We start from the raw sequence: 115,343 nt of genomic DNA, 5'->3' as shown, positions 1-115,343 counted from the left end.
CGCCCATGGCCCGACCGGTGTCCTGGCCGAGGTTGATCCGGGCCGCCGCTCCCAGGCCGCCGGCGTCCACGGCGTCGGTGATCCGGTCGGCCACGGGTCCGGTGAGGCCGACGTCACGCAGGTGGCCGGGCAGGGTGTCGGCGCTCTTCGTCGTCAGCAGGGTGCCCAGCACGGCCGGGCCGAGCACGGCGCCGACCTGCCGGAAGGCGTTGTTGCCAGCCGCCGCCATACCGGCCAGGTGGTGTGGCACCGCCGCGACCGCCGTGGCGGTCATCGGGGTGATCACCAGTCCGAGACCGAGGCCGAGCAGGGCCAGCCGCCAGGCCAGCGGACCGAAGCCGGTCCCGGCGTCGATCGCGGTCAAGGACAGCAGCGATCCCACGGTGACCAGCAGGCCGGTGGTGATCATGACCCGAGGCTGGATCCGGTGCATGAGGCGCCCTGCCAGCGCGCCCACGACCAGGGACACCACACTGACGACCAGCAGCCGGTAACCCGCGTGCAGGGTGTCGAGGTGCTGCACCATGCCGAAGTAGAGGCTGAGGACGAAGAAGAAACCGATCAGCCCCAGAAACGTGATCATGGCGATGAGGGCCGTCGCGCTGAAGGCCGCGCTGCGGAAGAGCGACAGGTCCAGCATCGGGCTCGTGCTGCGCCACTCGAACAGGACGAAGGCGACGGCGCCGACCGCAGCCAGCACGAGGGCCGCGATCACCCGGCCCTCGGTGAACGAGGCGGCACCGCCCTCGATGACGCCGTAGACCAGCGCGCTGATCGTCACCGCTGCGGTGATCTGACCGGGCCAGTCCAGCCGGCGCTCACCGGGAGCGCGGGAGTCGGTCACCAGTGGTGCCGCGACCGCCAGGGTGATGACCACAACCGGTATGACCGGAAGGAAGATCCACCGCCAGGTGGTGTGGTCGAGGATCACACCGGCGATCAGCGGGCCGACGGCCAGGGCGGCCATCAGGGACGCCGCCCAGAGGCCGACGAACTTGCCGCGCTTGCGGGGGTCGGGCACGGCATGGCTGATCAGGGCCAACGTCGACGGCAGCAACGCGGCCGCGCCCAACCCGGCGCACGCCTGACCGACCCACAGAACCTCGATCGACTGTGCCGACAGCGCGATGACGGCTCCCGCGCCGGCCAGCACGAGGCCTGCCAGGTACACCTTCTTGCGGCCGTGTACGTCGCCGAAGACCCCGGCGGTCAGGATGAAAGCAGCCATGGGGAGCTGGAACGCGGACGAGACCCAGGTCAGTTGGGAGGTCGACACGTGCAACGCGCTCTGAATGGCGGGCAGGCTCACCGAGACGGTGGTCACTGGCAGATAGGCGACGAACATCCCGAGACAGGCCATGACCAGCGTGGCCACCTGCCGTTCTCGCGGCTTGTTCACCGTTGGTGCGACGTTCAAGGAACTCTCCTCTGTAGCGCGGCGAGGCCGCACTCGGCTTACACGCCGATACCTTTCGGCCACTCCCGCCTCCCGAGCCAGCCACAGCTCCCTGAACCGGGAAAACCGACATCCGGAGCGGTCCTGCGAGGGATTTCCGACGGGCCAACGGCTTCCGACCTGCTTTACGGAAGCTTCATATGCCGAGTGGCAGGCGCCTCACAAGGCACCTGTTGCCTGGCGCGCATGCAGGTCTTTCTCATACCGCCGCCGTCGTCGGCCACCGTTGATCACGATGCCCTGCGGCGGCGGGGTCGGCTGGGTGGCGTTGCTCGCGGGTCTGCTCCGCAGCCGACTGCCGGTCGGCGCCGCCGCACCGGCTGCCTTGAGCGTCGGCTGTGCCGGGCTCGTACTCAGTGCCGTCTTTCCCACCGATCCGGTGGACGGTGTCCCGTCACCGGGCGGGCCGGTGCACCGCTACGCGGCGGGAGCTTCACCGGCCGCGCTTCCCGCGGCCGGTCCGCGTGGAGGAGGGCCTCATGGAGCTGCTCCACGCCCCGGTGGCCCGGGCACCGGATGGGCGTGGCAGGCCGGGAGATCGTCGCCGGCCACGACATCCACCGTACGCTGATCACATTCGAGGCCCTCTGCCTCCACGCCGCCGGTCACCCCGCGGCCACGACGGCCCTCCCCTTCCCCTCCCCACCTCGGCGATGGAAAGCGAGCACGATGAGTACGCAGCGCGTTCTGGTCGTCGATGACGAACCCAAGATCCGCATGACCGTGCGCGGCTACCTGGAGGCGGACGGGATCCACGTCATCGAGGCCGCGGACGGACCGTCCGCCCTGCAGGCCGTCACCCGCGACCGGCCGGACCTCGTGGTGCTCGACGTGATGCTCCCGGGGCTCGACGGATTCCAGGTCCTGCGCCGCATCCGGGAAGCGAGTCAGATCCCGGTGATCATGCTCACCGCCCGGGACGAGGAGGTCGACCGGCTGATCGGCTTCACCACCGGCAGCGACGACTACGTCACCAAGCCGTTCAGCCCCCGCGAACTGGCACTACGGGTGCGTGCCATCCTGCGCCGCACCGACAGCCGCCCCGAGACGGCCCCCAAGGACGACGTGCTGCGCTTCGACGGACTGACTGTCGATCCCGGGACACGGACCGTCCTCCTCGACGCCGACCGGACGGTGGAGCTGTCCGCCCTCGACTTCGATCTGCTGTTCGTCATGGCCCGGGTCCCCGGGCGGGTCTTCACCCGGCGCGGACTGCTGACCCAGGTATGGGGCGAGGACTTCTTCGGCGACGAGCGCGTTGTTGACGTGCACATCCGTACCCTGCGGCGCGCACTGAGCGACGACGCGAGCGCACCGCGGTTCGTGGGCACCGTCCGCACCATCGGCTACCGGTTCGTCGGGCGTCCCGCCTAGCGGCCAGGAAGGACACCCAGCCATGTCGCCCTCCGGGTTCCCGGCCTACCGCAGGAGTCGTGCGCGGCTGCGCCGAATCCAGGAGCGGCTGTCGCTGCGCAACCGGCTGGTGCTCTCACACGTCATGGTGCTGCTCCTGGCACTGCTGGCCATGGCGGCGATCAGCGCGCTGATCGAGGTGTGGCTCGGTTTTGCCGACATCGAAGGCGACGTGGTCCTGCAGGTCGGCCTTCTGTTCGGAGTGGCCGCGGCATTCCCGGCGTCCGTCGCCCTGTCCCGGTTTCTGCTGCGTCCGCTCGACAGGGTGCGCGCCGCCACGGCCCGGCTCGCCGAGGGACACTACGACGACATCCTCGAACTCCCCAGTGAGCCGGGCCTGGCGGCGTTGGTCGAAGACGTCAACACACTGGCGGCAGCCCTCGCCGACACCGAACGCCGCCGCGCCCGGCTGATCTCCGAGGTCGCCCACGAGATGCGAACCCCCATCACCATCCTGCGCGGCCAGATCGAGGGCATGGCCGACGGCATCTTCGTCCCCGATGAGGCGATGTTCGCCTCCCTCGCCGACGACCTGGACCGACTGCAGCGCCTGACGGGCGACCTCTCCAGCCTGTCCCGGTCGGAGGAGGGTGCCTTCAGCCTTCACCAGGAGCCCGCCGACCTGGCCACACTGGCACGGGCCACGGCCGAGCGACTGCGCCCCCAGTACGACGACCAGCTGGTGACCCTCGTCGTGGACGCAGGCACACCCGTCGATGCCTTCTGCGACCGGGACCGGATCACCCAGGTCCTGGTGAACCTGCTCGGCAACGCACTGGCCGCATGCGATCGGCACGGGCATGTGACGGTGTCCGTGCACACCGAACCGTCTCCCGTGCACCACGTGGTCGTCCGCGTCATGGACGACGGCATCGGCATCGCCGAGCACGACCACGAGCGCATCTTCCACCGCTTCGAACGCCTTGAGCATCCCGGCCGGTCCGCCGCTGCCGCCGGCGGCAGCGGCATCGGCCTGACCATCGCCCGGGGCATCGCCCAAGCCCACGGCGGAGACATCACCGCGGAATCCGCCGGGCTGGGCAAGGGAGCGACGTTCACCTTGCGCCTACCGCAGGAACCCGCCCCAGGGGGCTGAGAACTGCGGCTTCGGACGCGGCTGCGCCACTGCGCCGCTGCAGGAACGGGCGCCGACGTGGCGAACCCGGCTTCACGGAAGCTTCATGCACCGAGTGGTACGTGCCTCATGAGGCGGCTGTTGCCTGGCGGTCATGCAGGCACTCCTCGTCCCGCCACGTGGATCAGGTTCGGCAGACGCTCAGCGAGTACGCGCCGCGTGATCTCAGCGGAGCGGGCGAGGCGCCGGCGGCTCCATGGATCCCCCGATGAACCGCGTAACGATCTGAAGGAACATGAGAGTGGAACAGAACATGATGGCGGTCCGCCTGTTCGAACATGGCGGGCCCGAGGTGCTCAAGTACGTAGAGGCGCCGATTCCCGAGGTCGGCCCCGACGACATCTTGATGCGCGTGCACGCCACGGCCGTCAACAGCTGGGACCTCCGGTACCGCGCGGGCAACCTGCCGCAGCCTCTCCCGGGACGGCCGGCGTGGCCGCTGCCGTTCCAGCTGGGCCGGGACGCGGCCGGGGAGATCGTCGCCACCGGCGAGAACGTCACCGGGTGGCGTCCCGGAGACAGGGTGGTGCAGCTTCCGCATCCACCGTGCCGCAACTGCGCCCTGTGCGTACGCGGGCTCGAGAACCTGTGCGTCGACACCGCCTACCCCGGACACCAGGTCTTCGGCGGATACGCCGAGTACGTCGTGCGTCGCCAGGACGCGATCCTGCCCATCCCCGACGGCGTCGGCTTCGAGACAGCCGCAGCCACCATGTGGACCTACACCACCCCGCTCAACTGCGCGCGGCAGGCACCGGTCGGTCCCGGCGACACGGTGGTCATCACCGGCGCCAGCGGCGGAATGGCGATCGCCTGCGCCCAACTGGCGAAGCTGAGCGGAGCCACCGTCATCGGCACCACCACCAAGCCGGACCGCGACGTAGCGCTCAGGAAGCTCGGCTACGACCACATCCTGCACTCCACCGACCCCCGACTGCCCGCACAGGTCAGGGAGTTGACGCGCGGTCTGGGCGCCGACGCCGTCTGGGACTGCGTCGGCGGCAACGACTTCTTCCAGCTCTCCCTTTCCTGCATACGGCTCGGCGGCGCGGTCATCGTCCTGGGCACACCGGCCGGCCAGGGCTCCCGGCTCGAACTGGACGCACTCGCGCTCATCGGCGGGCAGGTGAGGATCGCCAGTGTGCGCGGCGCGACGCTGCGGGACCAGCAGTTGTGCCTGGAACTTCTGGCGGCCGGAAAGATCAACCCGATCATCGACCGGGCCTTCCCCCTGGCAGAGGCGGCCGAGGCCCACGCATACCTGGAAAGCCAACGACAGACCGGCAAGGTCCTCCTCCTGCCCTGACACCGGATCGATTGCCGAAGGAGCGAAGGGACGAAGGCGGGAGAGCCCCGCTGCCGATCCGGGGCTGGAGCAGGCCTTGTCCCGGGTGACCACGTCCGGCCGGGCTCGGGGGCGGCCGGGCTCGGGCGGCCGATGGGGCCGCGAACCCGGGAGCAGCTCGGCGTCATCGGCGCGAGTCGTCCGCGGCCCAGGGACTGCACGTCGCCACACGTCGTGTGCGTGGCGAACGGCAGCCCGGGATCGGGGAGCGGTCGTCATTCCCCTTCGCAGACGCCCTCGACAGCGACCTTCTGGTACAGGTGCGGATAGGCGACGGTGCCGGCAGGGTAGCCCTCCACAAAGGAGGCGAACTCCGGCGTGCCGAGCGCCGCACGGAGGTCTTCGGTGGATTTCCAGACCGCGACGTTGGTGAACAGCCGGCTGCCGCCGATGCCCCGGTACAGCTGCACCGAGAGAAGGTTCCCCGACTTCTTCAGGTACTCCGCGTCGGCCGTCCAGGCTGCCACCACCTCGTCCTCCTTGCCTTCCGGGGCGACAATCGTGTTGATGACGGTGACCGGGCCGACCTTCTCCTTCTGCTGGTCGTGGACGTCGGTGGACTCGTCGAGGTGGCCGAACTTGAGCATGAGTCCTCCATGAACTCGAGGGGGAAGTGGGTCTACGAACCCACAGAGATTCAAGCGATCCGGGTCCGGGTCCGGGTGCGGGGCCACGCCGCCGTTCGCTGCGTGGCCCCGCCCGTGGTGCGCCTTCAGGCGTGGTGCTTGCTGAGGAAGTCGGTGATGAGCTGCAGCCATTCGTCGGCCCGCTCCAGCATCGGCAGATGGCCGGTGGCGATTTCCGCGAGCTCGGCGCCGGGAATGGTTTCGGCGAGCTGGCGGTGCAGGGCGGTGGAGGTGAGCCGGTCGTCGGTGGTCGAAACGACCAGGGTGGGGACCTTGATGCCGGCGAGGTCGTCCCGGACGTCGACCTGGCCGACGAGGTCGGTCTGCTCGGAACTGCCGTCGGCCGCGCCGGCGGCGACGTAGCCGAGGGTCTGCCGCAGCTGCTCGGACGGCATCGACTCCAGCGCCTGGGTACCGAGGGCCATCATGAGCTGGAATTCGGCGAGCAGCTCGCGGTCGCCGGACGCGGCGATCTTGCTCCAGACCGAGGAGGCGAGAGCGAGCCGGTTGTCGCGGTGCGGGAAAGAGGCGGTCAGGACGAGTGCGGTGACGCGCTCGGGGTGGCGGGCGGCGGCGCGGATGGCGACCGGGCCGCCGAGGGAGAAGCCGGACACGGCGAAGCGGTCGAGCCCCTCTGCGTCGGCGGCGGCGACGAGCTGGTCGGCGAGGTCGTCGACGGACAGCGGGGCGGTGGAGCGGACAGTGTCGCCGCTGCCGGGGTAGTCGATGCCGACGACGGTGTGGCTGGCGGCCAGAGCTTCCAGGACGGGGCCGTAGGTACCGGCCAGGCTGCTGCCGGCGCCGTGGGCGAGGAGCAGGCCGGGGCCGGAACCGAGGCGGGTGCGGGCGAATGTCGGTTCAATCAGGTTCCGAGATGACATGACCATCTACCTTTCACAGGCGCCAACACACAAGAATCATCCAGTGCGTGTGATTACTTTCCAAGACCTATCACACGCCACGTATGATTCGGATTGGATTGTGACCCCAATCACACTCGACGTATGATTTGCCGGTAGGGTGGCCACATGACGCAGCCCCTCCATCGCCGTCGGCCGACCCCGGGCAACCCGCGAGTGCAGCGCACCCGCAACCGTGTGCTGGCCGTCGCGCGAGAACTGCTGCCTCAGGTCGGACCGGCAGGGCTGACCTATGCCCTGCTGGCCGAGCGGGCGGACGTCACCCGCCAGACGCTCTACCGGCACTGGCCCACCCGAGCGGCACTGCTCTTCGACCTCGTCCTCGAAGGCCCCGACCTCGGCACCTACCCCGAACCGGGCAGCGACGTGGGCGCAGTGGCCACCGCCTGGCTGAAGAGCCTGCGCGCCGGCGTCAGCGTGCCGTCCGTGCGCACCGCGGCGCTGGCCGTCACCGCCCAGGCCGACCACGACCCCGACAGCGCCCGGGCACTCATCCGCATCGGCGAAGACCGCTACGCCGGCTTCAACAAGCTGCTGGAGCCTTCGGGCGTCCGGATCAGCGACGACGAGTTCACCCTGCTGTACGGGCCCGTCCTCGCCCGGCTGTTCCTCGACCGCGGCCAGGTCACCGACGCCTTCATCGACGCCGTCGTGGCCCAGTGGCTCACCATGCTGCAGCCTGCCGACGCACCGCAGGACTCCCAGTAGCGGTCGTCGAGAGCCCTTGACAGAGGCACACCGGAACAACCGCGTTCAGGCCGCCAGTCCGGCGATCGGCTTCATGGAAGCTTCATGTGCCGAGTCGCACGTGCTTTATGAGGCGGCTGTTGTCTGGTGGTCATGCACACCGCACTGTTCGGATCCGTCGTGATCGGCGCGATCCTTCGTCCGGGGTCGGCCGGGCACGTGGACCCGGTTGGGCCGGAGGCCGGCGATGACGCGCCGCATGAAGGAACCGCCGGCCTGTTCGCTCGCGGCTCGGCTCCACAGCCGGCCGCCGGCCGACGCGGCTACGTCGGCGCCATGAAGTCCCGCGCATGAGCGCCGGATCGACCCGTTAGCGGGGACTGACCCGGCCGAGGAGCGGCATATCCCCTTGCGCTCCCCCCATCGGCCCGCACCACGCGCGGAGGCAGCGGTCTCCACCACGGCGGGGACCATCGCCGTCCTGCGCAGGCCCCTGCCCGGCCCGGCGACGGCGCCATGACGCACGCACGCACACACGACCTGACTCGCACACAGAATGAAGTGGGGAACCGGAAATGAACCTGCGACGGAACATCTCGCGTCGAAGGATGATCGAAGGGGCATCGGCCGCGGCGATTGTCACGGCGGCAGCGGCCACGGTGCCGGCTGCCATGGCCAGTCCGGAGGCGGCATCGTCCGGTCCGGGGCTGCCGAAGGGCAACTGGCGTATCGATACCCACGCGCACTACTCCCCCGACGTGTACAACGACTACCTGAAGCGCTACGGCCTGCTCGGCGCCATCACCGGGGCGTACGGTCCGTGGTCGGTCGAGCGGCACGTGGCCTTCATGGACCAGTACCGGATCCAGGCCAGCGTCCTGTCGTTCGGCGACCTCCAGGTCACCGTCGGCCCGGTCGACGACCGGCGTGCCACCGCCCGCGCGGTCAACAACTGGGCCCGCGACCTCGTGCAGAGCCGTGGTGACCGGTTCGGGATCTTCGCGGTCACCCCGATGCCCGACATCGAGGGCTCGGTGGCCGAGGTGGACCGCGCGCTCGGCGAACTCGATCTCGACGGCATCTGCCTGCTCACCAACTACAAGGGCACCTACCTGGGGGATCCTTCCTTCAAGCCTCTGTACGAGATCCTCAATGACCGCGGTGCCTACGTCTACGTCCACCCGACGGGTCCGGAGAACAACCCGGCTCCCAAGCTCTGTTTCGGCCCCGACATCCCGGCCGGGAACAACGTCTTCGAGTACACGTTTGACGCGACCCGTGCGATGACCAGCCTGATCTACAACGGTGTCCTGCGGGACTACCCGAACATCCGCTGGCACTTCACCCACAGCGGCGGGGCACTGCCGTTCCTGGCCTACCGGCTCGCGACCCGGCACTCGGCCTTCCCGCCGTTCAACGAGGTGCTGCCGGAAGGCCCCCTCAAGTACATCAAGCGGATGTACTTCGACGACGCACAGGCGTTCACCGCCGCGCAGTTGCAGCCGCTGTCGTCGCTGGTGCCCGACAGCCACATCATGTTCGGCAGCGACTGGCCTGCGACCCGCCATCTCTACGCGGCCGACAACGTCGAGACGATGCCCTTCCTCAAGGGCAGCCTGCCGAATCTCAAGGCAGGCGACCCCGAACCGACCGTCGATGAGATCTACAGCGCGCGCCAGCGGCTCGCTCTCGAGCGGAACAACGCCCTTCAGCAGTTCCCGAAGCTGAAGGCGCGTATACGCCGCGCCGGCTCGCGCTGAGCCGAGCCCGCACGTCGAACGGCACGTCGACCTGCCCGGCGGGAGCCCTCCCCCACGTCGACAGGACGATCTGGGCGAACATCGAGGGCTGGAGGATCGTCCAGTCCAAGTCCGAACCCCGCACGGCGGCCTCGGCGTTCGCCTTGCGCAGGTGATGGCGCAGACCGGGAGTGTGCGGGTGGAGGACAGACAGGTACACGAACCGGCGCGCGCCCGCTTCCAGCGCCCGGATCGCGAAAACGTCCTCCTCCGGGTGGAACGCCGGCGGAATCATGAACACGAAGTCGGCGTTCTGCACCGCCCGGCGGACGGCGTCGGGCTCCGCGAGATCGGCCTCGACGATCTCGTCGGCCCCCAGAGCGGCCACCCGTTCACGGCCCGCCGGCCCGTGCACCACCGCGCGGACCCTGAACGGAGCCTGCCGCGCCGCCTCCAACAGGTAGCTACCGCAGAGCCCGGCCGCCCCGATCACCGCGAGCAAGGGCGGCCCTTCGCCACGTACGGCTGCCGTTTCGGACACTTCCGGTTTCCTCTCGATGGATCCTCTACGGCTCCGCGGAACACGATGACGGACGCGTGCCCAGGATCAGGGATTGATCACGGGCATCCACATGGGTTCGTCGCGGCGTTGGACGGCATCGACGGCCTCCAGCACATCGCTGAGCGGGAACCGGTGGGTGATGAGCTCGTCAGCGGTGAGGGCGCCGGTCTCCAGCAGGCGCAGGACTTCCAGCGCGTCGTTGCGGGTACAGGTGCGGCTACCGACGAACCGCCACATGTTCAGCATCATCGCCATCGGCGACAGCGGCATCGGCGTCTGGTTGCCTCCCATGTGCACCAGTGCGCCGCCGGCCGCGAGCCCGGCCATGGCCTGACCGGTGACCGGCCCGTCGGGGACGTAGTCGAGGACCGCATGTGCCCCGCCGGGTGCCAGTTCGCGCAGCCGGCCGGCGAGTGCGCCGGTGGCCGCCCAGTCCTCGGGGAGTTCGTCCAGGGCGACGATGCCGGCCGGGATGCCACCGGACAGCTCTGCGACGGCCTTGAGCCGGTCACTGTGGCGGCCGACGAGGATGAGGTCGGCGATACCGAAATGCTTGGCGAGCTTGACCGTCGCGGTGCCCATGGCACCGGTCGGGGCGGTGACGACGACGGTGGATCCCATCGGCAACTCGGCCCACTTGAGGGCGCGTACGGCGTTGGCCAGGGTGTGCACCTTGGCCGCGACGTCGAAGCCGACGGACTGCGGCAGCGGGTCGACCAGCCAGTACGGGAGCCGCACGTACTCCGCGAGGACTCCGTTGTGGTACTCGTCGTAGAGCGGCATCGCAACGTCGTTGAAGGCGGCGTAACCCATCATGGACTGCTGCGGGCACATCATGTCGCGGTCGGTACGGCAGTAGATACAGGTGCGGCAGTTCAGGAAGGTGTGCACCCTGACCCGATCACCGATGCGGACGCCGGTGGCGTCGCTGCCGACGGCGGCGACGGTGCCGGCGGCCTCGAAGCCGACGGTGGCGGGCAGATGCTTGAACGCGCCCATCTTGAGCAGGCGCATGATGCCCGGGGCCAGGCCTGCGGAGGCGACCCGTACGACGACGTCCATCGGACCGGGCTCGGGGACGGGGATGTCTTCCAGGACAAGAGCGCTGGCATCACGGTGGGCGCGCAGGGCGAGCATCGTGGTCATGAGTGGACCTCCGCGTCGAGGGCCGCGAGCCGTTCGGGCGAGTACTGGTCGGCGGTACGGGAGGTCTTGGCGACCTGCGGAACCTCGCTGCGCGAGAGCAGGCTGACATAGTCGCCTGCCTCGGTCGCCACGTCGGTGTGCGAGACCCCGAGCGGGATGCGCACGAAATCGCCGGGTTCGAGGTCGATGACGCCTTGCTGGGTGATCAGGGTGCGGTGGCCGTTGGCCTGGTACTGGATCTCGTCGGCATCGAGGGTGCGGCGGTAGCGGCGTTCACCGCCGGGCGCGGTGGTGACGAGGCCGATGCGGACGCGGTCCGTGCCGTACAGCCAGGTGGTGTGCTGGGCGCGGTCGGGGCTCAGCACCTGGAGCCGGCGGTCGTCGCTGTGAACATGTTCGAGCAGCTGCTGTTCATCGACCCCGAAGAGGGTGATGTCGCGGCCAGGGGTGCCCAGGTTCCAGCTGACGGCTTCGTTGGCCGGGGCGGGCTGCCAGCCGGGAAACGGCGGGAACACCGCCTGGGACTCGCGCTGGGCCGGCACCAGCTCGGCGACCGGTGCGGGGATGTAGAACAGCAGATGGCTTCCGGCGCGGCCGTAGTTGTCGTGGGCCACCCCCCGGGGAATGCGGGAGAACTCGCCGGACCGGTGCTCGACCACGCCGAGTTCGGTCATCAGGGTGCGCTCGCCGGCGATCTGGTAGGAGAGCTCGTCCACGTCGCAGTTGCGGTGGTAGAAGGGCTGCCGACCGTCCAGCTTCTGCCACTCGACGCGGATCTCGTCGCTCTCGTACACACCGCGCGGCGGGGCGAACACCTCTGCCCGGTACTCCTGCGGGTAGTGCACCACGGTCAGTGGCGGCTGCTCGTCCCACAGCTTCATGGGCACCTTGGACGGATGCGGCGGGGACAGCAGCAGGTGCTCGTCGCGGACGACGCTCTGCAGCGGCTGGTCCGATGCCATGACCATGAGGTCCTCGTTGACACTCACTGCAACCTCCTTGTTCGGCAGGATCTAGGGGTGCCGGGCCGGCGCGACGGGTGCTACCGGCGCTGTTATTTCTTTCGTCCCCAGAACATCTCGATTCCGCGCCATTCCATCACCTGCGGGCTGTCGACCATGTCCCCGAACGCTTCACGGATCTCTTCCCCGGAGTAATACGGAATGTCTTCCGCGGGAACATGCTGGAAGAGCTTGTCGAACCATTGCCGGAGATGGACATCGGCGTTGATACGGGCGTAGAACGACGATCCTTTCAGGACCGCCTCGGCCAGCACGATACGACGGCCTGGTTTCATGACGCGCAACAGGTCCCTGGCCGTCTCCGCCCAGTCGTCGGAGTGCTGGGTCGCCTGGAGGACGGCGACACAGTCGTAGGACTCGTCGGCCAGCGAGTCGGTGTAATCCCAGCGCCAGCAGCCGGTTTGGCCATTGCGGCCGGGGATCCGGCCCAAGACCGCCTGCCGCCCGTCCCGGATGATCTCCACCTCGTCCACCGTGCCCTCTGGGCCCACGAGGTCTCGCATATCTTCCAGCCACCCGGCCGGTGCAATGCCTTCACCGATGAGCAGAACCCGGTCTCCGGCACGCAGTTCGAGCAGACCATAGGCGATTTCGGAGATCGGGCGGGCCAGCTCCTGCCAGATGTAGGGAAGTCCGCCGGCGATGGCCATGGCCATCTCCCATTTGACCCGCTGTCCTTCGTCGTGAACTTCCTTGCCGAAACGCTCCTCGTCCCACGGCTGGATATAGTCCCATGGGTTTCCGCCACCGAAATCGTTCTTGATTTCACTGCTCATTTTCATCGCTTCCTGTGGAAAGGCCGCCGGCTAGTGATGGCCGCCGGACAGTACTTCAAGGGCGCTGGCCCCTGTCAGCATGCGCGGGCTTCTCAGGCGCAGGTGTTCGCGAGGGTGCCGATGCCCTCGATCTCGATCCGGACCTCGTCCCCGGACCGCAGGAACAGACCTCGTTTGTGCCCCACTCCGGCCGGGGTTCCGGTGGCAATCACGTCGCCGGGTTCGAGGGTCGTCTGCCGCGACAGGTAGGAGACCAGCGCGGGAACCGGGTGAATGAGCTGGGAGGTGCGCGCGTCCTGGCGGAGCTGGCCGGTGACCCAGGTGCGCAGGTGCAGGTCGTCGGGGTCGGCGAACTCGTCGAGCGTGGCCAGGGCGGGGCCCATGGGGGTGAAGGTGTCGAAGCTCTTGGCCGCGGTGACGTTGGCGGCCCGGCCGGGAACGCGTCCCTTCTGGACATCGCGCGCGCTGACGTCGTTGCAGATCGTGAAGCCGGCGACGAACGAGTACGCGTCCGCCTTCGGCACGTCGGTGGCGCGCCTGCCGATGACGACCGCGAGTTCGCCTTCGTAGTCGACCTCGTCCGGGGCCGCCTTCGGCAGGCGGATCCGCTCTCCCGTGCCGATCACCGAGGACGGGGCCTTCAGGAAGACGACCGGATCCTCCGCCGTGTCGGCGTACCCCACCTCGGTGCGGTGACCGGCGTAGGCGTAACCCACCGCCCAGATCTTGGAGGGTCTGGGGACGGGGGCGACGAGCTGGGCCTGGGCCATGGGTACGCGGTCGCGGACCCCGGCCGTGGCGATGGAGGCGATGTCGAGGCCGGACCGCAGGGCGGCACCGAGGTCGGTCGCGTCGAGGTCGAGGAGGGCGACGGTCTCGCCGTCGTCCGCCAGTCTGCCGATTCCCTTGGCCGTGCTGACGAGCCTGGTCACAGGGCCACCGCCTGGTTGTCCAGGCGCAGCAGCTCGTCCTCGGGGTCACCGGCGCGGTAGCGGGCGACGAAGCGCTCGGGGTCGAGCTCCAGGCCGGAGGGGTTCGCCGCGAAGACGGGGCCGGCCATGAAGGCCACCTCCTCCTCGGTGGTGGCGAAGTTGTCGCAGGAGAACTCGACGATGTTCCCGTCCGGGTCGCGGTAGTAGAAGCTGGTGGCCTGACCGTGGTTGGCGGCACGGTGCGGGCGCGCGCCCATGGACGCCATGTGCTCGTACTGGGTGACCAGTTCACCCAGTGAGCCGACACCGAACTGGAAGTGGTGCAGGCCCGGCCCTGACGCGTCGGTCCCGATCAGGCTGTCGATGCCGAACAGCGCGAGGACCTGGCTGCGGTGCGGGGCGTCATGCACACGGAAGAAGCCCAGTCGGACGTCGACCGCCCGCTCGGGCATCCCCGCGGGACGCGGCGGGGCGTCGGGGTCCGGGGTCCGCTCGTAGAACGGGCCGTATCCCAGTACGTGGGTGTAGAAGGCGGCCATGTCGTCGTAGCGGCCGGTCTTGAGCACGACTTCGGCTATCTGCAGCGCGACGGCCTGTGTCTCGGTGGCCGCGGTGGCGGCCGTGCTCTGGGAGGTGGTCGTCATCGTGAGGGCCTCCTTGCCCGTCAGACGGTGGGGTGCGGCGGCCTCGACGTGCGGTGCGTGATCCGCCACTCCCCGCCGGAGTGGCGGAACCGGTGAACGGTGCCGAGGACGCGGTCCAGGACATAGGCGCCGTCAGGTTGCCGGACGTGCAGCAGGACCATGGCCTGCAAAGTCTCGTCCCGTCCGCGGAAGGCCCGGCCGTGTGCCTCGAACTCGGCGCCGGCGGCGAACGCACCGATCCCGGCGGTGGCCCGGCCACCGTCGATGTCGCGGTGATAGCCGACGACCAGGGCCCGGCAGTGGCCCACGGCATCACTTCGATTCGATCGGCCGGAGACACCACGACGTTCCCCTATCTCTTGAACTCGGGTCAAGCGTAGCACCGCACCCGACCTGTCGACAGGGGCCATCTCCTCTCGCTCTTCCACGGAACGGCCTGGACGTGCGAGTCTGACTCGGGTTCAAGAGTTTGGGTCCCGACTGATCCAACCCGTGCTCAGGAAGGCAGGTTCCCCTGTGTCTGACCGCAACGAAGGAGCCGGATCTCGGCGTGTCCTGATCGTCGGAGCGGGGCCCGTGGGCCTCTCGCTCGCGATCGAGCTGGGGTGGCGCGGTGTGCCGGTGACGGTGATCGACCAAGGCGACGGACGCGTGCCCTTCCCGGCGGGCGAGGCGATCTTCTCCCGCACCATGGAACACCTTCGGCGCTGGGGCTGTGCGGACGAGGCGCGCGCGGAGTCGGCACCGCCCACGGACTATCCGCACCGTACGGTGTTCGCCACGTCAGTGACGGGACACGCACTCGCCGCATTCGATTACGGGGTCACGAACCGGTCTCCCGGCGCGTACGGCCCGCTGACGCCCGAGGGCCCCGCGTTCCTGTCCAAGTTCTCGTTCCTGCCGCTGCTCGAACGGACGGCGCGGGGCCTGCCCTCGGTCGAGATCAGGTTCGCCACGCGCCTGGAGACGTTCGAGCAGGACTCCGACGGTGTCCTCGCCGTGGTGCGTGACCTCGGGAGCGGCGTCGCCGAGACACTGGCCGGCGACTACCTCGTGGCCTGCGACGGAGGCCGCAGCAGCGTCCGGCGGGCACTGGGCGTCGAGTTCGAGGGCATGTTCGCGCAGGGCCAGAACTTCGCGGTGCATTTCCGTGCACCGCAACTGCCGGCCCTGCTCCGGGAGCGGCTGGGCGGCCCGGCGGTACAGATCCACACGCTGTCGTCGGCGCGCAGGCCGTACATCACGGTGGTCAACGGCGTGGACGAGTGGCGGCTCTCGGTCTACCTGGAGCAGGAGCCGGAACCCGGGGACGCGGTCGCGTGGGTGCAGGAGGCCGTCGGCGCACCCATCGATGTGGAGATCCTCGCCGCCCAGCCCTGGAGCGGGCACTGCGTAGTGGCCCGCGGCTACCGCGCGGGGCGGGTGTTCCTCGCGGGTGACTCGGCGCATCTGCTGTGGCCCAAGGGAGGCTTCGGTGCCAACACCGGGATCGGCGACGCCGTGGACCTGGGCTGGAAGCTCGCCGCGGTCCTCCAGGGCTGGGCAGGCCCCGCACTGCTCGACAGCTACGAGCTGGAGCGGCGGCCGATCGCCGTCCGCAACGTCACGGAGGCATCGAGCAACTGGAGGTCCGACTCCCGGCTCGCGCCCGACGCCGCACTCGGCCGCGCGGACGCGGAGGGCGACCGGGCCCGCAGTGAGATGGGCGAGATGATCCGCCGGTCGAGAGGCAAGGAGTTCCGCTGCACGGGCGTCCAGCTCGGATACCGCTACAGCGGCTCCCCGATCTGCGTGCCTGACGACACCCCGGAGCCGCCCGATGAGCCGGACGACTACGTCCCGTCGACCTGGCCCGGTTGCCGCGCACCGCACGTATGGCTGCCCGACGGCAGCTCGGTGCTCGACCACTTCGGCCGCGGGTTCGTGCTCGTGGTCTCGGGGTCGGCGGACCCGTCCGCGCTGGTGAAGGCCGCGCACCAACGTGGCGTGCCGCTGACGGTGCTGCGCCTCGCCGATCCGGCCGCGGCGAGGCTCTACGAGAGGCCGCTGGTGCTGGTTCGCCCCGACGGGCATGTCGGGTGGCGGGGCGAGCGGGCTCCGGCCGACCCCGGTGCGGTGCTCGACCGGCTGCGCGGAGCGGAGGCCGGGAATCCGGCCGCGGGTTCGGTCATGGAGACGCGGGCGGGGTCGGCGAGAGTCGCCACTCGGCAACCCTGACCACTCGCCAACTCCGGTCGTCGCGACTCCGACCGCCGTGACTTCGACCCGCCGCGATCGGCGGTCACGCCCTCTTGATCGGTGAACGCCCCGCCAGGACGGACTCCATCAGGAGGCGGATCATCTCGTGTGCCGGTCTGTTCCGGTCGTTGGGCACGTTCGCACCTTCGAACACGGCGAGCACGGTATCGCGGAGGAGCGCGGCATCGATGTCGGGGTCGCCGTCGAGGCCGCGCTCGGCCACGACCTCGTCGACCAGTCCGACGATCCAGCCCAGGAAGGTGTTGTGGGCGGCCCGAACCGCCTCCGAATGCGGAAGCCGGTCGTGCATGGCCTGGTGCAACGGCCGGGAATAGCGCATGTCGGACAGCCCTCGCACCAGCCGGCTCAGTGGGTCGGCGCCCGCCTGCTCCGCGCTGAGGGTACGGATCTCGCGGCTGAGCATCCGGTCCATCACCGCGGCGAAGATGTCGTCCTTCGAGTCGAAGTACCAGTAGACGTTGCCCCTGGCCACCCCGGCGGCGGCACTGATGTCCGCCATCGTGGTCTTGTCGTACCCCTTGGCGAGAAAAAGCTCGGTGGCCGCGGCCAGCAGATCACCTGTCCGCTCTTCACGGGGGATCTGCTGGCGGTTCCGCGGCATCCCTGCTCCTCTGGTGTGTTCAGCTCGTCTCAACCGAGTGTAGACAGCGAGCTGAACCGGCCTGACGGCAGTGAAGGGTTCTTGCCGACACGGTACGAGCCGTAGGACCGGCTCAGCTGTAGAAGTTCTTCTGCCAGCGGTGCCTGGCCAGCAGCGCCAGCTCATCGGCGCTCAGCGGTGGTGACTCGGCGACCGCCGCGTTGCGTTCCACGTTGGCCAGTGACCGCATCCCGACGATGACCGTTGAGACCGCCTGCCCGGCGAGCGCGAACCGCAGCGCGGTGGACGCGAGCTCGCCGGCGCCGATCCCCAGGTCCGCGAGGAGCGCGTCCACGCGCTTCTCCACCTGGGCGGGCCGATCGTCCCTGAAGTACCAGTTGCGCCAGTCGCCTTCGGGGAACGTGACACCCGCGCGGATCGAGCCCGTCAGAGCTCCCTCGTCGAGTGCGACCCGCCCGATCACCCCCACGCCGTACTCCTCGCAGGCCGGCAGCAGTGCGTCGGACGGGGCCTGCTCGAAGATGTTGTAGATGACCTGGACCACGTCCAGCACCCCGGTGCGCAATAGCGTGAGCACGTTCTCGGGCTGGTGATCCTTGACGGAGATCCCGACGAACCTGATCTTGCCCTCCTGTTTGAGGGCGTCCACCGTCTCCAGCCAGTCGCCCCGCCCGGTCCACTCGTCCTCCCAGGTGTGCAGCTGAAGGAGGTCGACGTGGTCGCGGCCCAGTTCGCGCAGGCTGGTCTCCAGACTCTCGCGGAGGTGTGAGCCGGGGAAGGCCTCCATGGGGTCGAGTCCGCTGGCCGTCAGGGAGACCGGGACCTTCGGCCCGGCCTTCGTCGCCACGTACACGCCGTCACCACCGCCCGGGAGCTCCCGCAGCGCACGGCCGACGACGCGCTCGCTGCGGTCGTACGCCCTGGCGGTGTCGATGAAGTTGACACCCAGGTCCAGGGCACGGTGCAGGGCGCGCACCCCCGAGCCGTCGTCGGCCCCGACCCAGGCCCCCTGGCCCAGCCCCCAGGCCCCGTACCCGATCTCCGACACGGCCAGCCCGGTGCGGCCCAGTTCCCGATAACGCATGTGCTGTTCGTACTCCTTAACCGACGGCTCACGGCGAGGACCGCCCTGCGCGTGTATCTCTGTGCCGCGGCTTGCCTGGATGACCGTACAGACGGTGGCACCCGGTCACCACCTGCGCAGGAGCGCTGAAACTTTCGCTCGCTCCGCGAAGGACCTGTGCGCTCACCCGTATCTACCTGTTCGATGCCGCCGCCGTCGTAACCCTTGCAGTACGGCGCGGACTGCACGATCTTGAGGACCTTCTTCTGGGCGGGACAGACGTCTTTCCGGGCCGGTGCGCGCACCGGCCCGGAAAGAGGTGTTCTCTAAGTGGTCGTGTCCTTCGACGCCGCGTCAGCAGTCCTCGACACCGTCGATCCAGTTGGTGGCGTTGTCGGTGTAGTAGCTGGCCATGTAGCCGCGGTGGCCGCTCGGAGTGAGGACCCACACCCAGTACGGGTTGCCGCCGACGCTCTGCCCGCCCTCCTGCTGGCAGTACACCCACACCTGGGCCGGGCTGCTCACCGTGGTCTCCACGGTCGGGCAGTTGAAGGCCGACGGGTACAGGTAGCACTGTTCCCCGCCGCCGCCACGGACATTGACGCCGGAGGCCCAGACGCCGTAGTAGCCCTCGCCATGACCGGACGCGTGGGCGGCGCCCGCCGTGCCGAAGACGAGGCCGGCGGCGGCGATGACGGTGGATGCCGTGGCCGCGGCGGCGACTCTCACGGAATGGATCATGCGTGATTCCCCCTTGGGATGGCCAAACGGACGGTGCGGGCCCGGAAGCCACACCGGGCGGCGCGCACCACACAGAAAACGCTCGGGGACCCCTGGCGCAGTACGCCCACGAACTGCGCGGACCGGACGGCTGTCACCAGGTGCCGCTCCGGACGTACGGGTTGACGGCCCTGAAATTGCTGTCGTAGCTGGCTCTGAACAAGTAGTTCGAGTTGGACTGGGTCAGCCACCCGGACGTATGCGCGTAGCCGGTGCCGTCCGAAAGGTAGGTGCCGTCGGCGAACGACCAGGACCCGCCGCCGTCCGTGCTGATGTCCAGCCAGATCCAGCCACGCGCGTCCCAGCCGGAGCCGACGAGCCGCCCCCAGCCGTACTGGAAGCCGTTGTAATGGCCCGAGCGCAGCTCGATGCCGATGGTTCCGCGCTGGTTCGGGGCGTGGGTCACGCGATTGGTGGTGGCCATCACCTGGTCGGTGTTGATCGTTCCGGCTGCCGCGTGCGCGGGTGTGGCTAGTGCCGTGACACCCAGCGCGCCCAGCGATCCCGCCACCGCAGCGGATCCGGCCGACCTGAACAACATCCTGCGGTCCATGGAGCGACTCATGGGTCCCCCTCGTCTCGGAAGTAAAGGTGCTGACCTACGAACAGCGACGTGGACAGACGCTAGCGAGGGAGCGGGTACTGAGCTCCTGACAAATGTCAGGGCAACCCCTGTGCGAGTTCGTAACGCACCCCACCCTGCGAGTGCCGCCCTGACATTCGTCAGGACCGTCGGCCCGCTCTCCTTCTTAAGGTTCGAGTCGTCTTCCATGCCTCGGCTGTACAGCGGGGCACCCTCCACACCGATCAACTCGATCAATCTCAGGGAGCACTACCTGTGAGGCGCCCACTTTTCGCGACCGCCGCCGCTCTGCTGCTGATCGGCGGCGCGGCAGGCTCAGCCGCCGCCGATGCCCCGGCCGGGCAGCCGGTGCGGCCCGCCGCCGCGTCCGTCGAGCTGCCCGCCGGCGTCAGCGCCGGGGTCGCGGTCTTCGACCGGCAGACCGGCACCTTCACCGAGCAGCTCAACTCGAGCACCCGTTTCCGGTCCGCCTCGGTCGTCAAGCTGCTGCTGGCGCTGGACTACCTGTGGAACCGGGGCCCCGACTACACCGTGCCCGCCGCCGACCGGGCATGGCTGGAGCCGATGCTGCGCAGCAGCAACGACACCGCGGCCAACAACTACTGGTCGGACAACGGCGGTACGGCGATCATCACCCGCATGGTGAGCCGCCTCGGCCTGAAGGACACGGCAGTGCCGCCCACCGGGTACGAGGGCTACTGGGGCTACACCGCGCTCTCCGCCCGGGACACGGTCACGATCTACCGCTACCTCCTGGACTCGGCGCCCGGCCCCGTGCGCGACTTCGTGATGGGCAACCTGCGTCAGTCCACCCGCTGTGCCTCGGACAAATTCGACCAGCACTTCGGCGTCGCCGGAGCGTTCGAGAAGCCGTGGGCGGTGAAGCAGGGCTGGGCGGGAACCTCGTACGAGAAGGGCACCTGCGGCACGGCGAGCACCGCGACCGCCACCGCGACGGGTGCGGCGAGCCCGGCTCCGGCCGCCGCCGCGGACGTGGACCTGACCCGGCCCGCGCTGCACAGCACGGGCACCGTGGGCGCCGGTGACCGGTCCATCGTGGCCGTGTTCACACTGCATCCCGTCGGCACCTCGTACGGGAAGGCGTACACGGACATCGGACGGCTGACCCGCTCCCTGAACGTCCCCGGAGCCACCCGGCCCGCGGGATGGTGGTACGGGACATGGAGCGACCATGTGAACGTCCGCCCCAACCCCGGCACGGGCATCTCACCCATCACCCAACTCCCCGCAGGCGTCGAGGTGTTGGTGGGCTGCCAGGCCAGGGGACAGAAGGTTGACGTACCGCCTTACACCAACGAATGGTGGGCGTACCTCCCCCAGTACGACGGCTGGATCTCCAACATCTACATCAACTCGCCCGACAACAAGATGCCGGACGTCAAGGACTGCTGAGCAGCCTTGAGCGACAGCTCCGCTTCCTCACCGCTCGTAGGCGGCGAGGTAGCGGAGCACCTTCTCGACGTGGGGCCGCACGCGTTCGGGAACGCCGCCCTCCGTGACGACCGTGCGGTCGCTCGTGCGGTACCCGGCCGCCATCAGCGCGGGAAGATCCTCGGCGGGCATGTCGGCCTTCTTGAACTGCTGGTCGAGCCAGCACACGTACAGCGACATCGTGGCGATCGCGTCCGGCGGCGACCAGTATTCCTTGTCGCCGTCGGCGTCGCCGTCGACCGCCCAGGCCCGGAACACCGAAGGCGTCCACATGGCGATGCCGTACTCCTCGCTCGCCGGGCGAGCCGCGTTCACGTCGAAGCCGCTCTCCGCCTTGAGCATGGCGGCGAGAAACGCGGGCGTGACCTCCGCGTCGGTACAGCGGTGGGCGGCCTTCACGATGACCGGTCGCAGTGCCTCGGGTACGTCGGAGTCCTCCGGGATCTCCCCGGCGGCCGGGCTGTGCGCGTCGGTGGCGACGGCTGGTGCACCCCGCCCCTGATCGTCATCGTCGTCTCCCCCACCTCCACCGCCCCCGAGCAGCGCGGCCCCGGCGATGGCGGCAGCCGACACCGCGGCCAGCGCGACGGCGGCGACCGGCAGCAGGCGCCGCCGGCCACGCGGGCTTGCCGGTTGCCCGATCCGGGCGGACAGGCTCGCGGCGGTGTGGCGCAGGCGGCCCGCGTGATCGGGTGCCAGACAGTCCCCGACGATTCGGCGCCAACTCTCGTCGAGTCCGGCGTCCAGACGCAGTTGCGCGGTGCCCCGGGCGTAGGCCTGCGCGGCGAGCGAGCGGGCGCGAGCGGTGGCGCCGGGGAACGGGTGCAGGCCACCGGTGAGCACCTGGTGGGCCAGGACGCCGAAGGCCCAGATGTCGGCGGTCGCCCGGACCATCGTCCCGTCCGCCCCGGTGCGCTGGGACCACCACTCGGGCGGCACATGGTCGAGCGTGCCGAGCGGCGGCACATAGGCGTGGGTGCCCTCCAGTTCGGTGGCCAGGCCGAAGTCGGCGAGCCAGACCGCGCCGTCCGTACCCAGCAGTACGTTGGCGGGTTTGAGGTCGCCGTGCACCCAACCGGCGCCGTGCATATGGGCAAGCCCGGCGGCGACGCCGCGCAGGACCCGCTCGGCGTCCGGGATCGGGCGGCCGGTCGCGGCAGCGTCCAGCACCTGACGCAGACTGGCCTCGGCCCGGTCCATGACGAGCGCGATGGCACCGTCCAGCGCGGGCAGGTCCGGCGCGTCCACGGTGCACACGGCGTGCGTCCGTACGAGGTGGGGGTGGTCCGCCTCGGCACTGAACCGCACCTCGCGCGCGACCAGTTCGCCGAGCGCGGCACGCTGACCGGGTGCCAGGGCGCCGGTCGGCAGCACCTTCACCGCCACGATCGTGCCGTCGGCGACCGCGCGGGCCTCGTACACGGTCCCCCAGCCGCCCGACCCGATGACGGCGTCCAACTCCCAGCCCTCGATACGGAAACCGGCCGGCAGCCGCGGCGTTTCGAGAGCGCCCTCCTCGGCACCTGACAAGGTCATGCGCCGCTCTCCTGCGGGACGGGCCGTCTGCGGGACGGCAACAGGGCGAGGTGTTCCTCGCGCACCAGGCCGAAGCGCAGGGCTAGGGAGGCCAGTCGGGCGCGCTTGGCGCCGGTGCGGCCGTTGCCGTCGGCTCCGGGCTCGTCGCCGATGTCCAGGCGCAGCTTGGCGAAGGCCAGGTAGTCGATGTGGTAGTTCACCGCGGAGCGGGTCAGACCACGACAGCTCTCCAGCGGGCGAAGCCGCTCCGCGATGTCCCCGGCGCCCGGCAGTACACCGTCCGAGGGGTCGCGCAGCCGCGGCTCGCACAGGGCCACCAGCACCAGGAAGTACTTCGCCGTCGCATCGAGCGCATAGGGATGCACGGTCAACTCCCCGGCGCCGGGCGAGGACCGCTCGTCCAGATAGGCGTGCTGCGGGGCGAACACCTTGAAGTCGACGGTCCCGCCCAGCGCGGGCAGGACGACTCTGGAGAACTCGAAGGGCACCGGCGCTCCGAGCCGGCCCGGCGCGACGGTGATGTACTCGCCGGCCCCCTCCAGGTTCTCGACCGCATACGCGGTGTCACGGCTGAAGTTGGACAGCCGCCAGTAGTCCTCGGCCGCCTCCAGCCGTCCCGCCCGCCGGGAGATTCCGGGGTCGGGCAGGACGATGGAGACTTCCCGGCCGCCGGGCAGCCCACGCCCGAAGTCGGCCACGTCGCCCGGCCCCATGTGCAGCAACTCGGGCCCGTCGGCGTCGACTTCGCCCGGCCGTAACGGACCTGGCGACTGCACAATGATCGTTTCCATACCGACTTTCCCCCGATGTGGTCGACAGGATTGTAGAGGCACTGCCGACCGCGGAAGTCTGCTGACGGTAAGAAGGTCAGCTCAGCCGTCCTCCTTGTCGGCAAGGCTGCCCGTGGTCGCCGGGAGATCCTGCAGGTTCCAGTAGACACGGGCTTCGGCTTCAGGCATGGGTTCCGGGACCGCGGCAAGCCGGACTCACTCGCCGAGCTCAACGCCCGTGTCGATGCTCCCTGTCTCGCCGACGACGCACGACGGCCGGCCGGCGCACGGCACTCACACCGTCGGCGTCTACTTCGCCACCGAACAGCCGTTGCTCAGACCCACGCGACCGAACTTCTCAAGCGGATCCGGATAAAGCGCCTTCAGCGAGAAGGAATCCCGTTCCCGCTCGACATCGACGTCCAGGACCACGATCGGCACCCTTCAGGGAATTGAAGGAGGCCCACCTGTTACGGGCGAATTCCAAAGGCGGGTGACGTAAACCCGTCGTCATGCTGAAGCGACGTGATCAAGGTGAAGGCATTGTCCACAGTGGTGACATCTGCCGCGGCGAGCTTACCCGTGTACTTGGCGACCACCGGCTCAGCCGCCTGTCGGGCCACTTCGTTCCAGTAGTGTTTCATCATCGCCCACGGGTTCCCCGAACCTCCGTACTTGGTGAAGTAGGGCGCGGGATCGACGTTCATGATGGCCGACTTGACATGCATAAGGAGGTCGTCCACGTACTCGATCAGCAGTTCGGCGTCCTCCCGGGTTCCGGGCCGCCCCACGTGTCCACCGAGAAAGTGGGACCACGAGTAATCGGTGATCTCCCGATGCGCCTTGATCCAGTTCGGGATCTCCTGGGAGAGGGCAAAGCCCTGGAAGGGCGCCCAGCCGGGATACATGACGTCGACCACGAAGAGCGTGTCGTAGTCGGGCACGTGGATGAAGATGTTGTCGGGAGTGTGGTTGGGGCCCCGGTAGTCGAGTTGCAGCCGCTCTCCGCCGACACTGAGTGTGTAGCCCTCTCCGAACGTCGTGGTCGGGCGCGGACGATTCCGGTCACCCGTGGCTTTCAGCAGGCGGTCGGTTTCGACGTGGGCGACCCGTTCGACGCTGCTGTCGAAAATTCCCGCGGCGCCGATGTGGTCGGCGTGGTAATGCGAGTACACCAGGTGAGTCACCTTGCTGGGGCGGCCGTTGGCCCGGGTGACCTCCTCGATGGCTCGCACCAAGTTGTGGCCGAGACTGGGCGGTGCGTCAACGAGTACGACGCCGGTCCTCGTCGACAGGAACATCGCCTGGTAACTCTGATCGGTCACCCAGTACAGGTTTCCCCCGATCGGAGCCACGTAGTAGCCGAGTTCGTTCGGCTCCGGACCGAAAGCTGCGGCGGGAATGGGGGCGTAGTCCGGCAGTGAAACATTATTCAAAACGCTCATCCTGATGTCTCCGTTCGTTTCCATAATTCGAAATCCCACCACACGCACCGGTTACTTCAACTGAATTGAAAGGTTCCGGTCTGGAAATTTCAGATCGAAGGTGCGCGGTCCGCGGGCCGGCAGTCAGGCAAGCTTCGTCACGATGTCGGCCACCTGCTGCGGCATCGACAGGAACGGAGAATGCGAGGAATCGAGCGTCACGACGCTGGTGGGATTGTCCGGGAACGCGGCATCCGCATCGTCAATGAACTTCTGCTGCAGGCGTGGCCGCAGCGCCACGTCCCGCGAACATACGACGTACGTACGCGGCACCGAACCCCACCCGTCACGGGTCAGCGTGGTGGTGTCCATCGCCACACCCACCGGAGAGTCCGACGTCAGCAGAGCGGCATCCGCGTCGGCGACAGTCGGCTCGACATCACCGTAGAGCGCCTCCCGCAGCTGCTGGTGGTACTCAGGTGCTTCGGAGGCGAGATCGAGCCGCATGGCGCCGATCACGGCGGGATCGGCCCGAACGGCCGACGAGACCATCTCCCCCGCGTTCTCGGGCATCCCCACACAGGCGGCGGCCGGAACGTCCGACGCCGGCATGTAAGCGGTCAGATACACCGCGTGCGCCAGAGCTCGGGCCGCAGTTGGGCCGCCCTCGTCAGCACCGGACCGCCCATGCTGTGGGCCACCACCGTCACCGGACCACCCTCGCCGACCCTCTCGATCTGCGAGATGAGCAGTCCGGCCGCCTCGTCGAGGCCCGCCCCCGCCATCGGCGACACCTCGGAGGCCAGGGCCGCGGCGTCATACGGGCGGCGTGCGAGGGAGTTCGGCCTGCGTGAAGCCCGTGTCCCGCCATGTCCACCGCGACAGCGGGACGGTGCGCGCCGGCGCCGCAGGTGGGGACCTCGTTCCAGCACCAGGGCCCATGCCAGAAACCGTGCAGGAAGAGCAGTGGAGTCGGGTGAGCAGACATGATCACTCCTTCGTGACGACACCATCGGCCACGACGATCGGAAGCGCGTGTTCCACACCTCCATCAACGCACAGAGGGCGGCGGTTACATCAACTGCACCAATGGGAGCCGCGGGACGCCTGCTCCACCGTTCCGCGCGGCCGAGGCTGTACCGGCCTCCGCCGTCACCACCACAGGAGCGGCTCGAAGTGAGCCTCCCCCTCGTATCGTGGAGTCCGTGACGGCAGGGGAAGCCGGCCACTCCGGTAAGGACGGAGCACGCCGACCGGCCGCCTCCAGTACGGGCCCGACTCGGCCTGTCATCCCTGGTCTGACCTGGGATTCTGCAGGCTGCTGGTCACGTGGTTGGTCATGCCACAGCCCGGAAATGCAAGAGACCCCACACGAAGTGGGGTCTCAGCTGGTGTCCGAGGGGGGACTTGAACCCCCACGCCCGATAAAGGGCACTAGCACCTCAAGCTAGCGCGTCTGCCATTCCGCCACCCGGACCAGGTGTCTGTCGCCTGGCCGGGGGTGTTCCCCGCGGCGACATGGACAACAATACCAAGCTTTCGGGGTGCCTTTCACCTGCGTTTCCTGGCTCGGGCGGCCCCGCGGGAGGCCGGGAAACGACCCACTCAAGGCTTCACCGTCAGTGGTGGGACCGACACGATCGGTTCTCGGAGTGGCTGGTTCTCGCGCCTTCTTGTGGTGTTCGGGTGGCCCCGTCCCGACGGACGGCGCGCAGGTTCGCCCCTCCCCGAAGGCGTTGGTGGACGGCACCGCCACGACGGTGACGCCCACCAACGCCATTGGGGCAGATCTTCGACGTGCGGGCTACACGCTCACACCGTGCGCCGCGGTCACGGCATGAGGTGGTAGTCCGGGAAGTTCCCGGGCAGCCGCTCCCCCGCCGGTCCCTGTGTCACGGCACGCACGAGCAGCTCGCCGCCGACGAACGCGCCGCGCCACGACGCGCCGAAGCCGCCGAAGAGCTCGTCGCGGTCGCCCCGGGAGCGGGCCTTCCCGTGGCCGACCTTGAAAGCACGGATCTGCGGTGCCAGTCGCCGGTACGTGGCCTCGTCGTCCGTGGACAGGGTGGCGACGAGTGCGCCGTTCGACGCGTTCATGGCGGCGAGCAGCTCGGCCTCGGTGTCGACCAGGACGATGGTGTCGACCGGGCCGAAGGGCTCCGCGTGGTGGAGCGGGGAGGATGGGGGCGGGTTGAGCAGGGTGACCGGCTGGACGTACGCCGCCGTGTCCTGGCCGGGCAGGAAGCGCGCGTCGCCGAGCTTGCCGCGGTGTACCGGGACGGCGCCGCGGTCGATGGCCTCGGCGACCTGGTCGTGGAGGTCCTTCGCCTTGGCCGCGTTGATGACCGGCCCGAAGTCCAGCTGCGGATACGGGCCGTCCGGTTGCTCGACGGCCAGCGGATGGCCGACCCGGAGGGTGCGGACCGCCGGGAGGTAGGCCGCCAGGAACTCGTCGAACAGCTCACGCTGGACGACGAAGCGCGGGTAGGCCGTGCAACGCTGCTTGCCGTAGTCGAAGAGCTTCGGAATGACCGCCGTCAGCGTGTCCCAGTCCGTGTGGTTCCAGATACCCCAGGTGTTCAGGCCTTCCTGTTCGAGTACGTGCCGCTTGCCGAGGTCGGCGACGGCCGTGGCCACCGCGGCGCCCGTGTCGCGGCCGCCGACGAAGGAGACGCAGCCGATCTCGGGCGCGCGCACGAGCGCCTCCGACAGCTCGCCCCCGCCGCCGCTGACGAGGGTGACGGGAATCCCTTCGCGTGCGGCGAGCGCGCAAGCCAGGGTCAGACACGCGACGCCGCCGTCGGTCGGGGTCTTGGCGATGACCGCGTTGCCTGCCAGTGCCTGTACCAGCATTGCGTGAACGAGCACGCTCATCGGGTAGTTCCAGCTCGCGATGTTGGACACCGGGCCGTTCAGCGGGGCCCGGTTCTCGACCATGGGCTCGATGCCGTCGACGTACCAGCGCACGCCGTCGATGGCCCGGTCGACGTCGGCCTGCGCGAGCCGCCAGGGCTTGCCGATCTCCCAGACGAGGAGAAGGGCGAGCAGTTCGCGGTGCTGGGTGAGTGCGTCGAGGGTGGCCGCGACGCGGGCCCGGCGTTCCTCCACCGGTACGTGCCGCCAGGCGCGGTGGTGGTCGAGGGAGGCGCGCACGGCCTGGTGGGCCGTGGCGCCGTCCAGGCGGGGCGGGCCGGCGATGGGGCTGCCGTCGACGGGGCTGGTGGCGGGCAGCGCCCGGCCGTCGGCCTGCCAGGCGGCTCCCCAGAGGTTGAGGACACGGTCGTCCTGGAACGCTTCCGGCGCTACGGCCAGGCAGCGCTCCCAGGCGTCGGTCCAGGACGTATGGGCCTTGAGGGTGAGGGTCGGTGATGCCATTCGGGTGTCTCCGCTCTCGGTGCACAGTCGGGGGCGGGAGGGAATTGCATGGCTCGGCTTCCCTGCGCAGGGACGCGGGGTCGCGTACGTACGGAGGGAAGGTGGTGAGGGAACGTAGCGAGCGAACGTGGCGCTCGACAGTCACCTCGCGTCAACTATGAGTGACGTCACGCTCCGCTTCGAGGGCGCTCAGCGATGTTCTTCGAGGAGTGCCAGAACGAGTTTCGCCGTTTCGGTCGGTGTGCCGCCCACGCGTACACCAGCCGCTTCCAGGGCTTCCTTCTTCGCCTGTGCTGTGCCGGAGGAGCCGGACACGATCGCGCCCGCGTGGCCCATCGTCTTGCCCTCGGGGGCGGTGAAACCGGCGATGTAGCCGATGACGGGCTTGGTGACGTGCTCGCGGACGTACGCGGCCGCGCGTTCCTCGGCGTCGCCTCCGATCTCCCCGATGAGGACGATCAGTTCGGTGTCGGGGTCGTCCTGGAAGGCCGCCAGGCAGTCGATGTGGGTGGTGCCGACGACGGGGTCGCCGCCGATGCCCACGCATGTCGAGAAGCCGATGTCGCGGAGTTCGTACATGAGTTGGTACGTGAGGGTGCCGGACTTGGACACCAGGCCGATGCGGCCGGGCTTGGTGATGTCGGCGGGGATGATGCCCGCGTTGGACTGGCCGGGGGTGATCAGGCCGGGGCAGTTGGGACCGATGATCCGGGTGCCCTTGGCGGTGGCGTACGCGTGGAAGGCGACCGAGTCGTGGACGGGGATGCCCTCGGTGATGACGACGGCGAGTCCGATGCCGGCGTCGGCGGCTTCCACAACTGCCGCCCTGGCAAAGGCGGGTGGCACGAAGACGACGCTGACGTCGGCGCCGGTCGCCTCGATGCCTTCGCGCACGGAGCCGAAGACTGGCACGGCGCGGTCGTCGAAGTCGACGCTCTGGCCGGCCTTGCGGGGATTGACGCCGCCGACGACATCAGTGCCCGCCGCGAGCATGCGCCGGGTGTGCTTCATGCCCTCGCCGCCGGTCATGCCCTGGACGAGGACCTTGCTCTCCTTGGTCAGATAGATGGCCATGTCCCGCTCCTTCAGCTGGCGTTGGCGAGTTGGGCGGCGCGGCGCGCGGCGCCGTCCATGGTGGTGGCCTGCTGGACCAGCGGGTGGGCCCGCTCGTCGAGGATCGTGCGGCCGCGTACGGCGTTGTTTCCGTCGAGGCGGACGACCAGCGGTTTGGTCAACTGGACGGTGTCCAGGGCCTGCACGATGCCGTCGGCGACCGCGTCACAGGCGGTGATGCCGCCGAAGACGTTGACGAAGACGGACTTCACGGCCGGGTCGGAGAGGATGACGGAGAGGCCGTCGGCCATGATCTGGGCGGAGGCGCCGCCGCCGATGTCGAGGAAGTTGGCGGGGCGCGCGCCGCAGCCCGCGACCACGTCGAGGGTCGACATGACGAGGCCCGCGCCGTTGCCGATGATGCCGACCTCGCCGTCCAGCTTCACGTAGTTGAGGCCCTTGGCCGCGGCGGCCGCCTCCAGCGGGTCGTCGTGCTGGGATTCCTGGTCGCCCCAACGGGCCTGCCGGAAGCGGGCGTTGTCGTCGAGGGTGACCTTGCCGTCGAGGGCGAGGAGCTGCCCCTGGGCCGTACGGACGAGGGGGTTCACCTCGACCAGGACAGCGTCCTCGCGGATCAGTACGTCCCAGAGCCTGACCAGGACGTCGACGGTCTGCGGGGGCAGCCCCGCGGCTTCGGCGATCTCGCTCGCCTTCGCCGAGGTGACGCCCTCGGCCGGGTCGATGTGGACGCGCGCCACGGCGTCCGGCCGGGTTGCGGCGACCTCCTCGATGTCCATGCCGCCCTCGGCCGAGGCGATCGCGAGGAAGCGGCCGGCGGCGCGGTCGAGTACGTAGCTGACGTAGAACTCGCTCTCGATGTCGACCGGTTGGGCCAGCATCACCTTTCCGACGGTGTGGCCCTTGATGTCCATGCCGAGGATCTGGCGTGCCGTCAGTTCGGTGGCGGCCGGATCGGCGGCGAGTTTCACGCCGCCCGCCTTGCCGCGTCCGCCGGTCTTCACCTGCGCCTTGACGACGACGCGGCCGCCGAGCCTGCGGGCGATCTCGCGTGCCTCCTTGGGCGAGTCGGTGACCTCCGCCCTCGGCACCAAGATGCCGTGTTCTTCGAAGAGTTCCCTTGCCTGGTGCTCGAACAGGTCCATCTCGGCTCCTACCTAAAAGTTGCCGCACGCCCCCTGGACACCACCCACCGGATGCGGGATAACAAGCTTCATACAGTATTCGTCGACTGTATGCAATCTACCGCGACGGCATCCACGAACAGTGCGCGCACACCGTCTGAGCTGCACTTCAGCGCGCCCAATCCCCTACGAAGGGACAGGACTTCGCCATGCCCGACGACACCAGCCAGAACCTCATCTCCGGTGGGCACCTGGTCGCCAAGGCACTCAAAGCGGAGGGTGTGGAGGTCATCTACACGCTCTGCGGCGGCCACATCATCGACATCTACGACGGCTGCGTCGACGAAGGCATAGAGGTCGTCGACGTTCGCCACGAACAGGTCGCCGCCCACGCCGCCGACGGCTACGCGCGCATCACCGGCAAACCCGGCTGCGCGGTCGTCACCGCCGGTCCCGGCACGACCGACGCCGTGACGGGTGTCGCCAACGCCTTCCGTGCGGAGTCCCCGATGCTGCTGATCGGCGGCCAAGGCGCCCACACGCAGCACAAGATGGGGTCCCTCCAGGACCTGCCGCACGTCGACATGATGACGCCGATCACCAAGTTCGCGGCGACCGTGCCGGACACCGCGCGCGCCGCCGACATGGTGTCGATGGCGTTCCGCGAGTGCTATCACGGCGCCCCCGGGCCGTCCTTCCTGGAGATACCGCGCGATGTGCTGGACGCCAAGGTGCCGGTCGAGAAGGCCCGGGTGCCCGCCGCCGGCCAGTACCGGGCCTCGACCCGCTCGGCCGGTGACCCCGAGGCGATCGAGAAGCTCGCCGACCTCCTCGTGCACGCCGAGAAGCCCGCGATCCTGCTGGGCAGCCAGGTGTGGACGACGCGTGGCACCGAGTCCGCCATCGATCTCGTACGCGCCCTCAACATCCCCGCCTACATGAACGGCGCCGGCCGCGGCACCCTGCCGCCCGGGGACCCGCACCACTTCCAGCTGTCGCGCCGGTACGCGTTCTCCAACGCCGACGTGATCGTCATCGTGGGCACGCCCTTCGACTTCCGCATGGGCTACGGAAAGCGGCTGTCGCCGGACGCGACCGTCGTGCAGATCGACCTCGACTACCGGACGGTCGGCAAGAACCGGGACATCGACCTGGGGATCGTCGGTGACGCCGGCCTGGTGCTGAAGTCGGTGACCGAGGCCGCCTCGGGGCGCATCAACGGCGGCGCCTCGAAGCGCAAGGAGTGGCTCGACGAGCTGCGGGCCGCCGAGCAGACCGCCATCGAGAAGCGGCTGCCCAGCCTGAAGTCGGACGCCTCGCCGATCCACCCGTACCGGCTGGTCAGCGAGATCAACGACTTCCTCACCGAGGACTCCATCTACATCGGCGACGGCGGCGACATCGTCACCTTCTCCGGTCAGGTCGTGCAGCCCAAGTCGCCCGGCCACTGGATGGACCCGGGGCCGCTCGGCACGCTCGGCGTCGGAGTTCCGTTCGTGCTCGCGGCCAAGAAGGCGCGGCCCGACAAGGAGGTCGTCGCCCTCTTCGGAGACGGCGCCTTCTCGCTCACCGGCTGGGACTTCGAGACCCTCGTCCGCTACAACCTCCCCTTCGTCGGCATCGTCGGCAACAACTCCTCGATGAACCAGATCCGTTACGGCCAGGCCGCCAAGTACGGCCTGGAGCGCGAGCGGGTCGGCAACACCCTCGGCGACGTCCACTACGACAAGTTCGCCCAGATGCTGGGCGGTTACGGCGAGGAGGTCCGCGACCCCGCCGACATCGGCCCCGCCCTCCAGCGCGCCCGCGAGTCGGGCAAGCCCTCGCTGATCAACGTCTGGGTCGACCCGGACGCGTACGCCCCCGGAACCATGAACCAGACGATGTACAAGTGAGGTGTCCCCGATGACAGTCACGGCAGCGACGTCAGGAACATCGACCAAGGCTCTCGAAGGCGTCCGCGTCCTCGACATGACACACGTCCAGTCCGGGCCGTCGGCGACCCAGCTGCTCGCCTGGCTCGGCGCGGACGTCGTCAAGCTGGAGGCGCCGACCGGCGACATCACGCGCAAGCAGCTGCGCGACCTCCCGGACGTCGACTCCCTCTACTTCACGATGCTCAACTGCAACAAGCGGAGCATCACCCTCAACACCAAGACCGAGCGCGGCAAGGAGATCCTCACCGAGCTGATCCGGCGCTCGGACGTCATGGTCGAGAACTTCGGGCCGGGCGCGATCGACCGAATGGGCTTCACCTGGGACCGCATCCAGGAGATCAATCCGCGAATCGTCTATGCCTCCATCAAGGGGTTCGGGGACGGCCCGTACACCAACTTCAAGGCGTACGAGGTCGTCGCGCAGGCCATGGGCGGGTCGATGTCGACCACCGGGTTCGAGGACGGGCCGCCGCTGGCGACGGGGGCCCAGATCGGTGACTCGGGCACGGGCATCCACGCGGTGGCGGCGATCCTCGCCGCCCTGTTCCAGCGGGAGAACACGGGGCGCGGGCAGCGCGTGAACGTGGCGATGCAGCACGCCGTGCTGAATCTGTGCCGGGTGAAACTGCGGGACCAGCAGCGCCTCGGGCACGGTCCGCTGGCTGAATATCCCAACGAGGACTTCGGCGACGAAGTTCCCAGGTCCGGCAACGCGTCCGGCGGCGGCCAGCCCGGCTGGGCGGTCAAGTGCGCACCGGGCGGCCCCAACGACTACGTGTACGTCATCGTGCAGCCCGTCGGCTGGAAGCCGATCACCGAACTCATCGGGCGCCCCGAGCTGGCGGACGACCCCGAGTGGGCGACCCCGGAGGCCCGGCTCCCCCAGCTCACCAAGATGTTCCAACTCATCGAGGAGTGGTCGTCCACGCTCCCCAAGTGGCAGGTGCTGGAGAAGCTCAACGGCCACAACATCCCCTGCGGCCCGATCCTTTCCACCAGGGAGATCATCGAGGACCAGTCGCTGGTCGCCAACGAGATGGTCGTGACGGTGCCGCACCCGGAGCGCGGCGACTTCGTCACCGTGGGCAGCCCGCTGAAGCTCTCCGACTCCCCCGTGGACGTGACCAGTTCGCCGCTGCTCGGCGAGCACAACGAAGAGGTGTACGTCGGCGAGCTCGGTCTCGGCGACGAGGAGCTGCGCCTGCTCAAGTCGAACGGAGTGATCTGATTGATGGCCGAAGACCGGGTGCTGCGGGTACGTACGCTCCTCGCCGCCGTACGGGCCGAGGGACGCACCGCGCTGACCGCGCCCGAGGGCAAGGTGATCGCCGACGCGTACGCGATCGCCGTCCCCGGCGAGGAACTGGCGACCGACGTCGAGGAGGCCGTGGCGTACGCGGCGCGCTTCGGCGCTCCTGTCGTCATGAAGATCGTCTCCCCCGACATCCTCCACAAGACCGACGCGGGCGGTGTGATCGTCGGTGTGGAGGGCGCGACCGACGTACGGGCCGCGTTCCACAAAATCATCGACAACGCGCGCGGGTACGCGCCGGACGCCCGTATCGAGGGCGTACAGGTGCAGGAACTGCTCCCCCAGGGGCAGGAGGTCATCGTCGGCGCGGTGACCGACCCGACGTTCGGGAAGGTCGTCGCCTTCGGGCTCGGCGGTGTGCTCGTCGAGGTCCTCAAGGACGTCACGTTCCGGCTGGCGCCCGTGGACGGGGACGAGGCCCTGTCGATGCTGGAATCGATCCGGGCCGCCGAGATCCTGCGCGGAGTGCGCGGCGCGCCGGCCGTCGACCGGTGGGCGATCGCCGAGCAGATCCGGCGGGTCTCCGAACTCGTCGCGGACTTCCCGGAGATCGCCGAGGTGGACCTCAACCCGGTGATCGCCACCCCGGAAGGGGCGGTCGCGGCGGACATCCGCGTGATCCTCGCCGACTCGGTCCCCAAGGAGCGGCGCAAGTACTCGCGCGAGGAGATCCTCACCTCGATGCGCCGGCTGATGCAGCCCTCGTCGGTCGCCGTGATCGGTGCCTCCAACGAGCAGGGCAAGATCGGCAATTCGGTCATGCGCAACCTCATCGACGGCGGCTTCTCCGGAGAGATCCATCCGGTGAACCCCAAGGCCGATGACATTCTCGGCCGCAAGGCGTACAAGAGTGTCACCGACGTTCCCGGTGAGGTGGATGTGGCGGTCTTCGCTATCCCCGCCAAGTTCGTGGCCTCGGCTCTGGAGGAGGTGGGACGCAAGGGGATCCCCAACGCCGTGCTCATTCCCTCCGGGTTCGCCGAGACGGGCGAGCAGGGGCTCCAGGACGAGATCGTGGCCATCGGTGAGCGGTACGGCGTCCGGCTGCTCGGGCCGAACATCTACGGCTACTACTCGACGTGGCAGGACCTGTGTGCCACGTTCTGCACGCCGTACGACGTGAAGGGCGGCGTCGCACTCACCTCGCAGTCCGGTGGCATAGGGATGGCCATTCTGGGCTTCGCGCGCACTACGAAGACAGGTGTTTCGGCGATCGTGGGGCTCGGCAACAAGTCGGACCTGGACGAGGACGACCTGCTGACCTGGTTCGGCGAGGACCCCAACACCAAGTGCATCGCCATGCACTTGGAGGACCTGAAGGACGGGCGCGCCTTTGTGGAGGCCGCGCGGGCGACCGTTCCGAAGAAGCCGGTGGTCGTCCTCAAGGCCGGCCGTACGGCGGCCGGAGCCAAGGCCGCGGGCTCGCACACGGGAGCCCTGGCGGGCGACGACGCCGTCTATGAGGACATCCTGAAGCAGGCCGGCGTCATCCGGGCTCCCGGTCTGAACGAAATGCTGGAGTACGCGCGCGCGTTGCCGGTGCTGCCCACTCCCCAGGGCGACAACATCGTGATCATCACGGGGGCCGGCGGCAGTGGCGTCCTGCTGTCCGACGCGGTGACCGACAACGGGCTCTCCCTGATGGAGATCCCGCCGGACCTGGACGCGTCCTTCAGGAAGTTCATCCCGCCCTTCGGGGCCGCCGGCAACCCGGTGGACATCACGGGCGGCGAGCCGCCGTCGACGTACGAGGCGACGATCCGGCTCGGTCTGGAGGACCCGCGGATCCACTCGCTCGTCCTGGGCTACTGGCACACCATCGTGACCCCTCCCATGGTCTTCGCCGAGCTCACCGCGCGCGTGGTGGCCGAATTCCGGGAGCGCGGCATCGAGAAGCCCGTCGTGGCGTCACTCGCGGGCGATGTCGAGGTCGAGGAGGCCTGCCAGTACCTGTACGAGCGGGGGGTCGTGGCGTACCCGTACACGACCGAGAAGCCGGTGGCCGTGTTGGGCGCGAAGTACCGCTGGGCGCGTGCGGCGGGACTGTTGGGGGGCGGTCGATGAACTGAGCGCGGCCCGAACCACGGGGCCTGCGGTGCCGCTCGCCGCGGGCCCCTGCGCGAAGAGAACGGACAGGGGGCGCTGGCCAGGCTTCTTCCACGCGAAGGGTTCGAACGACATGGCGACAACTGACATCTCCACATCCGTCCCCTACAGGGAGGTGACGGACGCCAACGGCCGGATATACCGGCTCGGCGAGACCGATATCGACATCATGGGCCGTAAGCGCAAGTGGATGGTCATCCTGCCCTGGGTGGGCATGATGGGCATCAGCTCGGCCGAGTACGCGTTCGCGTCCGCCGAGGACACCTTGCACACCGCGCACAGCTGGAGCAGTCTGCACATCTTCTGGCTGCTCGGCGTGTGGGTCTTCTTCCAGGCAGCGGTGGCCTTCCCGGCCGGCAAGCTCCGCGAGTCCGGGAAGCTGCCGGCCCGCATGGCGATGATGCTTGGCGCGCTGGGCACACTGCTCGGCTATCTCTCGCTCGCCTACGCCCCGCATGTGATCGTCGCCTACCTCGGCTTCGGCATGTTCAGCGGCATGGGCGCCGGTTTGGTCTACGCGACCTGCGTGAACATGGTCGGCAAGTGGTATCCGGAACGCAAGGGCGGCAAGACCGGCTTCGTCAACGGCGGCTTCTCCTACGGCTCGGTGCCCTTCGTCTTCATCTTCACCGGCTATATGGATCTGACCAACTTCCGCTGGGTGCTCGTCTCGGTGGGCCTCTTCCTGGCGGCGGTGGTGGCCGTGGCCGGCTACTTCTTCAAGGACCCGCCGAAGAACTGGTGGCCTTCAGAGGTCGACCCGCTGCGCCCGCCGGATGATCCGCGGGCCCGTCGGTCCCTGGCGAAGAACCCTCCGGCGGTGAAGCAGTACACACCGAAGGAGGCCTGGGCGACCGGGCGGGTGGCGGTGATGTGGTTCTGTCTGCTGTGCTCCTCCAGCGTGAACATCTTCGGCATCGCCTTCCAGGTCGAGCTCGGAGAGGAGGCCGGCTTCGCCGGGGGCATCGTGGCCACGGCGATGTCGCTGAAGGCCATCGTCAACGGCACCGGGCGCGGTGTGATCGGCTGGCTCTCGGACCTCTACGGCCGCAAGCAGTGCCTGGTCATGGTGTTCTTCATACTCGGCCTCTCGCAGTACGCCCTCCTCGCCTCCGCGAACGCCGGCAACCTGCCGCTGTTCCTGCTGTTCTCCAGCGTCTCCGGCTTCGGCGGTGGCGCGGTCTTCCCGATGATGGCGGCGATGACCGCGGACTACTTCGGCGAGAACAACAACGCCTCCAACTACGGCCTGGTCTACAGCTCCAAGCTGATCTCCGGCCTTGCCGGCTCCGGCATGGGCGCCCTGGTGGTGGGTGTCTGGGGCCACAACGGGGCGTTCATCCTGGCCGGCACCATCGCGGTGGTCGCGGGCTTTGTCTCGATGTCCCTGACCCAACCGGGCCGAAAGAACCGCAACAAGATCGAGCCCAACCCGAAGCCGATCAGCCGGGAGGACATGTGACGCTCTGACAGCGGAACGTGAAGGGGACCGTCCGGGGCAGGCCCGGACGGTCCCCTTCGCTGTGCGCGCCCAGGCCTCGTGCGCCGGGCAGAACGAGGTGGCCATCGGTGACGACCATGAAGCGCTCCATGCCGGGGATGAGGACGTTGACCACGGGCAGGTGGTCGCTGGCGACTTGCCGAGCGGGTGGCCGCCCGCTGGTCCAAGTAGGCGGGCATCGAGAGGAAGGCGGGCACCCCGATGTCGTCGTCGCTGGCCGGCGGCCGGTAGGGCAGGCAGGCCGGCGGCCGGTCGGGGCCCTCGGACGGCCGGGCCGGTACGGCGTCCCACCGTCCCAGCGAACGGCCCCGAGACCGCTGGGCCTCGGGGCCGTTCGTACGCTGCCCACACCGCGCGGTAGCAGCTGGTCGAGCTAGTCGCCGCAGCGCTCCCGCAGCGAGTGCAGGTGCTCGCTGGACTTGCGGGCGAAGGCGAAGGACTCGACGGGGTTGTCGTGTTCGGCCTGCCAGTGGTGGTAGTGGCGCCCGCCGTGAGTGCGCTTGGTGACCTTCGAGATGAAGGCCTTGTAGTCGATGTCGCCGTCACCGACGTCCGCCATCCGGTAGCCGTCACGGACGGATTCGTCGCGGATGCCGTCCTTGACGTGGAAGAGCGGATAGCGCGCGGGCTGCTTCAGGACGTAACGCAGCGGATCGAAGGGGGCAGGGGTGCCGTCGACCTGCTTGGAGAAGCGGAACTGGCCGGCGAACGCCCAGTAGATGTCCATCTCCAGATAGACCAGATCGGGGTCGGTCTCGGCGAGCAGCACGTCGTAGAGACGTACGTCGGGGCGGTCCGAGGCGAAGGAGAACTCCTCGGCGTGGTTGTGCTGGTAGAACTTCATGCCGCGCTTCCTGGCCGCCGCACCGTAGGTGTTGAACTCCTCGGCCGCGCGCTTCCAGGCGTCCACCGTGTCGCCGTAGCGGAAGGGTCCCGACGCGGTGCCGATGTGCTTGAGGCCGAGCGCCTGGGCGTCGTCGAGGACCTTGTTCAGGTTCTGGGCGAAGGTGTACGCGTTCGGGTCGCTGGAGTAGTAGCCGACATGGCTGCCTATGGGGTTCAGGCCGTGGTCGCGGGCCAGCCGCTTGAGCTGGGCGAGCGTGATCGGCCCCGCCGAGCCCTGGGTGTATCCGGCGAACTCGACCTCGTCGTAGCCGTACTTCGCCAGCTCGGCGAAGACGGGGGCGAAGCCGAGCGTGGAGACCTTGTCGCGCAGGCTGTACAGCTGGATGCCGAGCCGGCCGGGCGGCAGGACGGGACGGCTTCGGCCCTTCTCCGCGGCCGCGGCGGGGGTGGCTGCCGTGCCGAGCAGGGCGGCCGCGGTGGCGCCGGCGGCCACGCCGAGCATGCCTCGTCTGCTGAGGCGGTGGCTGAGTTCGGGGTCTTCGTTCTTGCTGGTGGAGGCCGTGAAGGCGGTGCGGCTGGTGCGGCTCATGCCTGGAACTCCTCGTTGTCGGAGGGCGTTGTCAGTGGTGAGTGCTTCACTTGTGACCAGTCGGAAAAGACGGGCCCGTGAGGGGCCGACGGGCCGAGGCCCGCCGGTCATTGCCGGTCAGTGGAGACCGGCGAGTTGGAGCAGCAGTGCTTTCACATCGGTGGCCGCGACACGGTCGCCGACAGCGCGGGGGGTGGAGCAGATGATGAGCGGACCTTCGTCGTCGCTCAGGGGAAGGCGGCCGTGGCTGCCGCGAATAGGTGAGGGATCGAGGGGCACGACCGCCATGCGGTAGCGCATGCCGAGCTTCTTGCGGGCCAGTGCGCCCGCGGCCTTGACCTTGACGTACGGGTCGAGCGGATCCATGAAGAGCTCGACCGGGTCATAGCCGGGTTTGCGGTGGATCTCGACGAGCTGCGCGAAGTCGGGCGCGCGGGCGTCGTCGAGCCAGTAGTAGTACGTGAACCAGGCGTCCGGCTCCGCGACGGCGACGAGTTCGCCGGAGCGCGGGTGGTCGAGGTGATGGGTCTTCTTGCCCTCGTCGTCGAGGAGTTGCTCGATGCCGGGCAGATCGGCCAGCGCTGTCTTCGTGGCCTCCAGGTCCTCGGGACGGCGTACGTAGACATGGGCGATCTGGTGGTCGGCGACAGCGAAGGCACGTGAGGCCATCGGGTCGAGGTACTCCATGCCGTCCTGGGTGTGCACCTCCAGGAGTCCGGCGCGGCGCAGTGCGCGGTTGATGTCGACGGGGCGATCCACGCGGGTGATGCCGTACTCGGACAGGGCGACGACCGTACGTCCTTCCGCGCGGGCGTCGTCGAGGAGCGGGGCCATGGCCGCGTCCAGGTCGGCGGCCGCTTTCAGGGAGCGCGGGTCGTCGGGGCCGAAGCGCTGCAGGTCGTAGTCGAGATGGGGGAGGTAGCAGAGGGTCAGGTCCGGGTGGCGGGTGCGGATGATGTGGCGGGTCGCGTCGATGATCCAGCGGCTGGAGACGAGGTCGGCGCCGGGCCCCCAGAAGTGGAAGAGGGGGAACGTGCCGAACTTCTCGGTGAGTTCGTCGTGCAGGGCCGGAGGCCGGGTGTAGCAGTCGGGTTCCTTGCGGCCGTCGGAGTAGTAGATCGGACGGGGGGTGATGGTGATGTCGGTGTCGGCGCCCATGGCGTACCACCAGCAGATATTGGCGACCGTGTAGCCGGGGTGCGCGCGCCGTGCCGCGTCCCACAGTTTGTCTCCGGACACCAGGCCGTTGTGCTGGCGCCACAGGAGGACGTCGCCGAGGTCGCGGAAGTACCAGCCGTTGCCGACGATGCCGTGCTCGGACGGGTGGGTGCCGGTGAGGAAGGTGGACTGGGCGGCGCAGGTGACGGCGGGCAGGACGGTGCCGAGGTGGGCCCGGGAGCCGGACTGGGCGAGGGACTTGAGGTGGGGCATGTGGTCGAGGAGACGGGGAGTGAGGCCGACGACGTCCAGTACGACGAGGGGGGTGGGGGTGGGGCCGCTGGGCTCCATGGGCTGGTTCACGGCAGCTCCTTGAGGCCGAGGTCCGTCAACAGGTCGCGGGCGAGGGTGAGTTCCGCGGCGATGCCGTCGGCCAGCTGGGCACGGGCGCGGGGGCGCAGCTCGGGTGGGAGGGCTTGCCAGGTGTAGGTCTCGACCTCCAGATGGCGGGTGAGCGGGTGCGGGCCGCCGACCAGCCGGGTGAGCGTGTCCTTGAGTACGGGCAGCGTGGAGGTGAGGGGCGCGGCGGGGGCCGCGTGCAGGGGGACGTGGAAGTGGGCGCGCCACGGGGACGCGTCGGGCAGGGCGTCCTCCTTGAGGGCCTCGCCGAGGTCGTCGGTGCCGCGGAGTCCGGCGGCGGTGAGGGTGCGGGTCTGGTGCAGGAAGCGGGGTTCGTCGAAGGCGGCGAGGGCCTCGCGGACCTCGGGGAGGTGGGGGTGTTCGGCGTGCAGGGCGGCTGAGAGCTGGGATTTGACGATGGGGACGCCGGCGGTGGTCAGCGCCTGCAGAGCGGTGTGCGGATCTTCGAAGGAGGTGGCGAGATGGCAGGTGTCGACGCAGACGCCGATGCGGTCGTGGCCGATCGCGGTGAGCGGGGCGATGGCGTCGGCCGTGGTCTCGACGATGCAGCCGGGCTCCGGCTCCAGGCCGATGCGGATGGAGCGGCCGGTCAGCTCCTCCAGCGCGTCGAGCCGCTCGGCGAGGGTGGCGAAGGCGGTGTGTGCCTGGGACGCGCGGCTGTCGTCATAGACCGTGCGCCAGGCGAGCGGGAGCGTGGAGATGGTGCCTTCGGTGACGTCGTCGGGGAGGAGACCGGCGAGGAGGCGGGCCAGAGCCGTGGTGTGTTCGAGTCGTTCGGCGTCGGCCCAGTCCGGCTTGTACACGCGGTACTTGACCTCGTCGGCGCCGAACCCTTCGTAAGGGAAGCCGTTGAGGGTGACGACTTCGAGGCCGCGGCTGTCGAGTTCCGTGCGCAGCCGGCGCAGGGCGGACGGGTCGGTGACGAGGGCGTGGGCGGCGTCCTTGGCCAGCCAGAGGCCGATGCCGAGACGGTCGCGGCCGAGGCGTCTGCGGACTGGTTCGCAGTGGTCGCGGAGCTGGGCGAGCACGCCGTCGAGGGTTTCGGCGGGGTGGACGTTGGTGCAGTAGGCGAGGTGGACGGTGGAGCCGTCGGGGTGGCGGAAGCGCATCGGTCACGCCTCCGTGGTCGTCGGGTCGGTCTTCGGGGCGGGTTGCGAGCTGGGTTGCGGGTCGGTCTTCGGGGCGCCGCGGAGGATGGAGTTGCCCTCATGGGTGGTGTTCGTGCCCGCGACCTCCAGGTCGAGGCGGCCACTGAGGCCGTAGAAGGCGACGGGGTTGCGCCACAGCACCTGGTCGACGTCGTCCTCGGTGAAGCCCGCCGCCAGCAGTGCGTCGCCGACCCTGCGGGTCTTGAGCGGGTCGCTTCTCCCCCAGTCGGCGGCCGAGTTGACCAGGACCTTCTCCGGCCCGTACGTCCGGAGGACCTCGACCATCCGCTCCTCGTCCATCTTGGTGTCCGGATAGACGGAGAAGCCGAGCCAGCAGCCGCCGTCCTTGGCCTCCTTGACCGTGGTCTCGTTGAGGTGGTCGACCAGGACGCGGTCCGGGGGCAGTGCGGACTCCCGGACGACGTCGAGGGTGCGGCTCAGGCCTGCCAGCTTGTCGCGGTGCGGGGTGTGGACGAGGGCGGGCAGTTCGTGGTCGGCGGCGAGCTGGAGCTGGACGGCCAGGGCCGTGTCCTCGGCGGGGGTCATCGAGTCGTAGCCGATCTCACCGACGGCCACGACGTGGTCCTTGACGAGATACCGGGGCAGCTCGTCGAGGACCGGGACACAGCGGGGGTCGTTGGCCTCCTTGGGGTTGAGGGCGAGCGTGCAGTGGTGGGCGATGCCGTACTGGGCGGCGCGGAAGGGTTCCCAGCCGAGGAGGGAGTCGAAGTAGTCGAGGAAGGAGGCGGGTGAGGTGCGGGGCTGGCCGAGCCAGAAGGCTGGTTCGACGACGGCCCGGACGCCGACGGCGTACATGGCCTCGTAGTCGTCGGTGGTCCGTGACGTCATGTGGATGTGGGGGTCGAAGATGCGCATCAGGACTCCTTGCCGTCGGTGCCGTACGTGCCTTCGGTGCCGGACGGGGTGGCCGGGTGCTCGGTCAGGGCCAGGACGCGGTGCAGGTCGTGGGGTACGGGACGGCCCGCGGCGGTGCGTTCCTCGGCGTAGTCGCCGAGCATGCGAGCCAGTTCGGCGTCGGCGCGGGCGCGGTGGGGCAGGTCGGCCACGGCGTCGACGGGAACTCCGGTGAAGAGGCATTTCAGGACGGCGTGCCGCCAGTTGTGGGCATCCAGGTGCCGGGCGGCGTACGGGCCGACGGCGGCGGCCACCAGCCGGGTGTCGTTGGTGCGCAGGGCGTCCTCGACGATCGGCAGGGCGTCGGGGCCCGTCACAAGGTGGTGCAGGGACTGGAGGACGGCGCGGCGTTCGGCGGCGGTGCCCTGGCGGTAGACGCGGGCGAGGGTGTCGGCGTCGGCCCGGGCCGCGTGCAGGAGGAGTACGCGGGCGGCGTCGGCGTGCTCGGGTCCGCAGCGGCGGCCCGCCTCGGCGATCCTCAACTCCCAGACGGAGACGGGTCCGTGGGAGCCCGGCTGGGCGGCCGCCTCGTCGAGGGACCGGTCCAGCCAGGTGCGGGCGGCGGAGTCGAGCCGGCTGTGGAGGCCGGCGCGGAGGGCGGCGAGGGCGGGCGGGGCTTCCGTCGGGGTGCCGGGCGTGCCGGGGGTGTCGTGGAGGTGGTTCACAGGGCTCTCCCTTCGGAGGCGACGGGGCCCTCGGCGGGGGTGGGTGCGCGGTCGGCGCCCTGGGAGCGGGAGGCCGCGGCCGCGTGGTGGAGGAACGGGAGGGACTGCTCGGCGAATTGGGGGCCGGCGTGGGAGTGGCGGGGCAGTTCGACGGTGATCAGGCCCTGATAGCGGGTGGCGGCGAGGGCTTCGAGTACCGGTGGGAAGTCGATCTCTCCGTCGCCGAAGGGGAGGTGTTCGTGGATGCCGCGGCGCATGTCCTCGATCTGGACGTGGCGCAGCCAGGGGGCGGCGGCGCGGACGCAGTCGGCGGGTGACAGCGGTTCGAGGCACTGGCAGTGGCCGATGTCGAGGGTCAGGCCGAGGGCGTCGGGGCTGCCGAGCGTGGTGCGGAGGTGGTGGAAGTCGGCGAGGGTGGCGAGGAGGTGGCCCGGTTCGGGTTCGATGGCGAGAGGGATTCCGGCGTCGGTGGCGGCGTCGAGGACGGGGGTGAGGGTCTCGGCGAGGCGTTTCCAGGCGGTGTCCTCGGACGTCTCCCCGTCCGGGCCCTTCGGGGTGATGCCGCTGAAGCAGTGCACCGCGTGGGCGCCCAGGTCGGTGGCGACCTGGACGGCACGGAGGAGGTAGTCGACGCGTCGGGCTCGTTGAGCCGGGTCCGGGTCCAGCAGGGGCGGGCCGTGCTTGTGCCTCGGGTCGAGTACGTAGCGGGCGCCGGTCTCGACGGTGACGCCCAGGCCGAGCTCGTCCAGCCGGTGGCCGAGCCTGCGGGTGCGGGTCGCGAGGTCGGGGGCGAGCGGGTCCAGGTGCATGTGGTCGAGGGTCAGGCCCACGCCGTCGTAGCCCAGGTCGGCGAGGAGAGAGAGGGCGTCATCCAGGCGGAGGTCGGTCAGGCCGTTGGTGCCGTAGCCGAAGCGGAGGGAGTGTGACTGGGACTGGGACTGGGAGCGGGAGTGGGAGTGGGAGTGGGAGTGGGGATGAGATTGGGGTCGGGGGTCCGCGGCCGGGCGGGGGCTTGGCTCAGGGCTCATGTCAGGCTCACCTTCCGGCTGAATCTGCGGGCGGCCGGGGCGAGGGCGGCTGTCAGCAGGGCCGTGAGGGGCGCGCCGGAGCGGGCTGCGAGGGCGGCCTGGAGGGGGATCATGGCTCGGATTCCGCCGCCGACGGCCCGCTGGGTGAGCTGGGGTGACGGGTTCAGGGCGGCATGGAAGAGCGGGCGGGCGGCCGTCACGGCGTAGACGGCGGCGAGTGCTCCGCGCAGGGCCGCTTCGCTCGGGGAGGTCGCGGTGCGCCGCGGTGTCAGGAGGTGACGGGGCACGGAAACCCACGGGGAGGCTTGGGTCTCGGACCCGGACGTCAGTGGGGTGGCGCGGGCGCCGGGCCCGGATGTCCGGTGGGCGGTGTGGGACCCGGAAATCGGGGGTGGGGTGTAAGTCGGGAGAGCCGCGGATGAGGGATGGGTTGGGGGAACGGAAATTGAGGCCTGGTTCGTGGCCCCGGAAGGCAGAGTGGAGGCATAGGTGGCGGCGGCCCCCCGAACCGGCGTAGAGGTGTGCGTCTCCGTACCGGTGGTCGGCACAGCGGCACCAGCCCATGGGAGGGAAGTCGGAAGGGCACCGCGAGCCCCCGGCCGGTGAGCCGGCCTCGCAGACCGGAGTCCCCACCAGTGGGTCGGCATCGCAGACCGGAGTCGCCACCGGTGAGCCGGCGTCGCAGCGGGTGCTCCCGGCCGGAGAGCCGGCATCGCAGCGGGGGCTCCCGGCTGGGCGGTCAGCGGGTCCGTCGGGTCGCCGGGCTTTTCAGCGCAGATGACTGTCCAGGCCAAGGCCGTCGTCGTCGCCAGTGCCGTCAGTGGGGCCCAGGGAGAGCCGCCCTGGGTTTCGTGGCGGGAGACGGTGGTGACGGCCAGGGTGTGGGTGCCGAGGGTCAGGGCAGACGGTGCTGCCTTACGGGTATCACCGTTGGTTGCGGCTGCCCCGAGGAGGAGGTCCAGGGCACGGGCCGTGGCCATCGCCAGGGGGCCCGCGGGGGTGCGCTTGAGGATCAGGTCGTACGACCAGACCGTGGCGGCCAGTGCGCCGGCGACGGCGAACGGTCGTCGGCCCGCGCTGCATGCGAGGCCCAGGCCCGCCACCGTCAGGCCGCCGGCCGCCGCCAGCGCCGCGGGCGGTCGGATCCGGCCGGAGGGCAGGGGGCGGTGCGGGCGGTCCACGGCGTCTTCCTCGCGGTCGGCCCAGTCGTTGAGGGCCATGCCCGCCTCGTACAGGCAGAGGGAGGAGGCGATGGCCAGCAGGGTTCGGCGGTTCGGGGGTGCCCCGGCCGCGGCGGCGCCCGCGAGCGCGTCGCCGGGAACCGTGAAGAGGGCGGGGAGCCGGAGCAGTTCCACCCAGGGACTCGGGCCCGCCCCTCCCCTGACCTTGAACAGCCCCGGCAGCCCTGACGGCCGTGGCAGTCCCGGCAGCGCTGCCAGCCGTGGCAGTCCTGGCAGCCCCAGCATGCCTCGCACTCGCAGTCCCCGTACCCCCTGTAGTCCCCGCGGCCCCGTCATCGCCACTCCCCCGACAGGCCGTGCGGCTCCGGTTCGTCCGGGTCCCGGCGCAACCGCTCCGCGAACCCCACCAGTTCCGCGTACTGCTCGCCCAGGGCCGCGGGTCCGTCCCCCACCGGGTCCTTGAAGTAGAAGCCGAGTTCGCTCAACGGGCCCGACAGGCCCACCTCGCGGGCCCGTGCCACCAGCCGGGCCAGGTCCAGGATCAGCGGAGCCGCGAGCGCTGAGTCGCAGCCCTGCCAGGTCGTCTGGAGGACCATCCGGGTGCCGAGGAAGCCATCGAAGGCGATGTGGTCCCAGGCCGTCTTCCAGTCGCCGAGCGCCGGTACGTCGTCGATGTGGACCTCGCCCTCGGGGACCGTGCCGAGGGTGTCGGCGAGGACGCGTTCTTTGCCGGCGTTCTTCGCGGCCGCGGCGGCCGGGTCCGCGAGGGCCGCGCCGTCACCGCCGCCCAGCAGGTTCGTACCGGACCAGGCGCGGACCGCCAGCGCGCGCTGCGCGAACATCGGGCCGAGGACCGACCGCAACAGGGTCTGGCCGGTCTTGCCGTCACGCCCCGCGTACGGCAGGCCGGACGAGGAGGCCGCGGACGCCAGCGCCGGGTGGTGCAGGCCGCTGGACGGCGTGAAGTTGACGTACGGGCAACCGGCCCGCAGGGCGGCCGCCGCGTACAGGGAGCTGGCCGGGAGCGCTGTGTCGTCGGCGGGCACGGGTTCCGTGGAGGCCACGTTCACCACGACCGCCCCGGTCAGACCGCGCCGGCGGATGAAGTCGCGTATGTCGGAGGCCAGGGCCTCGACCAGTTCGTCCTCGCCGCGCGCCTCGCCGGGCTGCGGGCCGCCGAGCATGATCTCCCGGTCGGCGGCGGCCAGTTCGGCACGCACAGCCTGCGGCAGTCCGGACGGCAGCACCCCTCCGGCGGCGAGCGCCTCGGCACGCTTGGGCAGCGGGCAGTCCACCGTGTCGTGGCCGCCGAAGACGAGGGACGACAGCGGGGGCAGGCCGCAGTCGGCGAAAGGAGGGGTCTCGGTGACCATGCCCGTCGGTGGGTGCAGCCCGGCGGTCACCGCGGCGCAGCCCGCGACGGCCGTGGTGGCGACGGAGCCGCGTGCCCCGATCAGCCACACTCCCACCCGGGACGGGGAGACGGACGGTTCGGCGGACATGGGCAGCCTCCTTTTCGTGCGCGAGTTCGTGCGCGAGGAAGAACGCGAGATCGTTCGCGAGCCGGCAGGGCTCGTTCGCGAGCCGGACCAACTCGTATGCGAGCCGGAACAGTTCGACAGTTCGACTGCGAGCCGGAACAGCTCGGGTGCACGCCGGAAAGGGACAAGACGGCGGGCGGAGGTCCGGCGTCCTCCGCCCGCCGTCGCTCAATCGCCCTGCGCGGCGGATCGCGCCGGCAGTTCCTTGACCCGGATGTCACGGAAGGACACCTGGTCTTCGGCTCCGTGGTTCTGGATGCCGATATGACCGTCCCTGAGGCTCCGTACCGGATCGGTGTTGGTGAAATCGTTGATCTTCACGCCGTTGAGCCAGACGCGGAGCCGTTCACCCTCCACGCGGATCTCGTACGTGTTCCACTTCCCCGGCGGGTTCAGCGCACGGTCGCGCTTCTTGAGGTCGGCGGACTTGAAGCTGTACACCGAGCCCGTCGTCCGGTCGGGGGCGTCCGTGGCGTCGATCTGGATCTCGTACCCGTTGTTGACGGCCGACCAGGGATCGTCGGAGGCCGGGAAGCCCACGAACACCCCGGAGTTGTCGTCTCCGGAGGCGCTCGCCATCTTCCAGTCGAGCTTCAGCGAGTACGAGCCGAAGCCGGAGTTGGAGTCGTCGCCACCGGCGTACCAGAGCATGCCCAGGCCGCCGGACGACGTGAGTGTCCCGTCGTCCGAGAGCGAGAACGAACCCGGCCCCGCCTGCTTCCAGTCCGACAACGACTCGGCCGTCCCGTCGAAGAGCGGCGTGTAGCCGTTCTCCGGACGGCAGTCGGCCTGCTCGGCGCCGGTCGCCCAGCGGATCCCGCCCAGCAGGTGCTGCCGGAGGGCGGGGTCGGCGAACGACTCCTTGGTGTGGCCGACCCCGGTGTAGAAGGAGCGGCCGCCCCGGTACTCCTGGCACCAGGCGATCGGATGGTCGCCGCTCATCGTGCCGCCGCTGTACGACGACTCGTCGAGCGAAGACAGGATGTGGGCCCGGTCCCGGGGATTGGAGCGGTAGTTGTACCACTCGTCCGTGCGGTTCCAGGACTCTCCGAGGTGCGAGGTCGCCGGGTGTGCCCGGTCCTCGACCTCGATCCGGGCCGGCTGGATCGCCGGGTGCGACTGGAAGTACGCGCCGGCGAGGCCGCCGTAGAACTCCCAGTCGTACTCGGTGTCGGCGGCCGCGTGGATGCCCACGTATCCGCCGCCGCGCTTGATGTAGCCCTCGAACGCGCTCTGTTGCGTGTCGTTGAGCACGTCCCCCGTCGTGGAGAGGAACACGACCGCGTCGTAACGGGCCAGGTTGTGCGAGGTGAAGGCGGCTCCGTCCTCGGTCGCGTCCACCGCGAATCCGCCCGCGGCGCCGAGGTCCTTGACCGCGGCGATCCCCTCGGGGATGGAGTCGTGCCGGAACCCGGCGGTCTTGGAGAACACCAGGACCCGGTCACCCTTGGACGATTCAACCGATTGAGCCGGGTCAGCCGATCCAGAGGATTCAGCGGACCCCTTCGAAGCCGCGGGTCCCGACACACACCCGATGAGCAGGGCGGCGCCGACAACAGCGGTCACCGTTCGGCCAGTTGATCTCATGCCACACCTCCTCAGCGAGTGGTGAAGGTGAAGTCGTCCACCTCGTACAGCGCCCCGGTCCCGCTCCCCTTGAAGACGAGGTAGAGCGTGGTCGTGCCGCGCGGCGCACCCTTCAGAGCGGCGCTGACGTCCTGGTACGTCTCCCAACCGCCCGTCACCGGGACGGTCGCGGTGCCGAGCAGCTTGCCGGTCGGCGAACCTGTGCGGATCTCGAGCTTTCCGCCCGCGCCGGCGGAGGCGACCCGTGCCGTGATCTTGGTCGCGTTGCCCAGCACGTACGGCTCGAAGGAGATCCAGTCGCGGTTGTTGATGTCACCGACGGTCTTGGCCCCGTGGGCGGCTGTTCGCGACTGCACCGTGACGCCGGAGGACGCCTCGCCGAAGTGCTCGGCCTGCCGGTGCTTGGGCTGGAGGACGCTCTGGTCGTGCGTGGTGAGCGCCTCCTGGCCGCCGCCTCCGCCGTCGGTGTACTCCGCGTCGAAGACGCCGAAGATGTTGGCGTTCTCGTCGTGGCCGCCGTCGGCACTGGTCTGGATGGTGCCGGAGCAGCCGTTCGCCGAGGTCACCGGGTGGCCATGGCTGTCGTGGCCGAGGATGAAGGTGACCTTCACCTTGGCGCAGTCGATCGTGCCGTCCTCCGGGTCCGTCACCCGCACCTTGAAGGGAACGGCGTCACCGAAGCTGAACAGCTGCCCGTCGCGCGGGAGTTCCAGCGTCACCTTCGGGGCGGTGTTCCCGACGACGACCCGCACACTCGCGCTGCCGGTACGGCCGGTGGTGTCCTTGGCCGTCAGCGTCGCCGTGTACGTACCGTTCTTCTTGTACGTGTACGTGGGGTTCGCCGACGTCGACTTGGAGCCGTCGCCGAAGTCCCAGCTGTACGTGAGGGCGTCGCCGTCCGCGTCCGTCGTGCCCGCGGAGGAGAACTTCACCCGCAGCGGCGCCTGTCCTGACGTACGGTCGGCCGCGGCCTGCGCCACGGGCGAGTGGCCGTCGGTCGCGTTCTCGATCCGGTACAGGCCCGAGTACTCGTCGCCGCCGAACCACGAGAGGCCGTAGTCGAGGACGTACAGCGCGCCGTCCGGGCCGAAGGCCATGTCCATGACCTGGGTACCGGTCCACGGCACGTCGTTGATGGACTGCACAGTGCCGTTGTCGTCCGACGAGATCCGCTTGATCCAGCGGCGGCCGAACTCACCGGCGAAGAAGTCGCCGTCGTACGCCTCGGGGAACTTGACCGGCGAGTCGAGCGCCGCGTCGTAGTGGTAGACCGGTCCGCCCATCGGGGACTCGGAGCCGTCGCCGAACTCCGGGACGGACGCGCCGTCGTACGGAATCCAGGCGGCCTCGGCCGGCGGCAGGTCGGTCAGGCCGGTGTTGTTCGGCGAGGTGTTCTTCGGGGCGGCGCAGTCGAAGGCGGCGCCCGAGGTGCCGGTCGCGAAGTCGTAGTCGATGTAGGCGTCGTTGTCGCCCGTGCAGTACGGCCAGCCGAAGTTGCCGGGCTTGGTGACGCGGGCGAACTCGACCTGTCCCGCGGGGCCGCGGGTGGCGCTGGCGGCGCCGGCGTCCGGCCCGTAGTCGCCCACGTACAGGATGCCCGTCGCCTTGTCGACGCTGAAGCGGAACGGGTTGCGGAAGCCCATCGCGTAGATCTCGGGCTTCGTCTTGTCCGTGCCGGGGGCGAAGAGGTTGCCGTCCGGGACCGAGTACGAGCCGTCGGCGTTCACCTTGATGCGCAGGATCTTGCCGCGCAGGTCGTTGGTGTTGCCGGAGGTGCGCTGGGCGTCGAAGACGGGGTTGCGGTTGGCGCGCTCGTCGATGGGCGTGTAGCCGTCCGACTGGAACGGGTTGGAGTCGTCACCGGTCGACAGGTAGAGGTTGCCCTGCGCGTCGAAGTCGATGTCGCCGCCGACGTGGCAGCAGATGCCGCGGGTCGCCGGGACGTCGAGGATCTTCTTCTCGCTGGCGTTGTCGAGGGTGCCGTCCGCCTTCAGGACGAAGCGGGAGAGCCGGTTGACGCCGTTGAAGGGCGCGAAGTCGGCCGCGGTGCCCGTCTCGGGGGCGTCGCCCGCCGGGGTGTCGAGCGGCGGGGCGTAGTAGAGGTAGATGAAGCGGTTGTCGGCGAAGCCGGGGTCGATGCCGACGCCCTGCAGGCCTTCCTCGTCGTGCGAATAGACGTCGAGCTTGCCCGCGAGTTTCGTGTTGCCTGCCGCGTCGGTTACGCGCAGTTCGCCGTCGCGCGAGGTGTGCAGGACCGAGCGGTCCGGGAGGACCGCCAGTGACATGGGCTCGCCGACCTCGGGTTCGCCCTTGGCGAGGGTGACCTGCTGGAAGTCCTCGGCTGCGACGGGGGCGGCGGGCGCGGCGCCCGGGTCGGCGACGGCGGCGCCCGCCGGCGGGGTGGCGAGGGTGAGGGACGCGCCCGCCAGGAGCGCTCCGGTCAGCAGGGCGAGCGCCTTGCGGAGTCGGAGTCTCGGGCGTCGTCTGTGGCTCTCGGTTCTGCTGGTGCTGGTGGGATCTTTCGCGTGCACGGGTTGCCTCCAGAATGGGGCCGGTTGTCCATGCGGGTGCGTTACGCCGGGGTGCGCCGTCACCCCGGAGACTCTGCGTAGGGGGTGGCTAGGGTGGCTAGTCGTTGCCGCCGAACGCCGCGTCGAAAGACGCCGACGGGGGCTCGAAGTCGTATGCCTTCAGCCGGGTGAGTGCCTCGGGGGCGCCCTGGAGGCGGTCCATGCCCGCGTCCTCCCACTCGACCGAGATGGGGCCCTTGTAGTCGATGGAGCGCAGCATCCGGAACACGTCCTCCCAGGGCACGTCTCCGTGGCCCGCGGACACGAAGTCCCAGCCGCGGCGCGGGTCGCCCCACGGGAGGTGCGAGCCGAGGCGGCCGTTGCGGCCGTCGAGGCGCTTGCGCGCTTCCTTGCAGTCGACGTGGTAGATCCGGTCGCGGAAGTCCCACAGGAAGCCGACCGGGTCGAGGTCCTGCCAGACGAAGTGCGAGGGGTCGAAGTTCAGCCCGAAGGCCGGACGGTGGTCAACTGCCTCAAGGGCACGCTGTGTTGTCCAGTAGTCGTACGCGATCTCGCTCGGGTGGACCTCGTGCGCGAACCGCACGCCCTCGGTGTCGAAGACGTCGAGGATGGGGTTCCAGCGCATGGCGAAGTCGTCGTAGCCGCGCTCGATCATCGACTCGGGGGCGGGCGGGAACATCGCGACCAGATGCCAGATCGCGGAGCCCGTGAAGCCGATGACGGTGTCGACGCCGAAGGCGGCCGCGGCACGCGCGGTGTCGGCGATCTCGGCCGCCGCCCGCTGCCGTACGCCCTCCGCCTCGCCGTCTCCCCAGATACGGGCGGGCAGGATCGCGCGGTGGCGTTCGTCGATGATGGCGTCGCAGACGGCCTGGCCGACCAGGTGGTTGGAGATCGCCCAGCACTTGAGGCCGTACTTGTCGAGCAGCTCGCGTCGGGAGTCGAGGTACGTGGAGTCGGCGAGGGCCTTGTCGACCTCGAAGTGGTCGCCCCAGCAGGCGAGTTCGAGTCCGTCGTAGCCGAAGTCGCGGGCGAGCCGGCAGACCTCCTCAAGGGGCAGGTCGGCCCACTGGCCGGTGAAGAGCGTGAAGTTTCGCGGCATGGGACGGGCCCTCCTCAGCTGACGGTGGGGGTGTAGACGGAGTTCTTCTCGGCGCTCTCCTCGACCGCCGCGAGCACGCGCTGCACCTGGAGACCGTCGGCGAAGGAGGGCAGGGGCTGCCGGCCTTCCGCGATCGCGTGCACCAGGTCGCGGGCCTGGTGGACGAAGGTGTGCTCGTAGCCGAGGCCGTGGCCGGGCGGCCACCAGGCCTCCAGGTAGGGGTGGTCGGGTTCGGTGACGAGGATGCGGCGGAAGCCCGCGTGTGTGCCGGGTTCCCTGTGGTCGTGGTACGAGAGTTCGTTGAGGCGCTCCAGGTCGAAGGCCAACGAGCCGTGTTCGCCGTTGAGTTCGATGCGCAGGGAGTTCTTGCGGCCGGTGGCGTACCGGGTGGCCTCGAAGGACGCGAGGGCGCCCGAGGCGAACCGGCCGGTGAACAGGGCTGCGTCGTCGACCGTGACGGGACCGAGGTCGCTGCCCCCGGCCCCCGAGAGGCCGCTGGACGCCCCGGTGAGCAGCGGCCGTTCGCGTACGAACGTCTCGGTGAGCGCCGACACCCCCACCACCGGTTCGCCCGCCAGGTACTGGGCGAGGTCGACGATGTGGGCGCCCAGGTCGCCGAGCGCCCCGGAGCCGGCCGTCTCCTTGCGCAGCCGCCAGGTCAGCGGGAACTCCGGGTCCACCAGCCAGTCCTGAAGGTACGTCACCCGTACGTGCCGCAGGGCACCGAGACGACCCTCGGCGACCATCTGCCGGGCGAGTGAAGTGGCGGGCACCCGGCGGTAGTTGAAGCCGACCATCGCCACCTGGCCGCGCTTGGCGGCGGCTTCGGCGGCCTCGGTCATCGCCTCGGCCTCCTCGACCGTGTTGGCGAGGGGCTTCTCGCACAGTACGTGCTTGCCCGCGGCCAGCGCGGCGAGCGCGATCTCGGCGTGGCTGTCGCCGGGGGTGCAGATGTCGACGAGGTCGACGTCGTCGCGGGCGATCAGGGCCCGCCAGTCGGTCTCGGCGGCCGCCCAGCCGAGCCGGTCGGCCGCCGCCCGCACGGCCTGTCCGTCGCGGCCGCAGACGGCGGCGAGGACCGGTCGGCGTGGCAGGTCGAAGACCCGGCCCACGGTGCGCCAGCCCTGGGAGTGGGTGGCGCCCATGAACGCGTATCCGACCATGCCTACGCCCAGCGCGGGCTTGCCTGCCTCGTCGCCCTGGTGCGGCTGTCCCATGCGGAGGTCCTCCTCGTCGTCGTGGCGCGGTGTGGGGGGTTAGGGCCTGCCCGGTGGGTCGGGGCCGGGGTCGGGTAGGCCGCGGCGTCCGGTGCGTGCGTCGCAAGGCTCCGGAGCGCCCTGACGGCGGAGCCGTCCGGGTGGTCCGGGAACCCGGCGAGGTGCCGTACCGGACACCGCGGGCCCGGCCCTGACCTGCCGGGCAGGCCCTGGGGAGCGGTGCGCATCACTTGAAGCCGGTGGGCATGTACTGCTCGACGTTCTCCTTGTCGACGACCGCCGAGTAGAGCGTCATGGACGCCGGGATCTCGAACTCGGCGAGGCCGCCGACGCCCTTGCCCTGGCCGAGCGCGCGGGCCAGGTCGATCGCGGACGCGGCCATGGTGGGCGGGTAGAGGACGGTGGCCTTGAGGACGCTGTTGTCCGACTCGATGGCCTGCATGGCGGACAGCGCGCCGGCTCCGCCGACCATCAGGAAGTCGTCGCGGCCGGCCTGCTCGATGGCGCGCAGGGCGCCGACTCCCTGGTCGTCGTCGTGGTTCCACAGGGCGTCGAAGTTCGACTGGGCCTGCAGGAGTTGGGACATCTTGGCCTGACCCGACTCGACGGTGAAGTCGGCCGCCTGCCGGGCGACCTTCCTGATGTTCGGGTAGTTCTTGAGGGCCGCGTCGAAGCCCTGCGTACGCTGCTTGGTGAGCTCCAGGTTGTCGAGTCCCGCGAGCTCGATGACCCGGGCGCCCTTCTTGTCCTTGAGCTTCTCGCCGATGTAGTGGCCTGCGTTGAGGCCCATGCCGTAGTTGTCGCCGCCGATCCAGCAGCGGTACGCCTGCGGGGAGTTGAAGATCCGGTCGAGGTTGACGACCGGGATGCCCGCGCGCATCGCCTGGAGGCCGACCTGGGTGAGCGCCTTGCCGTCGGCGGGCAGCACCACCAGGACGTCGACCTTCTTGTTGATCAGCGTTTCGATCTGGCCGATCTGCGCGGCGGTGTCGTTGGAGCCCTCGGTGATCTCCAGCGTCACGTCCTTGTACTTCTTGGCGCGGCTCTTGGCGTTGTCGTTGATCGCGTTGAGCCAGCCGTGGTCGGCCTGCGGGCCCGCGAAGCCGATGGTGACCTGCTTGCCGGGCTTGTCGTCGGCGGCCGGCTGGTCGTTCGAGGTCGGCTCGTCGTCGGATTCGTTGCTGGTGCAACCGGTCAGGAGGACACCGGCCCCGACGGCGGCGGTACCGAAGAGCAGTCCTCTGCGGCTCGTGACGCTCATGTTCTTTGGCATGGCGGTGGTCCCTTTCCTCAAGTCCTCAAGGCGTAGCCCCGGGTCGTGCTTCATGTCGTGTTCGCGGTGCGGCGCTGGACGAGCACGGCGGCGACGATGATCGCGCCCTTGGCGATCTGCTGGACGTCGCTCTGCAGGTTGTTCAGGGCGAAGATGTTCTGGATCGTGATGAAGATCAGGACCCCGAGCACCGAGCCGACGATGGTGCCGCGCCCCCCGGTGAGCAGGGTGCCGCCGATGATCGCGGCGGCGATGGCGTCGAGTTCGTAGAGGTTGCCGTTGGTGTTCTGGCCCGAGCCGGACAGGATGATCAGGAGGAAGGCCGCGATACCGCAGCACAGCCCGGAGAGCAGGTAGAGGTACAGGCGCTGGCGGCGTACGTCGATGCCGGCCAGGCGGGCCGCCTCCGCGTTGCCGCCGACGGCGATCGTGCGGCGGCCGAAGGTGGTGCGGTTGAGCACGAGCCAGCCGATGATCGTCACGACCGCGAACACCATGACGAGCGGCGGGACGCCGAGCACGTAGGAGTCGCGCTCGCCGAGGTCGAGGATGCCGTCGACGGTGACGACCTGGGTGTTGCCGTCGGTGATCTGCAGGGCGAGACCGCGGGCCGAGGCGAGCATGGCGAGTGTCGCGATGAACGGCACCATGGAGCCGTACGCGATCAGTACCCCGTTGACGAGACCGCAGCCGACACCGACGAGCACCGCCGTGAAGAGGATGCCGAAGAAGCCGAAGTCCTGGGTGGCTACGGTCGTCGCCCACACCGAGGCGAGCGCGACGATCGCGCCGACGGACAGGTCGATGCCTCCGGAGATGATGACGAAGGTCATGCCGACCGTGACGACGCCGATCACCGAGGCCTGGGTGAGGACGAGTTGGAGGTTGCGGGTGTCGAGGAATTCGTCGGGCTTGGTGATGCCGCCGATGAGGACCAGGGCGGCGAGCACGCCGAGCAACGAGAGCGTGCGGACGTCGGCGCGGGCCACGACCACCCGCCACGGGCTGGGTTCCGCCGACGGTGACACCTTGCCGGTGTCATCCCTGGGCGGCGATACGGGCTGCGTCATGACGCGGGACTCCCTTCAGTGGCCACCGGGCTTCCTTCCATGACGAGGTCGAGTACGCGGTGTTCGTCGAGGTCGCGGGCGGGTGCCGTGTGGACGACGTGGCCCTCCCTGAGCACCAGGACGCGGTCGGCGAGGCCGAGGACTTCGGGTACTTCGCTGGAGACCATCAGCACGGCCAGGCCTTCGTCGGCCAGGCGGCGGATGACGGCGTACAGCTCGGCGCGGGCGCCGACGTCGACGCCGCGGGTCGGTTCGTCGAGCAGCAGTACACGGCAGCCGCGCAGCAGCCAGCGGGCCAGGACGGCCTTCTGCTGGTTGCCGCCGGAGAGGGTGCGGATGGGCACGGACGGGTTGTCGGGGCGCAGCGACAGCTCGCGTGTCGCCTTGCGCGCCGCCTCCCGCTCGGCGCCCCGGTCGAGCCAACCCCCGTACGAGAAGCGGGACATGGAGGACACCGACACGTTCCGGGTGACGGACTCCAGCATCAGCAGGGCCTGCGCCTTGCGTTCCTCGGGGGCGAGCCCGAGTCCCGCGCGGACCGCGGCGCGGACACTGCCGGGCTTCAACCTCCGTCCGTCGACGAGGACTTGACCGGCGCTCGGCCTGCGCGCGCCGTAGATGGTCTCCAGGATCTCGGAGCGGCCGGAGCCGACGAGTCCCGCGAGGCCGACGATCTCGCCGGGCCGCAGGGTGAGGTCGAGCGGCGCGAACTCGCCGTCGCGGGCGAGGCCCCGCACTTCGAGCACCGGCTCCGTGAGCACCTGGTCGACCGGCCGGTCGGGGAAGACGTACTCGACGTTGCGCCCGGTCATCAGCGCGACGACCTCTCGAGTCGGCGTCGACTTCGCGGGCAGCCCGCCCGCCACCGCCCGCCCGTCCTTGAGCACGGTCACCCGGTCGCCGATGCGGCGGATCTCCTCCAGGCGGTGCGAGATGTAGACGACGGCGACGCCCTCGGCGGTGAGGTCACCGACGATGCGGAAGAGGTTGTCGACCTCGTCGGGGTCGAGGGCCGCGGAGGGCTCGTCCATGACGATGAGGCGTACGTCGTGGGAGAGCGCCCGTGCCATGGAGACGATCTGCTGCTGGGCGGCGGACAACTCGCCGACGAGCCGGGCCGGGTCGATCTCCGTGTGCCCAAGTCGCTTGAGCAGAGCGGTGGTTGCGGCCTTCTCGTCCTTTCCGCGTACGACGAATCCGGCGGACGTCGGTTCATGGCCGAGGTAGACGTTCTCGGCCACCGACAGGCCTTCCACCAGGTCGAGTTCCTGGTAGATGGTGGCGATGCCGAGGCGCATCGCGGCGATGGGCGAGCGGAGCGTTACCTGCTCGCCGCGCCAGCCGATCGTGCCGTCGTCCGGCTGGTGGGCGCCGGCCAGCACCTTGATGAGCGTGGACTTCCCGGCGCCGTTCTGGCCGAGCAGGCAGTGCACTTCGCCGGCCTGGACGTCGAGGTCGACACCGTCGAGCGCCCGGACTCCGGGGAACGACTTCGTGATGACGGACATGGTGAGAAGGGGTGGTTCAGGTGCCATGACGGTTCCCCTCGGCGTGCGGGCCGGATTCAGGGCAGGGCGGAGTAGAGGCAGGGCGGAGCAGGGGTGCTGTATAGGGGTATGGCTCTGAAGTCAGGTGTGACGAAGGCAGGCGTTGTGTGAACAGGCGTTACGTGAACAGGCGTTACGCGGGTGAGAACAGGTGGTCGCTGATGAGCCGGGCCGCGCCGATGACGCCGGCGGTGGGGCCCAACTCCCCCAGCACGATGGGCAGGTTGCCGGTCGCGAGGGGCAGCGACTGGCGGTAGACCTGGGTGCGGATCGCGGCGAGCAGGGTGTGGCCGATACCGGTCACCCCACCGCCGATCACCACCAGGCCCGGATTGAAGAAGCTGACGAGTCCGGCGATGACCTGGCCGGTGCGGTTGCCGCCCTCGCGGATCAGTTCGAGCGCGGTGGCGTCGCCCGCGGCGGCCGCGGCGGCGACGTCGACGGCGCTCAGGGAGCCCGCCGCCGCCAGCCGTGCCGCCAGTTCCTGGGAATGCCCCTGTTGGGCGGCGTCCGTGGCGTCGCGGGCGAGCGCGGCGCCACTGAAGTGGGCTTCCAGGCAGCCCCGGTTGCCGCAGGCGCACGGGCGGCCGTCGGGCACGGCCTGGATGTGCCCGATGTCGCCCGCGCTGCCCGTCGTACCGCGGTAGACCTCACCGCCGACGACGATCCCGCAGCCGATGCCCGTGCCGATCTTGACGCAGAGGAAGTCGCCCACGGAACGGGCGACGCCCGCGTGCTGCTCCCCCATGGCCATCAGGTTCACGTCGTTGTCGACCATGACGGGGCAGCCGAGGTCCTGGCTCAGCGCCTCGCGCACCGGGAAACCGTCCCAGCCCGGCATGATCGGCGGGGCGACCGGGACGCCCTCGGGGAAGCGGACCGGCCCCGGGACGCCGATGCCGGCGCCGTCGAAACCCTCCGCGAGTCCCGATGCCTTCAACTTGGCTGCCATGGACAGGACTTGCTCGAAGACCGCGACCGGGCCCTCGCGTACGTCCATGGGCTGGTTGATGTGCCCCAGTACCTCCAGCTCCGCGTTGGTGACGGCCACATCGACCGACGTGGCGCCGATGTCGACGCCGAGGAAGCGCAGGGCGGGAGCGAGGCGGATGTTGTGGGAGCGGCGGCCACCGCGGGAGGCGGCGAGTCCGTCCGCCACCACGAGGCCCGTCTCCAGGAGCCGTTCGACCTCCACCGCCAGCTTGGACCGGGAGAGGTCGACCTGATCGCCCAGTTGTGCACGCGAGTTGGGGCCATCGTCGCGCAACAGCCTGAGCAGTCGCGCCTGATGGGCGTTCCCGGGTCGCGCCGTCATACGTCTCACGAGCCCCTCCCCGCCTCATCGGCACTGCCGTCGTTGGCTTTCGAGGGGAACGTAGCAGCGGCTGCCGAAGCTGGGAAGAAGTCGCGCACGAATTACCGACGACTTCTTCCACTCACAGGACAAAGGAGGTTGGGAGGGTAGCCCGGCGCGGATCCAGGGCGCAGGATGGGCGCGGTGTCCCGGGCCGTCTCGGCCGGGGGTCGGAGAGGGGGGCGCATGATTCTGGTGACGGGTGCCACGGGGAATGTGGGTGCCGGGGTGGTGCGCGCGGTGGCCGCGGCCGGTGAGCCGGTGCGAGCGCTGAGCCGGGCCGGCGCTTCGACCGGATTACCGCAGGGCACCGAGGCGGTGGCCGGTGACCTGAACCGCCCGGAGACGGTGCGGGACGCCCTCGACGGAGTACGCGCGCTGTTCCTGATGCCGGGGTACGAGGGGCAGCAGGCGATCCTCGCCGATGCGCGGGCGGCGGGTGTCGAGCGGGTCGTGATGCTCTCCGGCAAGTCGGCGGAGCTCGAAGGCGACGACGGCGACAACGCGGTGACCCGCTATATGCGGGCGGCGGAGGCCGGGGGGCGCGCGTCCGGGCTCGCCTGGACCTTCCTGCGGCCGGTCAGCTTCATGGCCAACGCGCTGTCGCTCGCGGACCAGATCCGCAAGGGCGACGAGGTGCGGGTGCCGTTCGCCGGTGTCCGCACGGCGGACATCGACCCGTACGACATCGCCCAGGTCGCCGCCCGCGCCCTGCTCGCACCCGGCCCCGAACACGAGGGCCGCACCTACGTCCTGACGGGACCTCAGGCCCTGCTGCCCGCCGACCGCATCGCCATCCTCGGCGAGGTCCTGAACCGCGACCTGCGCACCATCGCCCTCACGGACGAGGAGACACGCGAGGCGCTGGGCGCCGCGTTCCCGGCCCCGTACGCCACCGCCTTCCTCCGCTTCTTCGCCGACGGAATCCTGGACGAGTCCCAGGTCCTACCGACGGTCGAGGAGATCACAGGGCAGGCACCGCGCACGTTCGGAGATTGGGCGCGGGAGCACGCGGCCGAGTTCTGACAGGCCTCAACAGCGGCGCCCCGTAAGGGGCGCGGGGAACTGCGCGACCAGCCACGACGCACCCGCAGACAACACATCGCCCCCCAGCGGAGCTCAGTCGCGGGGACGAGCGTGATATGTCCGGCGCGTGTGCTCGGTGTGGGCCCGCATGACCTCGGTCGCCCGCTGCTCATCGCGGGCGGAGATCGCGGCGATCAGATCCCGGTGCTCGATCCAGGACTGACCGCCGCGCTGCCGGGCGACCGGCGTGTAGTACCAGCGGACACGCCGGTCGACCTGCGCGGCCAGCTCGGCGAGGACCGCGTTGCCGGCGAGCTCCATGACCTTCGCGTGGAAACGGGCGTTCATCGCGACGGCCCCGTCCACGTCATCGGCGCCGACCGCGTCCTCGCCCTGGGCGCACAGCTCCTCAAGTGCCGCGATGCCTGCCGTGCCCGCGTTGGCCGCCGCGAGCCGGGCGGCCTCGGCCTCCAACAGCGTGCGGACGGTGAGGAGTTGGTCGGCCTCCGCCTCCGTCGGCTCGTGCACGAACGCACCCTGCGCGGGCCGCAGATCGACCCAGCCCTCGGTGTTCAGCCGCTGCAACGCCTCACGCACCGGCTGCCGGGAGACCCCGAGGTGCCCCGCGAGTTCGCTCTCCACCAGGTGCTGGCCGGGCTGCAGGGCCCGGGTCGTGATGAGTTCGAGCAACGCCTCGTAGACGCGGTCCCGCAGCGGCCCCGGCCGTTCGAGTTTCGGCACCGACCCCTGCGGCAGTCCGGTCGACAACATCGCGGTCCCCCTCCTGGGCAGCTGCGGCGTCTGCGGCGTCCACTGCGGCAGCACAGCAGCCGGAAAGCCAGTATCAATTGTCTTTCGTCTACAGTCTACGGCGCACAATGGCCAGGCCCAGGGGGAGTTGGCCTGGTCACACCGCGCAATACCCGCAGGTCACGGGCAGCGGACGACCTGTCCCGCGTACGAGAGATTGCCGCCGAAGCCGAACAGGAGCACCGGGTCGCCGGTGGAGATCTCGCCGCGTTCGACGAGCTTGGACAGGGCGAGCGGGATGCTGGCGGCCGAGGTGTTGCCGGACTCGACGACATCGCGGGCGACGACGGCGTTCACGGCGCCGATCTTCTCGGCGAGGGGCTCGATGATCCGCAGGTTGGCCTGGTGCAGCACGACCGCGGCGAGGTCCGCGGGGGTGAGCCCCGCACGCTCGCAGGCCTGGCGGGCGATGGCCGGCAGCCGGGTGGTCGCCCAGCGGTAGACGCTCTGGCCCTCCTGCGCGAAGCGCGAAGGCACGCCCTCGATCCGCACCGCGTTCCCCATCTCCGGCACCGAGCCCCAGAGCACGGGTCCGATGCCGGTCTCCTCGGCGGCCTCGACGACCGCGGCGCCCGCCCCGTCCCCGACGAGCACGCAGGTCGTGCGGTCCGTCCAGTCGGCCACGTCGGACATCTTGTCGGCGCCGATGACGAGCACCCGGGTCGCGCCGCCCGCGCGCACGGCGTGGTCGGCGGTGGCCAGTGCGTGCGTGAAGCCCGCGCAGACGACGTTGAGGTCCATGGTGGCCGCCGACGGGATGCCGAGGCGGGCGGCGACCCGGGCGGCCATGTTCGGCGACCGGTCGATCGCGGTGGAGGTGGCCACCAGGACGAGGTCGATGTCCTCGGGGGCGAGGCCGGCCGACGCGAGGGCCTTGGCCGCGGCGTGCGCCGCCAGCTCGTCGACCGGCTCGTCGGGCCCGGCGATGTGGCGCGTGCGGATGCCCACCCGGCTCGTGATCCACTCGTCGCTGGTGTCGACCAGCTCCGCCAGGTCCTCGTTGGTGAGAACCCTGGCGGGCTGATAGTGGCCGACGGCGGAGATGCGTGAGCCGGTCATGGGCGGTCCCCCTTGTTGCCTGGGTAACGGGACTCACCAGTCTGATCAGGTACTCACGGGTACGAGGACACGTAAAGTCACAGGAATGGCGCGCCACCCTTGTCGGCTTCCGTCAGACCCTCGGACGCCCGAACACCTACCCCGTGAACAGCTGAGTGGCCTTCCGTACGAGTTCGTAGAGACCATACGCCAGGGGCGCGCCCACCCAGAGCCAGGCGAAGGCGATCAGCGGGCGGCGGTCGGGCGCACTGCTGTCAGGCGGGCTGCTGTCGCTCGTGGACATCGGCGGCCTCCCTCTGGGCTGGGATGTGGTGGCGGGTGTGGACGGGACGGACGAGCTCGTTGGCGACGAATCCGACCACGAGCAGCCCGATCATGATGATCAGTGAAGTGCCGTAAAGGGACTCGCCGGACTTGCCGGCCTCCTCCTGGCGGTCCGCGATCCAGTTGACGATCAGCGGTCCGAGGACGCCCGCGGTCGACCAGGCGGTGAGCAGCCGCCCGTGGATCGCGCCGACCTGGTAGGTGCCGAAGAGGTCCTTCAGGTAGGCGGGGATGGTCGCGAAACCGCCGCCGTAGAAGGAGAGGATCACCAGCGCGCAGACGATGAACAGCGGCTTCGAGGAGTCCCCGACCCAGGCGATGAGCGCGTACATCAGTGCGCCGACGCCGAGGTAGACGCGGTAGATGTTCTTGCGGCCGATCAGGTCGGACGTCGACGACCAGCCGATCCGGCCCAGCATGTTGGCCGCCGAGAGCAGCGCGACGAACCCGGCCGCCGCCGACGCCGAGACGGGGGTCGAGGTGTCCGCGAAGAAGTCGGTGATCATCGGGGCGGCCTTCTCCAGGATGCCGATCCCGGCGGTCACGTTCATGCAGAGCACGACCCACAGACACCAGAACTGGGGGGTTCTGATGGCGCTGTTCGCGGAGACCTGCACCCCTTCGAGCGGCGCGGGACCGCCGTCGGCCGCGGTCTTCGCGGGGCGCGGCACGCGGACCAGCAGCACACCCAGCAGCATGAAGACGGCGTACGTCAGCCCGTGCACGAGGAACGCCTGCGCGATCCCGGTGTTGTCGGAACCGAACGACTCCAGCATCTGCGCGGACCACGGTGAGGCGATCAGCGCGCCGCCGCCGAAGCCCATGATGGCGATGCCGGTGGCCATGCCCGGCCTGTCCGGGAACCACTTGATGAGCGTCGAGACGGGTGAGATGTAGCCGATGCCGAGGCCGATGCCGCCGACGAAGCCGTAGCCGAACACGATCAGCCAGTACTGCTCGGTGGCGGCGCCGAGCGCGGAGAGCAGGAAGCCCGAGGAGAAGCAGATCAGGGCCACGGTCATCGCCCAGCGCGGCCCGTTGCGCTCCACGAGCGTGCCGCCGAACGCCGCCGACAGGCCCAGCATCACGATGCCGAGCTGGAAGGGCAGGGCGCTCTGGGTGCCGCTGAGGTCGAGCGCGGACTCCAGGGACGGTTTGAACACGGACCAGGCATAGGCCTGTCCGATCGAGAGGTGCACCGAAAGGGCCGCGGGCGGGACCAGCCAGCGGCTCCAGCCGGGTGGCGCTACAGGGGGACTCATGATCCCGGACGATAGGAAGCGGTCGCTCGGTTGGGAAGGCGGCTCAGCCAAATCGGCGACCGTATGCGGTGAGCGGTATCCCGAACGCGACGAACGGTCGCCCTGGGCCGACGAACGGTTCTCCGGACCCAACTCCGGAGCTCACCAAGGGTGTTCCGGGCGCGACAGCGAGTGCGTTCCGGCCGCGACGGCGAGTGCGCTCCGGATGGAGCGGCGCGTGTTCAGGGGCGGTACCAGGTGCTGCGCGAACCCTTGTCGCCCCAACTCCCATACTGTAGACAATATTCCGTCGACACTGTTCATCGCGTCATCACGGTTCACCGCTGATCAGCTCAGCATCTCCTCGGTACCCTCGACCGAACGGAGCCCCTCAAGTGAAAGTGGCAGTTCTCGGCGCCGGTGCGATCGGCGCCTACGTCGGAGCCGCGCTGCATCGCGCGGGTGCCGATGTGCACCTCATCGCCCGTGGACCGCATCTCGCGGCCATGAGGCAGCACGGAGTGCGAGTGCTCAGCCCGCGCGGCGACTTCACCGCCCGGGCCCACGCCACCGACGACCCGGCCGAGGTCGGCCCGGTCGACTTCGTCTTCCTGGGCCTGAAGGCCAACTCGTACGCGGCGTGCGGGCCGCTCATCGAGCCTCTCCTGAACGACACGACGGCGGTGATCGCCGCCCAGAACGGCATTCCCTGGTGGTACTTCCACCGGCACGGCGGCCCGCACGACGGCCACCGGGTCGAGAGCGTGGACCCGGACGGCGCGGTCAGTGCGGTGATCGCGCCCGAACGGGCCATCGGTTGCGTCGTGTACGCGGCAACCGAGCTGGCAGGACCGGGAGTTGTCCGCCATCTCGAAGGCACCCGGTTCTCCGTCGGCGAGCCCGACCGCTCGGTCTCGGCCCGCTGTACGGCGTTCAGCGACGCCATGGTGACGGGCGGTCTCAAGTGCCCCGTCGAGCCGGATCTGCGCAACGACATCTGGCTCAAGCTGCTCGGCAACATCTCCTTCAACCCCATCAGCGCCCTGGCCCGCGCCACCATGCGCCAGATGTGCCTGCACGGCGGTACGCGCAAGGTCATCGAGATCATGATGGCCGAGACGCTCGCGGTCGCCGAGGCGCTGGGCTGCCAGGTGGGCGTCTCCATCGAGCGGCGGCTGGCCGGCGCGGAACGCGTCGGCGACCACCGCACCTCCACTCTGCAGGACCTGGAGCGCGGCAAGCCGCTCGAACTCGACGTGCTGCTCGCGGCCGTCGTCGAGCTGGCGGAGATCACCGACGTTCCGGTGCCCACGCTCCGCACCGTCCACGCCATCTCGGACCTGCTCGCGCTGAGGACCGCCGCATGAGGACAACCACGAGGACATCCACGAGGACCTTCTTGAGGACCGCCGTATGAGGAAACGCGACCGAACTCCCAAGACGTACACCCGACTTACGCACCCCCTCGTCCGCGACTCCCGCGACGAGCCCTTCCGCCGCGCCACCTGGGACGAGGCGCTCGACCGCGCCGCCCGGGGCCTGAGCGTGGCGCGCGACGCGTTCGGCCTGTTCTCCTGCGCCCGCGCCACGAACGAGATGAACTACGTGGCGCAGAAGTTCGCGCGCGTCGTGATGGGCACCAACAACGTCGACTCCTGCAACCGCACCTGCCACGCGCCGAGCGTGGCCGGACTGTCGGCCGCCTTCGGCTCGGGCGGCGGGACCTCCTCGTACGCGGAGGTCGAGCACACCGACCTCATCGTGATGTGGGGCTCCAACGCCCGTTTCGCGCACCCGATCTTCTTCCAGCACGTGCTGAAGGGGATCAGGAACGGGGCACGGATGTACGCCGTCGACCCGCGCCGCACCTCCACGGCCGAGTGGGCGGAGAGCTGGCTCGGCCTGAACGTGGGCACGGACATCCCGATGGCCCACGCGATCGGCCGCGAGATCGTCCACTCCGGGCTGGCGAACGACGCCTTCATCGAGCGGGCGACCACCGGCTTCGAGGAGTACAAGCAGCTCGTCGAGCCCTGGACCCTGTCGCTCGCCGAGAAGGTGACGGGCGTACCGGCCGCCGCGATAAGGGAGTTGGCGCACGCCTACGCCCGCGCCGAGCGCGCCCAACTGTGCTGGACGCTGGGCATCACCGAGCACCACAACGGCACGGACAACGTGCGCGCACTCATCAACCTGTCGCTCCTGACGGGCCATGTGGGGCGCTTCGGCTCGGGGTTGCAGCCCCTGCGCGGCCAGAACAACGTGCAGGGCGGCGGCGACATGGGCGCCATCCCGAACCGCCTCCCCGGCTTCCAGGACATCCTCGACCCGGACGCCCGGCTGAAGTTCGAGTCCGCGTGGGACACCGTCATCCAGCCGCACTACGGGCTGAACCTGACGGAGATGTTCGAGGCCATGGAGGAGGGCACGCTCAGGGCCGTCTACTGCATCGGCGAGAACCCGGCGCAGTCGGAGGCCGACAGCGAACAGGCCGTACGGCGGCTGCGCGCCCTCGACTTCCTGGTGGTCCAGGATATCTTCCTCACCAAGACCGCCGAGCTGGCCGACGTCGTACTGCCCGCGACCGCCGGGTGGGCCGAGACGGACGGCACGACCACCAACAGCGAGCGGCGGGTTCAGCGGGTGCGCCGGGCGGTCACCCCGCCCGGTGAGGCCCGCGAGGACATCGACATCCTCTGCGACCTCGCCGCCCGGCTGGGCCACGAGTGGAAGTACGCGGACTCCGAGGCCGTGTGGAACGAGCTGCGCTCGGTGTCGCCGGACCACTACGGGATGACATACGAGCGCCTGGCGGAGCACCAGGGCATCCAGTGGCCCTGCCCGGACCCGGACAGGCTCGAACCGACGTACCTGCACGGGCGGTTGTGGTCGTCCGACCCCGCCGAGCGCGGCCGACTCGCGCCCTTCGGGATCGTCCAGCACGACCCGCCCGTCGATCTGACGGACGAGCGGTATCCGATCCGGCTGACCACCGGGCGGCGGCTCGACTCGTACAACACCGGTGTGCAGAGCGGCAGTTTCGCGTCTCCGCTGCGGCGCGGCGAGTACATCGAGCTGTGCCCGGAGGACGCCGAGCACTACGGCGTGACGGTCGGCGAGGAGGTGCGGATCTCCTCGCGGCGCGGCTCGGTGGTGGCCCCGGTGTGGGTCGACCCGGCGCTGCGGCCCGGGCTCGCGTTCATGACCATGCACTTTCCCGACGAGGTGGACACCAACCAGCTGACGATCGAGGAGAACTGCCCGATCGCCGGTACGGCGGAGTTCAAGGCGTCGGCGATCCGGATCGAGAAGCTGCCGGTTGCGATTCAAGTGAGGTGACGTAAGTGGACCTGCACTTCGGTGACAGCAAACCGACGGACGAGGAGCGGGCGGCGGTCGACGCGCTGCTCGGTCCTCCGGAGTCTTCGTGGGAGGGCGCCGACCGTTCCGACGCCGACCTGAGGTGGGCACGCGGCGGCCGCGAGGCCCGGGAACGCCGTGACCTGCTGTTGCCGGGGCTGCACGCCGTCAACGACCGCGTCGGCTGGATCAGCGACGGCGCCCTGGACTACCTCTGCCGACGGCTCACGGTGCCGCCGGCAGAGGCCTACGGGGTCGCCACCTTCTACTCGATGTTCTCGGTGAAGCCGCGCCCCGCGACCGTGCTCCACGTCTGCACGGACCTCGCGTGCGCGGCGGCCGGAGCTTCGGAACTGTGCGCCGGTGTCGAGGCCCGGCTCGGCCTCGGCAGCGGTGTCAGCGTCGAGCGCAGCCCGTGCCTGGGCCTGTGCGAGCGGGCTCCGGCGGCACTGGCGATCAAGGCCGGGGAGCCGGTGCGTACGGCGGTGTCGGCGCCCGCGACCGTCGAGTCGGCGGTGCTCGCGGGCAGCGCGCCGGACTCGGCACCCGAGGAGCCGCCGGCGGCGCTGGCGGTTCCGCAGGCCGGCGACCCGTCCCTCCTGCTGCTGGGCCGGGTCGGCGTCGTGGACCCGTCCTCGCTCGACGACTACCGGGCGCACGGCGGCTACACGGCCCTGCGGCAGGCCTTCGCGATCGGTCCCGCCGGGGTCATCCGCGAGGTCACCGACGCGGGTCTGGTCGGGCGCGGCGGCGCCGCCTTCCCCACCGGCCGCAAATGGCAGGCCACGGCGTCCCAGCCCGACCACCCGCACTACCTCGTCTGCAACGCCGACGAGTCGGAGCCCGGCACCTTCAAGGACCGGGTGCTCATGGAGGGCGACCCGTTCTCCCTCGTGGAGGCGATGACGATCGCGGGGTACGCGGTCGGCGCCCACAAGGGCTACCTCTACCTGCGCGGCGAGTACCCCCGGGCCCTCCAGCGCCTGGAACACGCCATCGGACAGGCACGCGCGCGTGGACTGCTCGGGGACGACGTGCTCGGCCAGGGGTACGCCTTCGACATCGAGATCCGGCGCGGCGCGGGCGCGTACATCTGCGGCGAGGAGACCGCCCTCTTCAACTCGATAGAGGGGTACAGAGGAGAGCCGCGCTCCAAACCGCCCTTCCCCGTGGAGAAGGGCCTGTTCGGCAAACCCACCGCCGAGAACAACGTCGAGACGCTGGTCAACGTGCTGCCCATCCTCACCATAGGAGCCCAGGCGTACGCGGCGATCGGCACCGGGAAGTCCACCGGGCCGAAGCTGTTCTGCGTGTCGGGAAGCGTGGACCGGCCCGGCATCTACGAGCTGCCGTTCGGCGCGACACTCGGCGAACTGCTGGAGCTGGCGGGGGTGCGTGAGCGTCTGCGGGCTGTACTGCTCGGCGGCGCGGCCGGTGGCTTCGTACGACCCGACGAGCTGGACATCCCGCTCACCTTCGAAGGCACCCGGGAGGCGGGCACGACGCTCGGCTCCGGTGTCGTACTGGCCTTCGACGACACCGTGCCGCTGCCGCGCCTGCTGCTGCGGATCGCCGAGTTCTTCCGCGACGAGTCGTGCGGGCAGTGCGTGCCGTGCCGGGTCGGGACGGTCCGCCAGGAGGAGGCGCTGCACCGCATCGTCGAGCGGACGGGCGCGGAGGCGGCGGGCGACATCGTGCTGTTGCGCGAGGTGGGCCGTGCCATGCGGGACGCCTCGATCTGCGGTCTCGGACAGACCGCCTGGAACGCCGTGGAATCCGCCATCGACCGTCTGGGGGCGTACGAATGACCGTGGTATCGCTGGGGGTTCCCCGCCGTCTGCTCGAATTCACCGTGGACGAGGAACCCGTACGGGTCCCCGAGGGCTCGACCATCCTCGACGCCTGCCGGGCCGCCGGAAAAGACGTGCCGACGCTGTGCCAGGGCGACACGCTCACGCCGAAGAACGCCTGCCGTGTGTGCGTGGTCGAGGTCGAGGGAGCACGCACGCTCGTCCCGGCCTGCTCCCGCAAGGCGGAGGCGGGCATGGAGGTCCGTACGGACACCGAGCGCGCCCGCCACAGCCGCAAGATCGTCCTCGAACTCCTCGCGTCCTCGGTCGACCTGTCGACCACACCGCAGGTCGCCGAGTGGCTCAAGGAGTACGAGGCGAAGCCGGACCGCTTCGGCCCGGACGCGGCCCGTCTCAACGAGGAGCCGAGGGTCGACAACGACCTGTACGTCCGTGACTACGACAAGTGCATCCTCTGCTACAAGTGCGTGGACGCCTGTGGCGACCAGTGGCAGAACAGCTTCGCGATCTCCGTCGTCGGGCGCGGTTTCGACGCCCGGATCGCGGTCGAGCACGACGGGCCGCTCACCGAGTCCGCCTGTGTGTACTGCGGCAACTGCATCGAGGTGTGCCCGACGGGAGCGCTGTCCTTCAAGTCGGAGTTCGACATGCGGGCGGCGGGTACGTGGGACGAGTCGGCGCAGACCGAGACGACCACGGTGTGCGCGTACTGCGGAGTGGGCTGCAACCTCACTCTGCACGTGCAGGACAATGAGATCGTGAAGGTCACCTCACCGCACGACAACCCGGTGACCCACGGCAACCTCTGCATCAAGGGCCGTTTCGGCTACCAGCACGTACAGAACCGGGACTGATCAGGACATGGGACGAGTCACGGAACGACGCAAGGTGATCCGCATCCGGGACGGGGCGGTCTCCGCCCGCCCGGACACGCTCGTCGCCGAGGAACCACTGGAGATCCGCCTCAACGGAAAACCCCTCGCGATCACGATGCGCACCCCGGGCGACGACTTCGCGCTCGCGGCGGGCTTCCTGGTCAGCGAGGGGGTTCTGGGCGCCGCCGAGGAACTGCAGAACATCGTGTACTGCGCGGGCGCCACGGTGGACGGCTCGAACACGTACAACATCGTCGACGTGCGGACGGCGCCCGGCGTCGTCATCCCCGACATCACGCTCGAACGCAACGTCTACACGACCTCGTCCTGCGGCCTGTGCGGCAAGGCGAGCCTGGACGCGGTCCGTACGACGGCCCGCTGGACGATCGACGACACGGCGGGCGACACCACTCCCCCGGTGCGGCTCGAACCCGAGCTCCTCGCGAGCCTCCCCGACCGGCTCCGCGCGGCGCAACGGGTCTTCGACCGGACCGGGGGCCTGCACGCGGCGGCCCTGTTCACCGAGGACGGCGAGCTGGTCGACATCCGGGAGGACGTAGGGCGTCACAACGCGGTCGACAAGCTGGTCGGCCGCGCCCTGCAGAACGGCTCGCTGCCGCTCTCCCGCACGGTCCTGCTGGTCTCGGGCCGGGCGTCCTTCGAGCTGGCCCAGAAGGCGGTGATGGCGGGCATCCCCGTCCTCGCCGCGGTCTCGGCCCCGTCCTCGCTGGCCGTGGACCTGGCCGCCGAGTCGAACCTCACCCTCGTCGGCTTCCTCAGGGGCGCCTCCATGAACGTGTACGCGGGCGAGCACCGCATCGCTCTGCGGGCCGCGGCCGCCCAGGGCTGACCGGTCTCCCCGCTGCACGGCGGCGGGGCCCCGACCCGGCGGGGAGCGCCCCCTGCGCCGGAGGGGCCCCGCCCCCCCTTTTTAACGCTCGGTTCGCCTCCGGGGCGCAGAAGCCTGTGTCGAGAGCGCGACCGTGCTCGACCCTCCTTCGTCGGGCCTCCGCGCGCTCGCGCTCTCGACACAGGCGCGCCCCTTCGGCTCACTCGCGGGCCAAAGTTGACGTCTTTCGCGCAAGGCTGACGTCTTTCGCGCTCAGCCCTTGGCGAAGTGGACCTCCGAAGCGGTGACGACCGTCCCTAGGCGCGGGAAGTCCAGCTTCACGGAGGCCTCGTGTTCGGGCGCGGTGAGGGCGGCCATGGCGTCCTCGACGAAGACGAGGTCGTAGCCGAGGTCGCCGGCGGCGCGGGCGGTGGACTCGACGCCGAGATTGGTGGCGACTCCGCCGAACACCAGCGTGGTGACGCCGCGTTCGCGAAGCCGCTCGTCCAGACCCGTGCCCTGGAAGCCACCGATGGTCCGCTTCACGATCTCGAGGTCGCCGTCGGCCGCGAGCCCGGAGACCAGCCCGCTGCCGGGCGGCTGCTCGCCGACGCCGGCCCGTTCGACGCGGACGAGCACGACGAGCGCGCCCACTGCCCGGAAGGCGGCTGCCAACTCCTCGGCGACGGAGAGGAGTTCGGGGCCCTTGCGGGGCTCCAGCGGCAGTCCCACGATGCGGTCCATCAGATCGACGAGCACGAGGGCGGTGCGCGCGGGGTCGAGGGCGAGACGGGGTTCGGTGTCCGGTGCGTTCATGACGGAACGTTAGCCCGCATCAGCCGTCCGTACCGGAAATCCGGATCAACAGGCGCATGAACTGATCTCCCGGCATGACCGGGGCCGCGCGATTTACCCGACCGCGACTCGTGCGCGGTCCTTGTGGGCCGCCGGAGGCCCCAGTAGCGTCTGTGGCCGCGCACGTTGGACGTGGGATGTCCAGATGTTCAGATGTCCAGACGCATGAAGGGCAGGGCCGCACCATGCCGTCAAGTCTTCGCGCACGCCTCAGATCCACCCTGACAACGGTTCTCACCACCGTCGCGTTACTCGCCCTCACGACCCCGGCGGCGCAGGCCGAACCCGCCGCCCCGGACCCGGGCTTCGAGCAGCAGGTGCTCTTCAAGGCCTCCCAGGATCCCGGTTACGCCTGTTTCCGGATCCCGGCCGTCGTGAAGACGACGAAGGGCACCCTGCTCGCGTTCGCGGAGGGCCGGGTGAACGACTGCAGTGACGCCGGTGACATAGACATCGTGCTCAAGCGCTCCACCGACGACGGCCGCACCTGGAGTCCGCTCCAGGTCGTCAACGAGGGCGCCGGCGACACGCACGGCAACCCCGCGCCGATCGTGGACCGCGAGACCGGCCGGATCGTGCTGGCCGAGACGTACAACACGGGCCGCACGGACGGCCGCAACTGCGACGTCCCCTGCGATCGCACCCCGCACATGCAGCACAGCGACGACGACGGCCGCACCTGGTCCGAGCCGCGCGACCTCAGCGCCGAGATCCTCCCCCCGAACTGGAACTCCTGGTACGCGACAGGCCCTGTGCACGGCATCCAGCTGTCCCGCGGCAAGCACGCGGGCCGACTCGTCTTCGGCGTCAACACCGAGACGTGGGACGGCGAGCGAAGCGAGATGGGGGTCCCCCCGGCCGGAGGCTGGGGGAGGGTCAGCGCCAACCATGCCGCGCTGATCGTGAGCGACGACGGCGGTGACCACTGGCGGATCGGGGCGACGGACTCGTGGTCGATACCGGCCGAGGGCACGTTCCGGCAGAAGCCGTCCGAGATCACCATGACCGAGCGCGCCGACGGGACGATCCTGGTCAGCGGCCGCGAGCAGGACGGCACCGATCTCGGCCACCGTACGCAGGCGTTCAGCCGCGACGGCGGTGACACCTTCGTCTCGCCCTTCCAGGCCCTCCCGGACCTGTACACGCCCCAGGTGCAGGGCTCCACCCTGCGGTTGGGCAACCGGATCCTGCTCGCCTGCCCCGCCGACCCGGACCGCCGCCGCACGATGATGATCCGCTCCTCCTACGACGCCGGACGCACCTGGGACAGCGTGGACCGGGGCACGGTCGTCACCACGGACTGGTCCGGCTACTCGGACCTGGTGGGGATCGGCCGCGACACGGCCGGCCTGATGTACGAGGGCGGCGCGGTGGACGCGCGCGACGAGATCCGCTTCGCGCGGTTCACCGAGGACTGGTTGCAGCCGCGCCGCGGCCCGGACCCGACGACGGCCGACCGCGCACCGGACGCGCGTCGGGCGGCGGTCCTCGGCGGCGCCCGCGCGACGGACGGGGTGTTCGGCGGCGCCCTCGACTTCGACGGCACCGACGACGCCGTACGCCTGCCGTACCGCGACCAACTGCCGCTCAGGACCAAGGACTTCACGGCGTCGCTGTGGTTCCGCTACACGGCCACCACCGGTGAACAGCCGCTGCTCTGGATGGGCGGGGTCGGCACCACCCAGCCGCAGGTGTGGCTGCGCGGCGAACCCGCGAGTGACCGTATCCAGGGGCTGATCACCGTCCGGGACGGCGCGAGCGCCCCGAGGTCCGCGTCGGTGCGCACGACCGGCGCGTACAACGACGGGCAGTGGCATCATCTGGCGCTGCGGCGCGGCGGCGGACAGCTCACGCTGTTCATCGACGGCACGGCGGCCAGTACGGCGGACGTGCCGGGTTCCGTGAGCCGCAACTCGCCGTTCGGCGTGCACATCGGCCAGAAGCTCGACAGCCGGGCGCACTTCACGGGCGCGATCGACGACGTACGGGTGTACGACCGGGCGCTGAGCGACGCGGAGGTCGCCGACGTCCGCACCGCACCCGCACCCACATCCGCATCCACGGCCACATCCGCGTCCGCCGCTGTGACCCGGGACACCGTCCTGTGGCTGCCCATGGACCGGGTGAGCGGCAGCCACTAACGTCCCGGGCGTGCCCGACGACGCACGAGCACGACAGCGCACGGGGACCGGGCTCGGCCTGCTGCTGGCCCTGGTCCTCGGCGCCGTGCTGCTCACCGCCCTCCCGGACGACCAGGACCGGGAGGGCTCCTGCGCGGCCCGCAAGGTCACCTCGTGGGCCGCGGACCAGGACCTCACGGGCGAGTTCGCGCGGTACGGGGACGACGCCTCGCGGACCGACGACTGGACCGGCGGCGACGGCACGCACTCGGTGCGGCTGCCGGACGGGCGGGTGCTGTGGCTGTTCTCGGACACGTTCCTCGGTCCGGTGTACCGGCCGCCGAACCCGGCGGGTGAGTCCTACGCGTGGCGGGACACGAACACGCCCCTGGTGCGCAACTCGGCCGTGGTCATGGATGACGGCCGCCTCCAGCAGACCCTGCCGGCGCCGCTGTTCGCGGACCCGGCACCGGGGCAGTGGCGCTGGCCGGTGGCGGCGCGGATCGAGCCCCGCTCCCCCGGTTCGTCCGAGCAGGTCGTACGGGTCGTGCTGTGGACCCGTGCGAACGGCACGTACCCCTGGATCTACGGTGTCCCGACCGCCACCGAGGTCGCCACGCTCTCGCTGCCCGACCTGCGCGTCGAGGGCATCGTGAAGGTCCTCGACCAGCAGGGGGTCCGGGATCCGGCGCAGCGGGTGCTGTTCGGCACGACCGCGATGATCGACGACGAGAACTGGACGTACGTCTTCGGCGGTGACGACGCCCGGGCGGCCTCACAGCCCGTGTCGAAGGCGTACGTCGCGCGCGTGCCCCGCGGCCGGCTGGCGGATCCGGCGGCGTGGCGGTACTGGGACGGCGAGGATTGGTCCATCCCCTCGCGGATGAAGCCCGTGCTGGGGGACGGCAGTCGGACCGGGGTGGGCAGCGCGTTCACGGTCGTCCGCGACGGTGGGACGTACGTGCTGTTCACGATGGCGGCGGGCGCCGAGGGGCTGACGACGATCACCTCGTACTGGGCGTGCTCGCCCACGGGGCCCTGGCACGGGCCCGGCAAGGGCTTCAGCCCGCCGCTGCCGGAGCAGCGGCCGGGCGTGGCGGCGTACAACCCGCAGATCCACCCGGCGGTCGGCCGGGACGGGATCGTACTGAGCTACGACGTCAACTGGCTGGACACGACCGGCATTTCGGCGCAGGCGAACCTCAGCCGGAACGTGTCCCTGTACCGACCGCGATTCGTGTCTCTGCGGCTGGGTCCGGAGTGAGGGCCGGCGCCGCCTCGGGGTCGCGGGAGCGGCGTTTGGCGATGACCGCGCAGACGATGAGCTGCATCTGGTGGAAGAGCATCAGGGGCAGTACGGCCAGTGCGGCGTGGGCGCCGAACAGCACGCTCGCCATGGGCAGTCCGGCCGCCAGGGACTTCTTGGACCCGGCGAACTGGACGACGATCCGGTCCTCGCGGCTGAAGCGCAGTGCCTTCGCCCCGTACCAGGTGATCGCGAGCATCACGGCGAGCAGTACGACCTCGACCCCGAGCAGACCGGCCAGCCGGGCGGGGCTGACCTGGTGCCAGATGCCCTGCACCATGCCCTCGCTGAACGCGGTGTAGACGACCAGGAGGATGGAGCCGCGGTCGACGAGGCCGAGGACCTTCTTGTGGCGCGTGACGAATCCGCCGATCCAGCGGCGCAGCAGCTGGCCGGCGACGAACGGCACGAGCAGCTGGAGCACGATCTTGATCAGCGAGTCCGCGGAGAACCCGCCCCCGGTGCTGCCGAGGAGTGTCGCCGCGAGCAGCGGGGTGATCACGATGCCCGCGAGGGAGGAGAAGGAGCCCGCGCAGATCGCGGCGGGCACGTTGCCGCGCGCCATGGAGGTGAAGGCGATCGAGGACTGGACCGTCGAGGGTACGAGGGTGAGGAAGAGCAGGCCCGTGTAGAGCGAGTGGTTCAGGAAGACCGGTTCGAGTCCGCGGGCCGCCAGGCCGAGCAGCGGGAACACCACGAAGGTGCTGGCCAGGACCGTGACATGCAGCCGCCAGTGGCGCAGGCCGTCCATCGCCTCACGGGTGGAAAGACGCGCCCCGTAGAGGAAGAAGAGGAAGGCGATGGCCGCGGTGGAGGCGCCGGACGCGACGTCGGCGCCGGTGCCCCGGGCCGGGAGGAGGGCGGCGAGGCCCACCGTCCCGAGCAGCAGCAGGATGTACGGGTCGATCGGCAGCCAGGACGGCCACTTCAGGCGTTTCACGGTGCTCCGTAGCTGAGTCTTGTGGTGCCGAGTCCTCGTCGCGGACGTCTCTGTCGCCGACTCGGACTCCAGCTGGTTCGTGCCCTCTCCATCGTCCTCCTCGGGACCGTGATCGGGAATCCGTCATACCGCTCTGACTGTCATCACGAACCGCGATAGCCTGGACGGTGTGTACGACCCTTCGCAGCTGCGTACGTTCCTGGCCGTGGCCCAGACACTGAGCTTCACGCAGGCCGCCCGGCGCCTCGGGCTGCGCCAGTCCACGGTCAGCCAGCATGTGCGCCGCCTGGAGGGCACGGCAGGGCGGCAGCTGTTCTCGCGGGACACCCACTCCGTGGAGCTGACGGAGGACGGCGAGGCGATGCTCGGCTTCGCGCGCCGCATCCTGGACGCACACGAGCAGGCGGCTGCGTTCTTCACGGGGACCCGGCTGCGCGGCCGGCTGCGCTTCGGCGCCTCCGAGGACTTCGTCCTCACCCGCCTCACCGAGATCCTGGAGAGTTTCCGCCACGACCACCCCGAGGTCGACCTGGAGCTGACGGTCGAGCTCTCGGGCACCCTGCACGAGCAACTGGCCGACGGAAAACTCGATCTGGTACTGGCCAAGCGGCGCCCCGAGGACCCGCGCGGCGAACTGGTCTGGCACGACCGCCTGGTCTGGATCGGCGCGGAGCGGCTCCGACTGGACCCCGAGCGCCCGGTACCGCTGATCGTCTATCCGCCGCCGGGGGTCACCCGAGCCCTGGCTCTGGAAGCCCTCGAACGCCAGGGCCGCCCCTGGCGCATCGCCTGCACCAGCGGCAGCCTCAACGGCCTCATCGCGGCCGCGAGGGCGGGCCTGGGCGTGATGGCCCACTCACGCGGCCTGATCCCCCCGGGCCTGGTCCGCGTCCCCGACCGCGCGGGCCTGCCCGAACTGGGCGAGGTCGAGTTCGTCCTGGTCCACGGCAGACGCCACACGGCGGCCCAGGGCGCGGCAACCGCACTGGCGAACAAGATCCTGGCGGGCGGAGACAGACTTCACCGGGGTCGTTGAAAACCCGGCGTCCGGGGGGACGCCCCTTCAGGGGCGCGGGGAACTGCGCGACCAGCCACAACCGGCCCGCACGTCACACACTGCCCCAATGAGGCGCCGCGCGCAGCGCTAGCGCTTGGGTTGCTGATACGTGAGCTGCTTGACCCGCCGCAGGAACGGCGCCGTCTCGACATGCTCAACCCCGCCAAGCCGACCAAGCTTCCCACTCACGTACGCATACAGCTCAGCGGTATCACGAGCCACGGCGGTCGCGACAAGGTTGGAGGGCCCCGAGGTCGCACCGACGAAGGCGATCTCCGCGTGCCCGGCAAGCGCACGCCCCACCGCGTCAAGCGCCGCAGGCCCGGCGGTGATCCAGAGAATCGCCCCGACCCGGAAGCCCAGGGGAGTGCTGTCGTACTCGATGTCGATGAACAGCGCCCCGGACCCGAGCAGTTGCTCCAGCCGACGCTTGACGGCGGACTCCGACCGGCCGGTCGCCCGCCGCAACTCCGGATAGGTCGCACGACCGTCACGTTCGAGAGCGGTGACCAGCGGCTCGTCCTCGCCGGTGAGCACGGCGGGACCGGCGTCCACGGAGGGTGCGCGACGCAACGCGGCGATCTGGTCCGCCCCGAGCGGGCCGTGCTTGACCAGCCACCCGACCGGACCGCCGAAGTAGGTGTGCAGGATCTGGAAGGCACGGATCTCGAGGATGTGCGGGGTCCGCGGGAGCTTGCCGAGGAGCAGGTCGTCCTGGTCGCCGGGACTGCGCGGCCGGGTCATGCAGACGACTTCGGTGCCGCCCGAGGTGAGACCGATCCAGGCGGTGTCGGGCCGCCGCGCCAGGGCGTTCGCGATGGTCTCGGCGCTGTCCGGAGTACATCGCAGCCGCAGCATCCAGTCGTCCCGGCCGAGCCGCACGTTGTTGCGGACGGCGACAACCCGCAGACCGCCCTCGGCGACGAGCCTGCGGTAGCGGCGGGCCACGGTCTGGTCCGAGACGCCGAGCACCGCGGCGATCCGGCTGAAGGGCGCCCTGCCGTCGACCTCCAGGGCGTGGAGGAGTTCGACGTCGAGCGGGTCGGAGGTGGGGGATTCCATCGGTGGGCCGCCCTTCCTTGTCGGTTCCGGGCGCCGTTCCGCCGCTGATCACCGGGATCGTCCGGCGGCACCTCATCGTACGAGGCACGTGCAGGACAAGCCGTAGGACGAGGAGTTGCCGAGGATGCGTACATGGGGGCCGCTCACAGCGGTCTGTCTGGGGACGTTCATGCTGCTGCTGGACGTGACGATCGTGATCGTGGCACTGCCCGACATCGCGCGGGCGCTGGACGCCTCGCTGACCGATCTGCAGTGGGTCGTCGACGGGTACGCGCTGGCGCTCGCCGCGCTGCTGCTGGCGGCGGGCGCGGCGGCGGACGTGCTGGGCCGGCGCCGGGTGCATGTGGCCGGGGTCGTGCTGTTCGCGGGGGCGTCACTGTGGTGCGGCCTCGCGTCGGGGCCCGGGATGCTGCTGGCGGCGCGCGGGCTGCAAGGGGTGGGCGCGGCCGCGATGTTCGCGACGACGCTGCCACTGCTGGGTTCGGTGTACCAGGGACGGCAGCGGTCGGCCGCGCTCGGCGTGTGGGGCGCGGTGAGTGGCGCCGCGGCGGCGGCCGGGCCGCTGGCCGGCGGGTTGCTCACCGAGGGGCCCGGCTGGCGGTGGATCTTCTTCGTCAACCTGCCGGTGAGCGTGGCGGCGGTATGGCTGACCCTGCGCGTGGTGCCCGAGTCGCGCGGCCCGCGGGAGATGCGTGTCGACTGGGCGGGCACGGCGGCGTTCGCGTGCTTCGCGGGGGCGACGACGTACGGGATGGTGCGGGCGGGGTCCGACGGCTGGACGTCGGCGGTCACGGCGGGCTCGTTCGCGCTCGCGGCGCTGGCGCTGGTCTCCTTCGCCCTCGTCGAGCGCCGCGTGGCCCATCCGCTGCTCGATCTGTCCCTGCTGCGCAAGCCGGCGTTCGTGGGCGTGATGGCGGGGGCGCTCGCGTTCAACGGGGTGGCGTTCGGCGTGATCCCCTATCTGTCGATCTGGATGCAGACGGTCCTCGGGATGAGCCCGGTGCACGGCGGTCTCGCCCTGCTGCCGCTGACGGGCGCGTCCGTCGTGGTCGCGATCCTCGCCGGGAAGCTGCTGCACGGGGTTCCGGCGCGGCTGACCATAGGCGGCGGGCTGCTGTTGATCGGCTCGGGCGCGTTCAGCCAGGCCGTGCTCGACGCGGACACGAACTGGACGGTCCTGGTGCCGGGTCTGGTTCTGGTGGGGATCGGCACGGGCCTGGTCGCCCCGGCGATCGCGGGCGCGGCGCTGGCCGCGGTGCCGGCGGAGCGGGCCGGTATGGCGGGCGGCGCGGTCAACACGGCCCGACAGCTCGGGTACGCGCTCGGGGTCGCCGTCTTCGGCACGGTGCTGACCTCCCGTATGCGGGACACGCTGTCGCACGACGCGGCCCACACGCTGGCCGGCGGCGGCGCCGGTGCGCTGCGCGGGACGGTCCCCGAGCACGTCCTGCGGGCCGCGTTCACGTCGGGGCTCAACACGGCGTCGGTGGCGGCGGGTGTGACGGGGATGATCGCGGGGGGTCTCGTCCTGGCGCTGGTACGGGCACCGCGCGGTAACGGGCTGGAACGGCCGCCGGGTTCGGCTGCCCGGCCCGCGGCCGAGGAGGCGGCGGCCCCGGAGCCGCCCGCCCAGGTCGACGCTGCGTAAGCACGTCGTACAGATTCCGTGGAGATTGCGAGCCCGATACTTACGGAAGAGTAAGAATTCTGTCCCGGCCTCCTCCCTTGTGGCCGTATTTCAACGGTTGGCCAGTGCGTACGCTCGGTGCCGAGTCGGTTCGGCGCCCCTCCCGTCACAGCGCCCGGTGAGGTAGCTTTCACGGCGCTGTGCGGAGCGCCACAAGGAGCGGGATTGCGCGAGTTCACCAACCCTCCATTGGCGTCGGCGCCGCCGGTGGGCGGTCTGGCCGATGCCGTGTTCGAGCATGCCCTGGAAGACCCCCTCTACGTCGCGCTCGGCCGCAAGGACGAGCAGGGCCAGTGGCGTGACGTCACGTCGGCCGAGTTCCGCGACGAGGTCCTGGCGCTGGCCAAGGGACTGCTGGCGCACGGCATCCGCTTCGGCGACCGGGTCGCGATCATGTCCCGTACGCGCTACGAGTGGACGCTTTTCGACTACGCGCTGTGGTCGATCGGCGCCCAGGTCGTGCCGATCTACCCCACCTCGTCGGCCGAGCAGGTCTTCTGGACGCTGCACGACTCGCAGGTGTCGGCCGCGATGGTGGAGCACGAGGACCACGCGATGACGATCGCCACGGTCATCGACCGGCTGCCGATGCTCCACAAGCTCTGGCAGCTGGACGCGGGCGCCCTGCAGGAGCTGTACGAGGCCGGTGCGCACATCGACGACGAGGTCGTGCACCGGCACCGGCGCGCGGTCACGCCCGAGTCGGTCGCGACGATCATCTACACCTCCGGCACCACCGGCCGCCCCAAGGGCTGCGTCATCTCGCACGCCAACTTCATGTTCGAGACGGACACGGCGATCGAGCGCTGGGAGCCCCTCTTCCGCTCCAAGCGCGGCGACCAGGCGGCCACGCTGCTGTTCCTGCCGCTCGCGCACGTCTTCGGGCGGATGGTGCAGGTCGCGGCGATCCGGGGCAGGGTCAAGTTCGGCCATCAGCCGCAGCTCAACGCGGCCGCCCTGCTGCCCGACCTGGCCGCGTTCCGGCCGACGTTCTTCCTGGCGGTGCCGTACATCTTCGAGAAGGTCTTCAACGCGGCCCGCCGGAAGGCCGAGCGGGAGGGCAGGGCGGGCCCGTTCGAGAAGGCCGTCGAGGTGGCCGTGCGGTACGCGGACGCGGTGGAGGCGAAGGCCTGGGGCATCGGCCCGGGGCCCTCGACGGCGCTGCGCATGCAGCACCAGCTCTTCGACAAGCTCGTCTACTCCAAGATCCGCGAGGCGATGGGCGGACGCATCAAGCACGCTATGTCCGGCGGTTCGGCGATGGACCGGCGGCTCGGGCTGTTCTTCGCCGGCGCGGGCGTGCAGATCTACGAGGGGTACGGGCTCACGGAGTCCACGGCGGCCGCGACCGCCAACCCGCCCGAGCGCACCCGGTACGGCACCGTCGGGCAGCCGCTCCCCGGCACGACCGTGCACATCGCGGACGACGCCGAGATCTGGCTGAGCGGCGACAACATCTTCCAGGGCTATCTCAACGACCCGAAGGCCACCGACGCCGCGCTGCACGACGGCTGGCTGGCCACCGGCGACCTGGGCGCGCTCGACGAGGACGGCTACCTCACGATCACCGGGCGCAAGAAGGAGATCCTGGTGACCTCCGGCGGCAAGAGCGTCTCGCCGGGGGTCCTGGAGGAGCGGGTGCGCGACCATCCGCTGGTCGCGCAGTGCATCGTCGTCGGCAACGACCGCCCGTACATCGCGGCGCTCGTCACCCTGGACGGGGAGGCCGTCGAGCACTGGCTGCAGATGCGCGACAAACCGGAGCTGACCGCTTCGGAACTGGTGCGTGACCCCGATCTGGAGACCGAGGTGCGCCGGGCCGTGGTCGCCGCGAACACGCTCGTCTCCCAGGCCGAGTCGATCCGTACGTTCCGCATACTGGCTCATCAGTTCACCGAGGAACACGGCCTGTTGACGCCGTCGCTGAAGCTGAAGCGGAAGGCGATCGAGAACGCGTACGCGTCGGAGGTCGAGGCGCTCTACTCCGCGGGTTGAGCCGGGGAACTGCTGGTTGGTTGTCGGCTGCCGGTCCTTTGTGGCTGGGCGCGCAGTTCCCCGCGCCCCTTGCGGGGCACCTGACGGGTCGTCACTTATCAGTGTGCCAGATGTTGACGGGTCGTCAGATTGCACGGATTATTTCGGTCACCCGACGGAGGGGGACCGACCGTGTCGCGACCGATCCGCGCCATCACCGCCACCGTGGCCGCCCTGCTGCTCGCCACCGCCTGCAACTCGGCATCCACCACCGGGAGTTCCGATACCGAGGACTCCGTCCGGGGAGTGACCGACAGCTCCGTGAAGGTCGGCGGCATCGTCTCCATGACCACCGCCAGCGGTTATTCGAAGAAGGACACCGACCTCGGCGCGAAGGCCCGCTTCGACCGTGCCAACGCCGAAGGCGGTGTCAACGGCCGGAAGATCGACTATCTGGGCGCGGAGGACGACGGCCAGGATCCGGCCAAGAACCTCTCGGCCGCGCGCAAACTCGTCCAGCAGGACAAGGTGTTCGCGATCGCGCCGATGAGCTCGACGACGTTCTCCGGCGCGGACTTCCTGCAGCAGCAGAAGGTCCCCACGTTCGGCTGGGGCACACTCCCGTCCTTCTGCGGACCCACGTACATCTACGGCTTCGGCGGCTGCATGGTGCCGATGCCCGGCGGCACCATCTCGCAGACGTGGCCCGAGGGCCTCAAGAAGGTGCTGGGCGGCTCGGCGGGCAGGAGCGTGGCGATCCTCGCCAACGACAGCGACGCGGGGAAGTTCGGCATCCGCACCTACAAGCAGAGCTTCGCGTCGGCCGGGTTCAAGGTGACGTACGCGAAGCCGTCGGTGCCCGCGGCCTCCGTGCCGAGCGACTGGTCGGCGTACACGAAGGAGATCCTGCGCAGTGACGGCGGCAAGGCGCCGGACGCGATCGTCTCCGTGATGCAGACCCCGTACAACATCGGCCTGTTCACGGCCGTCAAGCGCACCGGATACCAGGGCCTGCTGACCGATCCGACCGACTACGACCCCGGGCTGCTCGCCAAGAGCGCGACGAGGAAGGCGCTCGACGGGGTGCACGTCCTGCTCTCCTTCCAGCCGTTCGAGCAGGACACCGCGGCGATGACGCAATTCAAGGAGGACATCCGGAAGGCGGCGGGCAAGGACGTGCCGCTCAACATGCACATGATGACCGGCTACATGTCCGCCGACCTCTTCCTCGCCATCGCCGAGAAGGCGGGCAAGGACCTGACCGTGGCGTCCTTCCAGAAGGCGGCGAAGGGCTTCGCGGACACGGACACGCTGGTCGGCGACCGAGCCGAGCCGAAGGGGCAGAAGGAGTCGTTCGGCTGCGGTGCGCTCGTCCAGCTCAAGGGCGGGAAGTACGCGGTGTCGTCGCCCTTCGAGTGCTATCCGCCGATTCCCTTCAAGTAGGCGGACTCGGCATGTCGGACCTGCTGGGATTCGTACTGAGCGGACTGGTGTCGGGTGCGTTGTACGCGCTGCTCGCCACCGGTCTCGTGCTCTCCTACTCGGCCTCGGGCCTCTTCAACTTCGCCCACGGCGCGACCGCCTACCTGTGCGCGCTCACCTTCTACGAACTGCACTCGGGCTTCGGCTGGCCCGCCGTCCCGACGGCTGTACTGCTGGTGTGCGTGGCGGCGCCCGCACTGGGCTGGGGCCTCGACCGGCTGATGTTCCGGAAGCTGGCAAGGGTCGGTGAGACGGCTCAAATAGTCGCCACCATCGGGCTGTTGGTGGCTCTGCCCGCGCTCGGGCTGTGGATCGTCGAGCTGCTGGCGGACGCGGGCGCGTCCGTGAAACCCGCCGAGAACCAGTTCGGGCTGCCCGGTGTCGGGCCGAGCCCCGCGAAGTCCTGGCAGCTGACGGACGGCGTCGGCATCGACTCCGACCAGCTGATCACCTGGGTCGCGACCGCCGTGGTGGCGGTCGGGCTGTGGATCCTGATGCGGCACACCCCGCTGGGGCTGAAGCTGCGGGCGGCGGTCGACAACCGCTCGCTGGTGGAGCTGCGCGGGATGAGCGCGGACCGGCTGTCGTCGATCGCGTGGATGCTGTCGTCGGGGCTCGCGGGCCTGGCGGGTGTCCTGGCGACACCTCTCCTCGGCCTGTCGGCCCACGACTTCACGCTCTTCCTCTTCGTCTCGGCCACGGCAGCGGTGCTCGGCCGCTTCGTCTCCGTCCCGCTGGCGTTCGCGGGCGGACTCGGGCTCGGGGTGCTGCAGAACCTGGTCGCCGGGTACGCGAGCTTCGCCGAGCGGATCACCGGCTTCCGTACCGCCGTGCCCTTCCTGATCCTGTTCGCCGGGCTGCTGTTGCTGACACGGCGCCGGCGGACGGCGGGCACGGCGGCCGTCGACGTGCCGCCGGTCGACTATCTGGCCGGACGGTCCTGGCTGCGGCGCTGGGGCCCGTGGACGGCGGCCGCGGTGCTGCTCGCGGCGGCCTTCTACACGGTCACGACCCCCTTCTGGAGCGGCATACTCGCCCAAGGGCTCGCTCTTTCCCTGGTGTTCGTCTCCTTCACGGTGGTGACGGGGCTCGGCGCGATGGTGTCCCTGGCGCAGGCGACCTTCGTGACGGGGGCGGCGCTGGTGGCGGGGCTGTTGATGAGCCATGGCTGGCCGTTCGTGGCGGCGGCGGCCGTGGGGACCTGCGCGGCGGCCGTGCTCGGCGCGCTGGTCGCGCTCCCGGCCCTGCGGCTCGGCGGCCGCTCGCTCGCCCTGGCGACGCTTGCGCTGGCCTTCCTGGCCGACCAAGTCCTGTTCCAGATCGGCTGGTTGAGGAACGGGGACACGGGGTGGTCGATCCCCCGGCCGGTCTTCGGTCCGGTGGACCTGAACGACGACCGGGCGCTCGGCGTCGCGTTGGTCGTGCTCGTCACGGCGGCCGTGGCGGCGCTCAGCGCGCTGCGCGGCTCACCGTCGGGGCGGGCGATGCTCGCGGTGCGCTCGGCACCGGCGGCCGCGATGGCGTCCGGGGTGTCGGTCGTCCGTACGAAGCTGGTGCTGTTCACGCTTTCGGCGGGTCTTGCGGGCTTCGGCGGCGTCATGTACGCCTCGTACAACACCCGTGTCACCGCTACCGACTTCACGGCGATGACGGGGCTGATCTGGCTCGCGGTGGTCGTCGCTGCGGGCCTGCGGCGCCCGCAGTTCGCGGTGGTCGCCGGGCTGGTGTACGCGCTCGTGCCACACCTCGTCTCGGACTACGTCACCGAGTCCGTGCACCTCCCGGTGATCCTCTTCGGGCTGGCCGGGCTGGCACTGGCGAACGATCCGGACGGGTACTGCGCGGCGGTGTCGGTACGGGTGCACCGGAGGCGGACGGCGGGCAGCGGCGTGCCCGGCGGTGAAGTACCGGACAGCGGGATGCCAGGCAGTGGAGTGCCCGGCGGTGTTGTGCCTGGGAGCGCAGAGCCCCGGACGGCGACCGTGGACGCCTCCGAAGCCGACGCCCGATCGACAGCCGACGCCCGATCGACGACCGACGCCCGGTCCACAGCCGACACCCGGTCGACGGCGCCCGCCTCCCCCGGCGAACCGCCCGCCCTCCAACTCCGCGGCATCCGCGCCGGATACGACGGCGCGCTCATCCTGCACGGGGTCGACCTCGCCGTACGCCCCGGCGAGATCCTCGCTCTGCTCGGCCCGAACGGCGCCGGAAAGTCGACGACCTGCCGCGTCGCGGCGGGACTCGTCGCTCCGCTCGGCGGCCGGGTGTACGTCGCCGGGCGCGACGCCACCCGCGACGGCGCCGTACGGCGGTCGCGGGCCGGAGTGGTGCTGGCACCGGAGGGGCGCGGCATCTTCCCCGCGCTCACCATCGAGGAGAACCTCGCCCTGTACCTGCGCGAGAAGGACCAGCGTGCAGCCGTGTACGAACGGTTCCCCGGCCTTGCCGGACGGCGCGGCGTCGCCGCCGGCTCGCTCTCCGGCGGCGAGCAGCAGATGCTCGCCCTCGCCCCGCTCCTCCAGCGCCCGCCGAAGGTCCTGGTCGCGGACGAACCGTCCCTCGGCCTCGCACCCCGTGTGGTCGAGGAGGTGTTCCGGCTCCTCACCGAACTCCGGGGCGCCGGCACGGCGTTGCTCCTCGTCGAGGAGAAGGCGACCGAGGTGCTCGGCGTCGCGGACACGGTCGCGTACCTCGCACAGGGGCGGGTGACGTGGTGCGGCCCGCGGGCGGAGGTGGAGACGGACCGGCTGACGGAGGCGTATCTGGGGCTGGCGGCCACCCCGGCGGACGCGCCGGTCGCGCCGCGGGCGGCAACCGCCTCGCCGGGCAACCGGCCGGGCTCGGCCGAAAGCCGATCGGACCGAGGATCAGCGCAAGGAACAGGCCAGAGATCAACCCAGGCATCAGACCAGGCATCAGACCAGGCATCAGACGAAGGATCAGACCGGGGAGTGGTCCGGCCATGAGCGAGAGCACCCCGGCGCTCGAAGCCGCCCACATCGACGTCCGCTTCGGCGGCATCCGCGCCCTGGACGACGTGAGCCTCACCCTGCGCCCCGGTGAGATCTGCGGGCTCATCGGCCCCAACGGCGCCGGAAAGACCACCCTCTTCGACGTGCTCTCCGGTATCCGCCGCCCCGACGAGGGCCGCATCCACCTCGCCGGAACGGACATCACCCGCCGCTCCCCCGTCTGGCGCGCCCGCCACGGAATGCGCCGCACGTTCCAGCGCCAGCAGCTCTTCGGCCAGCTCACGGCCGCCGACAACCTGGTGGTGGCCCAGGAGTGGCGCGGCGGCGGAGGCGGACTCGCGGCCGATCTGATGGCGGCGCCGACCCGGCGTACGTACGAGAGGGACCGCCGCGCCCGGGCCGCCGAGGTGCTGCGCGTCTGCGGGCTCGACGGACTCGGCGACACCTACGCCGGCGCCCTGCCGGTGGGCCGGGCCCGCATGCTCGAACTGGCGCGGGCGGTCGCGGACCCGCCCAAGGTGCTGCTGCTGGACGAACCGGCGTCCGGGATGACGGCCGACGAAAGCCGCCATCTGTCGTCCGTCGTCCGTCACCTGTCCGACGAGGAGGGCTGCGCCGTCCTCCTCGTCGAGCACAACGTCGCCTTCGTCATGGAGCTGTGCGCCCGAGTCGTCGTACTCGACCTGGGTACGGTCCTCGCCGAGGGCACACCCGCCGAGATCCACGCCGACCAGCGGGTGCGGGACGCGTACCTGGGCACGACCGCGGGATGAACACTCACGTCGGCCGGCTCACACCAGCTGGTAGCCCCGCATGTTCGAGAGCAGGAGATGACAGTCCTGCAGGGACCCCGACGTGTCGCCGAGGGAACGGTAGATGCCCCACTTGGGCCGAACGCGGTCGGCCAGGAACGTGTCCACGCCCGACCTCGACTTGTCGATGACGGTCGTGGAGCCGTTCTTGAGGATCCAGCGGACCGAGCCCGCCGAACCGTTGCCGACCTTGATCTGGAAGTCGACGTCGATCCATTTGTTGTGCAACGGCTCAAGGTTCGTACGGCCGACGAGGATGTCGTCGGTGAAGAGCTTGAGTTCGATGGTCTGCACGCCGTTCACCCGGCGGAGCGACTGCACGACGATCGGCGAGGTGCCGGACCCCGGCTGCTTCAGCTGCATGATGTGCGTGAAGGTGGTGGTCGCCTTCAGGGAGCTCGGGATGTACATCGAGTACGTGACCCGCCAGGTCTGGCCCTCGGTCCACTTCAGGTAGTCGCTGCCGGAGCCGTTGCGCAGGCCGGTGACCTCGTGGCGCTGACGGTCCGTCGAGGTGTCGCGGTCGACGGTGTGCATGTTGAAGCGCCAATTGTTGCCGGTGGCGTAGATGTGCGGGGAGGCCGCGGGGTGCGAGTCGGCGCGGTCGTCCTCCAGTGTCTCGAAGGCGCCGAGTCCGTCGCCGCTCGCCGACGGCGACCACTTCAGCTGCCAGGACGCGGCGTGCGCCCTGGTGGCGGCGGGCAGACCGACGGCCGTCGCGGCCGCGCCGCCGAGCGCCGCGCCCAACAGGGTCCTTCTCGTGGTGCTCACAGATCTCTCCCCCAACCTGGAGTTCACATATGTGCCCGGAGTTCATTCACGTGCGGCTGACGAGCAGCAGCGTCCACTGATGACCGGGCCCGGTCAATGGTCTGGACCGATAAGGCCGGAGCGCCGCGGCTGTTTCCGGCCAATCTCCGGTTACGTCGGCGAACGCACGGGACAGGAATGCACAACAGCCCGTGATCGTTGACGATGGGAGTACCATCCGACGACTTAAGGATCGAGAGCTCGTGAGCAAGGTCCCCCCGATCATCCTGAACAACGGCGTCGAGATGCCCCAGCTGGGCTTCGGAGTCTGGCAGGTGCCGGACGACGAGGCGGAGCAGGCCGTCGCCACCGCGCTGGAGGCCGGGTACCGCAGCATCGACACCGCCGCGATCTACGGCAACGAAGAGGGCACCGGCAAGGCCCTCGCCGCCTCCGGTATCGCCCGCAAGGATCTTTTCGTCACCACCAAGCTCTGGAACAGCGCCCAGGGGTACGACTCGACACTGCGCGCCTTCGACACGTCCCTGGAGAAGCTCGGTCTCGACTATGTCGACCTGTACCTCATCCACTGGCCGATGCCGGCCAGGGACAAGTACATCGACACGTACAAGGCCTTCGAGAAGCTCGCCGCGGACGGCCGCGCCAAGTCCATCGGTGTCTCCAACTTCCTCCCGGAGCACCTGGCGAAGCTGATCGACGCGACGTCCGTCATCCCGGCCGTCAACCAGATCGAGCTCCACCCTCACCTGCAGCAGCACGCGGCCCGCGAGTACCACGCGGAGCAGGGCATCGCCACCGAGGCCTGGTCCCCGCTCGGCCAGGGCAGGGGCCTGCTCGAAGTCCCCGCCATCGTGGCCATCGCCCAGAAGCACGGCCGCACGCCGGCCCAGGTCGTCCTGCGCTGGCACCTGCAGCTCGGGAACGTGGTGATCCCCAAGTCCGTGACGCCGTCCCGGATCAAGGAGAACATCGAGGTCTTCGACTTCTCCCTGGACACCGAGGACATCGCCGCGATCAGCGCACTCAACGAGGACCGCCGCCTGGGCCTGGACCCGACGACGGTCAACGACTGAGCGTACGGTCCTACGGCACACGGCCGTACGCCGCTCGGAGCCGCCGCCCGCTTCACTGGGGTGGCGGCTCTGTCATGCGTCAGGAGCGCCTTGGCCTTCGGAGTCCTGGTCCTCGGCGCCCTGGTCATCGGGCAGCAGCGGGAACAGCCGGGCGACGAGCGCGACGGGCCGGGCGGTCCCGGGGCGTGCGAGGGGCTGCTGCTCCCGGTGCCGATACCGGTCGAGGGTCTGCCGTACGGACTCCGCGACGGCGCTCATCTCCTCCGGCGTCAGATAGACGACGCCGCTGAAGGCCTCGTCCTGACGCCACTCGCGCGGTGCGCCCTCCCGCCGGTCCAGCCAGCGCTGGTAGCTCTCGTCCTCCAGACCACGGGCCAGCTCCCCGAACTCACCGTGCTGCTCGACGACCTCCGCAATCCGCCCGCTCCCAACGGGGGTTGCCGGCTCCGCCGCCCTCCGCAGCCGCCACGGCTTGGCCCGCCCTCCGCTGCGCGGGACCTCTTCGATCCGCCCGTACCGCGCGAGTTGGCGCAGATGGAACGAGCAGAGCCCGGAGCTGTAGCCGAGCCGGCCGGCCGCCTGGGTCGCGGTGAGTGCGCCGACCTCCGCGAGCAGATCGAGCAGAGCCGTACGCACCTCGTGCTCGCGCAGGACTTCCTCTTCAGCCACATCTTCTTCGGCTGCATCCTCTTCGGTCTCATCCTCTTCGGTCACTTTGCAAAGTCTGCTACTTTGCAAAGAAGTTGGCAAGCGTGAGATCAGACATGAGCTCAGGAAGGGTGATGATCGCGGTGTCCGTACGCCCCGGGCGACCAGCCCCCGTCGACCGCCGAGTCCGTGTACAGGGTGAGCCGGTCGACGGATACCCGTCACTCGCTCCCGAGGCCCGGCGCGGTTCGGTGCGCCGGATCACCGAGGTCGGCGAGGAGGTCCTGCACCGGCCGTGCCGCGAGGTGACCGAGTTCGGCACACCGGAGCTGGCCACTCTGATCGACGACCTGTTCCTGACGATGTACGTCGCCGACGGCTGCGGCCTCGCCGCGAACCAAGTCGGCGTCGCGCTACGGCTGTTCGTCTACGACTGTCCGGACGAAAGCGGCGTCCGCCACGTCGGCCACCTCGTCAACCCGGTCCTCGACCAGCCCGCCCCGACCGCCCGCCACCTGCTCGACGACACCGAGGGCTGCCTCTCCGTGCCCGGTGCGGGCATGTCCGTGCCCCGCCCCGACCACACGGTGGCCCGCGGCTACGACCAGCACGGCAACCCCCTGGTCATCGAGGGCGCCGACTACTTCGCCCGCTGCCTCCAGCACGAGACCGACCACCTGTACGGCCACCTCTACCTGGACCGTCTCTCGAAGCGGGACCGCAGGGAAGCCCTGCGCCAGATGGCCGACCGCCGCGAGGAGGTGTTCGCTCGGCGCGCGAACAAGGAGGCGAAGCTGGGCCGTTGACCGTTCCGCTCCGACCTCGCCGGCGTCGAAGTCCCACGGTGCCCGCGCACCGTGGCGTACGCGCTCGCGAGGATCAGGGCGCAGCCCGCCCACTGCAGGGGCGTGGGCCGCTCGTCGAGTACCAGCGCTCCCAGGGCGAGCGCGCCCACCGGGGTGAGAAGGAGCAGGACCGCTCCTACGTGGCTGGGCAGCCGCGGTGAGTACACGGCTACCAGCAGCCATCCGATCACCCCGCTGCTCAGTGCCGCCACCGCGAGCCAGCCCAGCGCGCCCAAGGGCGGGGCGAGGTCGAGAGCGCCCCAGGCCGCGCCGATGAGTGCGGAGAAGACGGTGGAGGAGAAGATCACCACGGTGTAGGCCGTACGGACGTGCCCGTGGAAGCCGCCGCGGCGCAGCAGGAAGAGGAAGCCCGAGTAACACAGGGCCGCGAGGACGGCGTGGACGGTGCCCGCGGTGGAGTCGCTGCCGCTCACGCCGCTCTCCAGCAGTCCGCCCGTGAGGACGACGCCCGCCATCATCACGGGCAGCCAGACCAGGAAGCGGCGGCCCACGTGCTCCCGGTCCACGATCCAGGCGAGCAGGGGCACGAGGACCACCTGCACATTGACCAGCACCGTGGACAGACCCGCGCCGACCTCGGCGATCGCCTTGGTCCACAGGACCATGTCCCCCGCGAAGAGCGCTCCGGCGGCGAGGCTGTAGGCCACCTGGCGGCGCGGCGGAGGCCCTTCGCGGCGGTATTCGGGGACCGTCAGAATCAGCAGGACGGGCAGCGCCAGTAGACAGCGGTACACCGACGCCGTGCCCGCTTCCGTGCCCGACAGGTCGAGGCAGACAGGCGACAGGGAAAGTGACACCGCCCCGGCCGCCTGTCCCCAACGGGGGCCGCGCGGAAGCAGGTTGACGGCACGGTTCGGCGCCTCGGTGGGTGCCGTCGTCGTGGACTGGGTCATGGACCGGCGGGGCACAGCGCTCTCCCCTCACCGCGGGTCGGAGGCAAGATCCGCCCGGGTACCCGTGCGCCGGCCACCTAATCGCGGGGCTTGGCAGGGCTTGACGAGGCCTGACGGCGCCACGCGAACGGTCCGCACGTGGGCCAGTCTGTTAAGGAAACTTTCCTGACAGAAGGGGTCCCCCACAGTGCGCACTCGGACACTGGCCCTCGCCGCCGCCACCGGTACCGCGCTTCTCGCCACCGTGGCGCTCCCGGCGGACGCCGCCTCCGGCCCGGCCCCACTTCAGGCCCAAGACCAGGCTCAAGCCCAGGCCCAGGCCCAGGAAGGCACGGTCAGCGCCGCAGCCCTCCTCGCCAAGGTGACGTCCTGCTCCCAGATCTCCAACGGCAGGTACCGCACCGACCAAGGGGTCTCCCCCACCATCCCCGTCTGCGGCAAGAACGGCGCGGTCTTCTGGAAGGCCGACATGGACATCGACTGCGACGGTCAGGTCACCGCCCGCTGCAACAGATCCACCGACCCGTGGTTCCAGGCCGACACCGCGTTCCACCAGTCCGACGGCAGGCCCCTGAACTCCGAGAAACTCCCGTACGTCGTCGTGCCCAGTCCGAGCGCCACCTGGAACTACGCGAACGCCGGCATCAAGGGCGGCAGCGTGGTGGCTGTCGTCCACGGCGATCAGGTCCAGTACGCGGTCGTCGGCGACACCGGCCCCACGAAGATCATCGGCGAAGCCTCGTACGCCACCGCCCGAGCCCTCGGCATCGACCCCGATCCGGCGACCGGCGGCACCGGCTCGGGCGTGACGTACATCCTGTTCACCGGCTCGCGGGTCTCCCCGCTGGAGAGCCACAGCGCGGCGGTGTCCCTGGGGGACACGCTGGCGAAGCGGTTCCTCCAGAACAATTGAGTACGCCGAGCGCCCGGCCCGGCACCACGATGCCGAGCCGGACGCCCGTTGCCCCCGTTGTCCTCCCTGCTCCCCCTGCTCCCCCTGATCCCGCCGCTCCCGCCGCTCCTGCGACTCAGACCGGCTGGCCGATCGGCCGTATGGTCACGCTGTTCACATCGACGCCGACCGGCTGCCGGATCGCCCAGACGATCGAGTCGGCGATCTGGTCCGAGGTGAGCAGATGCCCGGGCGGCAGGCTGCCGTAGTTGTCCCAGAACGGTGTCTCCGTGCGGCCGGGCGAGATCAGGGTCACGCCCACGCCGTGCTCGGTGACCTGTCGCCGGGTGTTCTCGGCGAGCCCGGTCACGGCCCATTTCGTCGCGCCGTAGATGTTGCCGGGACCGTGGATGTGCCCGGCGACACTGCCGACGAGAACGATCCGCCCGCGTGTCTCCTTCAACTGGTCGATCGACGCCCGGATGAGCAGCGCGGGCCCGAGCACATTGGTCAGCACCATGTCCCGCCAGCCGGCCGGATCGCCCTCGGCGACGGTGTCGTGCGTGGCGAACCCGGCGTTGGCGACGACGGTGTCGAGCCGCCCGAACGCCTTCACGGTCGCCTCGACGGCCGCCTGGACGTGGTCGAGATCGGCCGCGTCCCCGGCGATGGTCAACAGGCCTTCCGGCTCACCGAGTTCCTTGGCGAACCCGCGCAGCCGCTCCTCCCCGCGCCCCGTCACCGTCACCCGGTGCCCGGCATCGAGCAACTGCCGCGCCACCGCCGCCCCGATACCGCTGCCGCCGCCCGTGATCAGTGCCACCGGTGAGTCAGTCATGCGTTCCCCCAAGTCGTGTCCGCCGAAGTCCGACGAATTGAGGGGAGTCCATCACTTGGAGCGCTCTCGATGTCAACCCGTGCCGACAACGGCCTCGTCAGGGCGCAGCCCTGCAGGGGCGCGGGACTGTGACATTGTGCGGCTCCGCCGCGTGGGCGCGACCAGCCCCCACAACCCGCACTCTGCCCACCGACCCGCGCGAAGCGCTAAGCCTTGACCCCGACATACACCGTCAGCGCCGTCAGCAGGAACACGTCCGGCCGGTGATGCACACTCGCCTTGTCGTCCGGGTCGAGGAGCCGGTCGAGCGTGGCGAGATCATCGGCGTCGAGACCGTCGGCGAGGCCCTCCCTCCGGTGGCCGAGGCTCGTGGCGACGAACGCGCGACCCTCGTCCGAGAGAGGCGCGGGCAGATCGAGCAGGAAGGAGCGCGTCCCGGAGTGACGAAGCCCGGCCGCGGTCAGCAGGGCGGGCCAGTCCTCGGTCTCCTCCGCCGCGCCGGGCAGCTCGGCCCGCATGCGCGCGAACCACTCCTCCTGGACCGCGTCCAGGCGGGCCTGCAGGCCGGGGCGGCCGATGCCGATGTCGCGCGGGAGGTAGCGCGAGGGCAGGCCGCCCTCCAGCAGGGCGAGGGTGCCGCCGGGTGCGAGCCGGTCGGCGAAGCCGGTGAGGGCGGCCCGCTGGTCGCCGACGTGGTGCAGGGACCTGCTGGCCCACAGGAGGTCGGCGGGGTACTCCAAGTCACCCAGCCCGTCGGCGAGTTCGGCCTCCAGAGTGCTGAAGCGATCGGCGAACCCGCGGTCGGCGGCACGGGCGCGGGCCCGTTCCAGGAGAGGTGCCGCTCCGTCCACGGCGACGACCCGCGCCGACGGGAACGTATCGGCGAGGAGGCAGGAGATGACGCCGGGGCCGCTGCCCGCGTCCACGATCAGCTCGGGCTCCGGGTGCTGGTCCCGCAGCCAGCCGGCCGCCTGCGTGTAGACGGGGGTGAACAGCTCGGCCTCCTGCTCCAGCAGGGGGAGCATCTCGGCGAAGTCCATGTGGGTGTCGCTGTGGCCGTGGTTGTGGCCGTGGTCCTGGTCGTGTGCCATGGCTGCGAACCTCTCGTTCGGGGTGCGTCCAGCGTGCTACGCGACTCCCGGAAACGGCCACTCGCCTTGCGGAAACAGCAAGAGTTCCCCACGCCCCGGAAGGGGCGCGGGGAACTGCGCGACCAGCCACACTCAGCCGGCGGACGAACCCTCAACCGAGGTGACGCCACACCGGCGGAGCGTCACAGTGCCGGGTACGCGTTCTTCATGAGCTCCTGGAACTGTGCCGAGAACCAGTGCCCCGACAGGGGCGCGTTCGCCAGCGCGCCGGACATGTTGTTGTTGTTCCGCGGGTTGCCGGTGTACGTCGGGTCGCACATCCGGTCGAAGCCCTTGCCCTCGGTGTTGTCGATGGCGGTGCTCGAACCGTCCGACTCACCCGGCGGCTTCATCCACACGTAGGCGTCGATGCCGGTCGCCGGCGCCGCCTGCGGGCGTTCGCCGAGGCCCGCGCCCGACTGGTTGCACCAGTTTCCGAGGTGGATGCGCCGGTCGTAACGGCCGCCGTCGACGTAGGTGTTGACGTTGGTCGTCGCGCCGGGACCGGTGGGCCGGGCCGTGCCGCCCCAGCCGTTGCGGGAGGTGTCGATCAGCATGCCGAGCTTGGAGTCGAAGCCGATCGAGACGAGGTGGTTGCGCATGGCCTGCGCGTACGACAGCTCGTCGACGTACTGGTTCCAGTCGATCCAACTCGAGGTACGGACCGAGGCGCCGCCCACGGAGTCGCCGACCTTGAAGTGGTCTTCCTTCAAGGCACTGTAGTTGGCGGTGTTCACGATGAAGCCGTGCACATCGGCGACGGTCGCGCCCTCGGCGGTGGCGGCCTGCTTGAAGAGGTCGGCGGAGGGCCCGAAGTTGGTGTCCCAGCCGAGCCAGCCGTGGTGTCCGGCGTCCACGTAGTTGTAGACGTTGGGCGCGTCACCGAGCTTGTTCAGCGCGTAGCCGACGCCCTTGATGTAGTTGCCGTTCGCCTTCATCGTGTCGCAGTTGGGAGTGGCGGTGGGACGCGGCGTGACGTTCGTGACCAGGTTCGGCAGCGAGTCGATCTCGACGGTCGTGACGATCCGCAGATCCGCGTACTTGGCGTCCTTGAGGATCGCCGCGATCGGGTCGATGTACTGAGTCTTGTACTTGTCGATCTCCGTCGCGCCGAGCTCGCCGTTGGAGGCGAGGGCCGAGCAGTCACGGCCGGGCAGGTTGTAGATGACGAGCTGGACGACCAGTTCGTCGGAGCCCTTCTGCTCCAGCGCCTCGTCGAGGTGGTCGCGCAGGCCCATGCCGCCGTTCACGCCGTTGATCGCGGCGGTCCGGTCGAGCCATACACCCGTCGGCTGGTTGGCGATCCGGCTGCCGCCGGTCTCCGCGCGGGCCTTCGCCGCCCACTCCGGGTTCACGTACACCTTGGCGCCCGAGTACGGGTTGTCGACCTTGGGCCCTGCCGGGTCCGGCGGGTCCGTGGGGCCGCCGCCTCCGTCGACGTTGCAGGTCACGCCGTCGAGGGTGAAGGTCGTGGGCATCGCGTTGGTGCCGCTGTAGGTGCCGTTGAAGCCGAAGCTGATCGAACCGCCGGTCGCCATCGTGCCGTTGTAGCTCTCGTTGGCGGCGGTGACCGCGGTGCCGCTCTGGCTGAGCTTCGCGTTCCAGCCGCTGGTGACCTTCTGGTTTCCGGCGTACGACCACTTCAGGGCCCAACTCGACTTGGCCGCGGTGTTGTTGGTGACCGTGACCGCGGCGGTGAAGCCGGTGTCCCACTGGTTCTGCACCTTGTAGTCGACGGTGCAGGGGACGGCGGTCACGCCGACGTCCGAGGGTATCGCCGCGACTGCGGCGCCCGCGGTGCCGGCAACGAGCGCCAGCGCCGCCAGTAATGCTGTTCTGGTACGGCTCATGTGCGGGGGGTCCTATCTCTTCGTTGAGATCTGTCTGTTGCGATCTATTCGTTGAGGGCGCGCAGGTGATCGCGCAGCCCGGTGCCGAACGACGTGGGCGTGCCGTCGTAGTTGGAGATCAGGGCCGGCCCGGAGTCGCAGTTCCAGGTGCTCCAGGTCCAGCCGAGCTAGGAGAGGTTCCGGTCGTCGACCACTTCATGACGCGGTCGATGAAGGAGTGTGCGCGGGAGTTCTCGCCGATCTCGCCCGCCACGAGCGGGACCTGGGCGGCGACGGGTGCGAGCGTGTCGTCCCAGCAGCTCTCGTTGGAGCAGGAGTTGAAGTTGTAGACGTGCCAGGCGGCGGCGAGATTGCCCGCCGGATCAGTGGGCTTGTACGTCAGCCACTGACTCAGGTCGATCGAGTATTTGACGGCACCCTGGAAACCGGCGTCCCACTGACTGGTGACCGAGTACTCCACCGTGCAGGCGGGTGCGGCTCCTGAAGCCGTGCCGACCGGCGCGACCGCGATGCCCACAAAAGCGGGCGCGGCTGCGCCGACCGCTGAACGAGGTAGACGCGGGGGGTGTCGCATGAGCGAGTCCTTGCAGCTCGGACACGTCGTGACGGACGTGTCGACTGATGGAACCGCTCCCACTGGTGCGGATGAAGCTAGCGCCAAGTGCGGGTAAAGGACAGAGGAGTTGCACTGTTGATCTATCGAATCATTTCGACTCTTCAAACACCTTGACCCCTTGCACCCCCCTCATCAATATGGGAGCGCTCCCACTGGTTCAAGGCTTGTTGCTCCACCCCCGTCTCCGAGCCGCAAGGAGAGGAACCAGAACATGGCACCCAGACGCAGACGCCGCATCGCGCGGCGGATGTGGACCGCCGTGGTGGCGGCCCTCGCTCTCCCGATCACGATGCTCGCCACTGGTACAACTCCCGCACAAGCGGCGGCAGTTCAGTGCAGTGTCGACTACAAGACCAATGACTGGGGTTCCGGTTTCACCACGGAGCTGACACTCAGCAACCGCGGCACGGAGGCCATCAGCGGCTGGACCCTGACGTACGACTACGCGGGCAACCAGCAGCTCAGCAACGGCTGGAGCGGCACCTGGTCACAGTCCGGCAAGACGGTCACGGTGAAGAACGCCTCCTACAACGGCACGATCGCCGTCGGGGCCGCCGTCACCGCGGGCGCCCAGTTCACCTACAGCGGCAGCAACGCCGCCCCCACCTCCTTCGCCATCAACGGCACGGCCTGCACCGGCGCCCACCAGCCGCCGATCACCGTGCTGACCAGCCCCGCCGCGGGCGCCGTCTACTCGCAGGGCGACGCGGTCCCGCTCGCCGCGACCGCCGCGGCCGCCGACAACGCCACGATCAGCAAGATCGAGTTCTACGACGACACGAAGCTGCTGGGCACCGACACCACCTCGCCCTACACGCTCTCGGCCACCGGCTTGGCCGTGGGCAGTCACTCGCTGCTCGCGAAGGCGTACGACAGCCTGGGCGCGTCGGCGGAGTCCACCCCGGTCGGCATCACGGTCGCCTCGGGTCCCGCCGTGGTGGTCTCGCCGACCCAACTCGGCGTCCAGCAGGGCAAGACGGGCACGTACGACGTGAAGCTCTCGACCCAGCCGTCGGCGAACGTGACCGTGACAACCGCTCGCGCGAGCGGCAACACGGGCCTGTCCGTCACCGGTGGCGGCTCGCTCACCTTCACCCCGTCGAACTGGAACACGGCGCAGAAGGTGACCATCACCGCCGACACCTCCGGGACCGGTTCGGCGAGCTTCGAGTCGACGGCCACCGGCCATGCCAAGGCCGCGGTCACCGTCACCCAGCTCGCCGCGTCGAAGGAGTACGACGCCCGCTTCCTGGAGATGTACGGCAAGATCACCAACCCGGCGAACGGCTACTTCTCCCCCGAGGGCATCCCGTACCACTCGGTGGAGACGCTGATCGTCGAGGCGCCCGACCACGGCCATGAGACGACGTCGGAGGCGTACAGCTATCTGCTGTGGCTCCAGGCCATGTACGGCAAGGTGACGGGCGACTGGACCCGGTTCAACGGGGCTTGGGACATCATGGAGAAGTTCATGATCCCCACGAAGGCCGACCAGCCGACCAACTCCTTCTACAACCCCTCGAAGCCGGCGACGTACGCGCCCGAGTACGACACCCCGAACGAGTACCCGTCGCAGCTGGACACCGGTGTCTCGGTCGGCCCCGACCCGATCGCGGCGGAGCTGAAGAGCGCATACGGCACGGACGACGTGTACGGCATGCACTGGCTGCAGGACGTCGACAACGTCTACGGCTACGGCAACTCGCCGGGCAAGTGCCAGGCGGGCCCGGCCGACACCGGGCCGTCGTACATCAACACCTTCCAGCGCGGGCCGCAGGAGTCCGTGTGGGAGACCGTGCCGCAGCCGACCTGCGACAACTTCACCTACGGCGGCACGAACGGCTACCTGGACCTGTTCACCAAGGACGCCTCGTACGCCAAGCAGTGGAAGTTCACCAACGCCCCCGACGCCGACGCGCGTGCCGTGCAGGCCGCGTACTGGGCGGACATCTGGGCCGAGGAGCAGGGCAAGGGCTCCGAGATCGCCGGGACCCTCGGCAAGGCCGCGAAGATGGGCGACTATCTGCGCTACTCCATGTACGACAAGTACTTCAAGAAAATCGGCAACTGCGTCGGTCCGTCGACCTGTCCGGCAGGCACCGGCAAGGACTCCTCGCACTACCTGATGTCCTGGTACTACGCCTGGGGCGGCGCCACCGACACCTCGGCGGGCTGGTCCTGGCGCATCGGTTCCAGCCACACCCACGGCGGCTACCAGAACCCCCTCGCCGCGTACGCGCTCAGCTCGTACGCCGACCTGAAGCCCAAGTCGGCGACAGGACAGGCGGACTGGGCCAAGTCCCTCGACCGGCAGCTGGAGTTCTACCGCTGGCTGCAGTCGAGCGAGGGTGCCATCGCGGGCGGCGCGACCAACAGCTGGGGCGGCCGTCATGCCACCCCGCCGGCCGGTACGCCGACCTTCTACGGCATGTTCTACGACGAGAAGCCCGTCTACCACGACCCGCCGTCCAACCAGTGGTTCGGCTTCCAGGCGTGGTCCATGGAGCGGGTCGCCGAGTACTACCAGCAGACCGGTGACGCGGACGCCAAGGTCGTCCTCGACAAGTGGGTCGACTGGGCGCTGTCCAAGACCACGGTCAACCCCGACGGCAGCTTCCGCATCCCGAACACCCTCCAGTGGTCGGGCAAGCCTGACACCTGGAACGCCTCAAGTCCCAGTGGAAACACAGGACTTCACGTCACCGTCGCCGACTACACCAACGACGTGGGCGTGGCGGCCGCGTACGCCAAGACCCTGACGTACTACGCCGACCGGTCCGGTGACGCCGAGGCGAAGACGACGGCGAAGGCGCTGCTCGACGGCATGTGGGCGAACAACCAGGACGCGCTGGGCATAGCCGTCCCGGAGACCCGCGCCGACTACAACCGCTTCGACGACGGCCTGTACATCCCGAGCGGCTGGACCGGCGACATGCCGAACGGCGACCCGATCAACTCCTCGTCCACCTTCGACTCGATCCGCTCCTTCTACGAGGACGACCCGGCCTGGTCGAAGATCGAGTCCTACCTGGCGGGCGGAGCCGCGCCCTCCTTCACGTACCACCGGTTCTGGGCCCAGGCGGACATAGCCCTCGCCATGGGTTCATACGCGGAGCTCCTCGAATAGCCCCTGCTGATCGCTCCGCGGGAAGGCGGTACGGAAGCCGCGGGTAATCCGTGGCTGGTCGCGCAGTTCTTCGCGCCCCGATGGCGCGCGGCTGCACCGTGCCTGGGCGGTCCCCACCGGGGACCGCCCGGCCTTTCGCACCTCCACCCCCCACATGCAAGGAGAGGGAGCACCGTGCGAAGAACCCCCGTCCTCACGGCCGTGCTCAGCCTCGCGGCCGGGCTGATCGCCGGCACACCCCCCGCGCTGGCCGCGCAGTCGGTCGAGAAGGCCGCACCCTCGATATCCATCGCCGCCGACACGTACACCTGGAAGAACGCCCGCATCGACGGCGGCGGATTCGTCCCCGGCATCGTCTTCAACCGGGCCGAGAAGAACCTCGCCTACGCCCGTACGGACATCGGCGGCGCCTACCGCTGGCAGGAGTCGTCGAAGACCTGGACCCCGCTGCTCGACTCGGTGGGCTGGGACCGCTGGGGCCACACCGGCGTTGTGAGCATGGCCTCCGACTCCGTGGCACCGAACAAGGTGTACGCGGCCGTCGGCACGTACACGAACAGCTGGGACCCCGGCAACGGGGCCGTGCTCAGGTCCGCCGACCGGGGCGCGACCTGGCAGAAGGCGGACCTGCCGTTCAAGCTGGGCGGCAACATGCCCGGGCGCGGCATGGGTGAGCGTCTTGCGGTCGACCCCCACAAGAACAGCGTGCTCTACCTCGGCGCGCCGAGCGGCAAGGGCCTGTGGCGTTCCACGGACTCGGGTGCCTCCTGGTCGCAGGTGACGAACTTCCCCAACGTCGGCAACTACGCGCAGGATCCGACCGACACGAGCGGCTACGCCTCCGACAACCAGGGCATCGCCTGGGTCACCTTCGACGAGTCGACCGGCACGGGCACGAACGCCACCCAGACCATTTATGTCGGGGTCGCCGACAAGGACAACGCCGTCTACCGCTCGACCGACGCGGGCGCCACCTGGTCCCGCATCGCCGGTCAGCCGACCGGCTACCTGGCCCACAAGGGCGTCCTCGACGCCGAGAACGGCTACCTCTACCTCGCGTACAGCGACAAGGGCGGCCCGTACGACGGCGGCAAGGGCCAGCTGTGGCGGTACGCGACGGCGACGGGAGCCTGGACGAACATCAGCCCGGTCGCGGAGGCCGACACGTACTACGGCTTCAGCGGGCTGACGGTCGACCGGCAGAAGCCGGGCACGGTGATGGCGACCGCGTACAGCTCCTGGTACCCGGACACGCAGATCTTCCGCTCCACCAACAGCGGCGGCACCTGGACCAAGGCCTGGGACTACACCTCGTACCCCAACCGCTCGAACCGCTTCACGATGGACGTCTCGTCCTCACCGTGGCTGACCTGGGGCGCCAACCCCTCACCCCCCGAACAGACACCCAAACTCGGCTGGATGACCGAGGCGTTGGAGATCGACCCGTTCAACTCGGCCCGGATGATGTACGGGACGGGTGCGACGATCTACGGCACCGAGAACCTCGACCAGTGGGACAGCGGCGGCCAGTTCACCGTCAAGCCGATGGTGCAGGGCCTGGAGGAGACAGCGGTCAACGACATCGCCGCTCCCCCGTCCGGCGGTGCCCAGCTCTTCAGCGCGCTGGGTGACATCGGCGGCTTCCGGCACACGGATCTCGCCAAGGTCCCCTCGATGATGTTCACTTCGCCGAACTTCACCACGTCGACGAGTCTCGACTACGCCGAGTCCAACCCCAACACCGTGGTACGGGTGGGCAATCTGGACTCGGGTCCGCACATCGCGTTCTCGACGGACAACGGCGCCAACTGGTTCGCGGGCACCGACCCTTCGGGCGTGAGCGGCGGCGGCACGGTCTCGGCGGCCTCCGACGGCAGCCGCTTCGTGTGGAGTCCGGAGGGCGCGGGCGTGCAGTACGCGACCGGCTTCGGTACGTCGTGGTCGGCGTCGAGCGGGATTCCGGCGGGCGCAATCGTGGAGTCGGACCGGGTCGACCCGAAGACCTTCTACGGCTTCAAGTCCGGGAAGTTCTACGTCAGTTCGGACGGCGGCGCGACCTTCACGGCCTCGTCCGCGGCCGGGCTGCCGAGCGGCGACAGCGTGCGCTTCAAGGCGCTGCCCGGTACGAAGGGCGACGTCTGGCTGGCGGGCGGCGCGAGCGACGGCGCGTACGGGCTGTGGCACTCCACGGACGGCGGCGCGAGCTTCACCAAGCTGCCGGGCGTCGAGCAGGCCGACACGATCGGCTTCGGCAAGGCCGCGGCCGGCGCCTCGTACCAGACGCTCTACACGAGCGCGAAGATCGGCGGCGTACGCGGCATCTTCCGCTCCACCGACAAGGGCGCGACCTGGACCCGGATCAACGACGACGCCCATCAGTGGGGGTGGACGGGGGCCGCCATCACCGGTGACCCGCGCGTCTACGGGCGCGTGTACGTCTCGACGAACGGGCGCGGTGTCATCTACGGCGACTCGTCGGACACCGGCGGTGGCGGTACGGATCCGACACCGACCGGTGCCTGCGCGGTGACGTACAAGATCACGAGTCAGTGGTCGGGCGGCTTCCAGGCCGATGTTCAGCTCGCCAACACCGGGACGAGCGCCTGGAGCGGCTGGTCGCTCGGCTGGTCCTTCCCGGACGGGCAGAAGGTCACGCAGATGTGGAACGCCGACCACACCCAGTCCGGTACGGGCGTCACGGCGAAGAATCTGGGCTGGAACGCCAACGTGGCGCCCGGTTCGACGGTGGGCTTCGGCTTCACCGGAAGCTCGTCGGGATCCAATGCCAAACCGGCGGCCTTCAAACTCGGTGACCAGTCCTGCTCGGTGACCTGACAACCTGGGCCGGACGAACGGGAGGGCGCGTGCTGACAGCACGCGCCCTCCTTCGATCCAGGAAGCCTACGGCGTGTAGACCGTCGGTCGCGGCGCCGTCGCCATGCCGTTGCCGATGTGGAAGCTCGGATGCGGCGGCTGGTTGTAGGCGGTGTTCTGCCAGGCCAGCGCGGTGCGGTACATCGTGTCGTGGAGCAGAGTGGTGATCTTCGTGCTGGTCTCGTTCGGCGTGGAGTAGATCCGCAGGGCGGTGTTGTTGGACGTGGCCCAGACGACCTCCTCGCGCCAGTCGCCGAAGAGGTCGCCGGACAGGGCCGGCGTCGCCTTGGTGCCGTTGTTGGAGTGGACCGAGGCGCCGGTCAGCAGCCGGGTGTCACCGGACGTGCCGTACTTGTCGATGCGCGTGCCGTCGAGCAGTTCGCGGGTCGTGTCGCCGTCCCACCAGCTCACGAAGTTGATGCTGGACGGTTCCCGGCCGAGCGAGCCGCCGGCGGCCGAGCGCAGGGTGGTGTCGGAGGCGGACCAGGCCTCGGAGCCCGCGCTGCCGGCGTAGATGTCGGCGGCGACCCCGCGGCCGTTGTCGGCGCCGGTAGCCGTCTGCCAGAGGACGGACCCGGTGCGCGCGTCGGCCATCCAGGAACCGGGCTTGGAGGAGTCCTCGGAGACCTTGAAGTACTCCAGGCCCGAGCGGGACGGGTTGTGGTCGCCGACATGGCCCGCGTCACCGTGGTTGAGCCTCGTCGTCCACAGCCCGTTGCCGTTGTCGTCCACGGTCATGCCGCCGTAGACGATCTCGTCCTTGCCGTCGGCGTCCACATCGGCGACGGACAGGCTGTGGTTGCCCTGGCCGTCGTAGCCCTTGCCGCTGTTGGTCGACGAGTTGGTGTCGAAGGTCCAGCGGCGTGTGAAGGCGCCGTTGCGCCAGTCCCAGGCCGCGATCACCGTACGGGTGTAGTAGCCGCGCGCCATGATGACCGAGGGCCGGGCACCGTCCAAGTAGGCGGTACCGGCGAGGAAGCGGTCGACACGGTTGCCGTAGTTGTCCCCCCAGGAGGAGACGGTGCCGCGCGCCGGAACGTAGTCGACCGTCCCCATCGCCTTGCCCGTCTGACCGTTGAACATGGTCAGGAACTCGGGCCCGGACAGGATGTACCCGCCGGAGTTGCGATGGTCGGCGGACGAACTGCCGATCACCGCACCCGTGCCGTCCCTCGTACCGTCCGCGGTCTTCATGGCGACCTCGGCCTTGCCGTCGCCGTCGTAGTCGTACACCTGGAACTGCGTGTAGTGCGCGCCCGAGCGGATGTTCCGCCCGAGGTCGACGCGCCACAGCCGGGTGCCGTCGAGCTTGACTCCGTCGATGATCGTGTTGCCGGTGTAGCCGGACTGGGAGTTGTCCTTGGCGTTGGTGGGCTGCCACTTCAGGACGAAGTCGAGCGCGCCGTCGCCGTCGAGGTCGCCGACGGAGGCGTCGTTGGCCTCGTAGGTGTACGCGACTCCGTCGGGAGTCGTACCGCCGGCGGGCGGGGTGATGGGGACGTCCTTGTATCCGGTACGGAACTGGATCGCGTGGACCGAGTCACCCTGCTCGACGCCGCCCACGACGGAACGGACCGTGTAGTCCGCCGAGTTGGGCGCACCGGAATGGAAGTAGTTCGTCGAGCCGGTGATCGGGGTCGAGTTGACCTTCGTACCGGCCCGGTAGACGTTGAACGCCACGTCGTTCGGGTCGGTGCCGAGCCAGCGCCAGCTGACGAGGTTGCCGCTGCCGGTGTACACGCTGACGACGCCCCGGTCGAGCTTCTCGACCTGGCGGGCGGTCGCGGCCTGCGCCGGTGAGGCGGTGAGCGCGGTGAGACCGGCGGCCGCGAGGGCGCCGGTGACCACGGTGGTGAGGAGGAGCCGGGTCCTGCTGCGTCTGCGATGCGGGTGCTGCACGGTGAGTACCTCCTGAGAGGGGCAGACGGGTTCTGCCTTCTCAGTCGCCGCCGGTGGCACGGGAGTTGCCGCCTTTTAGCAAGCGCTCTCTACAGTCTCTGCGATGTACCTGCGGGCCAGTGCCGCGACCGTCCCGGCGATGCGTTCGCGCAGCTCGGCCGGTTCCAGGACCTCGATGTCCGTGCCGAGGCGCAGGAACTCGTCGTGGGCGTGGGCGAGGGACTCGATCGGGAGGGTGGCACGGGTCCAGCCGTCCGCCGGGTCGGGGCGGCCGGTGGCCCGGGCGGCACGGGCGGCGGGCCCGGTCAGCCGCGCGACGGCTCCCGGGGCGAGCCGGACGGCCGCCTCCCCGTGGTACAGCCGGTCGTGGAAGTCCCGCTGGTACGCGGTCCAGTACGCGGCGAGGTCGAAGTCCTCGGGGCGGGTGAACTCCTCGTCGGCGGCGGCCAGTTCGAGGATCTGGTCGACGCGGAAGGTGCGCGGCCCGGGGCCCGCGACCACGTACCAGCGGCCTGCCTTCAGGACCAGTCCGTACGGTTCGAGGCGGCGCTCCACGTCGGTGGGCTCGCGCCAACGGCGGTAGCGGACGTGCAGTACGCGACTGTTCCAGACGGCGTCGGCAACGGCGGGGAGGTACGGGGCGCCCCCGCTGTCGGCGTCCGCGTACCAGCCGGGCGCGTCGAGGTGGAAGCGGCCGCTGACGCGGTCGGCGTGCTCGCGCAGCTCGCGCGGCAGGGCGGCGCGCACCTTGAGCTGGGCGGCGGCGAGGACAGGACCGAGTCCGAGCTCGGCGGCGGGTCCGGGCGCGCCCGCGAGGAACAGGGCCTCCGCCTCGCCCGCGGTGAGTCCGGTGAGGCGGGTGCGGTAGCCGTCGAGGAGCCGGTAGCCGCCCGCGTGTCCCGCGTCGCCGTACAGCGGGACACCGGCGGCACTCAGCGCCTCGACGTCCCGGTAGACCGTGCGCACCGAGACCTCCAGCTCCTCGGCGAGGTCTGCGGCGGTCATCCGGCCCCGGGTCTGGAGCAGCAGGAGGATCGAGACGAGCCGGGCTGATTTCACCTGGCCAGAATGTCAGGCTTCACTGACATGAGGTGTCAGTGAAGCCGCCTTAGCTTCCCCTCATGGCCTTCACGGAGAAACTGCTGACCGTGCCGCCGCCCATCGAGGTGGCCGGGCGGCACATCAAGCGCTACCACGTCACCGCCGACCCGGCGGGCATCGCGCCCGAGGTCCAGGAGGCGGCGTACGCGATCCTGCCGAAGCTGCTGCCGGAGCCGGACGGCACGCCACCGGCGACCTTTGTGGTGCTGCACCGGGGCGGTGACGACGGCGCGTACCTCAACGCGTACAGCTGGGTGTGGGACAACGTGCTGCACTTCAAGGGCGCCTCGGCGGGCCAGCCGGTGCTCGGCTGCCCGGACCGGGACCCCACTCACTTCATCACCCTGGAGCTGCCCTGGATCGGCTGTGTCTGGGAGCTGCCGCCGATCCTGCACGAACGCGACGCCTGGGTGCGGCACTTGCTCGCGCCCGACGTTCCCGACCTCGACGCCTATCTCGCGGACTCGCTTCCCGAGGGCACGACTGGAGACCGCTCATGAGTACGCCGCACGACTTCGACTTCCTCGTCGGTGAGTGGAACATCGCCAACCGCAGGCGCACGGACTTCCTGGACCCCGACAGCGCCTGGGAGGAGTTCCCGGCGACGCACCGCTGCTGGAGTCTCTTCGACGGGGCCGCGAACATCGACGAGATGGACGTACCCGCCCAGGGGCGGGCTCAAGGGTGGAAAGGGTTGACGCTGCGGCTGTTCGACCGCGATACCGACCAGTGGGCGCTGAACTGGTCGAGCAGCCGCTCCGGACGGCTGTTCCCACCCGTGATCGGCCAATTCGCCGACGGACGGGGGGAGTTCTACGGCGATGACACACACGACGGCAAGGATGTGCGGGTGCGGTACGTGTGGTCGGGTATCTCGGAGAGCACGGCCCGCTGGGAGCAGGCGTTCTCGGTGGACGGCGAGAAGACGTGGCTGACCAACTGGATCATGGAGTTCACGGTTCCTAAGGCTTCTTGAACGCCCGGAGCTTGAACTCCGGGTCAGGGCGCGGGACTTGCTGATCCGGTAGCTGCTCCAGGCGGAACGCCAGCTTTTCGGTGAGCGAGTCGCCGGGCGGCAGCAGCGTGTACCAACCGCGCCGCACGTCGGCGGCCGCCCGCGCCGGGGACCGGCCCTGGCCGCGGAAGCTCGACCGTCCCACCGGGACCAGGGCGTGCCGGGCGGCGTACGAGGCCACCAGGTCCGAGCGGTCGCGGGCGGCGCGGCGCGGACGCGGCGCCATCACGGCGTCGATGTCGCTGCCGACGTCGTGCGCGGCGGCCTTGTCGACGGTCGTGACGAAGACGCCGCCGGGGCGCAGTACCCGGGCCACCTCGGCGACGACACGTTCCGCGTCGTCCAGCAGATGCAGCAGCCAGATCGCCGAGACGGCTCCGAACGAGCTGTCGGGGAAGGGAAGTTGGCGGATATCCGCGAGCACGACCCGTCCCGGGACCCGCTCGGCGGCCCGCCGCAGCATGCCGTACGCCGCGTCCGCGCCCGTCACTTCGAGCCCGGCCTCCGCGAGCCGCCGCGTCACGATCCCGGTGCCGCAGGCGGCGTCGAGGAGGTTGCCCGCCCCTTCGGGGATGAGTCCGAGTACGGCATCCGCGGCCGCGGCGGCACGGGGCTCGCCGCCGCGGGACGCGTCGTACCGCACGGCCTCCTCGTTGTAGTCGAACACCGGTGCGCTCAACTCGCGCCGTGCGCGGGGGCGAGCTCCTCGACCCGGCGCGCCAGGTCGAGGTCCAGCTCGGTGACGGCGCCGCCCACGCTGTGCGTGTTCACGGCGAGGGAGACGGTGTTGTAGCCGAGGGTGAGGTCGGAGTGGTGGTCCAGCTCGTCCTGCACCTGGGCGATGTGCACGACCAGCGCGGCCGCCGCGAAATGCGAGCCGAGCCGGTAGGAGCGGGCGATCCGGTCTCCGTCGAGCGACCAGCCCGGCAGCTCCGCGAGACGCTCCTCGATGTCCTTCTGCGACAGCGGTTCGACGGGCATGAGCTCGCTCCTTCCCTGACGTACGAATCTCTTCGGCTCTCTTCGGCTCTCTTCGGCTCTCTTCGGCCATGACGTGCGGATCTCTTCAGCGTGCCACAGTCCGGCTGTTTCGGCCCTGGTCAGGTGGGTTCCCGACCCCCACCGGGGTATGCGTTTCGGCCGTGCGGGCCGCTCATCGACCCGCGGGCCGCGCATCGACTACGGTCGTGTCATGACCGCCGCCGCATCCGCCAACGGGTCCACCGCCAGGTCCGCCCCGGCATCCGGCACGGCGTCCGGCACGGCATCCGGCGCCGACAAGGGGATCGGCCCGCTGCTGCGCGGCTGGCGGGAGCAGCGCAGGGTCAGTCAGCTGGAGCTGGCGCTGCGCGCCGGGTCGTCGGCACGGCACATCAGCTTCATCGAGACGGGCCGCTCCCGGCCGAGCGAGGAGATGGTGCTGCGGCTGGCCGAGCACCTGGACGTACCGGTGCGGGAGCGCAACTCCCTTCTTCTGGCGGCCGGTTACGCGCCCCACTACCCGGAGACCCCGCTGGACGACCCGGCCCTTGACGCGCTGCGCGAGGGCGTGGAGCGGCTGATCCAGGGCTACGAGCCCTACCCGGCGTTCGTCGTGGACGCCACGTACAACGTCGTCGCCGCCAACCGGGGCATCGCGATGCTGCTCGACGGTCTCCCCGAGCACCTGCTCGCGCCTCCGCTCAACGCGATGCGGCTGACGCTGCACCCGGAGGGCCTGGCGCCCAGGATCCGCAATCTGCGCGAGTGGCGCGGCCATCTGCTGGCCCAGATGGAACGGGACATCGCCCTGCGCCGCTCGGAACCACTGCGCGCGCTGTACGAGGAGGTCGCTGGGTATCCGCACCCCTCTTTGCAGGAACACTCCTCCGCGGAGAGCGACGGGGAACCCGTGGAGCAGGTGCCCCAATTCGCGCTGCCGATGCGGATCGAGCACGACGGCCTGGTGCTGTCCTTCATCTCGTCCATCTCGACGTTCAACACGCCCATGGACGTGACGGTCGCCGAGCTGGCCATCGAGACGCTGCTCCCGGCCGACCCGGCGACGGTCAAGTACCTGCACTCGCTGATGTCCTGAGGCTCTGTCAGCCGTTCCCTCGGCAGTCGTTCCTTCGTCAGCCGATCCTTCGTCAGTCGTTCCGGACGGCCCGCAGCGCCGCGTACTGCAGCAGCGCGAACCCCGCCACGGTCAGCGCCTGCACCGGCACCCACACCGCTCCCGCGGTACTCGGTGACAGCCATACGGCGAGCGCGACGAAACTCAGGGCCGCCCAGGCGAGGTTGATCTCGATCACCGCCCGCACCGGGAAGACCGGCGGCCGGCGACGGGAGGCCGCCCAGGCGACGCCCGCCGCGTACACCGTGAGGAGCAGGCCGAGCGTGCGCAGCAGCCCCGAGTCGACGCCGAGCAGCCGCCCCAGCGGGCCGGACACGGTGAGGTAGGCGATGCCGTTCGCGCCGGTCACCGCGGCGTCGAGCGCCAGGAAGCGGCGCAGCATGGTCTGCGGCTCGGTGGTGCGGGCCAGCGATGCGAGCTGGGTTGCGGACATGGCGGATCACCCTCCGTCGAGGTCGGGTCGGAGCAGGTCGGTGGACCCGGTTCCCGGACCGGAGTGCGCCGGCCCGGGAACCGGTATGGCCACCATGCCGGGCGCCGCGGAGCCGGTCGATTACCCACGAAGTAATGGCGGAGGTGAGGGCACCGGAAGAGGAGGGAAAGGGCAGAGGTGAAGATGACGCGCCCGATCACGTGAGGGTTGAGCGGGAACATGGCACACTTCTGGCCATGCTCGGCGCATGGGGAGGCGTGGCGTGAGTGAGAGGCGTCCGGCGCCGACCGTTGGGCAGGTCGTGCTGGGAAGACGGCTTCAGGAATTGCGTGAGGCGTCCGGTCTGAAGAGGGACGAGGCCGCGCGGATCCTGCGTGTCACGGGTGCGACCATCCGCCGGATGGAGATGGCCGAGGTCGCGCTGAAGATCCCGTACGTCCAGGTGCTCCTGTCGACGTACGGCGTGCCCGACGACGAGATCGCGGCCTTCGTCTCGCTGGCCGAGGAGGCGAACCAGCCCGGCTGGTGGCAGCGCTACCACGACGTCCTGCCGGACTGGTTCAGTCTGCATGTGAGTCTGGAGCAGGCGGCCTCGATCATCCGGTCGTACGAGCCGCACTTCGTGCCGGGGCTGTTGCAGACCGAGGAGTACGCGCGTGCCGTGCTGGAGGCGGGCACGGTCGGGCAGACCGGGCCCGAGGAGATCGAACGCCATGTGTCGCTGCGGCTGGCCCGGCAGAAACTGCTGACCGGAAACGACCCTCCCCACCTGTGGGTGATCATGGAGGAAACGGTCCTGCGGCGGCCGGTCAGTATCCGGCCCGAGGTGATGGCGGACCAGTTGGACCATCTGCTGGAGGTCGTCGAGAACGACCACATCACGTTGCAGATCGCCGAGTTCGAGGCCGGCCCGCATCCGGGGACGTACGCGCCGTTCGTGCTGTTCCGCTTCGCGGAGCCGGAGCTGCCGGACATGGTCTACAGCGAGTATCTGACCGGTGCGCTCTATCTCGACTCGCGCAAGGAGGTCGCCGCGCATCTGGAGGTCCTGGACCACATGACGACCGGGGCGGCGACCGCCCAGCGGACCGTGGAGTTGATTCGGGAGCGCCGGGCGGACTTCTGACGGTTCGCTCCGCGGGGGGAGCGGGATTCCGGTTGTCTGTTGGCTGACGGTCGTCGTGGGCTGGTCGCGCAGTTCCCCGCGCCCCTCCAGGGGGCGCCCCTTGGAGGGCTCAGGCCGCGCCGCCCTTCGTGTTCTCGCTGCCCTTCTCCTCGTCGACTATCTCTGCGTCGACCACGCCCTCCTCGTCCGACGGTGCGGGCTGTTCGGTGCCGGGCTGCTGGTCGGGCTGGTCCTCCGAGGGGGGCTGCTGGGTCTGGGCGTACATCGCCTGGCCCATTTTCTGGCTGACGGTGGCGAGTTTCTCGACGCCGGTGCGCAGGGTGCTCGTGTCGGCGCCGTCCGCGCTCTCCAGGAGTCCCTTCAGTTCGGTGATGGCGGACTCGACCTCGGTCTTCGTGTCGGCCGGGATCCGCTCGTCGTTCTCGCGGATGAACTTCTCCGTCTGGTAGACGAGTTGTTCGGCCTGGTTGCGGGTCTCGGCCGCCTCGCGGCGCCTGCGGTCCTCGTCGGCGTACTGCTCGGCCTCGCGCATCATGCGGTCGATGTCGTCCTTGGCGAGCGCGGAGCCGCCCGTGACGGTCATCTTCTGCTCGCGGCCCGTGGCGAGGTCCTTCGCCGAGACGTGCATGATGCCGTTGGCGTCGATGTCGAAGGCGACCTCGATCTGCGGCACCCCGCGCGGGGCGGGCGGCAGGCCGGTGAGGTCGAAGACCCCCAACTTCTTGTTGTACGCGGCGATTTCACGCTCGCCCTGGAAGACCTGGATGCCGACCGACGGCTGGTTGTCGGTGGCGGTGGTGAAGATCTCCGAACGCCTCGTGGGAATGGTCGTGTTGCGTTCGATGAGCTTCGTCATGATGCCGCCCTTGGTCTCGATGCCCAGGGACAGCGGGGTGACGTCGAGGAGGAGGACGTCCTTCACGTCACCGCGCAGGACACCCGCCTGGAGGGCCGCGCCGAGGGCCACGACCTCGTCCGGGTTGACGCCCTTGTGCGGGTCCTTGCCGGTGAGTTCCTTGACCAGCTCGGTCACCGCGGGCATCCGGGTGGAGCCGCCGACGAGGATGACGTGGTCGACCGCCGAGAGCTTCACGCCCGCGTCCTTGACCGCCTGGTGAAAGGGGTTCTTGCAGCGGTCGAGCAAGTCGGCGGTGAGTTCCTGGAACTGAGCACGCGTCAGCTTCTCGTCGAGGTGCAGCGGGCCTTCGCCGGTGGCGGTGATGTACGGCAGGTTGATGGTCGTCTCGGTGGACGAGGACAGCTCGATCTTGGCCTTCTCGGCGCCCTCGCGCAGGCGTTGGAGCGCCATCTTGTCCTGGCCGAGGTCGATACCGTACGAGCCCTTGAAGCGTTTGACGAGGTGCTCGACGACCCGCTGGTCCCAGTCGTCGCCGCCCAGTTGGGTGTCGCCGTTGGTGGCCTTGACCTCGATGACGCCCTCGCCGATCTCAAGGAGCGAGACGTCGAAGGTGCCGCCGCCCAGGTCGAAGACGAGGACGGTCTGCTCCTCGCCGCGGTCGAGCCCGTACGCGAGGGCCGCGGCCGTCGGCTCGTTGATGATCCGCAGGACCTTGAGGCCCGCGATCTCGCCGGCCTCCTTGGTGGCCTGGCGCTGGGTGTCGTCGAAGTAGGCGGGCACGGTGATCACGGCGTCCGTGACGTCCTCACCGAGATACGCCTCGGCGTCCCGCTTCAGTTTCTGCAGCACGCGCGCGGACAGCTCCTGCGCCCGGTAGCGGGTACCGTCGATGGTGCCGCTGTCGGGGAACCGCCAACTCGGGTCGCCCATATGGCGTTTGACGGAGCGCGCGGTGCGCTCGATGTTCGTCACGGCCTGCCGTTTGGCGACCTCGCCGACGAGGACCTCGTTGTTCTTGGCGAAGGCCACCACCGAGGGCGTGGTGCGCGCGCCCTCCGCGTTGGCGACGACGGTGGGCTCACCCCCTTCCAGCACGGCCACCACCGAGTTCGTGGTACCGAGATCGATCCCGACCGCACGCGCCATGTCCGTCCCCTTCCGCCAGGACTTCCTGACCTCCATCACAAAACTTGAGTGCCTTCTTGTCAACCCCTGGAAGCACTGATGCCGCGCCCCTCACAGGGGCGCGGCATCGGTGGAGGTGCGAACGTCAGGCGAGCTTCGCCGACAGCGTGATCGTCGTGCCGGTCAGCGCCTGGCTCACCGGGCAGTTGACCTTCGCGTCCTCGGCCGCGGCGACGAAGGCCTCCTCGTCGAGGCCGGGCACGGTGCCCTCGACGGTGAGGTGGATGCCGGTGATGCCCTCGCCGGGCTGGAAGGTCACGTCGGCCGAGGTGGTCAGCTTGGTCGGCGGGGTGCCGGCCTTGTCGAGGATGTTCGAGAAGGCCATCGAGAAGCAGCTGGAGTGAGCGGCGGCGATCAGCTCCTCCGGGCTGGTCTTGCCGTTCGCCTCCTCGGCGCGCGACGCCCACGTCACCGGCTGCTCAGCGATGCTGCCGGAGGAGTCGAAGGTGACGACGCCGTTGCCCTTGAACAGATTGCCTTCCCACACGGTGTGTGCGGAGCGCGAGGTAGCCACGAGGAATCCCTTTCGATCAGGTCCCGGTTCCGGGATCCGTAGCACTATCCGATCACACTCCGGCTCAGCACACGCGGAAGACCGGCCCCCGTGCGGTGAACGGCAGCGAACGACCTTGTGGAATCAGGTACGCGTGCTCGCGGCGGACCCGCAGCACATCGCAGTACCCGTCGGTGATCACCAGGACCGGCGCGCCGGGCGGGAAGTCCTCGGCACGGTGCAGCAGGTCGATTCCGGGCTGCAGGACCGTGCCGCCGCGGCCGCGCACCCGTACCCGCCCGGCGATCTCCGTGACGGGCAGGAACCCCGCGTCGTGCGGGGCCGCGTCGCAGAAGACGACGCGTGCGGCCGGTACGTCGCGGGCCTCGGCGTACGAGGCGATCGCACCCAGCGCCTTGCCGAGCAGCGTGCGGTCCATGGAACCGGAGGTGTCGAGGACGACGCCGAAGGTGCAGCGGGCGATCTCCTCGGGCGGGAAATAGCGTCCCGCGCGCGGGATGTCGGGAGTTGCCGCCTGACGGCGGGACGGGCGCGCATACGTCCGTACGGGCTCGGGGCGGGGCACGAACTCGTCGAACCAGCGGGCCAGTCGGGCGTCCCAGGGCAGCGGCGGATGGCTGAGCGCACGGATCTCCTCGACGAGTCCGCCGGGCAGCAGGCCGCGGTCCTGCCCCTGGTGCAGGTCGAGGCCCTGGCTCAGGCCGCGGCGGTAGAACTCGTCGAGGTCCACATAGTCGCGGGGCGAGCCGAGGGGGCCGCCGAGGATGTCTCCCACGCCCTTCCCGCGCAGGGTGGCGAGGCGTCGCCTGCCGCGCAGGTCGGAGGCGATCCGGTCGTACACCTCCTCGGCCGAGAGGTCCTTCAACTCCCGGTCGTACAGCAGCCCTTCGGGCATCGTGCCGACCTGCATCTCCCGCAGCCAGCCGTTGATGACGTAGTCGCAGGCGACGTTGAAGAGGTACGGGTCGCGGCCGCCGCAGCGGTCGCTGTGGCGCAGTGCGGCGTGCAGCATCTCGTGCGCGAGGACGAACCGCCACTCCTCGTCGTCGAGTTCCCGCAGCGGATTGACGTAGATCTCGGCCGCCTCCGTGTCGACCGCGGCGACGGAAATGCCGTGGGCGCGGGCGAGTTCGGCGTCCGCGACGAGGGTGATACCGGCCGCGATGCCGCCGAGCAGCGGGTACGAGGACACGAACCAGCTCAGCGCCCGCTCCCAGGGGCGCAGCGGGGTCGGCGCGCCGGTCATGGAGTCGCGGCGGCCGCCCGCCATGTCCATCGCGGTGCGCATGGTCCGGGTGAGCGCGTGCGCGAAGGCGAGCTGCCAGTCGGGGGCCTGACCGGCGGGCGGCCATGTTCCGTCGTCCCAGCGCAGGAGCAACTGGTCCGGCTCCCCGCCCGCGGTGCCGCAGTTCGCGTACGCCGGCGGGATGCCGTCGCGGCGCCAGCGCGCGGCGAGCTGCTCCTCGTCGCCGCCCGGGTAGGAGGCGGGCAGGTCGTCGGGGGTGCGGCCGACCGGGAAGGTGAGCAGGAACCGGTTGACGACGGCGCAGCGCGCGGCGAGGTCGAACCGGTCGGGCTGCTCGCGCTCGACGGACAGGGCCGGTACGTGCCCGAAGCCGAGGTGGATGAGCCCGTGCGCGACGGCCCAGGCCCACTCGGCGGGCTCGGCCCTGCGGGTGGGGTGCGCGTGCAGGTGCCCGTTGGAGTCGATCCGCACGAGCCCGTCCCGCGGCGCCACCCCGCATGTCTCCACACGGCACGGCTTGCAGGGGAGCGCGGCGAGTGCCGGGTTGGCCGACACCAGCCTCATCCCGGCCAGGAACGCCTCCGTGGCGGGGTCCGGCTTGGCGGCGGCCCGCTTGCGGGCACGGCTCACCGCCGTGCCTCCACCAGTCGCGGCATGTCGCGGGCCGCCTCCACCAGGAACCAGGCGGGGAGGACCGGGTTGCCGTCGCGGTCCGAGGCGATGACGGTCTGGGCCACCTCGACGGAGATCTCGGCGAGCTGGACGAGGAGGGACTTGGCCCGGTACGCGGCCTGCCGGCCGTTGGCGCTCACGTGCTCCTTGCTGGCGGGGAGCTCCTTGATGAGGCGGCCGCGGAAGGACTCCGCGAGGTAGTACAGCAGGTCGCGGTCCTCGACGCGGTTCGGCCAGCGGGCCTCGCCCTTGAGGATGGCCTCGATGCCGAACCGGCTGCGGACGATCTTCACATAGCCGCAGAAGGCGACCGCGTGCGCGGGCGTCAGCGTGCCGTGCGCGATCACCTTCAGGGTGGTCTCGTCGAGCGTCGGGCCGAAGGAGTGCAGCGCGTCGGAGAGCATGTGCCAGGAGCGGGGAGTGGAGAAGGGCTCCTCCGTCTTCGGCGGCTTGGACCACAGGTGGTCGGGGCGGTCGGTGAGGTGGTCGAGCACCCACGGGTGGATGTCGTTCGCCGCCGCCCACACCAGCCAGTCCTTCGGGGACGCCTCCAGGTGCACATGCGTGAGCCGGTTGACCAGCGCCGAGGCGATCGGGCGCGCCAGCGCGTTGTCCGTCGCGCGGTTGCCGGCGCCGATCACGATCGAGCCCGCCGGCAGCTCGTAGTTGCCGATGCGGCGGTCGAGGATCAGCGAGTAGAAGGCCTTCTGGACGTCCGGCGTCGCCGCGTTCAGCTCGTCCAGGAACAGGCAGTACGGCTCGTCGCGGGCGATGGCCTCGGGCGGGCAGAAGACGGAACGGCCGTCGCGGATCTGCGGTACGCCGATCAGGTCCTCCGGCGCCAGCTGCGTACCCAGCAGGCTCACGCACTCCAGACCCAGGGACTCGGCGAACTCCCTCACCAGGGACGACTTTCCGATGCCGGGGGCGCCCCAGACGAAGACCGGCCGCACGGTCGCGAGACCGAGCAGCAGCTCCGGTACACGGGCGGGGGTGACGGTGACGGCTGCCTGCACGCAGTGGCTCCAGGTGGGTGTTCGAGCGGGGCGCGCTGGTGCGCGGTGTCCGATACGAACAGTGTGGGCGGTTCGCACCGTGGACCGCAGCCCATTTTCGGGGCGGGGGGCGCTGCCCGTGCGACCGGTGCCGCCCACACCACAGCGCCGGGTGAGGCGGCGCGATATGCCCGTGGCGCAGTCGCTATGGCCGGAATGCGAGCTGGGCAAATCCCTCCGGCGGTGACATTTTGGGGCCGCCTCGCCCGCTGGAAACGGGGAGCGGGCGAGGAGTCTCGCGACGGCATCACCGCTGAGGTACGCCCACGAGGACGCCGATGTCCAGGTCTGGGCCTACAACGCCCAGGCAGGCAGCGGGTTCACCACACGTCGCTGGGTGGTCGCTCCACTGGCCCGGTGAGTCGGGGCTCATCGGGGCCGGCAGAGACGGCGGGCCGCTCCTCCGTCATGGGGGTCCGCCCACCCGGCCGGGCCCGTGGCCGAGGAGGGGGAGTGATGACCTTGGCACC

General features: G+C 69.9%; 96 protein-coding genes, 1 tRNA gene and 2 pseudogenes (1 of these 99 running past the window's edge). 36 read left to right on the top strand and 63 right to left on the bottom strand.

What is annotated here, in order from left to right:
• On the bottom strand, positions 1 to 1,360 hold the 5' portion of the coding sequence (locus AB0I18_RS10140) for an MFS transporter (protein WP_363104983.1). 1,067 nt of this gene lie to the left of the window's left edge; 1,360 of the gene's 2,427 nt are visible here — the first part of the coding sequence; its start codon is at positions 1,358 to 1,360; its stop codon lies off the left edge, out of view.
• On the opposite strand from AB0I18_RS10140, the gene AB0I18_RS10135 reads away from it, so the two are divergent.
• The 4 genes from AB0I18_RS10135 (at position 1,359) to AB0I18_RS10120 (ending at position 5,310) form a co-directional block, all read left to right on the top strand.
• On the top strand, positions 1,359 to 2,027 hold the full coding sequence (locus AB0I18_RS10135) for a DUF998 domain-containing protein (protein ID WP_363104941.1): 669 nt from the start codon (positions 1,359 to 1,361) through the stop codon (positions 2,025 to 2,027). The two genes, AB0I18_RS10140 and AB0I18_RS10135, sit on opposite strands and share 2 nt — an antisense overlap.
• Positions 2,028 to 2,125: 98 nt before the next feature.
• Positions 2,126 to 2,830 carry a response regulator transcription factor gene (locus tag AB0I18_RS10130; protein ID WP_363104940.1) on the top strand — a complete coding sequence of 235 codons (705 nt, stop codon included), beginning with the start codon at positions 2,126 to 2,128 and terminating at the stop codon, positions 2,828 to 2,830.
• 22 nt (positions 2,831 to 2,852) lie between these two features.
• The gene (locus AB0I18_RS10125; protein WP_363104939.1) at positions 2,853 to 3,965 is read left to right on the top strand and encodes a HAMP domain-containing sensor histidine kinase; all 1,113 of its coding nucleotides are present in this window, start codon (positions 2,853 to 2,855) and stop codon (positions 3,963 to 3,965) included.
• A 280-nt stretch (positions 3,966 to 4,245) separates the two neighbouring features.
• The gene (locus tag AB0I18_RS10120) at positions 4,246 to 5,310 is read left to right on the top strand and encodes a zinc-binding dehydrogenase (protein ID WP_363104938.1); all 1,065 of its coding nucleotides are present in this window, start codon (positions 4,246 to 4,248) and stop codon (positions 5,308 to 5,310) included.
• A 254-nt stretch (positions 5,311 to 5,564) separates the two neighbouring features.
• On the opposite strand, the gene AB0I18_RS10115 is transcribed toward AB0I18_RS10120, so the two are convergent.
• Positions 5,565 to 5,936 (bottom strand): antibiotic biosynthesis monooxygenase family protein, encoded by a 372-nt coding sequence (locus tag AB0I18_RS10115; protein ID WP_363104937.1) that lies wholly within the window; start codon positions 5,934 to 5,936, stop codon positions 5,565 to 5,567.
• A gap of 125 nt (positions 5,937 to 6,061) precedes the next feature.
• Positions 6,062 to 6,856 carry an alpha/beta fold hydrolase gene (locus AB0I18_RS10110; protein ID WP_363104936.1) on the bottom strand — a complete coding sequence of 265 codons (795 nt, stop codon included), beginning with the start codon at positions 6,854 to 6,856 and terminating at the stop codon, positions 6,062 to 6,064.
• A 147-nt stretch (positions 6,857 to 7,003) separates the two neighbouring features.
• On the opposite strand from AB0I18_RS10110, the gene AB0I18_RS10105 reads away from it, so the two are divergent.
• The 3 genes from AB0I18_RS10105 to AB0I18_RS10095 all read left to right on the top strand — a co-directional run bounded on the left by AB0I18_RS10105 (position 7,004) and on the right by AB0I18_RS10095 (position 9,342).
• Positions 7,004 to 7,603 carry a TetR/AcrR family transcriptional regulator gene (locus AB0I18_RS10105; protein ID WP_363104935.1) on the top strand — a complete coding sequence of 200 codons (600 nt, stop codon included), beginning with the start codon at positions 7,004 to 7,006 and terminating at the stop codon, positions 7,601 to 7,603.
• 132 nt (positions 7,604 to 7,735) lie between these two features.
• The gene (locus tag AB0I18_RS10100) at positions 7,736 to 7,936 is read left to right on the top strand and encodes a hypothetical protein (protein ID WP_363104934.1); all 201 of its coding nucleotides are present in this window, start codon (positions 7,736 to 7,738) and stop codon (positions 7,934 to 7,936) included.
• Between the two features lie 317 nt (positions 7,937 to 8,253).
• Positions 8,254 to 9,342, top strand: coding sequence for an amidohydrolase family protein (locus AB0I18_RS10095; protein WP_363104933.1), 1,089 nt, complete (start codon positions 8,254 to 8,256; stop codon positions 9,340 to 9,342).
• A gap of 58 nt (positions 9,343 to 9,400) precedes the next feature.
• Here the strand turns inward: AB0I18_RS10095 and AB0I18_RS10090 are convergent.
• The 7 genes and pseudogenes from AB0I18_RS10090 to AB0I18_RS10060 form a co-directional block, all read right to left on the bottom strand.
• Positions 9,401 to 9,814: pseudogene (locus AB0I18_RS10090) on the bottom strand (NAD(P)H-binding protein); the annotation flags it as partial.
• Between the two features lie 114 nt (positions 9,815 to 9,928).
• A complete protein-coding gene (locus AB0I18_RS10085; protein WP_363104932.1) occupies positions 9,929 to 11,029 on the bottom strand; it encodes an alcohol dehydrogenase catalytic domain-containing protein in 1,101 nt (366 codons plus the stop codon).
• Complete coding sequence (locus AB0I18_RS10080) at positions 11,026 to 12,018, bottom strand: hypothetical protein (RefSeq protein ID WP_363104931.1); 993 nt, start codon at positions 12,016 to 12,018, stop codon at positions 11,026 to 11,028. Before AB0I18_RS10080 ends, AB0I18_RS10085 begins: the two co-directional genes overlap by 4 nt.
• 65 nt (positions 12,019 to 12,083) lie before the next feature.
• Positions 12,084 to 12,827, bottom strand: coding sequence for a methyltransferase domain-containing protein (locus AB0I18_RS10075; RefSeq protein WP_363104930.1), 744 nt, complete (start codon positions 12,825 to 12,827; stop codon positions 12,084 to 12,086).
• Positions 12,828 to 12,919: 92 nt separating this feature from the next.
• Complete coding sequence (locus AB0I18_RS10070) at positions 12,920 to 13,759, bottom strand: fumarylacetoacetate hydrolase family protein (protein ID WP_363104929.1); 840 nt, start codon at positions 13,757 to 13,759, stop codon at positions 12,920 to 12,922.
• A complete protein-coding gene (locus tag AB0I18_RS10065; RefSeq protein ID WP_363104928.1) occupies positions 13,756 to 14,403 on the bottom strand; it encodes a VOC family protein in 648 nt (215 codons plus the stop codon). The genes AB0I18_RS10070 and AB0I18_RS10065 overlap by 4 nt, the downstream gene beginning before the upstream one ends.
• Positions 14,404 to 14,423: 20 nt before the next feature.
• The gene (locus tag AB0I18_RS10060; protein WP_363104927.1) at positions 14,424 to 14,711 is read right to left on the bottom strand and encodes a hypothetical protein; all 288 of its coding nucleotides are present in this window, start codon (positions 14,709 to 14,711) and stop codon (positions 14,424 to 14,426) included.
• A 208-nt stretch (positions 14,712 to 14,919) separates the two neighbouring features.
• On the opposite strand from AB0I18_RS10060, the gene AB0I18_RS10055 reads away from it, so the two are divergent.
• Complete coding sequence (locus tag AB0I18_RS10055; RefSeq protein ID WP_363104926.1) at positions 14,920 to 16,620, top strand: FAD-dependent monooxygenase; 1,701 nt, start codon at positions 14,920 to 14,922, stop codon at positions 16,618 to 16,620.
• Between the two features lie 64 nt (positions 16,621 to 16,684).
• On the opposite strand, the gene AB0I18_RS10050 is transcribed toward AB0I18_RS10055, so the two are convergent.
• The 4 genes from AB0I18_RS10050 to AB0I18_RS10035 all read right to left on the bottom strand — a co-directional run bounded on the left by AB0I18_RS10050 (position 16,685) and on the right by AB0I18_RS10035 (position 19,671).
• Complete coding sequence (locus AB0I18_RS10050) at positions 16,685 to 17,263, bottom strand: helix-turn-helix domain-containing protein (protein ID WP_363104925.1); 579 nt, start codon at positions 17,261 to 17,263, stop codon at positions 16,685 to 16,687.
• Positions 17,264 to 17,375: 112 nt separating this feature from the next.
• Entirely contained in the window at positions 17,376 to 18,347 is a 972-nt protein-coding gene (locus tag AB0I18_RS10045) for an aldo/keto reductase (RefSeq protein WP_363104924.1), read from the bottom strand.
• A 333-nt stretch (positions 18,348 to 18,680) separates the two neighbouring features.
• A complete protein-coding gene (locus AB0I18_RS10040) occupies positions 18,681 to 19,067 on the bottom strand; it encodes a hypothetical protein (RefSeq protein WP_363104923.1) in 387 nt (128 codons plus the stop codon).
• A gap of 133 nt (positions 19,068 to 19,200) precedes the next feature.
• A complete protein-coding gene (locus AB0I18_RS10035) occupies positions 19,201 to 19,671 on the bottom strand; it encodes a hypothetical protein (protein ID WP_363104922.1) in 471 nt (156 codons plus the stop codon).
• Positions 19,672 to 19,944: 273 nt separating this feature from the next.
• Between AB0I18_RS10035 and AB0I18_RS10030 the strand changes: the two genes are divergently transcribed.
• Positions 19,945 to 21,102 carry a hypothetical protein gene (locus tag AB0I18_RS10030; protein ID WP_363104921.1) on the top strand — a complete coding sequence of 386 codons (1,158 nt, stop codon included), beginning with the start codon at positions 19,945 to 19,947 and terminating at the stop codon, positions 21,100 to 21,102.
• A 27-nt stretch (positions 21,103 to 21,129) separates the two neighbouring features.
• On the opposite strand, the gene AB0I18_RS10025 is transcribed toward AB0I18_RS10030, so the two are convergent.
• The 10 genes from AB0I18_RS10025 to sucC form a co-directional block, all read right to left on the bottom strand.
• Positions 21,130 to 22,677, bottom strand: coding sequence for a serine/threonine-protein kinase (locus tag AB0I18_RS10025; protein WP_363104920.1), 1,548 nt, complete (start codon positions 22,675 to 22,677; stop codon positions 21,130 to 21,132).
• Positions 22,674 to 23,468, bottom strand: a complete 795-nt coding sequence (locus tag AB0I18_RS10020) for a serine/threonine protein kinase (protein WP_363104919.1) — start codon at positions 23,466 to 23,468, stop codon at positions 22,674 to 22,676. Before AB0I18_RS10020 ends, AB0I18_RS10025 begins: the two co-directional genes overlap by 4 nt.
• Before the next feature lie 288 nt (positions 23,469 to 23,756).
• Positions 23,757 to 23,879 (bottom strand): hypothetical protein, encoded by a 123-nt coding sequence (locus AB0I18_RS10015; RefSeq protein WP_363104918.1) that lies wholly within the window; start codon positions 23,877 to 23,879, stop codon positions 23,757 to 23,759.
• A 38-nt stretch (positions 23,880 to 23,917) separates the two neighbouring features.
• Positions 23,918 to 24,892 carry an MBL fold metallo-hydrolase gene (locus AB0I18_RS10010; protein ID WP_363104917.1) on the bottom strand — a complete coding sequence of 325 codons (975 nt, stop codon included), beginning with the start codon at positions 24,890 to 24,892 and terminating at the stop codon, positions 23,918 to 23,920.
• Positions 24,893 to 25,015: 123 nt separating this feature from the next.
• Complete coding sequence (locus tag AB0I18_RS10005; RefSeq protein ID WP_363104916.1) at positions 25,016 to 25,483, bottom strand: alpha/beta fold hydrolase; 468 nt, start codon at positions 25,481 to 25,483, stop codon at positions 25,016 to 25,018.
• An 8-nt stretch (positions 25,484 to 25,491) separates the two neighbouring features.
• The gene (locus AB0I18_RS10000; protein WP_363104915.1) at positions 25,492 to 25,656 is read right to left on the bottom strand and encodes a hypothetical protein; all 165 of its coding nucleotides are present in this window, start codon (positions 25,654 to 25,656) and stop codon (positions 25,492 to 25,494) included.
• A 604-nt stretch (positions 25,657 to 26,260) separates the two neighbouring features.
• Positions 26,261 to 26,348, bottom strand: a tRNA-Leu gene (locus tag AB0I18_RS09995).
• Positions 26,349 to 26,701: 353 nt separating this feature from the next.
• Entirely contained in the window at positions 26,702 to 28,246 is a 1,545-nt protein-coding gene (locus AB0I18_RS09990; protein WP_363104914.1) for an aldehyde dehydrogenase family protein, read from the bottom strand.
• 189 nt (positions 28,247 to 28,435) lie between these two features.
• Positions 28,436 to 29,320: a succinate--CoA ligase subunit alpha gene (sucD, locus tag AB0I18_RS09985; RefSeq protein ID WP_363104913.1), complete on the bottom strand. Its 885-nt coding sequence runs from the start codon at positions 29,318 to 29,320 to the stop codon at positions 28,436 to 28,438.
• Between the two features lie 11 nt (positions 29,321 to 29,331).
• Positions 29,332 to 30,462 (bottom strand): ADP-forming succinate--CoA ligase subunit beta, encoded by a 1,131-nt coding sequence (sucC, locus tag AB0I18_RS09980; RefSeq protein ID WP_363104912.1) that lies wholly within the window; start codon positions 30,460 to 30,462, stop codon positions 29,332 to 29,334.
• A 188-nt stretch (positions 30,463 to 30,650) separates the two neighbouring features.
• Between sucC and AB0I18_RS09975 the strand changes: the two genes are divergently transcribed.
• From AB0I18_RS09975 to AB0I18_RS09960, 4 genes are all read left to right on the top strand, one after another.
• On the top strand, positions 30,651 to 32,336 hold the full coding sequence (locus AB0I18_RS09975) for a thiamine pyrophosphate-binding protein (protein WP_363104911.1): 1,686 nt from the start codon (positions 30,651 to 30,653) through the stop codon (positions 32,334 to 32,336).
• Positions 32,337 to 32,346: 10 nt separating this feature from the next.
• Positions 32,347 to 33,606: a formyl-CoA transferase gene (frc, locus tag AB0I18_RS09970; RefSeq protein ID WP_363104910.1), complete on the top strand. Its 1,260-nt coding sequence runs from the start codon at positions 32,347 to 32,349 to the stop codon at positions 33,604 to 33,606.
• Positions 33,607 to 33,609: 3 nt separating this feature from the next.
• The gene (locus tag AB0I18_RS09965; RefSeq protein ID WP_363104909.1) at positions 33,610 to 35,754 is read left to right on the top strand and encodes an acetate--CoA ligase family protein; all 2,145 of its coding nucleotides are present in this window, start codon (positions 33,610 to 33,612) and stop codon (positions 35,752 to 35,754) included.
• Positions 35,755 to 35,869: 115 nt separating this feature from the next.
• Positions 35,870 to 37,258 carry an OFA family MFS transporter gene (locus tag AB0I18_RS09960; RefSeq protein ID WP_363104908.1) on the top strand — a complete coding sequence of 463 codons (1,389 nt, stop codon included), beginning with the start codon at positions 35,870 to 35,872 and terminating at the stop codon, positions 37,256 to 37,258.
• Positions 37,259 to 37,670: 412 nt separating this feature from the next.
• Here AB0I18_RS09960 and AB0I18_RS09955 read toward each other — a convergent pair whose 3' ends face one another.
• From AB0I18_RS09955 to AB0I18_RS09880, 16 genes are all read right to left on the bottom strand, one after another.
• A complete protein-coding gene (locus tag AB0I18_RS09955; RefSeq protein ID WP_363104907.1) occupies positions 37,671 to 38,732 on the bottom strand; it encodes a sugar phosphate isomerase/epimerase in 1,062 nt (353 codons plus the stop codon).
• Between the two features lie 117 nt (positions 38,733 to 38,849).
• On the bottom strand, positions 38,850 to 40,241 hold the full coding sequence (locus AB0I18_RS09950; RefSeq protein WP_363104982.1) for a nucleotide pyrophosphatase/phosphodiesterase family protein: 1,392 nt from the start codon (positions 40,239 to 40,241) through the stop codon (positions 38,850 to 38,852).
• 8 nt (positions 40,242 to 40,249) lie between these two features.
• The gene (gene eboE, locus AB0I18_RS09945; RefSeq protein WP_363104906.1) at positions 40,250 to 41,419 is read right to left on the bottom strand and encodes a metabolite traffic protein EboE; all 1,170 of its coding nucleotides are present in this window, start codon (positions 41,417 to 41,419) and stop codon (positions 40,250 to 40,252) included.
• Positions 41,420 to 41,422: 3 nt separating this feature from the next.
• Positions 41,423 to 42,334, bottom strand: coding sequence for a TatD family hydrolase (locus tag AB0I18_RS09940; protein ID WP_363104905.1), 912 nt, complete (start codon positions 42,332 to 42,334; stop codon positions 41,423 to 41,425).
• Entirely contained in the window at positions 42,334 to 43,038 is a 705-nt protein-coding gene (locus AB0I18_RS09935; RefSeq protein ID WP_363104904.1) for an EboA domain-containing protein, read from the bottom strand. Before AB0I18_RS09935 ends, AB0I18_RS09940 begins: the two co-directional genes overlap by 1 nt.
• On the bottom strand, positions 43,035 to 44,066 hold the full coding sequence (locus tag AB0I18_RS09930; protein WP_363104903.1) for a sugar phosphate isomerase/epimerase family protein: 1,032 nt from the start codon (positions 44,064 to 44,066) through the stop codon (positions 43,035 to 43,037). Before AB0I18_RS09930 ends, AB0I18_RS09935 begins: the two co-directional genes overlap by 4 nt.
• Entirely contained in the window at positions 44,063 to 45,532 is a 1,470-nt protein-coding gene (locus tag AB0I18_RS09925; protein ID WP_363104902.1) for an SCO3242 family prenyltransferase, read from the bottom strand. The genes AB0I18_RS09930 and AB0I18_RS09925 overlap by 4 nt, the downstream gene beginning before the upstream one ends.
• A 47-nt stretch (positions 45,533 to 45,579) precedes the next feature.
• Positions 45,580 to 46,749: an inositol-3-phosphate synthase gene (locus tag AB0I18_RS09920; protein WP_363104901.1), complete on the bottom strand. Its 1,170-nt coding sequence runs from the start codon at positions 46,747 to 46,749 to the stop codon at positions 45,580 to 45,582.
• Positions 46,750 to 46,956: 207 nt separating this feature from the next.
• Entirely contained in the window at positions 46,957 to 48,375 is a 1,419-nt protein-coding gene (locus AB0I18_RS09915) for a ThuA domain-containing protein (RefSeq protein WP_363104900.1), read from the bottom strand.
• An 11-nt stretch (positions 48,376 to 48,386) separates the two neighbouring features.
• Entirely contained in the window at positions 48,387 to 50,906 is a 2,520-nt protein-coding gene (locus AB0I18_RS09910) for a PQQ-dependent sugar dehydrogenase (protein ID WP_363104899.1), read from the bottom strand.
• Positions 50,907 to 51,003: 97 nt separating this feature from the next.
• Entirely contained in the window at positions 51,004 to 52,008 is a 1,005-nt protein-coding gene (locus AB0I18_RS09905) for a sugar phosphate isomerase/epimerase family protein (RefSeq protein ID WP_363104898.1), read from the bottom strand.
• A gap of 14 nt (positions 52,009 to 52,022) precedes the next feature.
• Positions 52,023 to 53,225: a Gfo/Idh/MocA family oxidoreductase gene (locus AB0I18_RS09900; RefSeq protein ID WP_363104897.1), complete on the bottom strand. Its 1,203-nt coding sequence runs from the start codon at positions 53,223 to 53,225 to the stop codon at positions 52,023 to 52,025.
• Between the two features lie 226 nt (positions 53,226 to 53,451).
• Positions 53,452 to 54,498, bottom strand: a complete 1,047-nt coding sequence (locus AB0I18_RS09895; RefSeq protein ID WP_363104896.1) for a substrate-binding domain-containing protein — start codon at positions 54,496 to 54,498, stop codon at positions 53,452 to 53,454.
• 50 nt (positions 54,499 to 54,548) lie between these two features.
• Entirely contained in the window at positions 54,549 to 55,568 is a 1,020-nt protein-coding gene (locus tag AB0I18_RS09890; protein ID WP_363104895.1) for an ABC transporter permease, read from the bottom strand.
• The gene (locus AB0I18_RS09885; protein WP_363104894.1) at positions 55,565 to 57,103 is read right to left on the bottom strand and encodes a sugar ABC transporter ATP-binding protein; all 1,539 of its coding nucleotides are present in this window, start codon (positions 57,101 to 57,103) and stop codon (positions 55,565 to 55,567) included. Before AB0I18_RS09885 ends, AB0I18_RS09890 begins: the two co-directional genes overlap by 4 nt.
• A gap of 145 nt (positions 57,104 to 57,248) precedes the next feature.
• A complete protein-coding gene (locus AB0I18_RS09880; RefSeq protein ID WP_363104981.1) occupies positions 57,249 to 58,430 on the bottom strand; it encodes an ROK family transcriptional regulator in 1,182 nt (393 codons plus the stop codon).
• Between the two features lie 225 nt (positions 58,431 to 58,655).
• On the opposite strand from AB0I18_RS09880, the gene AB0I18_RS09875 reads away from it, so the two are divergent.
• Positions 58,656 to 59,495: an NAD(P)H-binding protein gene (locus AB0I18_RS09875; protein WP_363104893.1), complete on the top strand. Its 840-nt coding sequence runs from the start codon at positions 58,656 to 58,658 to the stop codon at positions 59,493 to 59,495.
• A 93-nt stretch (positions 59,496 to 59,588) separates the two neighbouring features.
• Here the strand turns inward: AB0I18_RS09875 and AB0I18_RS09870 are convergent, their stop codons facing one another.
• The 4 genes from AB0I18_RS09870 to AB0I18_RS09855 form a co-directional block, all read right to left on the bottom strand.
• On the bottom strand, positions 59,589 to 60,266 hold the full coding sequence (locus AB0I18_RS09870; RefSeq protein ID WP_363104892.1) for a GntR family transcriptional regulator: 678 nt from the start codon (positions 60,264 to 60,266) through the stop codon (positions 59,589 to 59,591).
• 159 nt (positions 60,267 to 60,425) lie between these two features.
• Complete coding sequence (locus tag AB0I18_RS09865) at positions 60,426 to 61,364, bottom strand: beta-ketoacyl-ACP synthase III (RefSeq protein WP_363104891.1); 939 nt, start codon at positions 61,362 to 61,364, stop codon at positions 60,426 to 60,428.
• A 136-nt stretch (positions 61,365 to 61,500) separates the two neighbouring features.
• A complete protein-coding gene (locus AB0I18_RS09860) occupies positions 61,501 to 61,647 on the bottom strand; it encodes a hypothetical protein (protein ID WP_363104890.1) in 147 nt (48 codons plus the stop codon).
• Complete coding sequence (locus AB0I18_RS09855) at positions 61,619 to 62,950, bottom strand: OFA family MFS transporter (protein ID WP_363104889.1); 1,332 nt, start codon at positions 62,948 to 62,950, stop codon at positions 61,619 to 61,621. Before AB0I18_RS09855 ends, AB0I18_RS09860 begins: the two co-directional genes overlap by 29 nt.
• A 374-nt stretch (positions 62,951 to 63,324) precedes the next feature.
• Between AB0I18_RS09855 and AB0I18_RS09850 the strand changes: the two genes are divergently transcribed.
• From AB0I18_RS09850 to fdhD, 5 genes are read left to right on the top strand one after another with little or no spacing between them, the layout of a single operon-like run.
• Positions 63,325 to 64,296, top strand: a complete 972-nt coding sequence (locus AB0I18_RS09850; protein WP_363104888.1) for a 2-dehydropantoate 2-reductase — start codon at positions 63,325 to 63,327, stop codon at positions 64,294 to 64,296.
• Positions 64,297 to 64,342: 46 nt separating this feature from the next.
• Complete coding sequence (locus AB0I18_RS09845; protein ID WP_363104887.1) at positions 64,343 to 66,268, top strand: molybdopterin-dependent oxidoreductase; 1,926 nt, start codon at positions 64,343 to 64,345, stop codon at positions 66,266 to 66,268.
• 5 nt (positions 66,269 to 66,273) lie between these two features.
• Complete coding sequence (locus AB0I18_RS09840; RefSeq protein ID WP_363104886.1) at positions 66,274 to 68,097, top strand: NAD(P)H-dependent oxidoreductase subunit E; 1,824 nt, start codon at positions 66,274 to 66,276, stop codon at positions 68,095 to 68,097.
• Positions 68,094 to 68,954: a 2Fe-2S iron-sulfur cluster-binding protein gene (locus AB0I18_RS09835; RefSeq protein ID WP_363104885.1), complete on the top strand. Its 861-nt coding sequence runs from the start codon at positions 68,094 to 68,096 to the stop codon at positions 68,952 to 68,954. Before AB0I18_RS09840 ends, AB0I18_RS09835 begins: the two co-directional genes overlap by 4 nt.
• A gap of 7 nt (positions 68,955 to 68,961) precedes the next feature.
• Positions 68,962 to 69,825 carry a formate dehydrogenase accessory sulfurtransferase FdhD gene (gene fdhD / locus AB0I18_RS09830; RefSeq protein WP_363104884.1) on the top strand — a complete coding sequence of 288 codons (864 nt, stop codon included), beginning with the start codon at positions 68,962 to 68,964 and terminating at the stop codon, positions 69,823 to 69,825.
• A 252-nt stretch (positions 69,826 to 70,077) separates the two neighbouring features.
• Here the strand turns inward: fdhD and AB0I18_RS09825 are convergent, their stop codons facing one another.
• Positions 70,078 to 70,620, bottom strand: coding sequence for an isochorismatase family protein (locus tag AB0I18_RS09825; RefSeq protein ID WP_363104883.1), 543 nt, complete (start codon positions 70,618 to 70,620; stop codon positions 70,078 to 70,080).
• Positions 70,621 to 70,844: 224 nt separating this feature from the next.
• Here AB0I18_RS09825 and AB0I18_RS09820 point away from each other — a divergent pair, with 224 nt between their 5' ends.
• Positions 70,845 to 72,800 carry a sialidase family protein gene (locus AB0I18_RS09820; protein ID WP_363104882.1) on the top strand — a complete coding sequence of 652 codons (1,956 nt, stop codon included), beginning with the start codon at positions 70,845 to 70,847 and terminating at the stop codon, positions 72,798 to 72,800.
• Between the two features lie 10 nt (positions 72,801 to 72,810).
• Positions 72,811 to 74,043, top strand: a complete 1,233-nt coding sequence (locus tag AB0I18_RS09815) for a DUF4185 domain-containing protein (RefSeq protein WP_363104881.1) — start codon at positions 72,811 to 72,813, stop codon at positions 74,041 to 74,043.
• Here the strand turns inward: AB0I18_RS09815 and AB0I18_RS09810 are convergent.
• Positions 73,982 to 75,025, bottom strand: coding sequence for a bile acid:sodium symporter family protein (locus AB0I18_RS09810; RefSeq protein ID WP_363104880.1), 1,044 nt, complete (start codon positions 75,023 to 75,025; stop codon positions 73,982 to 73,984). The genes AB0I18_RS09815 and AB0I18_RS09810 overlap by 62 nt on opposite strands.
• 169 nt (positions 75,026 to 75,194) lie before the next feature.
• On the opposite strand from AB0I18_RS09810, the gene AB0I18_RS09805 reads away from it, so the two are divergent.
• Positions 75,195 to 76,061 (top strand): LysR substrate-binding domain-containing protein, encoded by an 867-nt coding sequence (locus AB0I18_RS09805; protein WP_363104879.1) that lies wholly within the window; start codon positions 75,195 to 75,197, stop codon positions 76,059 to 76,061.
• Between the two features lie 108 nt (positions 76,062 to 76,169).
• Here the strand turns inward: AB0I18_RS09805 and AB0I18_RS09800 are convergent, their stop codons facing one another.
• A complete protein-coding gene (locus AB0I18_RS09800; protein WP_363104878.1) occupies positions 76,170 to 77,144 on the bottom strand; it encodes an Lrp/AsnC family transcriptional regulator in 975 nt (324 codons plus the stop codon).
• A gap of 124 nt (positions 77,145 to 77,268) precedes the next feature.
• Here AB0I18_RS09800 and AB0I18_RS09795 point away from each other — a divergent pair, with 124 nt between their 5' ends.
• The 5 genes from AB0I18_RS09795 to AB0I18_RS09775 all read left to right on the top strand — a co-directional run bounded on the left by AB0I18_RS09795 (position 77,269) and on the right by AB0I18_RS09775 (position 86,035).
• Positions 77,269 to 78,792 carry an MFS transporter gene (locus tag AB0I18_RS09795; RefSeq protein WP_363104877.1) on the top strand — a complete coding sequence of 508 codons (1,524 nt, stop codon included), beginning with the start codon at positions 77,269 to 77,271 and terminating at the stop codon, positions 78,790 to 78,792.
• Positions 78,793 to 78,996: 204 nt separating this feature from the next.
• Entirely contained in the window at positions 78,997 to 80,826 is a 1,830-nt protein-coding gene (locus AB0I18_RS09790; RefSeq protein ID WP_363104876.1) for an AMP-dependent synthetase/ligase, read from the top strand.
• A 171-nt stretch (positions 80,827 to 80,997) separates the two neighbouring features.
• Positions 80,998 to 82,248 carry an ABC transporter substrate-binding protein gene (locus tag AB0I18_RS09785; RefSeq protein ID WP_363104875.1) on the top strand — a complete coding sequence of 417 codons (1,251 nt, stop codon included), beginning with the start codon at positions 80,998 to 81,000 and terminating at the stop codon, positions 82,246 to 82,248.
• Between the two features lie 11 nt (positions 82,249 to 82,259).
• Positions 82,260 to 85,256 carry an ATP-binding cassette domain-containing protein gene (locus AB0I18_RS09780; protein ID WP_363104874.1) on the top strand — a complete coding sequence of 999 codons (2,997 nt, stop codon included), beginning with the start codon at positions 82,260 to 82,262 and terminating at the stop codon, positions 85,254 to 85,256.
• Complete coding sequence (locus AB0I18_RS09775; RefSeq protein WP_363104873.1) at positions 85,253 to 86,035, top strand: ABC transporter ATP-binding protein; 783 nt, start codon at positions 85,253 to 85,255, stop codon at positions 86,033 to 86,035. The genes AB0I18_RS09780 and AB0I18_RS09775 overlap by 4 nt, the downstream gene beginning before the upstream one ends.
• Positions 86,036 to 86,053: 18 nt before the next feature.
• Here AB0I18_RS09775 and AB0I18_RS09770 read toward each other — a convergent pair whose 3' ends face one another.
• A complete protein-coding gene (locus tag AB0I18_RS09770; protein WP_363104872.1) occupies positions 86,054 to 86,845 on the bottom strand; it encodes a heparin lyase I family protein in 792 nt (263 codons plus the stop codon).
• A 284-nt stretch (positions 86,846 to 87,129) separates the two neighbouring features.
• On the opposite strand from AB0I18_RS09770, the gene AB0I18_RS09765 reads away from it, so the two are divergent.
• Positions 87,130 to 87,918 carry an aldo/keto reductase gene (locus tag AB0I18_RS09765; protein WP_363104980.1) on the top strand — a complete coding sequence of 263 codons (789 nt, stop codon included), beginning with the start codon at positions 87,130 to 87,132 and terminating at the stop codon, positions 87,916 to 87,918.
• Positions 87,919 to 87,990: 72 nt separating this feature from the next.
• On the opposite strand, the gene AB0I18_RS09760 is transcribed toward AB0I18_RS09765, so the two are convergent.
• Complete coding sequence (locus AB0I18_RS09760; protein ID WP_363104871.1) at positions 87,991 to 88,587, bottom strand: winged helix-turn-helix domain-containing protein; 597 nt, start codon at positions 88,585 to 88,587, stop codon at positions 87,991 to 87,993.
• Positions 88,588 to 88,700: 113 nt separating this feature from the next.
• On the opposite strand from AB0I18_RS09760, the gene def reads away from it, so the two are divergent.
• Positions 88,701 to 89,372, top strand: a complete 672-nt coding sequence (gene def, locus AB0I18_RS09755) for a peptide deformylase (protein WP_363104979.1) — start codon at positions 88,701 to 88,703, stop codon at positions 89,370 to 89,372.
• On the opposite strand, the gene AB0I18_RS09750 is transcribed toward def, so the two are convergent.
• Positions 89,258 to 90,340 (bottom strand): DMT family transporter, encoded by a 1,083-nt coding sequence (locus tag AB0I18_RS09750; protein ID WP_363104870.1) that lies wholly within the window; start codon positions 90,338 to 90,340, stop codon positions 89,258 to 89,260. The genes def and AB0I18_RS09750 overlap by 115 nt on opposite strands.
• Positions 90,341 to 90,512: 172 nt before the next feature.
• Here AB0I18_RS09750 and AB0I18_RS09745 point away from each other — a divergent pair, with 172 nt between their 5' ends.
• Entirely contained in the window at positions 90,513 to 91,238 is a 726-nt protein-coding gene (locus AB0I18_RS09745) for a glycoside hydrolase family 75 protein (protein WP_363104869.1), read from the top strand.
• 115 nt (positions 91,239 to 91,353) lie between these two features.
• Here the strand turns inward: AB0I18_RS09745 and AB0I18_RS09740 are convergent, their stop codons facing one another.
• From AB0I18_RS09740 to AB0I18_RS09725, 4 genes and pseudogenes are all read right to left on the bottom strand, one after another.
• Positions 91,354 to 92,055 (bottom strand): SDR family oxidoreductase, encoded by a 702-nt coding sequence (locus AB0I18_RS09740; protein ID WP_363104868.1) that lies wholly within the window; start codon positions 92,053 to 92,055, stop codon positions 91,354 to 91,356.
• Positions 92,056 to 92,261: 206 nt separating this feature from the next.
• Positions 92,262 to 93,146 (bottom strand): class I SAM-dependent methyltransferase, encoded by an 885-nt coding sequence (locus AB0I18_RS09735; protein WP_363104867.1) that lies wholly within the window; start codon positions 93,144 to 93,146, stop codon positions 92,262 to 92,264.
• Between the two features lie 182 nt (positions 93,147 to 93,328).
• Positions 93,329 to 95,035 (bottom strand): glycoside hydrolase family 6 protein, encoded by a 1,707-nt coding sequence (locus tag AB0I18_RS09730; protein ID WP_363104866.1) that lies wholly within the window; start codon positions 95,033 to 95,035, stop codon positions 93,329 to 93,331.
• Positions 95,036 to 95,079: 44 nt separating this feature from the next.
• Positions 95,080 to 95,441, bottom strand: a pseudogene (locus tag AB0I18_RS09725) (cellulose-binding protein); the annotation flags it as partial.
• A 421-nt stretch (positions 95,442 to 95,862) separates the two neighbouring features.
• Here AB0I18_RS09725 and AB0I18_RS09720 point away from each other — a divergent pair.
• Entirely contained in the window at positions 95,863 to 98,778 is a 2,916-nt protein-coding gene (locus AB0I18_RS09720) for a glycoside hydrolase family 48 protein (protein WP_363104865.1), read from the top strand.
• Positions 98,779 to 98,952: 174 nt separating this feature from the next.
• A complete protein-coding gene (locus AB0I18_RS09715; protein WP_363104864.1) occupies positions 98,953 to 101,613 on the top strand; it encodes a cellulose binding domain-containing protein in 2,661 nt (886 codons plus the stop codon).
• 66 nt (positions 101,614 to 101,679) lie between these two features.
• On the opposite strand, the gene AB0I18_RS09710 is transcribed toward AB0I18_RS09715, so the two are convergent.
• Positions 101,680 to 103,551 (bottom strand): rhamnogalacturonan lyase, encoded by a 1,872-nt coding sequence (locus AB0I18_RS09710; RefSeq protein WP_363104863.1) that lies wholly within the window; start codon positions 103,549 to 103,551, stop codon positions 101,680 to 101,682.
• Positions 103,552 to 103,626: 75 nt separating this feature from the next.
• The gene (locus AB0I18_RS09705) at positions 103,627 to 104,610 is read right to left on the bottom strand and encodes a YafY family protein (RefSeq protein ID WP_363104862.1); all 984 of its coding nucleotides are present in this window, start codon (positions 104,608 to 104,610) and stop codon (positions 103,627 to 103,629) included.
• 62 nt (positions 104,611 to 104,672) lie between these two features.
• Between AB0I18_RS09705 and AB0I18_RS09700 the strand changes: the two genes are divergently transcribed.
• Both AB0I18_RS09700 and AB0I18_RS09695 read left to right on the top strand, forming a co-directional pair.
• Complete coding sequence (locus AB0I18_RS09700) at positions 104,673 to 105,152, top strand: hypothetical protein (RefSeq protein WP_363104861.1); 480 nt, start codon at positions 104,673 to 104,675, stop codon at positions 105,150 to 105,152.
• Complete coding sequence (locus AB0I18_RS09695; RefSeq protein ID WP_363104860.1) at positions 105,149 to 105,628, top strand: hypothetical protein; 480 nt, start codon at positions 105,149 to 105,151, stop codon at positions 105,626 to 105,628. Before AB0I18_RS09700 ends, AB0I18_RS09695 begins: the two co-directional genes overlap by 4 nt.
• Here the strand turns inward: AB0I18_RS09695 and AB0I18_RS09690 are convergent.
• Both AB0I18_RS09690 and AB0I18_RS09685 read right to left on the bottom strand, forming a co-directional pair.
• Positions 105,615 to 106,334: a class I SAM-dependent methyltransferase gene (locus AB0I18_RS09690; RefSeq protein WP_363104978.1), complete on the bottom strand. Its 720-nt coding sequence runs from the start codon at positions 106,332 to 106,334 to the stop codon at positions 105,615 to 105,617. The genes AB0I18_RS09695 and AB0I18_RS09690 overlap by 14 nt on opposite strands.
• A gap of 8 nt (positions 106,335 to 106,342) precedes the next feature.
• Positions 106,343 to 106,648, bottom strand: coding sequence for a 4a-hydroxytetrahydrobiopterin dehydratase (locus AB0I18_RS09685; RefSeq protein ID WP_363104859.1), 306 nt, complete (start codon positions 106,646 to 106,648; stop codon positions 106,343 to 106,345).
• 211 nt (positions 106,649 to 106,859) lie between these two features.
• Between AB0I18_RS09685 and AB0I18_RS09680 the strand changes: the two genes are divergently transcribed.
• Positions 106,860 to 107,744, top strand: coding sequence for a helix-turn-helix transcriptional regulator (locus AB0I18_RS09680; protein WP_363104858.1), 885 nt, complete (start codon positions 106,860 to 106,862; stop codon positions 107,742 to 107,744).
• Positions 107,745 to 107,796: 52 nt separating this feature from the next.
• On the opposite strand, the gene AB0I18_RS09675 is transcribed toward AB0I18_RS09680, so the two are convergent.
• A complete protein-coding gene (locus AB0I18_RS09675; RefSeq protein WP_363104857.1) occupies positions 107,797 to 108,216 on the bottom strand; it encodes a hypothetical protein in 420 nt (139 codons plus the stop codon).
• Between the two features lie 262 nt (positions 108,217 to 108,478).
• Here AB0I18_RS09675 and AB0I18_RS09670 point away from each other — a divergent pair, with 262 nt between their 5' ends.
• Entirely contained in the window at positions 108,479 to 109,342 is an 864-nt protein-coding gene (locus tag AB0I18_RS09670) for a helix-turn-helix transcriptional regulator (RefSeq protein WP_363104856.1), read from the top strand.
• A 109-nt stretch (positions 109,343 to 109,451) separates the two neighbouring features.
• Here the strand turns inward: AB0I18_RS09670 and dnaK are convergent, their stop codons facing one another.
• The 4 genes from dnaK to AB0I18_RS09650 form a co-directional block, all read right to left on the bottom strand.
• Complete coding sequence (gene dnaK / locus AB0I18_RS09665; protein ID WP_363104855.1) at positions 109,452 to 111,347, bottom strand: molecular chaperone DnaK; 1,896 nt, start codon at positions 111,345 to 111,347, stop codon at positions 109,452 to 109,454.
• Between the two features lie 124 nt (positions 111,348 to 111,471).
• Positions 111,472 to 111,900 carry an OsmC family protein gene (locus tag AB0I18_RS09660; protein WP_363104854.1) on the bottom strand — a complete coding sequence of 143 codons (429 nt, stop codon included), beginning with the start codon at positions 111,898 to 111,900 and terminating at the stop codon, positions 111,472 to 111,474.
• Between the two features lie 64 nt (positions 111,901 to 111,964).
• Complete coding sequence (locus tag AB0I18_RS09655; RefSeq protein ID WP_363104977.1) at positions 111,965 to 113,710, bottom strand: hypothetical protein; 1,746 nt, start codon at positions 113,708 to 113,710, stop codon at positions 111,965 to 111,967.
• 62 nt (positions 113,711 to 113,772) lie between these two features.
• The gene (locus tag AB0I18_RS09650; protein ID WP_363104853.1) at positions 113,773 to 114,834 is read right to left on the bottom strand and encodes a MoxR family ATPase; all 1,062 of its coding nucleotides are present in this window, start codon (positions 114,832 to 114,834) and stop codon (positions 113,773 to 113,775) included.
• Between the last annotated feature and the right edge of the window lie 509 nt (positions 114,835 to 115,343).

The organism is Streptomyces sp. NPDC050704 (assembly GCF_040654355.1).
In the GTDB taxonomy this organism is placed as follows: domain Bacteria; phylum Actinomycetota; class Actinomycetes; order Streptomycetales; family Streptomycetaceae; genus Streptomyces.
This window is presented reverse-complemented; position numbering and strand designations above follow the sequence as displayed.

Coding starts and splice junctions, on each gene's coding strand:
- AB0I18_RS10135 (WP_363104941.1), top strand. CDS start 1,359: ATGACCAGCGTGGCCACCTGCCGTTCTCGCGGCTTGTTCACCGTTGGT.
- AB0I18_RS10130 (WP_363104940.1), top strand. CDS start 2,126: ATGAGTACGCAGCGCGTTCTGGTCGTCGATGACGAACCCAAGATCCGC.
- AB0I18_RS10125 (WP_363104939.1), top strand. CDS start 2,853: ATGTCGCCCTCCGGGTTCCCGGCCTACCGCAGGAGTCGTGCGCGGCTG.
- AB0I18_RS10115 (WP_363104937.1), bottom strand. CDS start 5,936: ATGCTCAAGTTCGGCCACCTCGACGAGTCCACCGACGTCCACGACCAG.
- AB0I18_RS10110 (WP_363104936.1), bottom strand. CDS start 6,856: ATGTCATCTCGGAACCTGATTGAACCGACATTCGCCCGCACCCGCCTC.
- AB0I18_RS10105 (WP_363104935.1), top strand. CDS start 7,004: ATGACGCAGCCCCTCCATCGCCGTCGGCCGACCCCGGGCAACCCGCGA.
- AB0I18_RS10100 (WP_363104934.1), top strand. CDS start 7,736: ATGCACACCGCACTGTTCGGATCCGTCGTGATCGGCGCGATCCTTCGT.
- AB0I18_RS10095 (WP_363104933.1), top strand. CDS start 8,254: ATGGCCAGTCCGGAGGCGGCATCGTCCGGTCCGGGGCTGCCGAAGGGC.
- AB0I18_RS10085 (WP_363104932.1), bottom strand. CDS start 11,029: ATGACCACGATGCTCGCCCTGCGCGCCCACCGTGATGCCAGCGCTCTT.
- AB0I18_RS10075 (WP_363104930.1), bottom strand. CDS start 12,827: ATGAGCAGTGAAATCAAGAACGATTTCGGTGGCGGAAACCCATGGGAC.
- AB0I18_RS10065 (WP_363104928.1), bottom strand. CDS start 14,403: ATGACGACCACCTCCCAGAGCACGGCCGCCACCGCGGCCACCGAGACA.
- AB0I18_RS10050 (WP_363104925.1), bottom strand. CDS start 17,263: ATGCCGCGGAACCGCCAGCAGATCCCCCGTGAAGAGCGGACAGGTGAT.
- AB0I18_RS10045 (WP_363104924.1), bottom strand. CDS start 18,347: ATGCGTTATCGGGAACTGGGCCGCACCGGGCTGGCCGTGTCGGAGATC.
- AB0I18_RS10040 (WP_363104923.1), bottom strand. CDS start 19,067: ATGATCCATTCCGTGAGAGTCGCCGCCGCGGCCACGGCATCCACCGTC.
- AB0I18_RS10035 (WP_363104922.1), bottom strand. CDS start 19,671: ATGAGTCGCTCCATGGACCGCAGGATGTTGTTCAGGTCGGCCGGATCC.
- AB0I18_RS10025 (WP_363104920.1), bottom strand. CDS start 22,677: ATGACCTTGTCAGGTGCCGAGGAGGGCGCTCTCGAAACGCCGCGGCTG.
- AB0I18_RS10020 (WP_363104919.1), bottom strand. CDS start 23,468: ATGGAAACGATCATTGTGCAGTCGCCAGGTCCGTTACGGCCGGGCGAA.
- AB0I18_RS10010 (WP_363104917.1), bottom strand. CDS start 24,892: ATGAGCGTTTTGAATAATGTTTCACTGCCGGACTACGCCCCCATTCCC.
- AB0I18_RS10005 (WP_363104916.1), bottom strand. CDS start 25,483: ATGCCGGCGTCGGACGTTCCGGCCGCCGCCTGTGTGGGGATGCCCGAG.
- AB0I18_RS10000 (WP_363104915.1), bottom strand. CDS start 25,656: ATGGCGGGGGCGGGCCTCGACGAGGCGGCCGGACTGCTCATCTCGCAG.
- AB0I18_RS09990 (WP_363104914.1), bottom strand. CDS start 28,246: ATGGCATCACCGACCCTCACCCTCAAGGCCCATACGTCCTGGACCGAC.
- sucD (WP_363104913.1), bottom strand. CDS start 29,320: ATGGCCATCTATCTGACCAAGGAGAGCAAGGTCCTCGTCCAGGGCATG.
- sucC (WP_363104912.1), bottom strand. CDS start 30,462: ATGGACCTGTTCGAGCACCAGGCAAGGGAACTCTTCGAAGAACACGGC.
- AB0I18_RS09975 (WP_363104911.1), top strand. CDS start 30,651: ATGCCCGACGACACCAGCCAGAACCTCATCTCCGGTGGGCACCTGGTC.
- frc (WP_363104910.1), top strand. CDS start 32,347: ATGACAGTCACGGCAGCGACGTCAGGAACATCGACCAAGGCTCTCGAA.
- AB0I18_RS09965 (WP_363104909.1), top strand. CDS start 33,610: ATGGCCGAAGACCGGGTGCTGCGGGTACGTACGCTCCTCGCCGCCGTA.
- AB0I18_RS09960 (WP_363104908.1), top strand. CDS start 35,870: ATGGCGACAACTGACATCTCCACATCCGTCCCCTACAGGGAGGTGACG.
- AB0I18_RS09955 (WP_363104907.1), bottom strand. CDS start 38,732: ATGAGCCGCACCAGCCGCACCGCCTTCACGGCCTCCACCAGCAAGAAC.
- AB0I18_RS09950 (WP_363104982.1), bottom strand. CDS start 40,241: ATGGAGCCCAGCGGCCCCACCCCCACCCCCCTCGTCGTACTGGACGTC.
- eboE (WP_363104906.1), bottom strand. CDS start 41,419: ATGCGCTTCCGCCACCCCGACGGCTCCACCGTCCACCTCGCCTACTGC.
- AB0I18_RS09940 (WP_363104905.1), bottom strand. CDS start 42,334: ATGCGCATCTTCGACCCCCACATCCACATGACGTCACGGACCACCGAC.
- AB0I18_RS09930 (WP_363104903.1), bottom strand. CDS start 44,066: ATGAGCCCTGAGCCAAGCCCCCGCCCGGCCGCGGACCCCCGACCCCAA.
- AB0I18_RS09925 (WP_363104902.1), bottom strand. CDS start 45,532: ATGCTGGGGCTGCCAGGACTGCCACGGCTGGCAGCGCTGCCGGGACTG.
- AB0I18_RS09920 (WP_363104901.1), bottom strand. CDS start 46,749: ATGTCCGCCGAACCGTCCGTCTCCCCGTCCCGGGTGGGAGTGTGGCTG.
- AB0I18_RS09915 (WP_363104900.1), bottom strand. CDS start 48,375: ATGAGATCAACTGGCCGAACGGTGACCGCTGTTGTCGGCGCCGCCCTG.
- AB0I18_RS09905 (WP_363104898.1), bottom strand. CDS start 52,008: ATGCCGCGAAACTTCACGCTCTTCACCGGCCAGTGGGCCGACCTGCCC.
- AB0I18_RS09900 (WP_363104897.1), bottom strand. CDS start 53,225: ATGGGACAGCCGCACCAGGGCGACGAGGCAGGCAAGCCCGCGCTGGGC.
- AB0I18_RS09895 (WP_363104896.1), bottom strand. CDS start 54,498: ATGCCAAAGAACATGAGCGTCACGAGCCGCAGAGGACTGCTCTTCGGT.
- AB0I18_RS09890 (WP_363104895.1), bottom strand. CDS start 55,568: ATGACGCAGCCCGTATCGCCGCCCAGGGATGACACCGGCAAGGTGTCA.
- AB0I18_RS09885 (WP_363104894.1), bottom strand. CDS start 57,103: ATGGCACCTGAACCACCCCTTCTCACCATGTCCGTCATCACGAAGTCG.
- AB0I18_RS09880 (WP_363104981.1), bottom strand. CDS start 58,430: ATGACGGCGCGACCCGGGAACGCCCATCAGGCGCGACTGCTCAGGCTG.
- AB0I18_RS09875 (WP_363104893.1), top strand. CDS start 58,656: ATGATTCTGGTGACGGGTGCCACGGGGAATGTGGGTGCCGGGGTGGTG.
- AB0I18_RS09870 (WP_363104892.1), bottom strand. CDS start 60,266: ATGTTGTCGACCGGACTGCCGCAGGGGTCGGTGCCGAAACTCGAACGG.
- AB0I18_RS09865 (WP_363104891.1), bottom strand. CDS start 61,364: ATGACCGGCTCACGCATCTCCGCCGTCGGCCACTATCAGCCCGCCAGG.
- AB0I18_RS09860 (WP_363104890.1), bottom strand. CDS start 61,647: ATGTCCACGAGCGACAGCAGCCCGCCTGACAGCAGTGCGCCCGACCGC.
- AB0I18_RS09855 (WP_363104889.1), bottom strand. CDS start 62,950: ATGAGTCCCCCTGTAGCGCCACCCGGCTGGAGCCGCTGGCTGGTCCCG.
- AB0I18_RS09845 (WP_363104887.1), top strand. CDS start 64,343: ATGAGGAAACGCGACCGAACTCCCAAGACGTACACCCGACTTACGCAC.
- AB0I18_RS09835 (WP_363104885.1), top strand. CDS start 68,094: ATGACCGTGGTATCGCTGGGGGTTCCCCGCCGTCTGCTCGAATTCACC.
- fdhD (WP_363104884.1), top strand. CDS start 68,962: ATGGGACGAGTCACGGAACGACGCAAGGTGATCCGCATCCGGGACGGG.
- AB0I18_RS09825 (WP_363104883.1), bottom strand. CDS start 70,620: ATGAACGCACCGGACACCGAACCCCGTCTCGCCCTCGACCCCGCGCGC.
- AB0I18_RS09820 (WP_363104882.1), top strand. CDS start 70,845: ATGCCGTCAAGTCTTCGCGCACGCCTCAGATCCACCCTGACAACGGTT.
- AB0I18_RS09800 (WP_363104878.1), bottom strand. CDS start 77,144: ATGGAATCCCCCACCTCCGACCCGCTCGACGTCGAACTCCTCCACGCC.
- AB0I18_RS09795 (WP_363104877.1), top strand. CDS start 77,269: ATGCGTACATGGGGGCCGCTCACAGCGGTCTGTCTGGGGACGTTCATG.
- AB0I18_RS09780 (WP_363104874.1), top strand. CDS start 82,260: ATGTCGGACCTGCTGGGATTCGTACTGAGCGGACTGGTGTCGGGTGCG.
- AB0I18_RS09775 (WP_363104873.1), top strand. CDS start 85,253: ATGAGCGAGAGCACCCCGGCGCTCGAAGCCGCCCACATCGACGTCCGC.
- AB0I18_RS09765 (WP_363104980.1), top strand. CDS start 87,130: ATGCCCCAGCTGGGCTTCGGAGTCTGGCAGGTGCCGGACGACGAGGCG.
- def (WP_363104979.1), top strand. CDS start 88,701: ATGATCGCGGTGTCCGTACGCCCCGGGCGACCAGCCCCCGTCGACCGC.
- AB0I18_RS09740 (WP_363104868.1), bottom strand. CDS start 92,055: ATGACTGACTCACCGGTGGCACTGATCACGGGCGGCGGCAGCGGTATC.
- AB0I18_RS09735 (WP_363104867.1), bottom strand. CDS start 93,146: ATGGCACACGACCAGGACCACGGCCACAACCACGGCCACAGCGACACC.
- AB0I18_RS09730 (WP_363104866.1), bottom strand. CDS start 95,035: ATGAGCCGTACCAGAACAGCATTACTGGCGGCGCTGGCGCTCGTTGCC.
- AB0I18_RS09720 (WP_363104865.1), top strand. CDS start 95,863: ATGGCACCCAGACGCAGACGCCGCATCGCGCGGCGGATGTGGACCGCC.
- AB0I18_RS09700 (WP_363104861.1), top strand. CDS start 104,673: ATGGCCTTCACGGAGAAACTGCTGACCGTGCCGCCGCCCATCGAGGTG.
- AB0I18_RS09695 (WP_363104860.1), top strand. CDS start 105,149: ATGAGTACGCCGCACGACTTCGACTTCCTCGTCGGTGAGTGGAACATC.
- AB0I18_RS09685 (WP_363104859.1), bottom strand. CDS start 106,648: ATGCCCGTCGAACCGCTGTCGCAGAAGGACATCGAGGAGCGTCTCGCG.
- AB0I18_RS09680 (WP_363104858.1), top strand. CDS start 106,860: ATGACCGCCGCCGCATCCGCCAACGGGTCCACCGCCAGGTCCGCCCCG.
- AB0I18_RS09675 (WP_363104857.1), bottom strand. CDS start 108,216: ATGTCCGCAACCCAGCTCGCATCGCTGGCCCGCACCACCGAGCCGCAG.
- dnaK (WP_363104855.1), bottom strand. CDS start 111,347: ATGGCGCGTGCGGTCGGGATCGATCTCGGTACCACGAACTCGGTGGTG.
- AB0I18_RS09655 (WP_363104977.1), bottom strand. CDS start 113,710: ATGAGGCTGGTGTCGGCCAACCCGGCACTCGCCGCGCTCCCCTGCAAG.